Source organism: Pseudomonas sp. RIT357, from assembly GCF_000632245.1.
Lineage (GTDB): Bacteria > Pseudomonadota > Gammaproteobacteria > Pseudomonadales > Pseudomonadaceae > Aquipseudomonas > Aquipseudomonas sivasensis.
In genome coordinates this window covers 1-115,343 of sequence record NZ_JFYX01000012.1, presented here as the reverse complement: position 1 = coordinate 115,343, position 115,343 = coordinate 1, and the positions used below count along the sequence as shown (strand labels likewise).

Annotated in this window: 102 protein-coding genes, 5 tRNA genes, 3 rRNA genes and 4 pseudogenes (1 of these 114 running past the window's edge); 62 read left to right on the top strand and 52 right to left on the bottom strand. The window is 59.3% G+C overall.

The features are described 5' to 3' along the window. The 4 genes in view from BW43_RS17580 to BW43_RS17595 are tightly spaced (at most 14 nt apart) and all read left to right on the top strand, a layout consistent with a single transcriptional unit that may run on beyond the window. Window positions 1-115: the 3' portion of a type III secretion protein gene (locus BW43_RS17580; RefSeq protein WP_256226246.1), read on the top strand. The gene continues 203 nt to the left of window position 1, outside the view; 115 of the gene's 318 nt are visible here — the last part of the coding sequence; the start codon falls outside the window, past its left edge; the stop codon is at window positions 113-115. A gap of 14 nt (window positions 116-129) precedes the next feature. Next, window positions 130-2,253, top strand: coding sequence for a type III secretion system outer membrane ring subunit SctC (gene sctC / locus BW43_RS17585; protein WP_032886101.1), 2,124 nt, complete (start codon window positions 130-132; stop codon window positions 2,251-2,253). Further along, window positions 2,250-2,453, top strand: a complete 204-nt coding sequence (gene hrpT, locus BW43_RS17590) for an HrpT family type III secretion system protein (protein ID WP_032886100.1) — start codon at window positions 2,250-2,252, stop codon at window positions 2,451-2,453. The genes sctC and hrpT overlap by 4 nt, the downstream gene beginning before the upstream one ends. Before the next feature lie 11 nt (window positions 2,454-2,464). Further along, on the top strand, window positions 2,465-2,815 hold the full coding sequence (locus BW43_RS17595; RefSeq protein ID WP_032886099.1) for a hypothetical protein: 351 nt from the start codon (window positions 2,465-2,467) through the stop codon (window positions 2,813-2,815). Here the strand turns inward: BW43_RS17595 and sctU are convergent, their stop codons facing one another. From sctU to BW43_RS17650, 11 genes are read right to left on the bottom strand one after another with little or no spacing between them, the layout of a single operon-like run. Further along, window positions 2,816-3,913, bottom strand: coding sequence for a type III secretion system export apparatus subunit SctU (gene sctU, locus BW43_RS17600; RefSeq protein ID WP_032886098.1), 1,098 nt, complete (start codon window positions 3,911-3,913; stop codon window positions 2,816-2,818). It lies immediately after the preceding gene. Further along, on the bottom strand, window positions 3,910-4,698 hold the full coding sequence (sctT, locus tag BW43_RS17605; RefSeq protein WP_032886097.1) for a type III secretion system export apparatus subunit SctT: 789 nt from the start codon (window positions 4,696-4,698) through the stop codon (window positions 3,910-3,912). The genes sctU and sctT overlap by 4 nt, the downstream gene beginning before the upstream one ends. A 10-nt stretch (window positions 4,699-4,708) precedes the next feature. Continuing rightward, window positions 4,709-4,972 (bottom strand): type III secretion system export apparatus subunit SctS, encoded by a 264-nt coding sequence (gene sctS / locus BW43_RS17610; protein WP_032886096.1) that lies wholly within the window; start codon window positions 4,970-4,972, stop codon window positions 4,709-4,711. A gap of 7 nt (window positions 4,973-4,979) precedes the next feature. Further along, window positions 4,980-5,633: a type III secretion system export apparatus subunit SctR gene (sctR, locus tag BW43_RS17615; RefSeq protein WP_032886095.1), complete on the bottom strand. Its 654-nt coding sequence runs from the start codon at window positions 5,631-5,633 to the stop codon at window positions 4,980-4,982. Further along, window positions 5,630-6,646: a FliM/FliN family flagellar motor switch protein gene (locus BW43_RS17620; RefSeq protein WP_032886093.1), complete on the bottom strand. Its 1,017-nt coding sequence runs from the start codon at window positions 6,644-6,646 to the stop codon at window positions 5,630-5,632. The genes sctR and BW43_RS17620 overlap by 4 nt, the downstream gene beginning before the upstream one ends. Then, window positions 6,640-7,101, bottom strand: coding sequence for a type III secretion system HrpP C-terminal domain-containing protein (locus BW43_RS17625; protein ID WP_032886092.1), 462 nt, complete (start codon window positions 7,099-7,101; stop codon window positions 6,640-6,642). The genes BW43_RS17620 and BW43_RS17625 overlap by 7 nt, the downstream gene beginning before the upstream one ends. Further along, window positions 7,098-7,526 carry a YscO family type III secretion system apparatus protein gene (locus tag BW43_RS17630; protein WP_032886091.1) on the bottom strand — a complete coding sequence of 143 codons (429 nt, stop codon included), beginning with the start codon at window positions 7,524-7,526 and terminating at the stop codon, window positions 7,098-7,100. The genes BW43_RS17625 and BW43_RS17630 overlap by 4 nt, the downstream gene beginning before the upstream one ends. After that, on the bottom strand, window positions 7,513-8,871 hold the full coding sequence (locus BW43_RS17635) for a FliI/YscN family ATPase (protein WP_032886089.1): 1,359 nt from the start codon (window positions 8,869-8,871) through the stop codon (window positions 7,513-7,515). The genes BW43_RS17630 and BW43_RS17635 overlap by 14 nt, the downstream gene beginning before the upstream one ends. Next, entirely contained in the window at window positions 8,868-9,779 is a 912-nt protein-coding gene (locus tag BW43_RS17640; protein ID WP_032886478.1) for an FHA domain-containing protein, read from the bottom strand. Before BW43_RS17640 ends, BW43_RS17635 begins: the two co-directional genes overlap by 4 nt. 34 nt (window positions 9,780-9,813) lie before the next feature. After that, window positions 9,814-11,907, bottom strand: coding sequence for a type III secretion system export apparatus subunit SctV (gene sctV, locus BW43_RS17645; RefSeq protein ID WP_032886088.1), 2,094 nt, complete (start codon window positions 11,905-11,907; stop codon window positions 9,814-9,816). Continuing rightward, on the bottom strand, window positions 11,904-12,968 hold the full coding sequence (locus tag BW43_RS17650) for a TyeA family type III secretion system gatekeeper subunit (RefSeq protein WP_032886086.1): 1,065 nt from the start codon (window positions 12,966-12,968) through the stop codon (window positions 11,904-11,906). Before BW43_RS17650 ends, sctV begins: the two co-directional genes overlap by 4 nt. A 263-nt stretch (window positions 12,969-13,231) precedes the next feature. Here BW43_RS17650 and BW43_RS17655 point away from each other — a divergent pair, with 263 nt between their 5' ends. After that, entirely contained in the window at window positions 13,232-13,783 is a 552-nt protein-coding gene (locus BW43_RS17655) for an RNA polymerase sigma factor (RefSeq protein ID WP_032886085.1), read from the top strand. Between the two features lie 51 nt (window positions 13,784-13,834). On the opposite strand, the gene BW43_RS29570 is transcribed toward BW43_RS17655, so the two are convergent. After that, entirely contained in the window at window positions 13,835-14,182 is a 348-nt protein-coding gene (locus BW43_RS29570) for a hypothetical protein (protein WP_155989958.1), read from the bottom strand. Here BW43_RS29570 and BW43_RS17660 point away from each other — a divergent pair. From BW43_RS17660 to pgeF, 7 genes are all read left to right on the top strand, one after another. Beyond that, window positions 14,150-14,226 (top strand) — tRNA-Met (locus BW43_RS17660). The genes BW43_RS29570 and BW43_RS17660 overlap by 33 nt on opposite strands. Before the next feature lie 121 nt (window positions 14,227-14,347). After that, a complete protein-coding gene (locus tag BW43_RS17665) occupies window positions 14,348-15,181 on the top strand; it encodes an EamA family transporter (RefSeq protein WP_032886081.1) in 834 nt (277 codons plus the stop codon). A 99-nt stretch (window positions 15,182-15,280) separates the two neighbouring features. Further along, entirely contained in the window at window positions 15,281-15,808 is a 528-nt protein-coding gene (locus BW43_RS17670; protein ID WP_032886079.1) for an RNA polymerase sigma factor, read from the top strand. Further along, complete coding sequence (locus tag BW43_RS17675; RefSeq protein ID WP_032886077.1) at window positions 15,801-16,757, top strand: FecR domain-containing protein; 957 nt, start codon at window positions 15,801-15,803, stop codon at window positions 16,755-16,757. Before BW43_RS17670 ends, BW43_RS17675 begins: the two co-directional genes overlap by 8 nt. Before the next feature lie 102 nt (window positions 16,758-16,859). After that, complete coding sequence (locus BW43_RS17680) at window positions 16,860-19,301, top strand: TonB-dependent siderophore receptor (protein WP_081797674.1); 2,442 nt, start codon at window positions 16,860-16,862, stop codon at window positions 19,299-19,301. Between the two features lie 148 nt (window positions 19,302-19,449). Further along, window positions 19,450-21,279, top strand: a complete 1,830-nt coding sequence (gene ggt / locus BW43_RS17685) for a gamma-glutamyltransferase (RefSeq protein ID WP_032886074.1) — start codon at window positions 19,450-19,452, stop codon at window positions 21,277-21,279. A 23-nt stretch (window positions 21,280-21,302) separates the two neighbouring features. After that, window positions 21,303-22,025 carry a peptidoglycan editing factor PgeF gene (gene pgeF / locus BW43_RS17690; RefSeq protein WP_032886072.1) on the top strand — a complete coding sequence of 241 codons (723 nt, stop codon included), beginning with the start codon at window positions 21,303-21,305 and terminating at the stop codon, window positions 22,023-22,025. A 55-nt stretch (window positions 22,026-22,080) separates the two neighbouring features. On the opposite strand, the gene ddlA is transcribed toward pgeF, so the two are convergent. Next, window positions 22,081-23,175 (bottom strand): D-alanine--D-alanine ligase, encoded by a 1,095-nt coding sequence (ddlA, locus tag BW43_RS17695; RefSeq protein ID WP_032886070.1) that lies wholly within the window; start codon window positions 23,173-23,175, stop codon window positions 22,081-22,083. A gap of 43 nt (window positions 23,176-23,218) precedes the next feature. Beyond that, window positions 23,219-23,857 (bottom strand): LysE family transporter, encoded by a 639-nt coding sequence (locus BW43_RS17700; protein WP_032886068.1) that lies wholly within the window; start codon window positions 23,855-23,857, stop codon window positions 23,219-23,221. 136 nt (window positions 23,858-23,993) lie between these two features. Here BW43_RS17700 and BW43_RS17705 point away from each other — a divergent pair, with 136 nt between their 5' ends. Next, a complete protein-coding gene (locus BW43_RS17705; protein WP_032886066.1) occupies window positions 23,994-24,803 on the top strand; it encodes an AraC family transcriptional regulator in 810 nt (269 codons plus the stop codon). A gap of 22 nt (window positions 24,804-24,825) precedes the next feature. Here BW43_RS17705 and BW43_RS17710 read toward each other — a convergent pair whose 3' ends face one another. Beyond that, window positions 24,826-26,172, bottom strand: coding sequence for an MFS transporter (locus BW43_RS17710; RefSeq protein ID WP_099601914.1), 1,347 nt, complete (start codon window positions 26,170-26,172; stop codon window positions 24,826-24,828). Window positions 26,173-26,294: 122 nt separating this feature from the next. On the opposite strand from BW43_RS17710, the gene BW43_RS17715 reads away from it, so the two are divergent. After that, window positions 26,295-27,179 (top strand): LysR family transcriptional regulator, encoded by an 885-nt coding sequence (locus tag BW43_RS17715; protein ID WP_032886062.1) that lies wholly within the window; start codon window positions 26,295-26,297, stop codon window positions 27,177-27,179. A gap of 3 nt (window positions 27,180-27,182) precedes the next feature. Here the strand turns inward: BW43_RS17715 and BW43_RS17720 are convergent, their stop codons facing one another. The 4 genes and pseudogenes from BW43_RS17720 to BW43_RS17730 all read right to left on the bottom strand — a co-directional run bounded on the left by BW43_RS17720 (window position 27,183) and on the right by BW43_RS17730 (window position 29,575). Then, the gene (locus BW43_RS17720) at window positions 27,183-27,758 is read right to left on the bottom strand and encodes a flavin reductase family protein (protein WP_032886061.1); all 576 of its coding nucleotides are present in this window, start codon (window positions 27,756-27,758) and stop codon (window positions 27,183-27,185) included. Window positions 27,759-27,817: 59 nt separating this feature from the next. Next, window positions 27,818-28,249 (bottom strand): annotated as a pseudogene (locus BW43_RS29565) (methyl-accepting chemotaxis protein); the annotation flags it as partial. 111 nt (window positions 28,250-28,360) lie between these two features. Continuing rightward, a pseudogene (locus tag BW43_RS29560) lies at window positions 28,361-29,044 on the bottom strand (PAS domain-containing protein); the annotation flags it as partial. Between the two features lie 198 nt (window positions 29,045-29,242). Next, window positions 29,243-29,575 carry a DUF2790 domain-containing protein gene (locus tag BW43_RS17730; protein ID WP_032886058.1) on the bottom strand — a complete coding sequence of 111 codons (333 nt, stop codon included), beginning with the start codon at window positions 29,573-29,575 and terminating at the stop codon, window positions 29,243-29,245. Between the two features lie 225 nt (window positions 29,576-29,800). Between BW43_RS17730 and BW43_RS17735 the strand changes: the two genes are divergently transcribed. The 3 genes from BW43_RS17735 (at window position 29,801) to BW43_RS17745 (ending at window position 33,517) form a co-directional block, all read left to right on the top strand. Beyond that, window positions 29,801-31,120: an OprD family porin gene (locus BW43_RS17735; protein WP_032886057.1), complete on the top strand. Its 1,320-nt coding sequence runs from the start codon at window positions 29,801-29,803 to the stop codon at window positions 31,118-31,120. A gap of 340 nt (window positions 31,121-31,460) precedes the next feature. Further along, window positions 31,461-32,135 carry a heavy metal response regulator transcription factor gene (locus tag BW43_RS17740; protein WP_032886055.1) on the top strand — a complete coding sequence of 225 codons (675 nt, stop codon included), beginning with the start codon at window positions 31,461-31,463 and terminating at the stop codon, window positions 32,133-32,135. Continuing rightward, window positions 32,132-33,517, top strand: a complete 1,386-nt coding sequence (locus tag BW43_RS17745) for a heavy metal sensor histidine kinase (RefSeq protein WP_032886054.1) — start codon at window positions 32,132-32,134, stop codon at window positions 33,515-33,517. Before BW43_RS17740 ends, BW43_RS17745 begins: the two co-directional genes overlap by 4 nt. 283 nt (window positions 33,518-33,800) lie before the next feature. Here BW43_RS17745 and BW43_RS28775 read toward each other — a convergent pair whose 3' ends face one another. The 6 genes from BW43_RS28775 to BW43_RS17765 all read right to left on the bottom strand — a co-directional run bounded on the left by BW43_RS28775 (window position 33,801) and on the right by BW43_RS17765 (window position 42,047). Next, entirely contained in the window at window positions 33,801-34,085 is a 285-nt protein-coding gene (locus BW43_RS28775) for a hypothetical protein (protein ID WP_155989957.1), read from the bottom strand. Between the two features lie 352 nt (window positions 34,086-34,437). Next, window positions 34,438-34,722 (bottom strand): hypothetical protein, encoded by a 285-nt coding sequence (locus BW43_RS28770; RefSeq protein ID WP_155989957.1) that lies wholly within the window; start codon window positions 34,720-34,722, stop codon window positions 34,438-34,440. Window positions 34,723-35,073: 351 nt separating this feature from the next. Next, window positions 35,074-38,208 (bottom strand): CusA/CzcA family heavy metal efflux RND transporter, encoded by a 3,135-nt coding sequence (locus tag BW43_RS17750; RefSeq protein ID WP_032886050.1) that lies wholly within the window; start codon window positions 38,206-38,208, stop codon window positions 35,074-35,076. Between the two features lie 18 nt (window positions 38,209-38,226). Next, on the bottom strand, window positions 38,227-39,333 hold the full coding sequence (locus BW43_RS17755; RefSeq protein WP_032886049.1) for an efflux RND transporter periplasmic adaptor subunit: 1,107 nt from the start codon (window positions 39,331-39,333) through the stop codon (window positions 38,227-38,229). 18 nt (window positions 39,334-39,351) lie between these two features. Then, complete coding sequence (locus BW43_RS17760) at window positions 39,352-40,572, bottom strand: TolC family protein (protein WP_032886047.1); 1,221 nt, start codon at window positions 40,570-40,572, stop codon at window positions 39,352-39,354. 185 nt (window positions 40,573-40,757) lie between these two features. Further along, complete coding sequence (locus tag BW43_RS17765) at window positions 40,758-42,047, bottom strand: MFS transporter (RefSeq protein ID WP_032886045.1); 1,290 nt, start codon at window positions 42,045-42,047, stop codon at window positions 40,758-40,760. 185 nt (window positions 42,048-42,232) lie between these two features. Here BW43_RS17765 and BW43_RS17770 point away from each other — a divergent pair, with 185 nt between their 5' ends. The 5 genes from BW43_RS17770 to BW43_RS17790 all read left to right on the top strand — a co-directional run bounded on the left by BW43_RS17770 (window position 42,233) and on the right by BW43_RS17790 (window position 47,849). Next, window positions 42,233-43,651 carry a short-chain fatty acid transporter gene (locus tag BW43_RS17770; RefSeq protein ID WP_032886043.1) on the top strand — a complete coding sequence of 473 codons (1,419 nt, stop codon included), beginning with the start codon at window positions 42,233-42,235 and terminating at the stop codon, window positions 43,649-43,651. A 130-nt stretch (window positions 43,652-43,781) separates the two neighbouring features. Further along, window positions 43,782-44,102, top strand: coding sequence for a hypothetical protein (locus tag BW43_RS17775; protein ID WP_032886041.1), 321 nt, complete (start codon window positions 43,782-43,784; stop codon window positions 44,100-44,102). An 82-nt stretch (window positions 44,103-44,184) separates the two neighbouring features. Continuing rightward, a complete protein-coding gene (gene acpA, locus BW43_RS17780; protein ID WP_032886040.1) occupies window positions 44,185-45,885 on the top strand; it encodes an acid phosphatase in 1,701 nt (566 codons plus the stop codon). Between the two features lie 121 nt (window positions 45,886-46,006). Then, a complete protein-coding gene (locus tag BW43_RS17785; protein WP_032886038.1) occupies window positions 46,007-47,176 on the top strand; it encodes a hypothetical protein in 1,170 nt (389 codons plus the stop codon). Between the two features lie 148 nt (window positions 47,177-47,324). Next, window positions 47,325-47,849 carry an SET domain containing protein gene (locus BW43_RS17790; protein ID WP_032886037.1) on the top strand — a complete coding sequence of 175 codons (525 nt, stop codon included), beginning with the start codon at window positions 47,325-47,327 and terminating at the stop codon, window positions 47,847-47,849. Here BW43_RS17790 and can read toward each other — a convergent pair. Further along, complete coding sequence (gene can, locus BW43_RS17795) at window positions 47,846-48,490, bottom strand: carbonate dehydratase (RefSeq protein ID WP_003188288.1); 645 nt, start codon at window positions 48,488-48,490, stop codon at window positions 47,846-47,848. The genes BW43_RS17790 and can overlap by 4 nt on opposite strands. Window positions 48,491-48,629: 139 nt before the next feature. Here can and BW43_RS17800 point away from each other — a divergent pair, with 139 nt between their 5' ends. Beyond that, complete coding sequence (locus BW43_RS17800; RefSeq protein WP_032886036.1) at window positions 48,630-49,034, top strand: hypothetical protein; 405 nt, start codon at window positions 48,630-48,632, stop codon at window positions 49,032-49,034. 73 nt (window positions 49,035-49,107) lie between these two features. Here the strand turns inward: BW43_RS17800 and rimI are convergent, their stop codons facing one another. Both rimI and BW43_RS17810 read right to left on the bottom strand, forming a co-directional pair. Beyond that, complete coding sequence (rimI, locus tag BW43_RS17805; RefSeq protein ID WP_032886035.1) at window positions 49,108-49,560, bottom strand: ribosomal protein S18-alanine N-acetyltransferase; 453 nt, start codon at window positions 49,558-49,560, stop codon at window positions 49,108-49,110. Next, entirely contained in the window at window positions 49,553-50,296 is a 744-nt protein-coding gene (locus tag BW43_RS17810) for a hypothetical protein (RefSeq protein ID WP_050442822.1), read from the bottom strand. The genes rimI and BW43_RS17810 overlap by 8 nt, the downstream gene beginning before the upstream one ends. Before the next feature lie 187 nt (window positions 50,297-50,483). Between BW43_RS17810 and mksB the strand changes: the two genes are divergently transcribed. From mksB to mksF, 3 genes are read left to right on the top strand one after another with little or no spacing between them, the layout of a single operon-like run. Further along, window positions 50,484-51,761: an Mks condensin complex protein MksB gene (gene mksB / locus BW43_RS17815; protein WP_032886033.1), complete on the top strand. Its 1,278-nt coding sequence runs from the start codon at window positions 50,484-50,486 to the stop codon at window positions 51,759-51,761. Then, window positions 51,751-52,458 (top strand): Mks condensin complex protein MksE, encoded by a 708-nt coding sequence (mksE, locus tag BW43_RS17820; protein ID WP_032886032.1) that lies wholly within the window; start codon window positions 51,751-51,753, stop codon window positions 52,456-52,458. Before mksB ends, mksE begins: the two co-directional genes overlap by 11 nt. After that, complete coding sequence (gene mksF, locus BW43_RS17825; RefSeq protein WP_032886031.1) at window positions 52,455-55,295, top strand: Mks condensin complex protein MksF; 2,841 nt, start codon at window positions 52,455-52,457, stop codon at window positions 55,293-55,295. Before mksE ends, mksF begins: the two co-directional genes overlap by 4 nt. A 94-nt stretch (window positions 55,296-55,389) precedes the next feature. Here the strand turns inward: mksF and BW43_RS17830 are convergent, their stop codons facing one another. The 8 genes from BW43_RS17830 to BW43_RS17865 form a co-directional block, all read right to left on the bottom strand. Then, the gene (locus BW43_RS17830; RefSeq protein ID WP_032886030.1) at window positions 55,390-57,693 is read right to left on the bottom strand and encodes a PqiB family protein; all 2,304 of its coding nucleotides are present in this window, start codon (window positions 57,691-57,693) and stop codon (window positions 55,390-55,392) included. Further along, window positions 57,686-58,309, bottom strand: coding sequence for a paraquat-inducible protein A (locus BW43_RS17835; RefSeq protein WP_032886029.1), 624 nt, complete (start codon window positions 58,307-58,309; stop codon window positions 57,686-57,688). Before BW43_RS17835 ends, BW43_RS17830 begins: the two co-directional genes overlap by 8 nt. Then, window positions 58,296-58,955 (bottom strand): paraquat-inducible protein A, encoded by a 660-nt coding sequence (locus BW43_RS17840; RefSeq protein ID WP_032886028.1) that lies wholly within the window; start codon window positions 58,953-58,955, stop codon window positions 58,296-58,298. The genes BW43_RS17835 and BW43_RS17840 overlap by 14 nt, the downstream gene beginning before the upstream one ends. Window positions 58,956-59,106: 151 nt before the next feature. Further along, window positions 59,107-59,222 (bottom strand): 5S ribosomal RNA (gene rrf / locus BW43_RS17845). Window positions 59,223-59,391: 169 nt separating this feature from the next. Next, a 23S ribosomal RNA gene (locus BW43_RS17850) occupies window positions 59,392-62,283 on the bottom strand. A 247-nt stretch (window positions 62,284-62,530) separates the two neighbouring features. Next, window positions 62,531-62,606, bottom strand: a tRNA-Ala gene (locus tag BW43_RS17855). A 30-nt stretch (window positions 62,607-62,636) separates the two neighbouring features. Beyond that, window positions 62,637-62,713 (bottom strand) — tRNA-Ile (locus BW43_RS17860). A gap of 83 nt (window positions 62,714-62,796) precedes the next feature. Then, window positions 62,797-64,333 (bottom strand): 16S ribosomal RNA (locus BW43_RS17865). Together the 16S, 23S and 5S rRNA genes with 2 tRNA genes alongside form the textbook arrangement of a ribosomal RNA operon. A gap of 642 nt (window positions 64,334-64,975) precedes the next feature. Between BW43_RS17865 and rhtA the strand changes: the two genes are divergently transcribed. Together rhtA and BW43_RS17875 are read left to right on the top strand one after the other, a co-directional pair. After that, on the top strand, window positions 64,976-65,863 hold the full coding sequence (gene rhtA / locus BW43_RS17870; protein WP_032886027.1) for a threonine/homoserine exporter RhtA: 888 nt from the start codon (window positions 64,976-64,978) through the stop codon (window positions 65,861-65,863). A gap of 164 nt (window positions 65,864-66,027) precedes the next feature. After that, the gene (locus BW43_RS17875; RefSeq protein ID WP_032886026.1) at window positions 66,028-66,309 is read left to right on the top strand and encodes a hypothetical protein; all 282 of its coding nucleotides are present in this window, start codon (window positions 66,028-66,030) and stop codon (window positions 66,307-66,309) included. Window positions 66,310-66,419: 110 nt separating this feature from the next. Here BW43_RS17875 and BW43_RS17880 read toward each other — a convergent pair whose 3' ends face one another. From BW43_RS17880 to BW43_RS28275, 3 genes are all read right to left on the bottom strand, one after another. After that, window positions 66,420-68,228, bottom strand: coding sequence for an aminopeptidase P family protein (locus BW43_RS17880; protein WP_032886025.1), 1,809 nt, complete (start codon window positions 68,226-68,228; stop codon window positions 66,420-66,422). Window positions 68,229-68,267: 39 nt separating this feature from the next. After that, on the bottom strand, window positions 68,268-69,428 hold the full coding sequence (locus BW43_RS17885; RefSeq protein ID WP_032886024.1) for a cysteine desulfurase family protein: 1,161 nt from the start codon (window positions 69,426-69,428) through the stop codon (window positions 68,268-68,270). A 232-nt stretch (window positions 69,429-69,660) separates the two neighbouring features. Then, on the bottom strand, window positions 69,661-69,930 hold the full coding sequence (locus tag BW43_RS28275) for a hypothetical protein (protein WP_081797672.1): 270 nt from the start codon (window positions 69,928-69,930) through the stop codon (window positions 69,661-69,663). Between the two features lie 398 nt (window positions 69,931-70,328). Between BW43_RS28275 and msuE the strand changes: the two genes are divergently transcribed. The 4 genes from msuE to BW43_RS17905 are packed head-to-tail and all read left to right on the top strand — an operon-like array spanning window position 70,329 to window position 74,401. Beyond that, on the top strand, window positions 70,329-70,892 hold the full coding sequence (gene msuE / locus BW43_RS17890) for an FMN reductase (RefSeq protein ID WP_032886477.1): 564 nt from the start codon (window positions 70,329-70,331) through the stop codon (window positions 70,890-70,892). A 9-nt stretch (window positions 70,893-70,901) separates the two neighbouring features. After that, window positions 70,902-72,041 (top strand): FMNH2-dependent alkanesulfonate monooxygenase, encoded by a 1,140-nt coding sequence (ssuD, locus tag BW43_RS17895; RefSeq protein WP_032886023.1) that lies wholly within the window; start codon window positions 70,902-70,904, stop codon window positions 72,039-72,041. A 55-nt stretch (window positions 72,042-72,096) separates the two neighbouring features. Next, window positions 72,097-73,284, top strand: a complete 1,188-nt coding sequence (locus tag BW43_RS17900) for an acyl-CoA dehydrogenase family protein (RefSeq protein WP_032886022.1) — start codon at window positions 72,097-72,099, stop codon at window positions 73,282-73,284. Between the two features lie 13 nt (window positions 73,285-73,297). Beyond that, a complete protein-coding gene (locus BW43_RS17905) occupies window positions 73,298-74,401 on the top strand; it encodes a sigma-54-dependent Fis family transcriptional regulator (RefSeq protein ID WP_032886021.1) in 1,104 nt (367 codons plus the stop codon). Here BW43_RS17905 and BW43_RS17910 read toward each other — a convergent pair. Next, entirely contained in the window at window positions 74,390-74,755 is a 366-nt protein-coding gene (locus tag BW43_RS17910) for an antibiotic biosynthesis monooxygenase (protein WP_032886020.1), read from the bottom strand. The genes BW43_RS17905 and BW43_RS17910 overlap by 12 nt on opposite strands. A 99-nt stretch (window positions 74,756-74,854) precedes the next feature. Here BW43_RS17910 and soxR point away from each other — a divergent pair, with 99 nt between their 5' ends. From soxR to BW43_RS17955, 9 genes are all read left to right on the top strand, one after another. Continuing rightward, on the top strand, window positions 74,855-75,295 hold the full coding sequence (gene soxR / locus BW43_RS17915) for a redox-sensitive transcriptional activator SoxR (RefSeq protein ID WP_032886019.1): 441 nt from the start codon (window positions 74,855-74,857) through the stop codon (window positions 75,293-75,295). A gap of 425 nt (window positions 75,296-75,720) precedes the next feature. Further along, window positions 75,721-76,920, top strand: coding sequence for a PepSY domain-containing protein (locus BW43_RS17920; RefSeq protein WP_032886018.1), 1,200 nt, complete (start codon window positions 75,721-75,723; stop codon window positions 76,918-76,920). Then, entirely contained in the window at window positions 76,920-77,456 is a 537-nt protein-coding gene (locus tag BW43_RS17925) for a hypothetical protein (protein WP_032886017.1), read from the top strand. Before BW43_RS17920 ends, BW43_RS17925 begins: the two co-directional genes overlap by 1 nt. Beyond that, complete coding sequence (locus BW43_RS17930; protein ID WP_032886016.1) at window positions 77,453-77,776, top strand: hypothetical protein; 324 nt, start codon at window positions 77,453-77,455, stop codon at window positions 77,774-77,776. The genes BW43_RS17925 and BW43_RS17930 overlap by 4 nt, the downstream gene beginning before the upstream one ends. After that, the gene (locus BW43_RS17935; RefSeq protein ID WP_032886014.1) at window positions 77,773-78,333 is read left to right on the top strand and encodes a DUF6162 family protein; all 561 of its coding nucleotides are present in this window, start codon (window positions 77,773-77,775) and stop codon (window positions 78,331-78,333) included. The genes BW43_RS17930 and BW43_RS17935 overlap by 4 nt, the downstream gene beginning before the upstream one ends. 19 nt (window positions 78,334-78,352) lie before the next feature. Beyond that, on the top strand, window positions 78,353-79,273 hold the full coding sequence (locus BW43_RS17940; RefSeq protein ID WP_032886013.1) for a metal ABC transporter substrate-binding protein: 921 nt from the start codon (window positions 78,353-78,355) through the stop codon (window positions 79,271-79,273). Further along, complete coding sequence (locus tag BW43_RS17945; protein WP_032886012.1) at window positions 79,270-80,016, top strand: metal ABC transporter ATP-binding protein; 747 nt, start codon at window positions 79,270-79,272, stop codon at window positions 80,014-80,016. The genes BW43_RS17940 and BW43_RS17945 overlap by 4 nt, the downstream gene beginning before the upstream one ends. Then, window positions 80,013-80,912, top strand: coding sequence for a metal ABC transporter permease (locus BW43_RS17950; protein WP_032886010.1), 900 nt, complete (start codon window positions 80,013-80,015; stop codon window positions 80,910-80,912). Before BW43_RS17945 ends, BW43_RS17950 begins: the two co-directional genes overlap by 4 nt. Continuing rightward, the gene (locus BW43_RS17955) at window positions 80,912-81,826 is read left to right on the top strand and encodes a metal ABC transporter solute-binding protein, Zn/Mn family (protein WP_032886009.1); all 915 of its coding nucleotides are present in this window, start codon (window positions 80,912-80,914) and stop codon (window positions 81,824-81,826) included. Before BW43_RS17950 ends, BW43_RS17955 begins: the two co-directional genes overlap by 1 nt. Window positions 81,827-81,926: 100 nt before the next feature. Here BW43_RS17955 and BW43_RS17960 read toward each other — a convergent pair whose 3' ends face one another. After that, window positions 81,927-82,640 carry a UTRA domain-containing protein gene (locus BW43_RS17960; protein ID WP_032886008.1) on the bottom strand — a complete coding sequence of 238 codons (714 nt, stop codon included), beginning with the start codon at window positions 82,638-82,640 and terminating at the stop codon, window positions 81,927-81,929. 352 nt (window positions 82,641-82,992) lie between these two features. Here BW43_RS17960 and BW43_RS17965 point away from each other — a divergent pair, with 352 nt between their 5' ends. From BW43_RS17965 to BW43_RS17990, 6 genes are all read left to right on the top strand, one after another. Further along, window positions 82,993-84,069, top strand: a complete 1,077-nt coding sequence (locus BW43_RS17965) for an ABC transporter substrate-binding protein (protein ID WP_032886007.1) — start codon at window positions 82,993-82,995, stop codon at window positions 84,067-84,069. Window positions 84,070-84,259: 190 nt separating this feature from the next. After that, window positions 84,260-85,066 (top strand): alkaline phosphatase family protein, encoded by an 807-nt coding sequence (locus BW43_RS17970; protein ID WP_032886006.1) that lies wholly within the window; start codon window positions 84,260-84,262, stop codon window positions 85,064-85,066. Between the two features lie 5 nt (window positions 85,067-85,071). Beyond that, window positions 85,072-85,908: an ABC transporter permease subunit gene (locus BW43_RS17975; protein WP_164444784.1), complete on the top strand. Its 837-nt coding sequence runs from the start codon at window positions 85,072-85,074 to the stop codon at window positions 85,906-85,908. Then, window positions 85,895-86,695: an ABC transporter permease gene (locus BW43_RS17980; RefSeq protein ID WP_032886004.1), complete on the top strand. Its 801-nt coding sequence runs from the start codon at window positions 85,895-85,897 to the stop codon at window positions 86,693-86,695. The genes BW43_RS17975 and BW43_RS17980 overlap by 14 nt, the downstream gene beginning before the upstream one ends. Continuing rightward, window positions 86,692-87,681: an ABC transporter ATP-binding protein gene (locus BW43_RS17985; protein WP_032886002.1), complete on the top strand. Its 990-nt coding sequence runs from the start codon at window positions 86,692-86,694 to the stop codon at window positions 87,679-87,681. The genes BW43_RS17980 and BW43_RS17985 overlap by 4 nt, the downstream gene beginning before the upstream one ends. Before the next feature lie 29 nt (window positions 87,682-87,710). After that, window positions 87,711-88,364 (top strand): HAD family phosphatase, encoded by a 654-nt coding sequence (locus BW43_RS17990; protein WP_032886000.1) that lies wholly within the window; start codon window positions 87,711-87,713, stop codon window positions 88,362-88,364. A 146-nt stretch (window positions 88,365-88,510) separates the two neighbouring features. Here the strand turns inward: BW43_RS17990 and BW43_RS17995 are convergent, their stop codons facing one another. Beyond that, window positions 88,511-89,473, bottom strand: coding sequence for a zinc-binding dehydrogenase (locus tag BW43_RS17995; RefSeq protein ID WP_032885999.1), 963 nt, complete (start codon window positions 89,471-89,473; stop codon window positions 88,511-88,513). 137 nt (window positions 89,474-89,610) lie between these two features. Between BW43_RS17995 and BW43_RS18000 the strand changes: the two genes are divergently transcribed. Beyond that, complete coding sequence (locus BW43_RS18000; RefSeq protein WP_177326425.1) at window positions 89,611-91,692, top strand: carboxy terminal-processing peptidase; 2,082 nt, start codon at window positions 89,611-89,613, stop codon at window positions 91,690-91,692. A 118-nt stretch (window positions 91,693-91,810) separates the two neighbouring features. Beyond that, window positions 91,811-93,580 carry a bifunctional diguanylate cyclase/phosphodiesterase gene (locus BW43_RS18005; protein ID WP_032886476.1) on the top strand — a complete coding sequence of 590 codons (1,770 nt, stop codon included), beginning with the start codon at window positions 91,811-91,813 and terminating at the stop codon, window positions 93,578-93,580. Here BW43_RS18005 and BW43_RS18010 read toward each other — a convergent pair. The 4 genes from BW43_RS18010 to BW43_RS18025 all read right to left on the bottom strand — a co-directional run bounded on the left by BW43_RS18010 (window position 93,577) and on the right by BW43_RS18025 (window position 95,877). Then, window positions 93,577-93,948, bottom strand: a complete 372-nt coding sequence (locus BW43_RS18010) for a hypothetical protein (protein WP_005786715.1) — start codon at window positions 93,946-93,948, stop codon at window positions 93,577-93,579. The genes BW43_RS18005 and BW43_RS18010 overlap by 4 nt on opposite strands. Further along, window positions 93,945-94,283: a helix-turn-helix transcriptional regulator gene (locus BW43_RS18015; RefSeq protein ID WP_032885997.1), complete on the bottom strand. Its 339-nt coding sequence runs from the start codon at window positions 94,281-94,283 to the stop codon at window positions 93,945-93,947. The genes BW43_RS18010 and BW43_RS18015 overlap by 4 nt, the downstream gene beginning before the upstream one ends. A 92-nt stretch (window positions 94,284-94,375) precedes the next feature. Further along, window positions 94,376-94,834, bottom strand: a complete 459-nt coding sequence (locus tag BW43_RS18020; RefSeq protein WP_010211619.1) for a YkvA family protein — start codon at window positions 94,832-94,834, stop codon at window positions 94,376-94,378. Between the two features lie 311 nt (window positions 94,835-95,145). After that, entirely contained in the window at window positions 95,146-95,877 is a 732-nt protein-coding gene (locus BW43_RS18025) for an FKBP-type peptidyl-prolyl cis-trans isomerase (protein ID WP_032885995.1), read from the bottom strand. A 247-nt stretch (window positions 95,878-96,124) separates the two neighbouring features. Here BW43_RS18025 and BW43_RS18030 point away from each other — a divergent pair, with 247 nt between their 5' ends. After that, window positions 96,125-97,933 (top strand): di-heme-cytochrome C peroxidase, encoded by a 1,809-nt coding sequence (locus tag BW43_RS18030; protein WP_032885994.1) that lies wholly within the window; start codon window positions 96,125-96,127, stop codon window positions 97,931-97,933. Next, window positions 97,930-99,096: a catalase family protein gene (locus BW43_RS18035; RefSeq protein WP_032885993.1), complete on the top strand. Its 1,167-nt coding sequence runs from the start codon at window positions 97,930-97,932 to the stop codon at window positions 99,094-99,096. Before BW43_RS18030 ends, BW43_RS18035 begins: the two co-directional genes overlap by 4 nt. A gap of 266 nt (window positions 99,097-99,362) precedes the next feature. Here BW43_RS18035 and BW43_RS18040 read toward each other — a convergent pair whose 3' ends face one another. The 3 genes from BW43_RS18040 to BW43_RS18050 form a co-directional block, all read right to left on the bottom strand. Continuing rightward, the gene (locus tag BW43_RS18040; protein ID WP_032885992.1) at window positions 99,363-100,730 is read right to left on the bottom strand and encodes a glutamine synthetase family protein; all 1,368 of its coding nucleotides are present in this window, start codon (window positions 100,728-100,730) and stop codon (window positions 99,363-99,365) included. A 69-nt stretch (window positions 100,731-100,799) separates the two neighbouring features. After that, on the bottom strand, window positions 100,800-102,200 hold the full coding sequence (locus BW43_RS18045; protein ID WP_032885991.1) for an aspartate aminotransferase family protein: 1,401 nt from the start codon (window positions 102,198-102,200) through the stop codon (window positions 100,800-100,802). A 168-nt stretch (window positions 102,201-102,368) separates the two neighbouring features. Beyond that, window positions 102,369-103,160: an SDR family NAD(P)-dependent oxidoreductase gene (locus tag BW43_RS18050; RefSeq protein ID WP_032885990.1), complete on the bottom strand. Its 792-nt coding sequence runs from the start codon at window positions 103,158-103,160 to the stop codon at window positions 102,369-102,371. A 97-nt stretch (window positions 103,161-103,257) separates the two neighbouring features. Here BW43_RS18050 and BW43_RS18055 point away from each other — a divergent pair, with 97 nt between their 5' ends. Beyond that, a complete protein-coding gene (locus BW43_RS18055) occupies window positions 103,258-104,163 on the top strand; it encodes a LysR family transcriptional regulator (protein ID WP_032885989.1) in 906 nt (301 codons plus the stop codon). 22 nt (window positions 104,164-104,185) lie between these two features. On the opposite strand, the gene BW43_RS18060 is transcribed toward BW43_RS18055, so the two are convergent. Further along, the gene (locus BW43_RS18060; protein WP_032885988.1) at window positions 104,186-105,076 is read right to left on the bottom strand and encodes a LysR family transcriptional regulator; all 891 of its coding nucleotides are present in this window, start codon (window positions 105,074-105,076) and stop codon (window positions 104,186-104,188) included. 165 nt (window positions 105,077-105,241) lie between these two features. Between BW43_RS18060 and BW43_RS18065 the strand changes: the two genes are divergently transcribed. The 7 genes and pseudogenes from BW43_RS18065 to BW43_RS28270 form a co-directional block, all read left to right on the top strand. Then, window positions 105,242-106,324: a 4-oxalomesaconate tautomerase gene (locus BW43_RS18065; RefSeq protein ID WP_032885987.1), complete on the top strand. Its 1,083-nt coding sequence runs from the start codon at window positions 105,242-105,244 to the stop codon at window positions 106,322-106,324. A 43-nt stretch (window positions 106,325-106,367) separates the two neighbouring features. Beyond that, window positions 106,368-107,681, top strand: a complete 1,314-nt coding sequence (locus BW43_RS18070; protein WP_032885986.1) for a dicarboxylate/amino acid:cation symporter — start codon at window positions 106,368-106,370, stop codon at window positions 107,679-107,681. A 135-nt stretch (window positions 107,682-107,816) separates the two neighbouring features. Then, window positions 107,817-109,121 carry a CitMHS family transporter gene (locus BW43_RS18075; protein WP_032885984.1) on the top strand — a complete coding sequence of 435 codons (1,305 nt, stop codon included), beginning with the start codon at window positions 107,817-107,819 and terminating at the stop codon, window positions 109,119-109,121. Between the two features lie 91 nt (window positions 109,122-109,212). Beyond that, window positions 109,213-110,466 (top strand): OprD family porin, encoded by a 1,254-nt coding sequence (locus tag BW43_RS18080; protein ID WP_032885983.1) that lies wholly within the window; start codon window positions 109,213-109,215, stop codon window positions 110,464-110,466. Window positions 110,467-110,525: 59 nt separating this feature from the next. Next, window positions 110,526-111,338: pseudogene (locus BW43_RS29555) on the top strand (cache domain-containing protein); the annotation flags it as partial. Window positions 111,339-111,374: 36 nt separating this feature from the next. Then, window positions 111,375-112,196 carry a methyl-accepting chemotaxis protein gene (locus BW43_RS29550; RefSeq protein WP_371260712.1) on the top strand — a complete coding sequence of 274 codons (822 nt, stop codon included), beginning with the start codon at window positions 111,375-111,377 and terminating at the stop codon, window positions 112,194-112,196. Window positions 112,197-112,265: 69 nt separating this feature from the next. After that, window positions 112,266-112,418, top strand: a pseudogene (locus tag BW43_RS28270) (AAA family ATPase); the annotation flags it as partial. A gap of 240 nt (window positions 112,419-112,658) precedes the next feature. Here BW43_RS28270 and BW43_RS18090 read toward each other — a convergent pair. Continuing rightward, window positions 112,659-112,735, bottom strand: a tRNA-Asp gene (locus BW43_RS18090). A gap of 19 nt (window positions 112,736-112,754) precedes the next feature. Continuing rightward, a tRNA-Val gene (locus BW43_RS18095) sits at window positions 112,755-112,830 on the bottom strand. A gap of 159 nt (window positions 112,831-112,989) precedes the next feature. Between BW43_RS18095 and rdgC the strand changes: the two genes are divergently transcribed. The 3 genes from rdgC to BW43_RS0127390 form a co-directional block, all read left to right on the top strand. Continuing rightward, on the top strand, window positions 112,990-113,910 hold the full coding sequence (gene rdgC, locus BW43_RS18100; protein WP_010567523.1) for a recombination-associated protein RdgC: 921 nt from the start codon (window positions 112,990-112,992) through the stop codon (window positions 113,908-113,910). A gap of 153 nt (window positions 113,911-114,063) precedes the next feature. Further along, entirely contained in the window at window positions 114,064-115,029 is a 966-nt protein-coding gene (locus BW43_RS18105; RefSeq protein ID WP_032885981.1) for a bile acid:sodium symporter family protein, read from the top strand. A gap of 105 nt (window positions 115,030-115,134) precedes the next feature. Continuing rightward, window positions 115,135-115,343: SMR family transporter (locus BW43_RS0127390; RefSeq protein WP_032885980.1), on the top strand; the 209-nt coding region annotated here is incomplete at its 3' end.

Genomic DNA, 115,343 nt, shown 5'->3' with positions numbered 1-115,343 from the left:
CGGTTGCCTTGAGGCCCTGCTGAACCAACGCGACACCTGGCGCGCCACAGTCGCGCGCTTTGCTCGCCCGACTCAAAACCTCAAACCCACCTCGCTACGCTCACTGTCGTACTAACCCGAGAACCGACAATGCATAACAAGAACCATGAGCACAGTCGCTTACGCCGTGCTTCGCCCAAAGAATTTCCCTGGCGTAACGCTATTCTGCTTTCCTGGCTGCTGATCCCGGCACACACCGCATTGGCCGCCATCCCTTCCGATTGGAAGAACACCGCTTACGCATATGAGGCAGAACATAAGCCCTTGCGTGACGTGCTCGTCGATTTCGCTCAAGCCTTTGGTACTCAACTGCAAGTCGAGGGGCTGCTGGAGGGCAACGTCAATGGCAAGATCCGCGCTAATACCCCGCAATCGATGCTCGACAGGTTGGGGGTGGAACACCGTTTCCAGTGGTACATGTACAACAACACCCTCTATATCAGCACGCTGGACCAGCAAGAGTCTGCGCGCCTGGAAGTCTCTTCCGAGACCATTGCCGATCTCAAGCAAGCGCTCACGGATATCGGCTTGCTCGATAGCCGCTTCGGTTGGGGTGAGTTACCAGAAGACGGCGTAGTACTCGTATCTGGCCCTCGTCGCTATATCGAGCAAATCAAACAGTTCAGCAGTCAGCGTCGTTCGCCGGATGAAAAACAGAGTGTGTTGAGCTTCCCGCTCAAGTTTGCCAATGCAACGGACCGGCAAGTGGATTATCGCGGCGAGAAACTCAACATTCCGGGGGTGGCGAGCATTTTGCGAGGGTTACTGGAGCCTCGCGCCAACTCGACCCTCAATCGACTGAATCAGGGCTCCACGTCACAGCCTGCGCCCCTCGTGCCGAACATCCCAAGATTGGGCAATCCGTTGCTGGGGCAGATGCTGGGTGCAAACGGCCATACCGCGCCGTTGGACGCTCCACCCACACTCACACCGCGCGCTGCGGCGCCTGGCAGCCGAATTCGCGTTGAAGCCGATGTGCGCAACAACGCCGTGCTGATTTACGACCTGCCTGAACGCCTGGCCATGTACCGCGAGCTGATCACCCAACTCGATGTCGCGCGCAAACTGGTGGAAATCGACGCGATTATTCTCGATATCGAGCGCACGCAATTGCGAGAGTTCGGGGTGAACTGGGGCTTTCAGAACAGTCGGTTCCGCGGCGGCGTCAATATGGCTCCGGGCACTTCGTCGCAGCTGTCGATTGAAAACCGCGAGCGCTTCTACGCGGATATACGCGCGCTGGAAGCCAAAGGGTTGGCAAGCATGGTGTCCAACCCCTCCGTTCTCACGCTGGAAAACCAACCGGCGGTAATTGACTTCAATCGCACCCAATACCTGACACCGGGTCGAGAGAATGCCACCATTTTACCGGTCACTGTGGGCACCAGTTTCCAGGTTGTTCCCCGTGTCATCACCAGCCGTGGAGGTCACCAGATCCACCTGGCGGTGGATATTGAAGACGGTAATTTCGACGAAACCAACCCATCTCCCGGCAATCTGGATGTGCGCCGAGGCAAGGTCAGCACCCAGGCGGTCATGGAGGAAAAACGCTCGCTGGTGGTCGGAGGCTTCCACGTCACCGAAAGCAGCGACCAGCGCAACAAGGTGCCCTTGCTGGGCGATATTCCATTCATAGGCAAGGCGCTGTTTTCGTCGACCGAACGGCAGAACAACCGGCGTGAACGCTTGTTCATCCTCACTCCGCGCGTCATTGGCGATCAAGCAGACCCTTCACGCTACCTGCCCCAGGCGGACCAGGTCGAATTGCAAGCGGCCCTTGCACCTCTGGCCAGGCGCGATGCCCCTCACCCGCCCGTGATAAAGCGCAGCGATATCATCAGCACACTGGCGCATATGGTCAGTGGTGAAATCCCCAAGGGCTTCAAGTCTGCGCCAATGCCACTGGGGCTGAACACCTTGTGCAGCACCCGCGACATCCTGGCACTGAACACCGAACGCAGCCAGTGGTACACCGGCCCGGATTACAACGTGGCGGTGGTAGTGCTGAGCAACCAGTCCAAGCGCTATGCCCGTATTGACGAAAATGAATGCAGCACGCCGCAGACCCTGGCTGTGAGCGTGTGGCCGCGCGCCTGGCTGAAGCCGGGTGAAGAAGCCGAGGTATTTATCGCCATGCGCCCAGTGGTGAAGGATGAACACCTCAGCGTGCCCCGCCCCTCCTTGATCACTCCTGCTCCGAAGGCCACACCATGAAACATCGCCTATTGTGCGTCACCCTGATCGGCACGGCACTGCTCGTCGCCGGCTGCACGCCCACCTGCAGGGGCGACTCCTGCTCACGCCCTCAATCGAGCAAGGACAAGATGGTGATCTGGTGGCCACCTCAGATGCGCGCCGAACCTGGCCCCGCCGGGGAACGGGCGGACTACCAGACCATCTCGCTGGAACGGTGAGTCGCCAAGAAATGCCCGACACTCAACGCCAGGTATTTCTGGACAACCTGGTGAGCGGCGCTGCCGCTCACCTGGCACTCGCTCCCGGTATCACGGCCTGTGCACTGCACGCAGGCAAGCGTTCGGGGCTGGCGTTGCAGGTGGCGCGTGAAGCGTTGCAGGCCGGGCAATTGCAGCGGATGCTGGAGCGGCGCTTTGAGCAGGCCGTCGTATTTGATGGCTGTTTTATCTACCTCGACGCCCAACACACCTTGGTAATCTGGCACGCACTGTCCGCACCGCGTAGCGCGCTCGACAGGATCCTCAGCCGGATGCTATCGCTGGCCAATCTCGAAGCCCTGGACACAAGCTCCGGTCGCTGATCAGCGCCGCTCCAACTCTGGCAACTCCAAGGTTTCACGTTTGGCTTCATCATCGAGTTCACGCAAGGTGCGGTAGATCAGCGCCACAGCCTGCAAGGTTTCACGGGGAATGCTTGCGCCCAACTCCTTTGTGTAGAGCAACCGGGCCAGCCATACACATTGGATGACCGGCACCTCGGCGGCCTTCGCCTGCGCAATTAATTGGCGGGCCACGGCATCCGTACCTTTGCTCACCAACAACGGCAGCGGTGTCTTGCCGGGGCGGTAATACAAGGCGACTGCAAAGTGGGTCGGGTTGACCACCAACATATCGGCCTCTTCCAGCTTGGGCAGCTTGACCTTCGGTTCTTCCTGGGCCAATTGCTGCGCCAATGCACGACGTTGGCCCTTCACATGGGGGTCGCCTTCCATGTCCTTGTACTCTTTGACAACCTCGACTTGCGTCATGCGCATGCGCTTGGCGAAGAAGTGCTTCTGCAATGTAAAGTCGAGAATTGCCAGTATCAGCAATAGCCCAAGACAGGCATGCAGCAGGTAGCGGAACAATGCGATCAGTGCCAGGAGGTAACTTTGCAGATCGCTGTTGGCAAGGTTGATCAACGCCCCAAGAGAAGGCCAGACCACTACATACACGATCACACCCAAAAGCACGGCTTTGACGATGCTCATCAACAGCGTCATTAGCGACTGGGCAGAAAAAAATTGCTTGAATTGACTGATCGGGTTGAGGCGATTGAAATCGAGCTTCAGTGTTTCCGGGGCAAACAGCAGACCGAATTGCATCCAACTGCTGATCAGCTTGGTGGCAATCGCTACGCCGGCCATCAACAGGCCGAATGAGAAAAACACCACCAGGCTTTCAAACAGCACTTCTTCCAGCGCCCGCACAAAGGGCTGGTCAAGACGTGAGATCGGCAACACCATCAATTGCTGGAAACGCTGCAAGCTGCTCTCGGCGGTGAATAAGGCAATTTCACTGATGGCGGCCAGCACCAGCAACTTGGCCACATCCTGACTTTGAGCAACCTGGCCTTTTTTACGCTGATCGCGCAATTTCTTGGCTGAAGCCGGGTGCTTTTTTTCCCCCGAATCACTCATGGCATTGAAGCCTTAAATAAAAGGCCCAGCGAGTGTTTCAGATCATCCAACTGGCTCATACGTCCAACGATCAGGTCCTGCAGCAGCGCAAAGTACAACAGCAGAATACCGATACCCGCCAGACACTTCACGGGAGGTGCCAGCGTACTCACCTGTAACTGCTGGCTGTAGACCCCCAGCAGCGCAATGCCGAACTCCAGCAACAGCAGCACCGCAATAAAGGGTGCTGCGTAGAGCATCATATGCATGAAGGTGTCCCCAAGCAGGCCGAGGAATACGCTCATGCCATTCGGTGCAGGGAGTGGAAACCACACGGTGGGTGGCCAGATCAGGTAACTGTCCCAGATCACCTGGGTCAATGCGCCTAACCCCAACGTCACCATCAATAGAAAAATCGCCAATTGCTTGAACAGATGTCCAATCGGTGTGGCGTCCGGACCCAGTGAAGGATTGAGCTGACCACCCGCCAAGGCCCCGCGCTGGTTATCCAATAGCGCGCCCACCGCTTCGAACATCCAGAACGGCATCGCCAGCAGCACCCCCAGCAACAAACCCAGCGCTACCTCCTTGATTATCAGCGCCGCGAGTATCATCGCCGAGTAGTCCTGGCCCTCCAACATCGCGTGAATGCCCGGCGCCGGCATCAGCGCCATGACCATCACAAGGACGTGCCTGAGCATGCCGCGTATATGCTGGAAACAGAACGCAGCCACCAGGATGCAACAGGGGTAGATACGTGCCATGCCGATGACCAGGCTGGGCAGGTAGTCGAGATAGAGCAACACAGGCGAGACCTCAGTTCAGGGCCGAGCGGCCAATCATGTCGAAGGTCAAATTGATCAGTTGGATCAACTCCACGCCAATCCAGCGTCCCGTCAGGATCAATGTGATCCCTACTGCCACCAGCTTGATGCCAAACGGCAGCGTCTGGTCCTGGATCTGCATCAGTGCTTGCACCAGGGATGTCAGCACCCCCACCACCACAGCCACAATCAACGGTGGCGCCGACAGCACCACCACCAGCAACATGCCCTGCTTGAACAGCACGATCGGTTCCATACGCCACTCATAGATAGGAAAGGAACAAGCTGTCGAGCAACCGCGACCAGCCGGACACCAGCACGAACAACAGCAATTTGAGTGGCAGGGAAATGGTCATTGGCGAGACCATTTGCATGCCCAGTGCCAGCAGCAGGTTGGAGACAATCAGGTCGATGACGATGAAGGGAATGTAGATCAGGAAGCCGATCTCGAACCCTGCCTGCAGTTGCGACAGTACGAACGCCGGAATCAGCAGGATCAGGTCTTCGCGCTGCACCTCCCGCGCCATTTGCTCAGGCCACAGGCGTGTGGTGTTTTCCTGCAGATGCGTCAATACATCTGCATCCACATTGCGCAGCATAAATGCGCGCAACGGTTGGATGGCCTCACTGCCCGTCTGCAGAAACGTTTGCACGTTACTCATGTCCAGGGGTGAGACCTTGACGCTCTCGGCAATCTCATAGCCAACCGGCGCCATGATGAACAGCGTGGCCGCCAGCGCAATACCATTGATGGCCATGCTTGGCGGCACCTGCTGCACACCGATAGCGTTGCGGGTGATCATCAGCACGATGACGATCTTCAAAAACGATGTGCAGATGATCAGCAGCATGGGCATCAACGCCAATGCCCCCAGAAATACCGCCAGGATAAGGGGGTCTATCCCCTGAAGCGTCATGGGCCGAACATCACACGGGACAACTGCAACCCCAGGCGCCCGTCGACTTCCACCAACTGGCCCACGCCAATGGGCCGATCGCCGTAATACAGACCGGCCATACCGGGAGCATAACCAGCAATGCCCAGCACCGAGCCGGGCGCGAGGTTACGCAGTTCGCCCAAGGTCAGGTTCAGTGTTCCGCAGCGTACGTTCAGCGCCATGCTTAACTCATCGAACGGCTCATTGCCGAATACATCCATCACGGGCTCCTCTTCCTCATGTCCCGAGTGGTGGGGGGGTGCAAAATCTTCGTCCACAGACGTGTCCTCGATAGATGTAACAGTCAGACACAACTGCCTGGTGTCGTCGTCAATGCAGCCATGCAGCCGCTGCCTGCCAGCCTGTACATAACCGGTGCCCTGAGCTTGGAAAAAACTCTGCTCGAACACCAACACATCACCGGTGCGCAGGCTGCGTAGTTGTGCAATTGGTAACTTCATGCACCCGAGGGTGACGGCAATGGCCAGTTGAAAAGACGCCGGCATCGGCGCAGCAATGTCACGCCACGGTCCGGCCTCACACAAGGCCAGAAAGCTTTCACAGGCCAGCCAAACGTAACCGCCGACCCGGGAGCCTCCCAGGGTCACGCTGAGCAGACAGCCAAACTCCGTGGGGCGATCCGTTTCCAGCAAGCGCACATAACCCAGCAACGACCGTATCTCGGGGCTCAGGTGGTACTGATACAACGCCCAGAACCAGGAATCCGGATCGTTGCCAAACTGGGCCAAGGTCATCGGGCACTCACTCATCAGGCTGAGCAACGGCCCTGCTTCATCGAGCGCCAGCACACCACACGCCGTCTCAAAGCACACAGGCTTGCCACCGCCAGCAGACGCATGCCCCGGCTCAAGCCGCAACTCGCCGGCCTGCCCGGCAACCTGAAACGGCAGGCTTAGCCCGCGCCCCAATCGACGGCGGGCGGCAACCGTATCGCCATTCATCAAGGGAACTGTCAGTGCCGGCATCAGCATGCGCAACCGACGACAGGCAGACGCAGGCTCACCGCAAGGCCCAGCTCTCCTGCGAGGCGACCCTCACACTGCTGGCGTACGCCACTGAGCCAGCGCGCCGTAGCGTCCTGTTCCGCCTCCAACTCGATCGCCCAGCCCCCCTGCTCACGGCGCACGCTGGCGTTGATTCGCCCCAAGCGAGGCAAGTACAAAACCGCCTGCAACGGCCAATGCGAAGCGAGCTGCACACGAGGCGCCAGTTGCTCGGTCAGTGCCACGATCATGGCAATGTCAGACGACGCCTTCTTGCTGGACAAGGAAGCCCCCGCCCCAGAAGCATTACCGTCGTCGGTAAAGAGTTGGGCGAACACTCGCCCGAGTTCCAGAGGCACACCTCCTGTCGCGCGTGGCTCAACATCTTCGCGTGGCTCACGGGGACGTGGACGCTCCGTGGGTTTATTTGAAACCTGAGTCATGTCGGTTCCTCAGCAAGTAAACGGGACAATTCCTGAAGTTTTTCTACCTGCCGCAGGCACTCGGTGACCTGCTTCTGGGCGCTGCCAACGCGACTTTCTCTTTCACCCTGCTGGCTGCGTAACGCCTCCAACTGGCCCATGTCCCGTTGGGTGCTAGCAGAGAGGGATCGCTCCTTCGCACCCCACGATTTCAGAGCCTTCAGGCTCAGCACCTGACCCTGATGTTGACTGAACAATTGAGCACTCTTGCGGGCTTCCTCTTGCCGCGTTTGTTCAAGCGCATCCTGAGCCCGCTGGATATGTGCGAGCAGGGCCTGCTGGGCTCGCTTCGCCTCACGCAGGGCGCGCTCGGCCCGGTCAGCCCTATGCCTGCGCAGGCGCCGCAGCATTTCGACTTCACCAAGGTGCACATCAGAAGGGGACATGAGTGGTCAGATCCTTGAGTTGCTCCAGTGTCGTTTGCATGGGTGTCGGCTCACGCAGATCCTGGCGCAGGAAGCCATCGACCGCCTGACGACTGTCCACCGCCAAATCGGTCAGCGGATCGCTGCCTGGTTGGTACTCCCCCAATTTGAGCATCAGTTCGATCTGCTGGTACGCCGACAACAAACGACGCAATGCCGTACCCGCCTGGATATCCATGGGTTGCGCGACGTTGCTCAATATCCGCGAAAGACTTGCCAGTACATCCACCGCCGGGTAATGCCCACGCTCGGCTAATTTGCGCGACAGCACGATATGCCCGTCGAGTAGCGAGCGAACCTCATCAGCGACCGGATCATTCATCGAGTCCTGCTCAATCAGCACGGTATAGATCGCGGTAATCACGCCCTCACGGGTCAACCCGGCGCGCTCCACCAACCGTGGTAACAAGCTGTACACCGACGGCGGCAAACCTCCACGACCCAAGGGCTCACCGGCAGCCAGGCCGATTTCGCGCTGCGCCCTGGCAAAACGAGTCAACGAATCAATCAGCAGCAATACCCGCTGCCCCTTGCGCCGAAACCCCTCGGCCAACGCCGTGGCCGTGAACGCGGCACGGGCGCGCTCCATGCTGGATCGGTCGGAGGTGGCGCACACCAGCACGGCTTTGGCACGTAGTTGCTCATCCAGTTCATGGTCGAGAAACTCGCGCAGCTCCCGCCCCCGCTCACCGATCAGGCCGAAGACGATGACATCGCACTCCACGTTACGGGCGATTTCGGCCAGCAAAGTGGTCTTGCCGCAGCCCGCACCAGCGAATAGACCGACACGCTGACCTTCGCCAAGCGTCAACAACCCATCAATCGAACGCACGCCGGTAGCCAGCGCCCGGCTGATCCTCGGTCGCTCGGTGGGCAATGGCGCTTCACACAACACCGCGCTGGTATCCGGTAAGTCAGTCTCGACAAACGCACTCACGCCCTGCCCTGTAATCGGCCGTCCGAACCCATCCAACACTTGGCCCAACAGTGCCTCGCTGACGCGCACACGGTGCGATACCCCAAGGCGCTCCACGCTGGCACCTACCCGTACGCCTTCCAAATTTCCCAGGGCACTGAGCACCGCGTCCTGCTGATCGAAACCAATGATTTCGGCGAGCATGGAGTCGCCTGGATTTTTTTCCACTTGGCACAAGTCACCGATGCGCGCGTGGGGCAGCCGACACTGCAGCAGCATGCCGTTGACGCGTTGGATTCGGCCACGCATCGTCACCGGAGCAAAGCTGATCAGTGATTGGGCCTGGCGCTGCTGCCAGGCGTGGAGACGTGCCTGCATATCTTCACTCACCAGCGCACCTCGTAACGCTGCTCGCCATCGAAAACCACCTTGCCGTTATCGATCTGCACCAGTCGCAACCCTTCCACTTCGTCCCCAAGAAACAGTCGAATGCCCTCTTCCAAGAGAACGTGACCGTTCGGCCCTCCGACGATCTGAACAATCCTGAATGGAAGTGCGTTATCACGCACACGCACACGGCTGATCACCGGCACCGAGCTGTCGAACTGCTCACCAAAACGGCTGAGCATGCGCGTCACCAGTTCCACTTCGTCCTGGGAGACATCGCCATTGAGCGCGACCTGGCCATTGATCACTTGCAAGCTGACGCGCTGACCCAACTCCCGCTCGCTGAGCATCTTCAACAACTGCTGGCGCACCTCGAAGGGCGATGCCAATTCGTGCTTTTGAACCACAGGAGCCTTCAAGGACGCCTGTGCCTCGCGCTCCCCAGTGGAAACCATGCCAACCACAATGATGATGACGGCCAGCACTAACACCAGGCTGATCAAACGCTTTTGCTGCGAGTGGGAGATCGACGATAACTTCAGCTCCCACTCCGGCGCATTTTCGGTCGGTATCAGTGCCGGTTCAGGTGCTGCCACTGGTGCTGCTACCGGGGGCCAGGGCTGCTCGGCCAAGGTGACACACAGGCGCACGCCCCCCATTGAAAACGGTGAGTTCAGCTCCAGGTTCGCGATCTGGGCCAGTAGCTGCCCCTCAGGCCCCTGCAGCAACCCCGCTTCGGCCTGCACCAACCACTCGGCGTCCATAAACCGCAAGCGCGCATGCTGATCGACTACGCCCGGATCGTTTAAAACCAGGTCAGCGTCCGCATGGGAACCAATGCTCCACTGCTCCCCAAACAACGGCAACGCAGCGCCCTGGCGCAGCCCGTCAAGCACACGTAGCTCAAACATCTTCAAAACCTCCACGCTGGCCATGGCCAAGTACTCATGCCACCGCACCACGCATCAGTTCGTCCTGGCCCAGGTCGATGCGCCCCAGCACTTTGACCTTTGAGGTACTCCCTAACTCGGCAAACGACAGCACCGGGACATGGTTGAACTCTTCCAACAGCAAGGTCCGCAAGGGGCTGCGCAGGTCCTGCGCCACCAACATCACGCTCTTGCTCTTGGCCCTCAAACTAAAAGCTTGATTGAGCAGGTTGATCAACGCGGCGCTGTTGTCGTCGTCAAGCGCGAAAAACACACCCGTCTGAGTCTGTCGCAATGCTTCACGCAGGATGTTTTCAGTGTGTGGTGACAGCAGCCAGGCATGCAGACCGTCGGCCTCGCTGTACTGGTGGAAGATCTGCGCCTTGAGTGCAATTCGCGCATAGTCAGCCAATGCTTCCGGCTCACGCTCATGCTGGCCGTACTCGATCAGCGATTCGACGATCAGTCGCACAGCCCGCAGCGGTACCCCTTCGCTGGCGAGGCGTTGCAACACTGCCGAGAACCGTGACAGCGGCATGATTCGCTGCAGTTCCTGCACCAGTTCCGGCTGGTTGTGCTCCAGCCAACTGAGGATCGACTTGCTCTCCTGGATCCCCAGGAACTGAGGCCCACTGAGCATCATGGCCTGCTTCATGCGTTCAAGGATCAGGCTTGTCGCCGTGAAACGCTCCAATTGCGGATCATCAAGCAATGGATCATCCGGCTCCAGCCAGATCCATTCCTGCTCATCACGCTCAGCCAGCCCCCGTACTCCGTGCTCATGCTCACCCTTCAACGCGTTACGATCAACGGCAAGCAGGCTGACAACCGACGCCTTGACCATCGGCACTTCATGCACACAGAAACGCATCTCGTCGATGGCCAGCGAGTCATCGAGTTCGACTTCGAAGGGCGGCAGTGTCAGGCCGATGTTGGCAACCAGAGCATTTCGAGACTGGCGGATCCCGTGAATCAGCTCCATCACCTCCGGCGTTCCACGCAAAACTGGCGGAAACTGCAACAGGTAGGGGCGCGACGGGTCGAACCCGCGCAAGTCCTCTTTTCCGTTCTCCTCAGGACGCACGGCTTCGCTGGTTTCGGACGCGGGTTGCGCTTGTCGTTGACGCTGGCGCATCAGGTAATACCCAAGGCTGCCGGTTATGAGCGAAATAAAGACAAATACCCCGGTCGGCATGCCGGGCACTATCGCAAACGCGAGCATCCCCACCGAAGCGATCATCCAGCTCTTGGGCTCGCTGGTCATTTGCCGGGCGATTTCAGCGCCCATGTTGCTGACGCCCTTGCGCCCCTCCGGTGCAACACGGGTGATGATCATGCCGGCAGTCAGGGAGATCAGCAGCGCCGGAATCTGCGCAATCAGGCCATCGCCGATGGTCAGGACCGAATACAACGCCATCGAATCAGCCGCACTCAAACCGTGCTGAAACATGCCCGTAGAGAAGCCGCCCAAGAGGTTGACCACAACGATGATTAACCCCGCGATGGCATCACCCTTGACGAACTTCATGGCCCCATCCATGGCGCCGAACAATTGGCTCTCACGGGACAACTGCTCCCGCTTGTCTCGTGCTTGCGCGCCGTCAATCAGACCAGCACGCAAGTCGCTGTCGATGGACATCTGCTTGCCCGGCATCGCATCCAGACTGAACCGCGCCGCAACCTCGGCAACCCGCTCCGAACCCTTGGTGATCACCAGGAAGTTGACCAGGGTAAGGATCAGGAAAATCACCATCCCCACCGCCAAGTTGCCTCCCACCACGAAATTGCCGAAGGCCTCGACGATGTCGCCGGCGTCTTGCTCCAGCAGGATCAAACGCGTGGTTGCAATCGACAGTGCCAATCGAAACATGGTGGTCAACAACAGGATCGACGGGAAGGACGAAAATGCCAGGGGGCCCGGCAGGTAGAGCGCAAGAACGATCAACAGGCACGATATGCAGATATTGAGGGCAATCAGAATGTCCACCAGCCAGGTGGGCAGCGGCACGATAAAGATAAATACGATGGCCATGACCACCACAGCGCCCAACACCTCGGCGCGCTGTGCCACTTTGAGCAATATACGGTTGACGGCTGACACAGCCGTCACGTCATGGGCCTCGGCTCACCGGCAAACCGTAAGGGGCCACGCACGGCTCGGTCCAACTCACCGATCAGCGTCAAAAGAATCTGCAGGGACTCCTGGCGGACCCGCTTGTCGGGCCACAAGGCCAAGGGCAACTGCTGAAACAGCGGGTAGAGCGCATTGAGGGATGCCATTTGTCGGTCAACCGGACCGCCACCCAAATCGTTTCCCAACCGCAGCATTTCATCGACAGAGATACCGCCGCCGGCGTACCCCAGTATGCGTTGCAGCAAGCTCACGGCGTCATGCTCAATACTCAAACGCTGGATCAACGTGTGACAACCGGATAACACCGCGCTCAACTGCCCGCAGCTTTGCAGACCCAGTAGCAAAGTGCGCAACAAAGGTGTGGGCATTGACGACACCAGGGCCGCCAGGTCATCCGCCAAGGCCTTACGCATCGCGTTGAGCACGTCGCGAAACCGCTCGCCACCGTAATCACCCAGCAAAGCCTGCATCATGGTTGCCAAGGACTGGCGCGTGACCACACTAGCGTAGTAAAGCTGGCGCAGTTTCTGGCGCTCATGCGGGTCGGCCACAGCTGCCTGCAACGCCGTAGCAATGTTCAGGCCTGCCTGAATTTCCCCTTTGAACCGGAGTTGCAGCTGGGCAATGGCATCGCGTGCCAATGCAGCCTCGGACGGACGCACTTCGCTGTCTGCCTGGGCCGTCACGTAGTTGAGCACTACGAACGCACGCGCCGGGTCACCTCCCGCGAGGCTGACCAATTCCTCAGTACTGATGCTCTTGCGCAACTGCTCAATGATGCTTCGTGAAATGGAAGCCATGCTCTTCTGGGCCGGATGGCCCAACTGATTATAAAGCTGCACAAGCTGCTCAACCGGGCACACACGCAACCCCATCTTCCGCCCGCTCAGCGCCCGGCTGTTGAGCTCCACCTCCTGATTGAAAATATGTCCCATCTCATCAACGCCCTTCGCGGGCACAGGCACTGAGGAGGGGCTGGTAACCGCTTGATCCAAGGGGCGGATTGTTTGCACATCGTTGTTGGATTCAACTTTCATGGGCACGCCAGTACAGGGAGAGAGTGTGTCCCTCTGTGGCAGTGCCTATGCATACGGTTCCATCGAAATCTGATCGCACACAGCGTGTGAAAAAATTTGCACGAGCCTTCCGTGCTCCATGCAAAGTACTGCGTGAAATCGCCACGACTCAAAATATTTATATAAATAAATCAATAACTTACGATTTTTTTCTTTTGGCACAGGGAGTGCAAAAGGGTGCTGTCGACTCCCGCTCGACTGCGTCTACCCTAAGGAAAAAAATCATGAATATCCCTATCGGAGCTTTAGCTCAGCTCGTTGGCAGCTCACCTCAATTCATGCTTCACCTGACAGACGACCAGCAAAAAAAACTCAAACGTTTCATTCACAAGCGCGTACTCAATCCGGAAGATGCGGATGATCTTCTGCAACTCACGTACCTGGAAGCCTGGCGCAACCGCGAGCGATTCTGCGGGAATGCTTCGCTTAGCACCTGGATGTGCGGCATCGCACAGAACCTGATCCGCAATCACTTCAGGCGCATGTACGCCAAACCCGTACATTGCGAATTTGATGAGTCGTTGTGGCATGGCCACGAGGAAACCAACAACCTGGATTGGGAATTTGAGATCAACCGCCGCTTGGAGAACACGCTGAGCGCCATCGACCACTTGCCGACGGAAATGCGAAAGACGATGTACGCCTCGCTGGAAACCGACGGCAGTTACCAGGATACGGCCAACGTATTGGATATCCCTATCGGCACCGTTCGCTCCCGTCTGTCGCGTGCACGCGAACAGCTCAAGCGCGCCACCCACAACCCTTTTCAACCTTAAATCTGGCTGACTAGCCAAACGTTGGGCGACAGGGATATTTGCCCAACCGAATCAGGCCTCTTGCATGCGCGCAAGAAAGAGCGCCAATCTCCCAAACAGCGCAAAGACCGAGCCCAGTGTGTAAACCCACTTGATGTCATGAGCATCCGCCCGGTGTCCCAGCAGCGCCGCCATCCCGGTAAAACCAAACATCCGCCCGAGCAATCCCCCGGCAATCATCCGCACGTTCCCCAGCCCCATACCTGTGTAGACGCCGCCTACGGCCAGCCAACACGGCCATTTTCGATAAACAATTGAAAGCGTAGAAAAATTCTTAATAAAAATGCTTGACGCATTCCCGTTCTGCGCGAATAATGCGCGCCACTTGGCTACATAGCTCAGTTGGTTAGAGCATAGCATTCATAATGCTGGGGTCCGGGGTTCAAGTCCCTGTGTAGCCACCAAGTACTAAAAACGGCTTACCGAAAGGTAGGCCGTTTTTTTATGCCTGTAGAAAAGTGCTGAGGCATACTCGCAACGGTCTACCTCCACGACGCTGCGCTGAACCCCATAGGACATCCCTTCATGAGCCTTGATGTGTTCGTAATCATCATGCTGGGCGCTGCGCTGCATGCCACGTGGAATGCAGTGGTCAAGGGGGGTGACGACAAGCTGCTGACCACGTGCATGATCGCGTCCTTCGCTTCACTGATCGCGCTGGCGGTCATTCCGTTCCTGGCAGTGCCTGCGACGCAAAGCTGGCCCTTCATCGGCGCGTCGGTGATATTCCAGGTGCTGTATTTCGTACTGGTCGCCTCGACCTACCGCGTTGCCGACATGAGCCAGACCTACCCGATCATGCGGGGCACCGCGCCGTTGCTGGTGGCGACGGCGAGCTTAGGGCTGCTGTCCGAATCCTTGTCCGCATTTGCCTGGCTCGGCATTGCCGTGATCTGCATCGGTATTTTGAGCATGGCAGCAGCCCCTTCAGCCGGTCAGCGTAAAGGGATACTCCTTGCGCTGCTTAACGCGGCTGTCATCGCGGGCTACACCCTCATCGACGGAATAGGTGTGCGCAAATCCGGTGCCCCGGCGGCCTACACGTTGTGGATATTCCTGTTGACCGGCATCCCACTCGGCGCATGGGCATTGGCCCGCCGTCGACGCGAATTCAGCCGCTATCTGGCGCGTCACTGGCGCCCCGGCGTGATAGGTGGCTTCGGAACCGTCGCGTCCTATGGCCTGGCGCTGTGGGCTATGACCGCGGCCCCCATTGCCACGGTTGCGGCGCTCAGGGAGACCTCGATTCTGTTTGGCGTCGTGATCTCGGCGCTGGTGCTCAAAGAGCAGTTGACCCGCGCCCGCATCGTGGCAGCGTGCATCATTGCCGCCGGGGCGATGGTGTTGCGACTGGGCTGACGCGTCGACAAACAAATCTTCCATCACCCTATCAAATGAGACAGCTTCTCAATAGTATGCCCGCTATCCGCGCAATGCAGCATCAAGGTATCAGGGGCCATGGAGACAGGGACGCCAGGGGATCAGGAAAAACTCAGCGCCGTTTTCATCGGGCAGCGCAGTGCGTTAATCCGTATGCTGTCGCGCGTCGTCGGCTGTTCGAGCCAGGCGGAGGACTTGGCCCAGGAAACCTATCTGAAGGTAGCTAAGGCGCTGTACACCCGCCCGATCGAACACTTGAAGCCGTTTCTTTATCAAACTGCGCAGTATCTGGCCTTTGATCATTTGCGCAGTGTGCGCAGTAAAAGGCGCTACGAGTGCCACTTGGCCGAAAGCCTGGTTGTCGAGGTGCCCACAATGGCACCCGGACCGGAGAGCCAGGCTCAGGGCCAGCAGCAACTGCAGCGGTTTCAACAGGTGCTCGCTACCTTGCCCAAACGCCAGCAACACATCCTGGTATTGCATCGACTGCACGACCTGTCCCAAGGCGAGATCGCCCAGCGCCTGCAGGTGTCGTTGAGTACGGTGGAAAAAGACCTGCGCCAAGCCCTCACTGCCTGCGTCAAGCAAACGACCTACCATGATTGACCGTCCCGTCATTCCCGAAGCAGTACGTGAGCAGGCGGCTGATTGGTTCGCCCTGCGCGATGAAAGTGCGCGCAACCTCATCACCCGTCAGCGCTTTGAGCAGTGGCGCGCGGCCGATCCCCTGCACGCCACCGCCTATGCCGAAGTGGAGACGCTGTGGGAAGCCCGCGCCTTCGAACAAGCCTTGAAAGACCTCGCCGTCGACCTTGAATTGCCCCCTTCCCCGGTAACCACCAAGCCTCCCAAGACACGTTTTGTGGCTGCCGCCGCGACCCTGTTGCTCGCACTGGGCATCGGTTGGATGGCCGACGTGCCGATGCGCCTGCAAGCCGATCACATGACCGACGTCGCGCAGCTGGAACGCTTTGACCTGGAAGATGGCTCTCACATCGTGCTGGGCAGCCACAGCGCAATCAGCACCGCCTTCGACGGCGCCCAGCGGCGCATCAAGCTATTGCGTGGCGAGCTCTACGTCGAGGCCGCCCACGACTCTAAACGCCCACTGAGCATCGAGACCAACGAGGCCAGCGTAACCGTGGTCGGCACGCAATTCAGCGTCAGCCAGCGAGACTCGGAGGTCACTGTCGCCGTGCGCGAAGGCCAGGTGCGCTTCGCCAACCGCAAGGGCGAGCAGAGCCTGCTGCAGGCGGGTAACTGGCAACAGCTACGAGATGGTCAACTGCAACCGCGGTCCCTGGAAGGCAGTGAACGGCAGATGGCCTGGATCAACGGGCGACTGTCATTCCAGAACGCGCCATTGGTGCAGGTGCTGAAAGAGATCCAGCGTTACTACCCGGCGCCGATCCTGTTATTCAACGATGCCGCCGCCGGTGAGCGGGTCAGCGGGAATTACCAGTTGGACGACCCCCTGGCGATCGTACAGGCGTTGAGTAAAGTCACGTCCACCCACGCCCAGCGACTGCCCGGTGGCATCCTGGTGATTCGCTGACACAGAGCCCCCGATACCTTCGAAAAGTTTTACGGCTTTCGAAGGTTCAACCCGTCAAGAACTTTGCCTTTGCAAATCATTCCTATTTCTAACGGGGCTCACATGCACTTTCCAACACTCAATCCGACCCATGCCCGCAGCATGCTCGCGCTCGCCATCTGCCTGGCGTGCAGCCCGGCGGTTGCGGTGGAGCCAGCAGGCCAGCCAGCCACTCGCGAAGCGGCGGACACCCGCAGCTTCGCGATAGCGCGTCAGTCGCTGGTCAATGCCCTGGATCAATTGAGTGTGCAGAGCGGGCTGCAAATTGCCTACGCGGCGGACCTCGCTCAGGGCGTCGAATCGCCCGGCGTCAGCGGCCGCATGACCGCCCTGGAAGCGCTGGCCCAACTGCTCAAAGGCACGCCCCTGAGCTTCGAGCCCAACGGCCCCAACGCGGTGATACTGAACCGCACCGAACAACCCGGCGCGGCCTTGCAACTGGGCACCACCACGGTGATCAGCAACCAACTGGGCACCGTCACCGAAGGCACTGGCTCCTACACCCCGGGGACCATCGCCACGGCTACGCGCCTGGTACTGACGCCCCGGGAAACACCACAGTCCATCAGCGTCGTCACGCGCCAGCACATGGATGACTTCGCCCTCGACAGCGTTGACGACGTGATGCGCCACACGCCCGGTATCACCGTTTCGGCCTACGACACCGACCGCAGCAACTACTATTCGCGCGGTTTCTCGATCAACAATTTCCAGTACGACGGCATCCCCTCGGCCGTGCGCAACGTGGCCTATTCGGCTGGCAACACCCTGAGCGACATGGCGATCTATGACCGTGTCGAAGTACTCAAAGGCGCCTCTGGCCTGCTAAGCGGCGCCGGTTCCCTGGGCGGCACCATCAACCTGGTACGCAAGAAACCCACGTCGGAATTCCTCGGCCATATCACCACCGCGGCGGGCACCTGGGATCACTACCGCACGGAAGTGGACGTCAGCGGCCCACTGACCGAAACCGGCAATGTGCGCGGGCGGGCAGTAGCGGCATATCAGGACAACAAGTCCTGGATCGACCGCTACTCCAACAAAAGCTCAGTGTTCTACGGCATCCTCGAATTCGATCTATCGCCCGACACCCTGCTCACCGTGGGCGCCGATTATCAGGACAGCAAACCCAAAGGTTCGACCTGGTCCGGCAGTTTCCCGCTGTTCAACTATTCGGGTGCGCTCAACGACGCCAAGCGGTCTTTCAGTAATGCCACCGACTGGAGCAGTTGGCAGCAATACACCCGCACGGTGTTCGCGAACCTGGAGCACGACCTCGGCGACGGCTGGGTCACCAAGCTGCAACTGGACCACAAGCTCAATGGCTACGATGCCCAGATGGGTGCGATCCAGTTCTACCAGCCGGCAGCGGATGGCACTGCCGACATTAACGCCCAGCGCTACAAAGGCGAGACCACCAGCGATTCCGCCGACCTGTACCTCAGCGGTCCGTTCAACTTCCTCGGTCGCGAACATGACCTGGTGGTCGGCGGCTCCATCAGCACCGCCCACTGGAAGGGCAAGGGCTATTGGGACGAAACCTTCCCCACCGCCAACCTGGTCGACTACTTCAACTGGCACGGCAACCTGGCCAAGCCGGACTGGGGCGTGGCCTCACAAGTCATCGACGACACCATTCGCCAGACCGGCATGTACGTCACCACCCGCTGGAACCTCACCGACGATCTGAAACTTTTGCTCGGCGGGCGCGTGGTCGACTACACCCTAACCGGCACCACTGACACCTACCGAGAGACCGGGCGTTTCATTCCCTATGCCGGGGCCATCTATGACCTCACGGACAACCTGTCGGCCTATGTCAGCTACACCGATGTGTTCATGCCCCAGGAAAGCTACAACCTCGACCGTAACCGCAAGCTGATCGACCCGGACGAAGGCGAGAACTACGAAGTGGGCCTGAAGGGCGAATTCCTCGACGGTCGCCTGAACGCCAGCCTGGCGTACTTCGAAGTCAAGGAAAGCAACCGCTCCCTGCCCGACGATGCATACAACAACCAGACCCCAACCCCGCCCAACTTTGCCTTCAAGGGTACCGACGCGACGACCAAGGGCTATGAGCTGGAGCTGTCCGGCGAAATCGCCCCCGGCTGGCAGTTGCAGGGCGGCTACACCCACAAAGTGGTGCGCGACGATGCCGGCAAAAAAATCTCGACTTTCGAGCCCGAGGACCAGGTGAGCATGTTCACCATCTACAAGCTCAAGGGCGATCTGGACAAAGTCAGCGTCGGCGGTGGCCTGCGCTGGCAGAACACGGTGTGGCAGGACATCTACAACGGGCCCAAAGGAACGACGGACGCGTTTTCCCAGGAGTCCTACTGGGTGGTGGACTTGATGACGCGCTACCAATTCACCAAAAACCTGTCGACGACGCTGAACCTGAATAACGTATTCGATAAGTACTACTACACCAACGTGGGTTTCTATAACTCCGCCATCTACGGCGCGCCGCGTCACTTCATGCTGACCACCCGCTGGGACTTCTGATCACTTGAGCCACACGGCCTACCCCAGGGTAGGCCGCTTTTGACGCCCTCCTTTGCCACTGTTAGTGTCCCAGCCTCCCCACACACGGAGTGCTCACTGCGACGCACCTGTAAACCGCTGCCCCCAAGGACAACAGATCATTCTCAAAATGAACGGAGTTCAGCACGTGCTTTCGATTTCTCGCCGTCAGTTGTCGGTTATTGCCGCAGCCCTGGCCCTTGCGGCCTGTCACACCCCGGTCAACGAACAGCCGCCGGCACCGGAGCTGGGCTCGGGCTATCGCACCGACCTGATCACTCAACACGCCGAACGCCATATGGCCGCCGCCGCCAACCCGCTGGCCGCCGAAGCCGGGCGCGAGATGTTGCGCAAAGGCGGTTCGGCGATTGATGCAGCGATCGCCATGCAGGCGGTGTTGACCTTGGTGGAGCCGCAATCCTCCGGCATTGGCGGCGGCGCGTTCATCATGCTGTGGGACGGGAAAAAGGTGCACGCCTATGACGGTCGGGAAACGGCGCCGGCAGGCGCGACGGAGCGGTTGTTCCTGAACGCCGACGGCACACCGATGACCTTCACCGACGCGCAGATTGGCGGGCGCTCGGTGGGTACGCCCGGTGTGCTGCGCGCCCTGGAGATGGCCCATAAGAAGACCGGTCAACTGCGATGGGCCGAGCTGTTTGAGCCAGCGATTCGTTTGTCGGAACAGGGCTTCGCCATTTCACCACGCTTGCACAGCCTGATCGCGGCTGACCGATTTATTGCGCAATCGCCGGAGATGGCCGCCTACTTTCTGAACGCCGATGGCACACCCAAAGCCACCGGCACGCTGCTGAAAAACCCGGCGCTGGCCGCCGTGTTCAAGCGCATCGCCAACGAGGGCCCTGATGCGCTGTACCACGGGCCAATTGCCGATGAAATTGCGCGCAAAGTGCAGGGCAATCGCAATGCGGGCAGCCTCTCCCAGGCCGACCTGAAGGGTTACGCCGCCAAGGAGCGCGAACCGCTGTGCACCGACTACAAACGCTGGAAAATCTGTGGCATGCCGCCGCCGTCGTCAGGCGCGGTTGCGGTCGCGCAGATCCTTGGTACGTTGCAGGCCCTGGAAGCCCGCGACCCGCGCCTGGCTATCGCACCGATGACACCGATAAAAAGCGCGTTGCCTGCCGGGTTTGAGCCGACGCCCGAGGCCGTGCACCTGATCGCCGAAGCCGGTCGCCTGGCCTTCGCCGACCGCGCGCTGTACCTGGCTGATTCAGACTTTACGCCGGTGCCGACCGCCGGCCTTGTCGCGCCCAACTACCTGGCCCAACGCGCCGCGCTGATCGGTGAGCGCAGCATGGGCATCGCCAAGCCAGGCCAGCCTGCGGGCATACAAGTGGCCTACGCGCCGGACCGTTCGCCATTGCGCATTTCCACCTCCCAAGTGGTGGCCGTGGACGACATGGGCGGCGCCGTGTCGATGACCACCACGGTGGAAGCCGCGTTTGGCTCCCATGTGATGGTCCAGGGCTTTTTGCTCAACAACCAGATGACCGACTTCTCATTCATCCCCGAAGAGAACGGTCAGCCGGTAGCCAACCGCGTACAACCCGGCAAACGCCCGCGCTCGGCCATGGCGCCGACCCTGGTGTTCGACCGCGAGAGCGGTGAGTTGCTGGCCACGGTCGGTTCGCCGGGCGGCTCCCAAATCATCGAGTACGTGAGCAAATCCCTGGTGGCCATGCTCGACTGGAACCTCGACCCCCAAGCCGCCATCAGCCTGCCCAACTTCGGCAGTCGCAATGGCGCTACCGAGTTGGAGGCCGGTTTGTTCAGCCCAGGGCTGAAGCAGGCGTTGAAGGACAAGGGCCATGCACTGAGCGAGATCGACATGACCAGCGGCATACAGGCCATCGTGCTCAAGCGGGACGCCCAGGGCAAGGTATCGCTGAGCGGTGGCGCCGACCCTCGTCGCGAAGGCGAAGCGCTCGGCGACTGACTTTATTGAACGGAGGTGATCCCTTGCATCAGGCTGAAAATCTCGTTGCCATCCCTGGCATCGACCACGGTTTCTGTTCGATAGATGACCCACTGCGCCCGGATGACGTGTTCATCTGCAAGCAAGTGCACAGCGCCTCAGTGATTGAATGGCAGGCGGGCCAGGTACCCAACACGATCGAGGCCGATGGTGTGTTGACGCACCACGCTCACCCGATCGCGGTGATCACCGCAGATTGCCTGCCCATTCTGTTCGCGTCGAAAACGGGCGAACGGGTCGCCGCAGTACATGGCGGTTGGAAGGGGCTGCAACGCGGGATTATCGCCAACGTCATCCAGCGCTTTGCTGCCGAGGGGATACCAGCCAACCAGTTGCAAGTGGCTATCGGCCCTTCGATCAAGCCGTGCTGTTATGAGGTGAGCGAAGGGTTTATTGCCGAGTTCCAGATTGACCAGGGGCACCTGTGGCAACACTGCATGGCACCGTGGAGCTTGGAGCAACCGGCACCGCTGCGGTCACCGGAAATTAGCCCGCCCCATGCAAGGCAAGCAGGTAGCGCATGGTTTGACTTGAGCGGCTATGGGTTGTTGTTGCTGCAAGCGGCGGGTATCAAGCGAGAGCAGATCGACGTGAGCGAGGTATGCACTTACTGCACCTCGCCGACGTTTGCCAGCTATCGCAGGAGAACCCATCACCCGGCGGAAGCGAAGACGTTGATTTATTCGTGGATTGCTCGTAAACCCTGACGAACCTACGCCCCCTTGTGGCGAGCGGGCTCGCCACAGGTATTTACCCCATCCGTTAGCGGCTGATCTTCAACCCCTTACGCCCCGCATGCCGCTCCAGCGCCAGCTCAATCAACCGGCTCACCAACTCGCTGTAGCTCATCCCCGCCGCCTGCCATAACTTGGGGTACATACTGATGCGGGTGAAGCCGGGCAGTGAGTTAATTTCGTTGATCAGCACTTCGCCGTCGTCGGTCAAGAACACATCGACCCGCGCCAAGCCTGCGCAGCCGAGCACGTCAAACGCTTCAAGGGCCAAGCGGCGAATACGCTCACTGGCTTCATGGCTGATATCAGCCGGCACCACCACCTGGGCCGCCTGGCCGTCGATGTATTTGCTGTCGTAGGAGTAGAAACCGCCGCTCACCACGATCTCGCCGCAGCCGCTTGCAACGGGGTTTTCGTTACCCAGCACCGCGCATTCTATTTCGCGGCCGCGCACGGCGGATTCCACCAGCACCTTTTGATCAAACCCCAGGGCCAATTCAACGGCGGCGTGGTACTCGGCCTCGTTGCCAACCTTGCTGACACCCACCGAAGAGCCCTGGTTGGCCGGTTTGACGAACATCGGCAGGCCGAGTTTATTCACCGCAGTTTCAAAGGAAGTGCGCGCGGCGTTGCTGCGGGTCAGGGTAATGAACGGCGTCACGGCAATGCCGGCGTCGCGCAGCAAGCGCTTGCTGATGTCCTTGTCCATGCACACTGCCGAGCCGAGCACGTCGGAGCCGACGAAAGGCAAGTCAGCCATGCGAAGCAGGCCTTGCAGGCAGCCGTCTTCGCCGAGGGTGCCGTGGACGATGGGAAAGATCACGTCGATGTGTGCCAGCAGGCCGTTGCCGGAGGTTTCCACCACCTGCTGGCTGGCTTTGCCGGGCACCACCGCCAGTTCGCGGTTGGATTGGTTAAGGGCGATGAGTGCCGGGTTTTCCTGGTTGATCAGGAAGTTCGAGGTGTCGTTGAGGTGCCAGTGGCCGGCCTTGGCGATGCCGATCAGGACCGGCTCAAAGCGTGCACGGTCAAGCGCATCGACAATATTGCGCGCCGACTGCAACGAGACCTCGTGCTCAGCCGAACGACCACCAAAAATAATCCCCACCCGCACCTTGCTCATGACTCGCCTCACTGTTGAAAGTAAGGCTTCTTACCATGGGCAGTCAGCGATTCGCTACCAGATGTGCGCCGAACAACACGTAGCAACCGCCGGCAAAACGATCGAGCCATTTGCGTGAGCGACTGTAGAGGTTGGCCATGCGCGCACTGGAAAACACCAACGCCACGCAGGAATACCAACTGAACGACAAGCTGGCCATGGTGATCACCGCCAGGGTCAGCAGCATCGGCGACGGAGACGGCGGCATGGTGGAGGCGAAGATGGTGGCGACGAACAACGCGGCCTTGGGGTTGGACAGGTTGCCCAACAACCCCAGGCGCCACGCGGAAAACAGCGAACGTCGCGTGTCATCCGGCAATAGGCTCTGGCCCATCGCCGGTGCCGAGCGCTTGAACAGTTTCAGCCCCAGGTAAATCAGGTAGCAGCCGCCGATGATCTTGAACGCCAGGTACAACATGGGCGCAGCGGTAAACAGCGATTTGATGCCCAGGCCACCCGCCAGCCCCCACATGATCGTGCCGGTGGACACGCCCGCCGAAGCCACCACGCCATGGCGGCGCGAACAACTGGCAGCCAACTGTGCCGTGTTGAAGAAGTTGGGCCCAGGCGTGATCACCGCCACCGTCCACAGCAGGGCCAGCGAGACCAGGGGAGCCACGTAGGCGGGGTTGATAACTTCCATTGGGCAGCTCCATCAGCGCAGGGACGAGCAAGGAGAATAGACCTCGCCCACCGCCTGCACAATCGTACAAGACCCCGGCAGACAAGGGTTGCAGACTGGGTTAACGTATTTCCATCTCTTCTTGTGACACGCCACCATGGGCAACCCCACCCACACTCTCGACTGGCTGCACCGCGCCCCGCATGCCAGCGGCCTGGATCGTATCGAGGCGTACTTTGCGGGCTTTGCGTTCGATCCACATCGCCATGACACCTACGCCATCGGGCGTACCTTGTCTGGCGTGCAGAGTTTTCACTACCGCGGCGACATGATCCACAGCCTGCCCGGCACGACCATGGTGCTTCATCCCGACGAGACCCACGACGGCCACGCCGGCAGCGACGAAGGCTTCAAGTACCGGATGATCTACGTGGAGCCGTCACTGATTCAGCAGATACTCGGCGGCAAGCCGCTGCCGTTTATCCCCAGTGGTTTATCCACTGACCCAAGGCTGTTCCGCGCCAGCGAAGTGCTGCTGCAGAACCTCGATCATCCGATTGACCCGTTGCAGGAACAGGACGCGATGTTCGACCTGGCCCATGCGCTCAACAATGCGTCGGGGGCGATCGTCAGCCGTAAGACCTTCGATTACGTAGCCGCCGAGCGCGCCCGGGAGTTTATCCACAGCACCCTGGGCCGCAGCATCACCCTGGACGAAATCGCTGATCACGCTGGCCGCGACCGCTGGGCATTGTCGCGGGATTTTCGCGTGCTGTTCGGCACCAGCCCCTACCGCTACCTGACGATGCGCCGCCTGGACCTGGTGCGCAGTCTGCTGGCGCAGGGACAGTCGCTGGTGGACGCCGCGCTGATCGCCGGCTTCACCGACCAGAGCCACATGACCCGGCAGTTTCGCAGCACCTACGGCATGCCGCCGTCCCGGTGGGTGAAGATGCTCGGGCGCTGAGTCAGCGTTTTAAACATGCACTCTAAATGTGGGCTTGCTGTGATGAGTTCGACATGGGATGGCGCTCTTTCAGCGCCAGCACCAACACCGCTCCCACCAGCGCAATCGCCGCACTCCACCACAACGCCAACTCGATCCCACCCGCATTGGCCACCGACACCAACACCGCCAACCCCAACGCGCCACCAATCTGCTGGCTGGTAGACGCCATCCCCGCCGCCACGCCCTGCTCCCCAGGACGGATGCCTAGCCCGGCTGCCACCCACATCGCCGTCCACGTCATGCCCTGGCCAATGCTCAGGATGAAAATCCCCGGCAGCAGGGACCAGAATCCCACCCCGGTGGGCAATGCCCAACACACCAGCGCAATCCCCACCGCGCCGGCCAATTGCCCGCTGACCAAGGTGTTGCGCAGCCCCAGCCGCGCCATCGAGCGTTCCGCTAGCCAGATGCCAAATGTGCACACCAAGGTTGCCGGCAAAAACGCCAAGCCCGCTTGCAAGACGCTGTAGCCGTAGACCTGCTGGTAATACAGCGCCAGGAAGTAGTACTGCACGCCAAAGCTGCTCATGAACACTGCCGTCAGTACCATGGCCATGCGCAATTCTCGATAAGCGAGCAAGCGCAGCGGCATCAGCGGATCGCGGCCGCGATGTTCAATCCAGGCGAACAGCCCCAGCAATGCCACAGCCAAGGCGATACAACCGAGGGTCGACGGTGCCGCCCAGCCCCACTCGGGGCCTTGCACCAGGGAAAACACCAGCAACGTACCGCCGACGGTCACGGTCAGCGCGCCGCTGATATCGAAATTACGGCCGTGGGCCCGCGCGCCATCGGCAGGAATCCAATAACGCGCCGCCCATGCACAACCGCCAGCCAACGGCACGTTGACCAGAAACACCGCCTCCCAACCCCACACCTGGGTCAGCACACCGCCGAGCAAGGCGCCGAGCGCCAACCCCGCGGCTGACGCTGCGCTCCATACCGCGAACGCACGGTTGCGTGCCGGCCCTTCGGCGTAGTGGGTGTTGATCAACGCCAGGGTCGCCGGGAACAACAGCGCGCCGCCCACGCCCTGCACTGCTCGCGCCAACACCAGCAACACCGCGCTGCCGCCGACCACTGCCGCCAGCGACGACAGCGCATACAGCGACTGGCCCACGCGATACAGGCGGCGCTTGCCCAACAAGTCAGTGGCACGGCCACCCAGCAACAAGAAACCGCCAAACGCTACGCTGTAGGCACTGACCACCCACTGCAATTGCTGGGCAGAGAAATCCAAGTGAGTGCCGATCTGCGGCAGCGCCACAAATACGATGGTGGCATCAAGGGCGATGATCAACTGAGCGGTGGCCAGTAACGCCAGCATCCAGCCTGAAGGTCGAGAGGGAGACATCACAGCGTCCTGTCCGAAAATGAAGTGCCGCCAGTGTCTTTTATGCCGACCAAGTGATAAATAGCCCTACCACTCTTTCAGTAATGACTTTAATCATGGATCTGAATGCTGTTCGCCTACTGGTCCGCGTGGCCGAAGCCCGCAGTTTTACCCGTGCGGCGGGTGATCTGGGGCTCACTCAGTCGGGCCTATCCCGCGCCATCTCACGCCTGGAAAACGAATTGGGCGTGCGCCTGCTGCAACGTAATACGCGCAGCGTCAGCCTGACCCCCGATGGCCAGATGCTCTACGAGCGCAGCGCGCCGCTGCTGGCGGAACTGGCCGAAACCGAAAAGCTGATGCTCGACCGTCGCTGCAGCCCATCGGGCCTGTTGAAAATCAGTACACCTTCATTGTTCGGCCGCAAGGTGGTGATGCCGGTCATCGGCGAGTTGACCTTGCGTTACCCCGAGTTGCGCATCGAAGCCGTAATGACCGACCGCCTGGTGGATATCGTCGATGAAGGCTTCGACGCGTTGTTGCGCACCGGAGAAATCCAGGACCAACGCCTGATCGCCCGCAACCTGGCACCCCTGCGATGGATCACCGTTGCCGCACCCGCCTATCTGGCGCGCTTTGGTACTCCGCAGACAATTGATGAACTCAAGGACCACCACTGCCTCACCGTGCGCAACTTACGTACCGGCCGTATGGTGGATTGGCAATTCATGATCGACGGCAAAGTGCAGGACGTCAGTGTCGAGGGGCGGCTGATCTTTGATATCGGTGATGCGATGGTCGACGGCGCCGTGGGAGGCTTTGGCATTGCCCAGGTAATGGATTTCGCCGTGCGGGATGACCTGGCCACAGGACGCCTGGTGCCAGTATTGGAGACAGTCGCCGGGCGCAGCCGGGGCATCTCGTTGGTCTACCCGCCATCCCGGCAGTACTCGCCAAAATTGATGGCGTTTGCCGAGGCGCTGGCAAACGCACGCTGGTGAGGCTTAGAGCTGCCGCCCCACAATCGGCTGGCCGATGCTCAGGAAATTGCCGCCGGCTACATGGTGCAAAGTGCGCAACTCATCATGACCTTCAAAGTGCCAGTGGCCTTCACTGAACACCCGCTCGTCGGCATAGGCCGCGACCACTTCGCCGAGGAACAGGTCATAGGTCTGCTGGTTGTGGGGTTCGGGAAGCAGGCGACATTCCAGCCAGGCTACGCAGCCTTCCAGCAAGGGCGCATCGGTGTGTTCACCGCTGAAGGTTTGCAAGCCATACGTGGCGAACTTGTCGCGCTCGGTGCCGGTGGTATTGCCGACTGTCTGAACCAGATCGGCCTGGACCGCGCAGGGCACCTGCACCACGAACGTGCCGGCGCCTTCCAACAGCTGACGGGTCCAGGTGGCCTTGTCCAGCACCACAGCGACTTTCGGCGGTTCGAAGTCCAGCGGCATGGCCCAGGCCGCCGCCATGATATTGCGCTGGCCGTTGTGGGCCGCACTGACCAGCACGGTCGGGCCGTGGTTGAGCAAGCGATAGGCCTTGGACAGCGGAACGGGGCGGCAGTGGGCAGGGCTCATGGAGGATCGGCTCTTCTAAACGGAAAAACCTACGATACCTCAAGCATGAGCCCTACGGGTCAGGTCGACAGTTGGTTCGCGAATTGCCCCACAGCGCTGACCACCTTCTGTGCGCCGTCCTGGATCTCCACAATCACCGTGCCCGCTTCCGCCGCCAGGGCCAGACCTTGCTCGGCTTGCAGACGGCCGTCGGTCATCAGGGCTACCGCATCGCGGGCCATGTCCTGGTTCTGACGCACCACACCGACGATTTCCTCGGTGGCTTTGCTGGTACGCGACGCCAACTGGCGGACCTCATCGGCCACTACCGCAAAACCGCGGCCCTGCTCGCCGGCGCGCGCTGCCTCGATGGCCGCGTTGAGCGCCAGCAAGTTGGTCTGCTCGGCGATGCCGCTGATGGTCTTGACGATGGTGCCTATCACCTGGGATTGCGCGTTCAGCGCCTCAATGCCTTCACCGGCCTGTTGCATGTGCGTAGCCAGATCGCGCATCACTTCCACCGCCTGAGTCACCACCGTGGTGCCGCGTTGGGCGCTGTTGTCGGTTTGCAGGGAGGTGGTGTACGCAATGTTCGCGGCGTCGGCCACCGTTTGTTCACGGTTGACCTGATCGGTGATCACCGTAGCGAACTTGACCACTTTGTACAGGCGTTCATTGGCGTCCATCACCGGGTTGTAGGTAGCTTCCAACCACACCACATGCCCACGGCTGTCCACACGTTTGAAGCGCGCGGCGACGAACTCACCGTTGTTCAAACGATTCCAGAAGTTCTGGTACTCGGCGCTGTTGTACTCCTGCGGCTCACAGAACATACGGTGATGTTTGCCCTGGATCTGCGCCAGGCTGTAACCCATGCCGCCGAGGAACCGATCATTCGCGGTGAGCACATGGCCGCCCAGGTCGAACTCGATCACAGCGGTGGAACGCACCAGTGCAGTAATCAGGTTTTCATGCTCGCGCGATGCTTCGATGGTGCGGGTCAGGTCGCTGGCGTAAATCGAAAAATGCTTGATGCGCCCATCGGAACTGCGCACCGGCTGCACGATCGAGCGCAGCCACACTTCCAGGCCATTGCCACGCATCAACCGCACAGTGCCAGCGAAGTGCTCGCCACGTCGCAGTGCGTTGTTGAAGCGCTGCTGGAACTCATCCCTGCGTACATGAACTGGTACCAAATCTTCGATGGGGCGCCCAACAATATTGCTCGACTGGTAAGCCAGCTCCTGCAGGAAATTGGCATTCGCCCATTCCACCCGACCTTCGGCGTCCAGCGTCAGGCACAACATTTCGCTTTCCAGGCTCTCCTTAACCTGCTGCAAGCTGGACAATTCTTCGCGAAGAGCCGACAGCTCCTGCTTCAAACGGGTGTTGAACATTGGTCACCGATGGTCAAATGGAGAAAGAAAGATCTGACATGCATCGGCCCTGCGGAACCTTTCTGAAGCGTACTTTAGTGTCATTCTCGACTCTTTTTTTTGACGCCATTAACTGCCGTTATTTCGACACACGCCCATGACTTGATATTCCAAGGTAGTGAGTGTTCCGCTGGAGTCCTCATAGGTCATGCGCGAGGGCACAGGGTTACAGGCGCGGATCGGCGGTGTGACGTTGACCACCTTGGCAATGTCCAGGTCCATGCCATAGCGATACACCTGCACCTGGGGCGCGGGTTTGCCGTTTTTCTCCGCGTAGGCGGCCATGGCTTTTTCATTGCGCTCCATCATTCGGTCAAAGGTGCGGTCACCGCCGCCTTCGGCCAGTGCCCCGAATGACAACGTAGCGATCAATACACCCAAGCCAATGCGATAAAAGTTCATGGTTAATTCCTCGACTGAAAGTTCAGTGCCGAGACTAACCAACCCACCCTGTCACGATGTTCACCAGAACATTACTTATTTGTTAGGCGGCAGGGAGTTTCCAGAATTGTAATGTTCAAGCCATCCAATCGTTATCCAAGGTTTGCAACTATCAGCCCGGGCCAAATCAATAAGAACGCCCACCTCCATAAGAAGCTGATAACTGCCAATACCGAGGAGCGAAACATGCAGATCCGTTATTACACCCTTCCCCTATCACTGTGCGCCGCCTTACCCCTGGCGGCGGTAGCGGTTGAAGACACGCCCGAAGGGTTTATCGAAGGCAGCAGCCTGAACGTGCTGGCGCGCAATTTTTACTTCAATCGCGATGATCGCAAGGGCCAATCCAGCCCGACCGGCAATGGTTATTCGGAAGCCTGGGCCCAGGGTTTGATCGGTAAATTCGAGTCTGGCTTTACCCAGGGCACCGTGGGGTTTGGCCTGGACGCCTTCGCCATGGTCGGCGTGAAGCTCGACTCGGGCACCGGCCGCAGCGGCGGCAAGGGCTCGTTCGGCGTGATGCCGGTGGACAGCAACAACCATCCCGAAGACAGCTACAGCAAAGTGGGCGGCGCGGCGAAATTGCGCGTATTGGACACGGTGATCAAGGCCGGCGACGTGTTCCCGCTTACTCCGGTGGTGGCCTACGGCGATTCACGGGTGCTGCCGGAAACCTTCCGTGGCGTGACCGCGCAGAACACCAGCCTGGAAGGCCTGACCTTGCAGGGCGGGCGCCTGAGCGGCATGAGCCAACCGGCTGAAAGCGGCATGAACAAAGGCTTTGCAACGTTTTACGCGGGCCCCGTGGACTCGCCCTGGATCGCCTACGGCGGCGGCGATTACCAGCTCAACAAACACCTCAGCCTAAGCCTCTATAGCAGCCGACTCAAAGACGCGTGGAACCAGTATTACGCGGGCAGCGCGGCCAGTTATCCGCTGAGCGACGACGTCTCGTTGTTCGGCGACGTGAACGTCTATAAGGCTGTGGACGAAGGTAAAAAACTGCTCGGTGAATTCGATAACACCATCTGGAGCGCCCGACTCGGAGTGAAGGTCGGCGCCCACAGCCTGGCCGTGTCCCATCAACGCAACAACGGCGATGACGACTTCGACTACCTGCGCAACTCGGACTCGATCTTCCTCAACAACTCGATCCAGTACAGCGACTTCAACTCGCCCAAGGAACGCTCGTGGATGGTTCGCTATGACCTGGACATGCAGGCCTTCGGCATCCCCGGCCTGTCGTTCATGACCCGCTACGCCAAAGGCACCGGCGCCGATTACAGCAACGCCAACGCGGTGTACATGCGCCGCGATTCAGCCGGCGATCCGCTCACCGATCAACGCCGATGGGAGCGGGATATCGAAGCCAAGTACGTGGTGCAAAGTGGCAGCTTGAAAGATCTGTCGCTCAGGTTGCGCCAGGCCACCGTGCGTTCAAGTGCGTTCGAGTCGGACCTGGAAGAAGTTCGCGTGATTATCGAGTATCCGTTGGCCGTGCTCTAGGTGTTCCACTTACATTCAGTTGCCGATGCCGTACATCTGTTCACAAGTTGAAGTCTGTCAGAACTGTAATATCGGCCCCACCTTCTCGTTAAGTTGCACTTTTTATACTGCACATCGAACACACTTCATCTCTGCAGCTTTTGTGTAGCTCCTTTGGAACAGAGATGAATTTTTACGCCCCATCTGGGGCGTTTTTTTTGTGCGTGTGTTCAGCGACGAATCGTCGCAGCGGCCTGGGCTGCCTTGACCCTAAAGCTACTTCAGGCTTCAGAGTTTTCCTATAGATCCCTCAGAGCCTCTATGAGGCCATCTCCTTTCGTTTCCTTGAAGGTAAATCCCCATGCGTATCCTTGTGGTTGAGGACGAGCAGAAAACCGCCGATTACTTGCAGCAAGGCCTGACCGAAAGCGGTTACGTCGTCGACTGCGCCGCCAGCGGCATCGACGGTCTGCACCTGGCCAGGCAAAACACCTATGAACTGGTGATCCTCGACGTCAACCTGCCCAACACCGACGGTTGGGAAGTGCTGGAGCAACTGCGCCGTGAGGGCAATCAGCGCGTGATGATGCTCACAGCGCGAGGGCGCCTGGCCGATAAAATCAAGGGCCTGGACATGGGCGCCGACGATTACCTGGTCAAACCCTTCGAATTTCCCGAGTTGCTCGCCCGCGTGCGCACCCTGCTACGGCGCAGTGAACATATCCCGCTGCCGGAGGTGCTGCGCGTCTCGGACCTGGAGTTGGACCCACGCCGGCATCGTGCCTATCGCGGCAACCGGCGCATCGACCTGACCACCAAGGAGTTCGCCCTGCTGCATGTGCTGATGCGCCAGACCGGCGAGGTGATGACCCGCACGCAGATTATTTCCCTGGTGTGGGACATGAACTTCGATTGCGACACCAACGTGGTGGAAGTCTCCATCAGCCGCCTGCGCGGCAAGGTCGATGACCAGAGCGAGGTCAAGCTGATCCACACCATTCGCGGCGTGGGTTATGTGCTGGAAGCGCGCCAATGAAGACCAGCAGCCTATCGATGCGCCTGGGCCTGACGGTCAGCCTGATGGGCGCGGGGCTGGTCGTACTGCTCGCCACCCTCGCCTACCTGGCCCTGACCCACGAATTGGAAAACCTCGCGCGCAAAGGCCTGGAAAACAAGATGGAGCAGTTGGAACACAGCCTGCGCCAGGATTTAAAACCCCACGACATCGCCGCCCGCCCTCACTCGTTGCTGGACCTGGTGATGGGCCACGACAACATCTACCTGACCATCACCGGCACCCAGCCTGACGCGCCGGTGCTGCTCAGCGTTGGCGCCAAACCTCAGCAGCCGCTGTTGCTCGACGCCCCCGCCGGCAAAAACCTGGCCTACGTGAATTGGGTGGACGGTCGCGACAATCGCATCCTCACCGCCACCCACGTGATGCCCTTGCGCGGCGGCGAGTATGTGCGGGTATTGCTGTCGCTGGACCGCTCCGACGATGAAGCGTTACTCAGCGCCTACCTGCGCTCCACGGTGATCGCCTTGCCGTTGTTGTTGATCCTGATCGGCATGGGCGCCTGGTGGCTGGTGCAACGCGGCTTGGCACCATTGAAGCAGTTCAGCCATGTGGCGGCCCAAGTCACCACCCAGGACCTGACCCATCGGTTGTCTGTGGATAACCTGCCCAAGGAACTGGGCGAGTTGGCCCAAGGTTTCAACGTGATGCTCAATCGCCTCGATGCCGGGGTGCAGCAGCTGTCGCAATTCTCCGACGACCTGGCCCACGAACTGCGCGCGCCGTTGACCAACCTGATGGGCAAGGCCCAAGTGACCCTGTCCCGCGAACGCCCTTCGGACGAGTACAAAGCCGGGCTGGAATCCTGCACCGAGGAAATGGAACGCCTGTCGCGCATCGTCTCCGACATGCTGTTTCTCGCCCAAGTCAGCCACCCGGCGGCACGGGCCGGGTTTGGCGCGGTGTCACTGGGGGACGAAGCGCAGCGGGTGATCGAACTGTTCTCCCTGAGCGCCGAGGACAAGCAGGTCACCCTGAGCCTGCGCGGCGACGCGTGGGTGAACGGGGATCGCCTGATGATCCAGCGCGCCATCTCTAACCTGCTGTCCAACGCGATCCGCCACACGCCCAGCGGCGCCAGCGTGTTGCTGCTGGTGGAAACCTACGACCAGAGCGTGGCGCTGTCGGTGGGCAACCCCGGCCGAGGCATAGAAACGCAGCACCTGCCGCACCTGTTCGAACGTTTCTACCGCGCCGACAGCAGTCGCACCCGCGCCGAAGGCGGCACCGGGTTGGGACTGGCCATCGTGCAATCGATCATGCACCTGCACCAAGGGCACGCCGACGTCAGCAGCCAACCAGGGTGCTTTACGCGGTTCAGACTGGTGTTTCCCCTTCCTTGAACACGCCGTTTTTTAGTGATCAGGCTTGTTGTGGTGACCGGGCTTATTGTGGTCACCGCACTTGTTGTGCCGATCGAGCTTATTGCGGTCACCGCACTTGTTGTGCCGAGCGAGCTTATTGTGGTGAGCGGGCTTGCCCCGCGCTGGGCTGCGAAGCAGCCCTGAAAACAGACGCTGCAGTTTGTCTTGAAAACCTCGGTAGCCGGATTGGGGGCCGCTTCGCAGCCCAGCGCGGGGCAAGCCCGCTCACCACAGACACCACAGAAGCCCCGCTTCAACCACCTCAACCATTGCCCTCTTCCTTGCGATGCGCCCACTGGTAAAACGCCGGCAACACCAACAAGGTCAGCAACGTAATCGGGCTTATTTTGGTCACCGCACTTGTTGTGGCATCGAGATTATTGTGATCACCGCACTTGTTGTGCCGAGCGGGATTATTGTGGTGAGCGGGCTTGCCCCGCGCTGGGCTGCGAAGCAGCCCCAAAAACAGGCGCTCCGGTTTGTCTTGAAAACCTCGGTAGCCGGATTGGGGCCGCTTCGCAGCCCAGCGCGGGGCAAGCCCGCTCACCACAGACACCACAGAAGCCCCGCTTCAACTACTTCAAACATTGCCCTCTTCCCTGCGATGCGCCCCCGGGTACAACGCCGGCAACACCAGCAAGGTCAGCAACGTGATCGGGCTTATTTTGGTCACCGCACTTGTTGTGGCATCGAGATTATTGTGATCACCGCACTTGTTGTGCCGAGCGAGCTTATTGTGGTGAGCGGGCTTGCCCCGCGCTGGGCTGCGAAGCAGCCCTGAAAACAGACGCTGCAGTTTGTCTTGAAAACCTCGGTAGCCGGATTGGGGGCCGCTTCGCAGCCCAGCGCGGGGCAAGCCCGCTCACCACAGACACCACAGAAGCCCCGCTTCAACCACCTCAACCATTGCCCTCTTCCTTGCGATGCGCCCACTGGTAAAACGCCGGCAACACCAACAAGGTCAGCAACGTAATCGGGCTTATTTTGGTCACCGCACTTGTTGTGGCATCGAGATTATTGTGATCACCGCACTTGTTGTGCCGAGCGGGATTATTGTGGTGAGCGGGCTTGCCCCGCGCTGGGCTGCGAAGCAGCCCCAAAAACAGGCGCTCCGGTTTGTCTTGAAAACCTCGGTAGCCGGATTGGGGCCGCTTCGCAGCCCAGCGCGGGGCAAGCCCGCTCACCACAGACACCACAGAAGCCCCGCTTCAACTACTTCAAACATTGCCCTCTTCCCTGCGATGCGCCCCCGGGTACAACGCCGGCAACACCAGCAAGGTCAGCAACGTGATCGGGCTTATTTTGGTCACCGCACTTGTTGTGGCATCGAGATTATTGTGATCACCGCACTTGTTGTGCCGAGCGAGCTTATTGTGGTGAGCGGGCTTGCCCCGCGCTGGGCTGCGAAGCAGCCCTGAAAGCAGGCGCTGCGGTTTGTCTTGAAAACCTCGGTGTCCGGATTAGGGCCGCTTCGCAGCCCAGCGCGGGGCAAGCCCGCTCACCACAGACACCACAGAAGCCCCGCCTCAACTACTTCAACCATTGCCCTCTTCTTTGCGATGCGCCCACTGGTACAACGCCGGCAACACCAGCAAGGTCAGCAACGTCGAAGAAATAATCCCCCCGATCACCACTGTCGCCAGCGGCCGTTGCACCTCGGCCCCGGTGCCGGTGGCCAGGGCCATGGGGATAAATCCGAGGGACGCCACCAGCGCGGTCATCAACACTGGGCGCAGTCGGGTAAGAGCGCCTTCGTTGATCGCCACCGACAATGAGCGCCCTTCCTCGCGCAGGTTGCGGATAAACGCAATCATCACCAGGCCGTTGAGCACCGCCACACCGGACAACGCGATAAAGCCCACCCCTGCCGAGATCGACAGAGGAATATCCCGCAGCCACAAGGCCATGATCCCACCCGTTAACGCGAACGGAATGCCGGTAAACACCAGCAGCCCGTCCTTGAGGTTGTTGAACATCATAAACAGCAAGCCGAACACCAGCAGCAATGCCACCGGCACCACGATGCGCAAGCGCTCGGAGGCTTCCTTGAGCTGTTCGAACTGGCCGCCCCAGGTGGTCCAGTAGCCCGCCGGTACTTTCACCTGATCGGTGATGGCCGCTTCGGCCTCTGCCACAAACGAACCAATATCGCGCCCACGCACGTTGGCGCTGACGATCACCAGGCGCTTGCCGTTCTCGCGGCTGATCTGATTCGGACCGAGCACCAGGTCCAGGCTGGCAACTTGGGACAAGGCAATAAAACCCAGTTGCCCGGAAGCCAGCGCCGGCACCGGGATCAGCAGCCGCGACAGGCCGTCGATATCGGTGCGCAGGGCGTCGGACAAACGCACAACCATGTCAAAACGGCGGTCGCCTTCATACAACGTACCGGCCTGGCGCCCACCGACGGCCACCGCAATAGTGTCCTGCACATCACCGACATTCAGGCCAAAACGCGCAGCCTTGTCGCGGTCGATATTGATGGTCAGCACCGGCAAACCGGAGGTCTGTTCCACCTTCACTTCCGAGGCGCCATCAAGCTTCTGCAAGGTCTCGGCGATTTCCCCGGCGGTCTTGTTCAACACCGCCATGTCATCGCCAAACACCTTGACCGCCACATCACTGCGTACCCCGGAGATCAGCTCGTTGAAGCGCAGTTGGATAGGTTGCGACAGTTCATACGCGCTGCCGGGCACGATCGCACTGGCGCGCTGAATGTCCGCAATCAGCGTTTCGCGGGTTTTGTCCGGATCGGGCCATTGGTCCTTGGGTTTAAGCATCACGTAGCTGTCGGAAATATTCGGCGGCATCGGGTCAGAGGCGATTTCTGCGGTACCGGTGCGCGCAAACACCCGCTCGATTTCCGGCACCTGGGCCATCAATACTTTCTCAAGCTGCTGCTGCATCTGCACCGATTGCGTGAGGCTGGTGCCGGGCACACGCAGGGCCTGTTGGGCGAAATCACCCTCGCTAAGGCTGGGGATAAATTCACTGCCCATGCGGCTGGCCACCGCGCCCGAACCAACGATGGTCAGCAGCGCCAGACCAAACACCAGCGGACGGCGCGTCATCACCCAATCCAGCACCGGCGCGTAGACCCGGCGTGCGCTGCGCATCACCAGGTTTTCCTCTTCCTTGACCTTGCCGGTGACAAACAGCGCAATCGCCGCCGGTACGAAGGTCACCGACAGAATCATCGCGCCCAGCAGGGCGATCACGACAGTGAAGGCCATGGGGTGGAACATCTTCCCGGCCACACCGGTGAGGGCGAAGATCGGCAGGTAGACGACCATGATGATCAACTGCCCAAAGATCAACGCACGCCGTGCCTCCTTGGCGGCGGAGAACACTTCGTGCAGGCGCTCGCTGCGGGTCAACAGACGACCGTGGCGCTGTTGCGCGTGGGCCAGGCGGCGGATGGCGTTCTCGACGATCACCACCGCGCCGTCGACGATAATGCCGAAGTCCAGCGCGCCGAGGCTCATCAGGTTGGCGCTGACTTTGTTGGTGAACATGCCGGTGAAGGTGAACAGCATCGCCAGGGGAATCACCATCGCGGTGATCAACGCCGCCCGGATATTGCCCAGGAACAGAAACAGCACCGCGACCACCAACAGCGCCCCCTCAAAGAGGTTCTTCTTTACCGTGGCAATGGCTTTTTCGACGAGGTTGGTGCGGTCGTAGACCGTCACCGCCACCACGCCTTCGGGCAGCGAGCGGTTGATGTCTTCGAGTTTTTTCGCCACGGCCTGGGACACGCTGCGGCTGTTTTCGCCGATCAACATAAACACCGTGCCCAGCACCACTTCACGGCCGTTTTCCGTGGCGGCGCCAGTGCGCAGTTCACGGCCGATCTCGACTTGGGCCACATTACGCACGCGAATCGGCGTGCCGTCCGCAGACGTGATGACGATATTGGCGATGTCATCAATGGACGCCAATTGCCCCGGTGCGCGGATCAGCAGTTGCTCGCCACTGCGCTCGATATAACCGGCGCCGACGTTGGCGTTGTTGCGCTCCAGCGCGGTGACGAGATCGTTCAAAGTCAGGTTGTAGGCCGCCAAACGCTTGGGATCTGGGGCGATCTGGTATTCCTTGGCAAAGCCGCCGATGGTGTTGATCTCGGCCACGCCGGGCACGTTGCGCAGTTGCGGCTTGATAATCCAGTCCTGGATCACCCGCAGGTCCGTCGGCGTGTAAGGCGTGCCGTCGTCCTTGAGCGCGCCGTCCTTGGCTTCCACGGTCCACAGGAAGATTTCCCCTAGCCCGGTGGAGATCGGTCCCATCGCCGTTTCGATGCCGCTGGGCAATTGCTCGCGCGCGACTTGCAAGCGTTCGTTGACCAATTGACGGGCGAAGAACAGATCGGTGCCGTCCTTGAAAATCACCGTGACCTGGGACAAGCCGGAGCGCGACAGCGAACGCGTCTGCTGCAAACCCGGCAGACCGGCCATGGCAGTTTCGATGGGAAAAGTAATGCGCTGCTCGGTTTCCAATGGCGAGAAACCAGCCGCCGCCGAGTTGATCTGTACCTGCACGTTGGTGATGTCAGGCACCGCGTCGATGGGCAATTTCTGATAGCTGGCGATGCCGACACCGGCCATCAACAGCACCGCCAGCAGCACGATGATGCGCTGCTCAATGGCGAATTGGATAAGGCGCTCAAACATGGGGAATCACTCGCAGGATCAATGGGCGTGCTCGGCCGAGCCTTTGCCCAGTTCGGACTTGAGGATGAAGCTGCCGACCGTGGCCACCTGCTCGCCGGCGTCCAGCCCTTGGCGCACTTCGACGTAGCCGTTTTCACTGACGCCCAGTTCAAGATGGCGAGTGATAAAACCGTCCGGGGTGCGCACGAACACCGAGGGTTTGTCCTCGACGGTCTGGATCGCTTCCTGCGGTACGGTGACCTTGGCCTGGGCGGTGTCCGTGGCCAGTTGCACCGTGACAAACAGCCCAGGGCGCCAGGCATCGTCAGGGTTGGGCACGCTCACGCGCACGGTGGCGGTGCGCGTTTGCTCGCCGAGTAGATTGCCGACGTAGGCCACGGTGCCGCGCACGTGGGTACCCATTTCCGTGGAACTGACGGTCACCGGTTTGCCGATGCGAACCTTGTTCAAGTCCTTGGGAAACACGCCGAAGGTGACCCACACCTGGGACAAGTCCGAGAGGGTAAAGGCGTTACTGGTTTCGCTCACGACCTCGCCAACACCGAGGTGTTTTTCAACCACCACACCGGCGAACGGCGCACGCAGCTCATACCGATTACCGCCGACCAACACCGCACTGCCACTGAGGGCGGTCATCTTCTGGCGTGCATTGTTCAGCGCGATTTCGGCCTCTTGCAGGGCCTGACGCGCCAGCAGGTAATCCTGCTCGGCGGAGATCTTGTCCTGCCATAACTGGCGCTCACGCTGGAAGGTCGTACGCGCCAGTTCCACCCGGCGCTCGCTGGCAGCCAGCTCGCTGCGCTGGTCAGAAATCTGTTGGCTGGCGATCACCGCCAGCAACTCGCCCGCCTTCACTGATTGACCGAGATTGACCTTCACCGACTCCACAACCCCGGCAGCACGCGGGACGATGTGCGAGGTGCGGTCTTCGTCAAACCGCACTTCTCCCGGCAGCGTCAGCAAAGTACTGATCGGCCTGGGTTGGGCCTGGGCAAGTTGAATGCCGGCGGCCTCGATTTGCTGCGCGGTGAGTTCGAGTGCGCCTTCTTCTTCCTCGGCATTTGCCAGGCTCGACAGCATCAGGCCCAAGGCGACGGCAAGCGCCACGCCGTGTTTTCTATTCATAGGGGACTCCAGAAAAAATCAGAACCGGGCGAGGTCGCCGTAAATCCGCTCGATGCGCAGCCAGGCGTCGGTGGCCTGGGAGGTGGCCGTCAGGTATTGGGTGCGTGCCGCAATCAGGGTGCGCTGGGCGTCGAGCACGTCGAGGAAGTTGAACTTGCCCATCTCGAAGCCACGGGTCGCGGCATCTACCGCGCTTTGGGCGGCGGGCAGGATCTGCTGGTTGAACGCGCGCACCTCGTTATTGGCGGCTTGCCACAGGTCGAGGGCTTGGCGGGTTTCGGTGCGCAGGCGAAGTTCGGCGGCATTGCGCAGATCGCGGGCCTGATCAGCGCGGCGGGTGGCGGCAAGCACGTTGCCCTGGTTGCGGTTGAACAGCGGGATCGGCATCGACACCCCCACCAGGTTCACGCGCTCGCGCACGCTGGCGTCGTATTGGCTGCCGATGGACACATCGAGGTCGGGAATCCGCTGGGCTTTTTCCAGGCCCACATTGGCCTCGTTCTGCAGGATCTGCAGTTCGGCCAGGCGCAGCTCGGTGGTTTGCTCAAGGCGCGCCAGCAATTGCGCAGCGGGCGGCAACGCGGGTGTGGATTGACTTGGCGGGGCAACGGACGCGAAGTCGGCGCTGGCGCTGCCCGTGCTGGCGGCCAGGCGGCGATAGGCGTCGGTAAGGCCGATCTGTGCGCGGTTGAATTCCAGGCGGATTTCCGACAACTGCACTTGCGCGCGCGTGGCTTCCACCGGAGACGACTTGCCTGCGGTGACGCGACCATTGGCGATCACCAGACCACGCTCGGCCAAGGCCAGGGAGCGTTGCGCCAGATCGAGCCGCTCCTGGGCGCGAAGGGCCGCGTAATAGCTGTCGATCACGTCAGTGCGCAGGCTGTTGCGGCGCTGTTCCAGGGTCAGCGCGGCGGCGTCCTGAGTACGGGAAGCGACATCGATGCGTGCACCGCGCTTGCCGCCCAGTTCCAGAGTCTGGCTGAGCTTGACGGTGGTGGTGCGTGAGTCGCGGCGAGTGTCTTCGGCGTCCCAGGAAGCGACCGGATTGGGGATCAGCCCAGCCTGTTGGCGACCGCCCGCAGCGATGTCAATTTCCCACTGCGCAGCGGCCAGGTCCGGGTTGTTGGCGAAAGCGTTTTGCAGGGCGCTATCGAGGGTCAGGGGTTGCGCCAGGGCCGCGTTTGCAGCCAACCACAACACTGTCGCCCCCATCAGTTTTTTAACGGAAATTGCCATAACGAGAGTTCCACGGCCATGAAGTCCAAGCGCTGGCAATGTAGCGCTCGCGACTTATCAGGTCGGTGGAGCAAAGATTACAAAATCGACAGCAAGGGCTCTGGGGCGGGCTTTTTCGTTGACGCTGCAAACGACCGTTTCAGTGACCAGGTTGATCAGTGCTCGGGCACGTTCCTAGCTGATCTTCACGCGGCTAACGTGTGACGCTTGCCAAACAGCGCCACACTCGCCACCCCCACTGCCCCCATCACCACGCAATACCCCACGCAAATCCATGGGCTCGTAGGCATTAACGCGATCAGCATCAGCGGTGTGGTGCTCGCCCACAGCGCATAGGCAATGTTGTAGGTAAAGGAAATCCCCGACACCCGCACCTGCGCCGGAAACAGCCCCACCATCACCGACGGCACCGCGCCCACCACGCCGCAGCTCAAGCCCGCCAAGGCGTACGCCGCACCCAGCCACACGCCGCCATTGATCAGGCTGGCGTACAACACCGCGATGCCCATTGGCAGCAACAGGCTGTAAACCAGCACCGCGCGCCAGGCGCCGATGCGGTCCACCAGCAGGCCGGCGAGGACGCAGCCGATGTTCAGGAACACGATGCCCAAGGCGCTCAGGGCGAAGGTGTGGCTGGGGCTCATACCGAAGGTTTTTTGCATCATGGTCGGGGTGATGACGACAAGGACCACCACCGCTGAGGTGAGCACACAAGTGAGGATCATCGCCGGCAACAATACGGCGCGGTGGTCGCGCAGTACGGTGCGCAGGGGCAGTTCGGCAGCGGCTTGGCGGCGGGCCTGCATTTCGAGGAACACCGGGGTTTCGCTGAGCCAGCGGCGCAGCCATACGCCGATCACGCCGAACACACCGCCGAGCAGGAACGGGAAACGCCAGGCGTAATCGAGGATCTCGGCCGGGGTGAAGACTTGCGCCAGCAGCGTGGCCGTCAAGGCACCGAGCAGGTAACCGAAGGTCAGGCCAGCTTGCAGGAAGCCCAACGCATACCCACGGTGATTGCGCGGCGCGTGCTCGGCGACGAAGGTCCATGCACTGGGCACTTCACCGCCCACCGCCGCGCCTTGCAGCACGCGCAGCGCCAGCAGGATCAGCGGGGCGAAATAACCGATTTGCGCGTAGGTCGGCATAATCCCGATCAGCAGGCACGGCAGCGCCATCATCAGGATGCTTAGGCTGAACACGCGCTTACGCCCCAGGTGGTCAGCAAAATGCGCCATCAGGATCCCGCCCAACGGGCGCGCCAGGTAGCCGGTGACGAAGATGCCGAAGCTTTGCAGCAGGCGCAGCCACTCGGGCATTTCCGGGGGGAAAAACAGTTGGCTAAGGGTCAGCGCAAAAAACACGAAAATAATGAAATCGTAGATTTCCAAGGCACCGCCCAAGGCGGCCAGGCCCAGGGTTTTGTAGTCGGAGCGGGAAAAACGCTGCGCCTGTGAGGAAAAGGTGGCAGTCATGTAGAGGCTCGGCAGACAAACAAAATGGCGTGCAGGTTATGAGGTGAGCCGAAGGATGGCAATCGCCGCAGATATATTTGTTTTCCTCATGGATCGATGAAGATAACTGCATTCCCATATCAATGGCCGTGGAGGAACATGCGCGAAAACTGCCGCCCTCATAATAAATACAAGAGGTATGACCCGTGGCCGATGCTATCGAAGAAAGCCGCTATGCCCGATTTGCCCTGCGCTGTTCCAACTTCGCCGAACGCTGGTTCCCTGACTCCTGGGTATTTGCAGCCCTCGCGGTGATCATCGTCGCTGTGGCGACCCTGGGCATGGGCGCGGCGCCCACCGAGGCCGCCAAGGCGTTTGGCGATGGGTTCTGGAGCCTGATCCCGTTCACCATGCAGATGGCCTTCGTGGTGATCGGCGGTTACGTGGTCGCCAGTTCGCCGCCAGCAGTGAAACTGATTGACCGCCTGGCGCGCATCCCCAAGAACGGCCGTTCGGCCGTGGCCTGGGTGGCGTTGATTTCCATGGTCGCGTCGTTGCTCAACTGGGGCCTGTCCCTTGTGTTCGGCGGCTTGCTGGTAAGGGCACTGGCGCGGCGTACGGATCTGCGCATGGATTACCGCGCCGCGGGTGCTGCGGCCTATCTGGGTCTGGGCGCGGTGTGGGCACTGGGCTTGTCGTCGTCGGCCGCTCAATTGCAGGCCAACCCGGCCAGCTTGCCGCCGTCGATTCTGTCGATCACCGGGATGATCCCGTTTACCGAGACCATCTTCCTGTGGCAATCCGGCGTGCTGTTACTGGCGCTGATCGTGGTGTCGCTGATCATCGCCTATGCCACCGCGCCCGGCCCGAACAGTGCCCGTGACGCCAAGGCCTGCGGCGTCGACCCAGCCTTCAACCTGCCCAAGCCGCAAGCACCGACCCGGCCTGGCGAATGGCTGGAACACAGCCCGCTGCTGACCATCTTGCTGGCACTGCTGGCGGCCGGTTGGCTGTTCCATGAGTTTTCTACCAAACCGGCGATCAGCGCCATCTCGGGACTCAACACCTACAACTTCCTGTTCATCATGGCCGGCGCCCTGCTGCACTGGCGCCCGCGAAGCTTCCTGGATGCCGTGGCGCGCGCAGTGCCGACCACCACTGGGGTGCTGATTCAATTTCCGCTGTACGGCTCGATTGCGGCACTGATGACGGTGGTTAAAGGCGGCGACGGCCAGACCCTGGCGCACCATATCTCGACCTTCTTCACCTCCATCGCGTCCCACGACACCTACGCGCTGCTGATGGGCGTGTACTCGGCGGTGCTGGGCTTCTTTATTCCGTCGGGCGGCGGCAAGTGGATCATCGAAGCACCGTACGTGATGCAGGTGGCCAATGACCTGCAATACCACCTGGGCTGGGCGGTGCAGATCTACAACGCAGCCGAAGCGCTGCCGAATTTGATCAACCCGTTCTATATGTTGCCGCTGCTGGGTGTGTTGGGGCTGAAGGCACGGGATCTGATCGGCTTTTCGTTTGTGCAGTTGCTGGTGCACACACCGCTGGTGTTGTTTTTGCTGTGGGCATTGGGGACAACGTTGAAGTATTTGCCGCCAGTGATGCCGTAGGTCACGACGTTTCTGATGAAACGCATAGGGGTTGTCCCACGCCATGCGGCGACAACCCCTGACTCCTCCTGCCCGCGCCCTTGATTAACCTGACCCGGATAAATCCTCACACTAGACCAAGGAATATCCGATGACCCCTCTATCCAAGACCCTGGAAACGCTGCTCAACGAAATTTACCAGGACGACAACGTATCGTTCGTCGAGTACAAGACCCTGCGCGACGAGGCCGACCGGCGCATGGACGCTGTTATCAAGGAGTTCGGCCTGCACAACAACGTGACGGCCTTCCAGAAAGCCATCGATGTGGCCATGCAGTTGCTGCAGACCAGCGTCATCGACGCCAAGAAAGACAAACTGACCGACACGGGCGAGGCCATCGTAAAAGATGCGATAACAGCCCAAGTAGAGTACTTGCGTGCCGGCAGCCAGTTGGCGCTGCGGCTGCTTTAAGCGCCTGTCTTCGTTCCGTCATATTGCGTTGCTACCGTCCTGCGAAATATCTTGCAACAACTCGCCAGCAAGGACTCCCGCAATGAGTGACGAGCACGAAGACCGCCCTTCCCCTGATTCCATCCCCCAACCATCTGTAGACAGCAGCCGCCGGCGTTTCCTGGGTGGTGCGGCGGTGTTGGGGGTGGGTGCGACCTTGAGTGCCTGCGGCAACACCAGCGAAGCGCCCGGAAAACCGGTAGCGCGACCGCTCACACCTCAAGAGCTGGACAAGGCCTTGCACGACCAGGTGAAAACCGTGGTAGTGATCTATGCCGAGAACCGCAGTTTCAACAATCTGTTTGCGGATTTCCCTGGTGTCGAGAAACCGCTCTCCGCGCTTTCCGCGACCGATACTCAGCAACGCGACCGCGACGGCAGCCTGTTGACCACCCTGCCACCGGCCTGGGGCGGTGTGCTGCAAGTCGGCCCGCAAACCGTGGACGGGGTGACCTACCCCAGCGAAATGCAATTCCAGGAAAACCTGCCCAACGCCCCTTTCGACCTCAAGGGCCCGAGTGGCGAGGACCTGCCCTTGAGCCTTGTCACCCGCGACTTGTGGCATGTGTTTTACCAGAACCAGATGCAGATTAACGGCGGCAAGAACGATGGCTTCGTTGCCTGGGCGGACTCCGGCGGGCTGGTGATGGGCCGTTACGCCCAAAGCCGCTATTCCCTGCGCCTGTGGGACGTGGCCAAGGAGTTTGTGCTCTGCGATAACTTCTTCCAGGGCGCTTTCGGCGGTTCATTCCTTAACCATCAATACCTGATCAGCGCTACGGCGCCGGTGTATCCGAACGCAGCAGCGTCGGTGGCCAAGGCGCAGATCGCCACGCTGCAAAGCGATGACCCCACCGACACGCGCCTCAAACCGCTGGAAAAATCTCCGGCAAGCGCCATGACCGGTCCACCGCAATTCGGCCCCAGCGCGCTGACGCCGGACGGTTACGCAGTCAATACCTTGGCCCCGCCCTACTGGCCGACCTGGATTCGCGACCCGCAGAATCCGGACTATTCCAAGCCCGACCTGCCGAACGTGCTGGTGCCACAGACCCACGAGCACATCGGCGACAAGCTGTCGAAAAAAAACGTCGACTGGGCTTGGTACGCCGGAGCCTGGCAAGCGACGCTGGATCAGTTCAAGGATTCGGGAGGTATTCCGAAAATCCCGAATTTCCAATACCACCACCAGCCGTTTAACTACTTCAAAAAACAGGGCCCCGAGAACCGTGCCGAGCGCGACAAGCGCCTGCGCGATGGGGGATTGGGCGATGAGTCCAGCACCAACAAGTTTTTCGCCGATGCCCAGGCCGGCAAGCTGCCGGCGGTGACGTTCTATAAACCCCAGGGCAACCTGAACATGCACGCTGGCTACGCCGACGTGGCCTCGGGCGATCGCCATATTGCCCGCGCCTTGAAGGTACTGCAGGAAAGTCCACAGTGGAAAAACATGGTGGTGGTCGTCACCGTCGATGAAAACGGCGGCTGGTGGGACCACGTCGCACCACCTAAGGGTGATCGCTGGGGCCCTGGCACGCGGGTTCCGGCGCTGGTGGTATCGCCGTTCGCACGTAAAGGCACGGTGGACCATACGGTATACGACACCGCATCAATCCTGCGATTGATCACCCGAGTCTTCCAATTGGAGACGCTGGACGGTCTCAAACAGCGCGATGATGCAATGATCGCCCGTGGTCAGAAGCCCATGGGCGATTTGAGCAACGCGTTGCAGTTCAACGTGTAGGACGCTTATCCAATAGCGACACGCCCGGCGATTTAGCACGCGGTTTTCCTGGTCAGCCGCTACTGTGAAGAGGTGGGCTTTCATCCCGCGCAGACGGGCTTTCGCTGACAAGGAACCAACTATGCTTACATCGACCAGGCTGTATTTGACCCTGGCCGCACTGATGGCCAGTGCGGTCGTTCAAGCCGATATCGAAGTACCGCTGGGCAGCACGCAGCGTGTCACCCAGTTGTTCGCTTACCCCAACAACTGCAACGTCATCTGCTTTCGGCCTTGGACGCTGGAGCAGACCGTCGAGCACTACCTGAACCAGAGCGTGCAGCGCGACGGCTACAGCCGGGCCAAGGTCAGCGTCAAAGTCCATGATGGCCTGGTGGCCGCGACCTTCAGCGGCGTACCTGACAGTTATGGCCAGCCCCTGACGGCACTGCTCAATACCGCCGACCTCGCCTACCAAGGCGCCAGCAAGCTCAACAGCGACGGTAAATGGGCGTTTAACTGGTACCTGTTCCTGCCGTTGGGCATGGCGTTGGAAAACCGCAAAAGCATCGAGTTGATGCACTTCCCGCCGGACTACTCACTCACTCAGGCACAGGATTACCTGGAATCGAAAACCACGGATCGCTGGGCCGACTTGCTCACCGACAACGGGGTGCCGGCCGCCGAAACCCCGGCCTACCAGACCATGATCGACATCGCCCCCATCGCCGCACCGTCCACGGCGGGCAAAGAGCTGGAGGGCGTCTACAGCTACTTCACCAATTATCAGACCCGTATGGTCAAGGAACTGAGCCTCCAGCCCGACGGCTCGTTGCCGATGGTGGCGTTCGGGGCACCGGTGCGTAGTTGGATCAAGCAGCAATACGGACAAACCGTGAATGTGCTCGGGCTGGCGCAGATAAGCCCGGCCGAGGGCAAAAGCGTTTCAGTACTGGGTGCCAACCATCCCAGCTACATCTGGTATGCAGCTGACCCCGAGTCTTATGACGGCGATGAGCAAAAGGCCGACGAGGCGGGCTTGAAGGTGATGGGCCAGGATCTTAGCGCCGCCTGCTGGCAGGCCGGGATGGGCCAGAAACCGGCGAGCGATCCGAATGTGCTGCTTAAGGCCTGCATGAATACCTGGCAGGTCACGCGCAAAGAACAGACCTGTGAATTGTTCTACACCTCGGTGCGCAAACTGAGCCAGGAGCAAGCCAATGCCAAGTGTGCAACGCCAGCAATAAAAACTCAGTTGAAACAATTGAGGAACGCCGCCCCAGCTCCCTTCAATGCGGAACCTGCGTTGTAAATCCCACAAAAAAAGATCCGATTTCTACTGTCAGATTTGACAGTAGAAATCGGATCCAACTTAAGCGAATGTTTAGCCGCGCCCATCCGCTGCAAGACTGGTAGTCAGACACCACCCGCAGGTCGATGCAGCCTAACCAAGGAGAGTTATGAAAACTCAGGCCATGGACAAGGCTAGAACTGCTGTGACTGAATGCTTATATCCGTTCAAGACGCTGCGAATTGAGCAAGGCTACCCCTCGTCCGAGCATTTCAAAGTCGTAAGCACCACAAATGACATGGAAGGCGGGGTCAAGGCGCGCACAGCCTTTGGCTGCCGCATACGCATTGCTCATGTCTCCGGCTATGCCGTGGGCGAGAGACGCCCGCATACGCTGCAGCTGTCACCACGCATCCACTTGTACGATTGCTGGTTCTGCGGCCTGTTGCGGCACTCCTGCAATCCGAATGTATTCTTCGACACCACGTACCTGGAACTCTGGACCGTGCAACCTATCGCCGCCGGCGCCTGGCTGACCCTGGACTACGCTAGCACTGAGGACGTGCTGTTCCGGCAGTTCGCTTGCCAATGCGGCGAACTGAACTGCCGGGGCTGGATCACTGGCAGCCAGGAGCCATTGAACGCCGAAGGCCAAGCGTTCATGGCGCAGTGGCGAATGCGCAAACGACCTTAGGCTTCGCCCAACGGCCGCAAGCGATATTGCGGCGGTAGTTGCTCGAAGCCACTGATGGTGGTGTTCAAACTCTTCCAGCGGCCATCCTTGATGCCGTAGATGCAACCATGAATCGACAGGCTTTGCCCCCGGTGCCAGGCGTTTTGCACAATGCTGGTGTGGCCTACGTTGGCCACCTGCTGAATCACGTTCAGCTCGCACATGCGATCGACGCGTTCCTCTTCGGTCGGCAATTGGGCCAGCACGTCGCGGTTTTCGTAATACAAGTCGCGAATGGTGCGCAGCCAGCCGTCGATCAGGCCGAACTGGCGATCCTGCATCGAAGCCCGCACACCGCCACAACCATAGTGGCCGGTAACGAGGATGTGTTTGACCTTGAGCACGTCGACCGCGTACTGGATCACCGACAGGCAGTTGAGGTCGGTGTGCAACACCACGTTGGCCACGTTGCGGTGCACGAACAGATCACCCGGCAGCATGCCGACGATCTCGTTGGCCGGTACGCGGGCGTCGGAGCAGCCGATCCACAGGTATTCCGGGGTTTGCTGGCGGGCGAGCTTGGCGAAGAATTCGGGATCTTCCTGTTTGATCGCGTCCGCCCAGCGTTCATTGTTATCAAGCAGGTCTTGTAGTTCGTTCATCAGGGAAAGCCTCAGGAATGATGCGCAGTTTTGTGACTGACGACCTTTCGTCCAGGTCACGCGATGCGCAAATTAGCTTGAATCTTTGGCGAGCCGTGCCTGTCCACACACTATAAGCCCCACAGTATGAGGATTGGCCATGACTGAATCACGACGTCCCTACGGCGCTACACAGCCCGAACCGATTGACGACAACGAAGATCGCATGGGCTCGATGCGCGAGCTGGATTTTGACGAGGAGGCGCCGACGGCGGAAATCGGCGATGAAATCCCGCCCCGCGAACGCGAACACCTGATGCCCGACGAACGGGTACGTGAAGCCGGTCTTACTGGCGCTTCGACGGATGACCACGAGCCGACCGATGACGATATGAGCCCGGAAACCCTGATCCATGAGGATGGCGCACGGGATGCCCGGGAGGCGGGTGAAGACAACCCGGCAGATTTTGACCTGAGCATTGTGGATGAAGATGAAATTGGCGGCGGCAATGGCCTGGATGAAGCGGAGCTGGCTGATCTGGACCCGGTAGACGGAAACCGCTGACACTGCGCAAATCCAAATGTGGGAGGGGCGGTAAGACGATTCGACTTGCCCCCTCCCACATTGGATCGCGTGTTTAATCGACCAAGGTGCAGGCCATGACGACCGCATCTTCGCGCCCGCCGACAGCCGGGTAGTAGTCCCGGCGACGCCCAATCTCGTTGAACCCATAACGCTCATACAGACGGAACGCGCCGGTATTGCTGTCGCGAACCTCCAGGAAGCATTCGCGCGCCTTGGCAGCATAAGCGCGGGACATCAGGTGCTCCAGCAACGCCAACCCCAGGCCACGGCCCTGGTTTTCCGGCTTGACAGTGATGTTCAGCAAATGCGCCTCATCAAGGATGATCTGCACTACGCCGTGGCCCACCTGCTGCTCGCCTTCGAACATCAGCCAGATCTGGTACTTGCCCAGCCCATCGAGAAAGATCCCGCGAGTCCAGGGGTGGCTGAACGCCGCGTATTCGATTTTCAGCACGGCATCGAGGTCAGCCTCGGTCATCGGGCGGAAGGATAAAGCCTCACTCATCGGTTGTTTTCCAGCGCGCCATCAGCCGGCGCATGGCTTGCCAGACATCAGCCTTACGCTGTGGCTCTTCCATTAATAATTCCAGGCCCGGCAGGGCCCATACAGAACCCAGGCCCTCGACCTGCAGTTCGCGGTACCAGGACTCGGCATTCGCCTCGCCGGCAAACCGCACGGCGGGGAGGCCGATCAGCCACAGGCATACACAGGGTTCGTCTTCCAGGCGCGCCGAGACAAAGCCTTGCACAAAGTCCCGCGCCGCTTCAGGGCCCTGGTCCATGGTGCCGCGCACCAACAGCGGCCAGCGTACCGGGTCCCCGACGATTTGCGGGCTGTCAGGCAGACCCGCAGCGCGCAGCATGTCTTTGAGCAGCATGTAGGCGGGGTCGCGCGTCTGGAAGCGTTCACCGGTGGGCAATTCCACCAACAGCAGACAGCGCCCGGCCCGCAGCAATTGCAGGGCAAAGCGCGGCGGCGGCACTACCGGGGCCTTGACCACCGGGGCTTCTGCTTCGGCGACCACGGGCTTGGCCACCGGCGACGGACGTGGCACTTCGATCTTGGTGCGTTCGACCGCCGGGCGCGCCTGCGGCTCTGGCTTGACGACTGCCACCGGTGCAGCGGCCTCCTCGCCAGAGGTCTCGAACGCGTCATAAGGCTCAAGCGCCTGCAGCAACTCGGGCCGCGACGGCGCGGCAAACGGCAGTTCGGTGCGGGGCAGCCAGTTGACCACCTGCATGGCGGTCAAGTAAGCGCGACGTCGGGACTCGATAAGCACAGCTCGGCCACTTGTGGATAAGTAAAGAGCGGGGATTCTACCGCTGTTCGGTAACAATCGCCCACTGCGCACTGACCGGCTGTGGATAAATCCCACGCCTGATGCAGTACAATCGCGACTTTTAATCGCCAACCAGCCGGCCATTCCCATGATCGAACCCAAGCGCGTCCTGCGCGCCCTCGCCGAACACTGGGCCTTACTTGAGCCACTGTGCGAACACTTCGACCAAGGCACCCTGAGCCTGAGCGAGCTGCGCGCACAACTGGCCGCCCAACAACTGGACAGCACGCCCCAGGACATCACTAGCCTGCTGGACGTGTGGATTCGCTTGGATATCCTGGTGCCTGTCGCCAAGAGCCCGAACCGTTTCGAGCTCAACGCGCAGATCCACGACTTCCTGGCGTATCTTCGCAAGGAGCACCGGCTTGGCCTGTGCCTGGAAATCGAAGCTTACCTGCGCCATCTTGAGCGCCTGGCCGGTTATATCCAGGACGCCTTCGACATCCGCGATGGTCACGACCTGGCCCGGCAACTGCGCCTGCTGGATATGCGCGTGCGGGATGTGCTGAAAAAACTCGCCAACGACGAACAAGCCCTCGCGGCCGTGGCCGACCGTGCCAAGACCAGCGACCGGCAGATCCCGTTGCGCCAGCGTTACGCCGAAGTCCTGGCGACCTGGGACGAATATGTCGAACCGATGATCCAGTTGGTGAACGCCGACGGCGCCTTCGAGCAAGGCGTGCGCAAGGTCGAGAATGTGCTGCTACGCATGCTCACCGAGCAGCAGCGCCTTGGCCACCTGGTGGACGACGACATGCTGCTGCGCACCCACGCGCGCATCCTCGAAATGCAGACCAGTGCCCAACTGACCTTGCGTCATGCGCGGGAGCTGCTGTTGCCACTACGAGAGGAAGCACGCCGGCACAACGCCGTGACCCGTGGCGCCGCGCTGGCATTATCGGCCATCCGCCGTAAAGGCCTGGACGCTGTGCCGCAGGCGGCGATGCCCATGTTCACCCGGCCGCAAAGCACCTTCCTGGGCAGTGCCAGCCAGGTCGAGGCCTATGTGTACGCCCTGGCGAATTTCGAGCCGAAACCGGCGCGATTCCCCAAGGCGCACAAATCCCACAAGGGCGAAGCCCAACGCGCGCCGCGTACGGTCAAGGAAATGCTGGAGCGTTGCGAAGATGCTCTGCCGATGCCGGACCTGATGAACTGGCTGCTGGAGCAGGAACCGGACGGCGCCACCGACGAATTGCTGTACTGGTTCTCGCGGCTCTCGCGGGAAAAACGCTTCAAGCGCGAACGCCTGGAACGCCGCGATTACCACACACACGAGCACCAGGTCAGCCTGCGCTCCTTCGCCCTGCTCCCGGCCAGCACTGACTCTGCCGAGAATTCTGCGAGCACCCCTTATGCATCTTGATCTATCCGAACTGTCCCAGCTGGCGCCGATCTTTCGCGAGCTGTTCAAGGGTTACCACGTCAGCCGCCGCGACCCGGAGCTGTACGCGCAACTGTCAAACTTCCAGGACCAGTACCGCACGCTGTTCCGGGCGCTGGGTTTTGAGCTGGTCTGCGATACACGAGGCTTCTACTACTTCGTGCCGGACTCCGCGATCGCCAGCGCGCAAGTCAACAAGACAGCGCAGCGCCTGGCGCTGTTCACCTTCATCATCGTCGAGCACTTGGCCGACCAGGGCCGCGATCCGATCGCCGTGCTCGACGGCGGCAGCCTTGGACGGGATGAGTTGCCGTCGCTGCTGGAAAAATACCGCGACCTGTTTATCCAGGCCGAAGTGCAGACCCAGGAAGAACTCGAAGAAAAAATCATGCGCCGCATGACGCAGTTGGGTTTTGCCAGCGAAGACAACGGCATCTATCGCTTCCTGCCGCCGATGCACCGCTTCCTCGACGTGTGCCTGTCGGTGCAACAAGACCGTGACCTCGCCGCCAGCGTGCACAGCGTATTGCCATTGCCAGCGCCAGTGATCATCGACGAAGACAGCGATGAAAAACTGCTGAAAACCGATGATCCGCTGGACCTAAGCGACTTCGCAGAAGAAAGCGAAGAAGACGCACTGGCCCGTGCCATTGCCGAAGAACAGGAGACCGACGCATGAGCAAGGAACGCTACGGCATCCGCCGCTTCGCCCTATTGAACACCGCCGGTTACAGCCTCGGTTTGTTCCCCCTGGAAGAGCCGCTATCGGTGTATGGCGCGAACAACCTGGGTAAATCCGCATCGATCAACGCCTTGCAGTTCCCGATCCTGGCGCGCATGTCGGACATGAGTTTCGGCAAGTACACGTTGGAGCAATCGCGCCGTTTCTACTTTGCAACCGACACCAGCTACATCCTGGTGGAAGTGTCCCTGCCCCACGGTCCGCACGTGATCGGTGTGGTAGGACGCGGCCCGGGTGGCGGTTTCGGTCACCAGTTCTTCGCTTATGCGGGCAAGCTGGACCTGGCTCACTACCAAAAGAACGACACGTGCCTGCGTCAGAAAGAACTGTTTACCAACCTTGAGCGCGAGGGTCTGAAAGCCTACGAACTCAAGCCGGATGAACTGCGCCGTTTGCTGGTGGGCGGCCACACGTCGATCCCCCTGGACCTGACGCTGATCCCGCTGCGTTCCACCAGCGAACAGAGTCTGAAGACCTTCCGCGCGCTGTTTATCAACTTGCTGCATATGCGCGAAATCACGGCGGCCAAGCTCAAGCAATTGTTCCTCGATGCCTTCGAACACAGCCTGCGTTCCGGCAGTGTGGACTACATCGCCGCGTGCGAAGAAGCCTTCCGCGATGTGCGACGTATGGAACAGGATTACAACTCCCTGGTCGCAGCGGGCCCGTTGGTCGAGGCACTGGCCAATGGCGTTCGGCAGCGCGACACACTGCGCGGCAAACTGCATCGCCTGTCGCCATTGCTCGACTCGTTGCTGGGCACTTGGTCGGACTACGCCAGTGCACGTAAGGAAGAGCTGACGATCCAGGCCGAACACTATCGCAACGAGCAGGACGCGCTGCAGAACGACCAGCGTGGCGGCACCCAAGAGCTGATGCGCCTGGAGCGTGAGATCAGCGGCATCCAGCGTTGGTTGGGCGAGCTGTCGGTGCTCAAGCATCGCTTTGCCCTGGTGGATGACGTGAAGGTCCTGGAGCAACAACTGCTGGCGGCCAAGGATGCTCACGATGAACTGGCTGGCGCTTTGGCGCAGTCACGCCAGTTCAGCGCCGAGGATTTGGACGAGCGTCTGCGGGATCTGGAAAAGCGTTTGAAGTCGGTCAAGCAGCAGCTTGATCACGCAGACAACAACAGCTACGCCAAGCTGCGGGAAGAATTCTCACAGCAGGATGTCGAGCGTCTGATGCGTCTGTTCAACAGTTCGTTGTTCAGCCTCCCGTTGGGTGAACACGGCATCACGCTGGATGAGGACGGCCAGTGGGTCAAATCCCTGGAGCAGATTCTCGATGGCTTCAAGGGCGAGCGTTTCGAAGTGCCGGGGCTGTCCATCGACATCTCGCACATCGAACCACCGGCGTTGCAGGCCCTGGCAGATCGCGCCGCATTGCGCGACCAGAAAGAGCGCCTGGAAAAAGAACTCAAGCAGCTCAAGACGCAGCAGGCTGTAACTTCCGACCGCGCGGCGAGCAAGACCCAAACCGAGGCGCTGTACCAGCAAGTGCTGGACGCGCAAAAGGCCTTGGAAGATTTTCGCCGTGCGCAAACCCTGAGCGCCGAAGAAGGCGAGAAGCTGGAAAACCTGGCGCAGATGGAAGCCGCTCAGGACGAGTTGAAGCGGTCCAGTGATGCATTTACCGAGCGCGTTCAGCAACTGTCGGCCAAGCTCCAACTGGTCGGTCGGCAGATCGGTGATATGGAAGCCAAACAGCGTACGCTTGATGACGCCTTACGCCGTCGTCAGTTGCTGCCGGCGGACTTGCCGTTCGGTACGCCGTTCATGGATCCGGTCGACGACTCCATGGACAACCTGTTGCCATTGCTCAACGACTATCAGGACAGCTGGCAAGGTCTGCTGCGCGCTGATGGCCAAATCGAGGCACTGTATGCGCAGGTGCGCCTCAAGGGCGTCGCCAAGTTCGACAGCGAGGATGATGTCGAGCGTCGCCTGCAACTGTTGATCAATGCCTATGCACACCGCACCGATGAGGCGCTGACCCTCGGCAAGGCACGCCGTGCGGCGGTCACTGATATCGCGCGGACCTTGCGTAACATCCGTAGCGACTACGACAGCCTTGAGCACCAACTGGCGCTGTTCAACCGCGAGATCAACAAGCGCCAGGTGTCCAACCTGCAAAGCTTCCGTATCGTGCTGGCGCCGAATAAGGAAGCCCTCAAGCATATCGACCAGATCATCCACAGCGCGGGTCAGTACGAGGAAGGTGAAACCTTGTCGGTCTTCGACCTCAGCCAGAGCGCCGAGCAAGACAACAAGAACGAAGAGGCCAAGGAATACCTCGCACGCCTGGTGGCGGCTAACCATAACCAACTGGGCCTCAAGGATCTGTTCGAGCTGGCTTTCGAGATCACCAAGGTGCATGGCCAGCCGGTGATTCACACCGACATCGACGGTGCGGCGTCCAACGGCACCACCATGACCATCAAGGCGCTGACCAACATGTATTTGTTGCTGCACTTGATGGACCGCGACCAGGCCGGGCGTGTGCGCTTGCCGTATTACCTTGATGAAGCAGCGGACATCGATGAAAAGAACCAGGCCGCATTGCTGGAAACCAGCTTGCAGCTGGGCTTCGTGCCGATCCTGGCCAGTGTGAAGCCGCAGGTGTCTGCCCAGGTGGCAATCGACCTGGAAGGCGGCAGCGGGCCGAACGGGATCTACATCGATGAGGCGGACTGGAAGTACATCCGTCGCCATGACGCAGTGAAGGCGACGGTGAATGCGCAGGCGGATGAGCCGGAGTTGGATGAGGTCTGACGTGTTGCGCTGAAATGCAAAAAGGCCGCGATCTTATGGATCGCGGCCTTTTTTAGTGCAGGTTTTTGCAGTGCTTTTGAGGGCGCTATCGGACCTACTTGCCGAGCGGAATTTTAGGCGCCCAGGTCAGCCATTCGTCCTCAACCTTGTCGAACAGCGGAAAGGTTTGCTGCGGCCGTGCAGCGTTGCCCATGCGCTCGCCGTCTGGCGTGGCGAAGGCGATACCGCCGGAAACCAGCGTCTCAAGGGATTCGGTGCGCACGGTGGCGCCTTTGAACAGGCCGAAGTCTAGACCGAAGCCACTGGTATTCCAGAAACGACTGCCACCGCGCACCAGCGATGCGTACTTGGGCTCGATCAGGATGTGGATCAGCACACGGTCAGCGGTTTGGCCCAATTCGTAGCCAGTGACTTTGCCCACGGTAACTTCGCGGTAGGTAACGGGGACACCTTCCTTCAACGAGCCACGACGTGCGGCGCTGAGCGTGAGGCTCAAACCGTCTTCTCGTCGGACAGCTTCAGGCGGCTGGTCCAAGGCGACAAAGCTTTTTTGCGGACCGGAGCTTTTTACCGCTGGTTGCACTTCGATGTATTGGCCAGTGACCAGGGTTTCCAGGTTGGAGGTTTTCATCAGGCCCAGTTCCGGCTTGACCACCCAGAACTGGCTACCTGCACGCGCGATGCGGTCTGCCACCTGAGTGATGCGGGCGCTGAGGAGCACCGACTGCATATCGGCACTCAGGTCGACACTCTCGATCTTGCCGACATCAAGGCCTTTGAAACGTACGGCAGTGCCCGGGCGCAGGCCGTCGGCGCGGTCGACCTTGATGGTCACCAGCGTGCCATGCTGATTGGCGGCTTCACGGTCAGCGAACAAACGGAAACGCGGAATACGTTTTTTCAGCGGCACGTTTGGCTGGGGGGTTTCGAAGGCGATACCACCGGCCATCAGGCTGGCCAGAGATTCACTCTTGACCTGGATGCCGCCGGTGAGGCCGCCGGTCAGGGTAACGCCGCTGGCATTCCAAAAGCGCGTGGAGCCATTGACCAGGTTTTCGTATTCCTTCTCGATGTGAACGCCAATCACCAGTTGCTTGTTCTTGCGCGAGAACTGGTAGCTCTGCACCGAACCGACCTTGACCTGCTTGTAGAGGATCGGGCTGCCAACATCCAGGGAGCCGAGGTTATCGGTGAACAGCACCATGTGCAGGCCCGGTGAACGCAGGTCCAGTGGCGGCGCTTTGGCGCGGGCAACGTATTCGCGCTGCGGGGCGCTGCCCTTATCGCCAGGGCGGATGGCGATGTAGTTACCTTTTACCAACGCTTCCAGACCGGTGATGCCTGCCAGGGAGATGGACGGTTTCACAACCCAGAATTGGGTGTCCTGCACCAGGTAATCTTCGGCCAACGGATCGAGAGTCAACTCGGCATTGGCGCTGGAGAGGTCCGGGTCGATCTTCAGGGTTTTCAGACTACCCACCTGGATGCCTTTGTACATCACCGGCGTACGCCCAGCCTGCAGGCCTTCGAAGTCGGTGAGCTTGACCTTCACCCTGATACCAGCAGCGGCGGCGTCGAAGTCTTCATACAGACGGAAAGGCAGGCTTGGGTCGGTCGGGGGGCTGTCTTTGCGGTTCTCCGGCGTGGCGAAGGCGATACCACCCGCGACGATGCTGGAAAGAGACTCGCTGCGCACTTTTACACCGGAAAGGTTAGCGTCGATGCTGATGCCGCTGGCGTTCCAGAAACGCGTGTGTTTGCGCACCAGGTTGGCGTAAGTCGGCTCGATGTAGACCTTGATTTCAACGGTACTTTGATCTTCGGACAACAGGTAGCTTTTGACCTGGCCGACTTGGATTTGCTTGTAGAAGACTGGGCTGCCACGGTTCAGCGAGCCGAGACGATCAGCCTTGATGGTCAAGTGCAGACCGGGCTTGGCGTCGGATAACGGGGGCTCTTCAGAGAGCGCTTTGAATTTACGTGTGGGCTCACCATCGCCAGGGCTGGCGGCGATGTAGTTACCCGAGACCAGGGTTTCCAAGCCGGTGATGCCGGCGAGGCTGACGCTGGGTTTGACCAGCCAGAAGCGCGTGTTGGTCTTGAGGTATTGATCGACGTCCTTATTCATCTCGATGGTGGCGATCACCCCGCGATTGTTGCCCTCGTCATCCAAAGCCAAGGCTTTGACCTTGCCCACGGGCATGCCCTTATAGACCACTTCAGTCTTGTTGACCTGAATGCCTTCGCCACTTTCGAAGCGCACTTGGATCTCGATGCCCTGTTGGGAATAGGCACGCCATCCCAGCCAGCCGCCGATGATCAGAGCAATCAGGGGGAACACCCAAATGGCCGACCAGTTGGAGGCTGGGCGGGTTTTAGCTTTAGGCAATTCACTCATGGTCGTCGTCCGACTCCGTGTTATCCCAAATCAGTCGGGGATCAAAAGTTACAGCGGCAAGCATCGTCAAGATCACCACACTGGCGAACGCCGCTGCGCCGAGGTTGGCCTCGACGCTGGCAAGCCGTCCAAAGTTTACGACCGCCACCAGGATGGCGATCACGAAGATATCCAACATGGACCAGCGCCCAATGAATTCGATAAAGCGGTACATCACAATGCGTTGTTGTGCAGAGAGCGGCTGGTGACGCTGCACCGAGAACAGTAGCAGGCCAATGCCAACCAGCTTGAATGTCGGCACCAGAATACTGGCGATAAATACCACGGCGGCGATGGGAAACATACCGTGCTGCACCAGTTGGATCACGCCAGCCATAATGGTGCTGGGGTCTCCCTGGCCCAATGAGTTGATGGTCATGATTGGCAGCAGGTTGGCGGGGATATATAGAATTGCGGCAGTGATCAGCAATGCCCAGGTGCGGGTAAGGCTGTTGGGACGGCGGGCATGGATCAGCGCACCGCAACGCGTGCAAATTTGCTCATCGGTATCTGCTTGCTGCTTGTTTAACTCGTGGCATTCGGTACAGATCAGAATGCCCGCATCAATCGCCCGCATGATCATCTTCCCCTGACAGTGCTTGCCAGATCTGATGCGGCGACATCACCACCTCAAGCAGAACCTGAACCATTAATAGACTGACGAAGCAGACCAAACCCAGGCCAATCGTGATGGAGGCCATGTCGGCAAGTTTTACGATAGCTACCAGTACGCCCATCAGGTAGACCTCCAACATTCCCCAATCTTTCATGTGGTGGTAGATGCGGTACAGCAGCAGGCCGTAACTACGCCCGATTTTCCAACGAATACTGAGCAGCACCGCCAATTGGCAAAGCAACTTGAGCAAGGGAATGCCCATGCTGCATAGAAACACTACAGCTGCGACGCCCTGCATGCCGGTGTCGAACAAGCCAACTACGCCACTCCAGACGGTGTCCTCTGAGGACTGCCCGAGTAGATTGAGCTTCATGATGGGAAGAAAGTTCGCGGGGATGTACAGCAACAGCGCCGCGAGAACCAGCGCGAGGCTACGTTCGACGACATTGTGGCGATGAGCGTACAGCTCGTAGCCGCAGCGCGGACATTGCGCTTTTTCGCCGAGGGCGAGCACGGGTTTGCGCATCAGCAAGTCACACTCATGGCATGCCACTAGATCGTCCAGTGGTAAATCCGACACCTCAAGGGCATCAACCGGATCGGGCATAGTAGGGCTCTGGCTCTAAAAAAGGTTAGGTGCCTATTCTAGTGGTCTGGTTCAGAAATAACTGTGCAAATTTGTCGTGGACCTCTTCGCACTTTCCGCCCGCCCAAAACAAAACCCCATCTGCTTTCGCAAATGGGGTTTCGGAATTTAATCTTGACGATGACCTACTCTCACATGGGGAAACCCCACACTACCATCGGCGATGCATCGTTTCACTACTGAGTTCGGGATGGGATCAGGTGGTTCCAATGCTCTATGGTCGTCAAGAAATTCGGGTACTGAGTCGTGGCCAGCTGGCCTCGCTTCAGCAAATTGGGTATGTGATAGCTTTCGGTGTTTGCAAGAGTCGAACTTTCGGTTCATTTCGTCTTCACACACCGCAATCTGGTGCTCTTTCGCTTTTCAGCTCGAAGCAAGCAAATTGCTTGGGTGTTATATGGTCAAGCCTCACGGGCAATTAGTATTGGTTAGCTCAACGCCTCACAGCGCTTACACACCCAACCTATCAACGTCGTAGTCTTCGACGGCCCTTCAGGGAACTCAAGGTTCCAGTGAGATCTCATCTTGAGGCTAGTTTCCCGCTTAGATGCTTTCAGCGGTTATCTATTCCGAACATAGCTACCCGGCAATGCCACTGGCGTGACAACCGGAACACCAGAGGTTCGTCCACTCCGGTCCTCTCGTACTAGGAGCAGCCCCTCTCAAATCTCAAACGTCCACGGCAGATAGGGACCGAACTGTCTCACGACGTTCTAAACCCAGCTCGCGTACCACTTTAAATGGCGAACAGCCATACCCTTGGGACCGGCTTCAGCCCCAGGATGTGATGAGCCGACATCGAGGTGCCAAACACCGCCGTCGATATGAACTCTTGGGCGGTATCAGCCTGTTATCCCCGGAGTACCTTTTATCCGTTGAGCGATGGCCCTTCCATACAGAACCACCGGATCACTAAGACCTACTTTCGTACCTGCTCGACGTGTCTGTCTCGCAGTCAAGCGCGCTTTTGCCTTTATACTCTACGACCGATTTCCGACCGGTCTGAGCGCACCTTCGTACTCCTCCGTTACTCTTTAGGAGGAGACCGCCCCAGTCAAACTACCCACCATACACTGTCCTCGATCCGGATAACGGACCTGAGTTAGAACCTCAAAGTTGCCAGGGTGGTATTTCAAGGTTGGCTCCACGCAGACTGGCGTCCACGCTTCAAAGCCTCCCACCTATCCTACACAAGCAAATTCAAAGTCCAGTGCAAAGCTATAGTAAAGGTTCACGGGGTCTTTCCGTCTAGCCGCGGATACACTGCATCTTCACAGCGATTTCAATTTCACTGAGTCTCGGGTGGAGACAGCGCCGCCATCGTTACGCCATTCGTGCAGGTCGGAACTTACCCGACAAGGAATTTCGCTACCTTAGGACCGTTATAGTTACGGCCGCCGTTTACCGGGGCTTCGATCAAGAGCTTCGCGTTAGCTAACCCCATCAATTAACCTTCCGGCACCGGGCAGGCGTCACACCCTATACGTCCACTTTCGTGTTTGCAGAGTGCTGTGTTTTTAATAAACAGTCGCAGCGGCCTGGTATCTTCGACCGGCATGAGCTTACGGAGCAAGTCCTTCACCCTCACCGGCGCACCTTCTCCCGAAGTTACGGTGCCATTTTGCCTAGTTCCTTCACCCGAGTTCTCTCAAGCGCCTTGGTATTCTCTACCCAACCACCTGTGTCGGTTTGGGGTACGGTTCCTGGTTACCTGAAGCTTAGAAGCTTTTCTTGGAAGCATGGCATCAACCACTTCGTTAACTAAAAGTTAACTCGTCATCAGCTCTCGGCCTTAAGATCCCGGATTTACCTAAGATCTCAGCCTACCACCTTAAACTTGGACAACCAACGCCAAGCTGGCCTAGCCTTCTCCGTCCCTCCATCGCAATAACCAGAAGTACAGGAATATTAACCTGTTTTCCATCGACTACGCTTTTCAGCCTCGCCTTAGGGACCGACTAACCCTGCGTCGATTAACGTTGCGCAGGAAACCTTGGTCTTTCGGCGTGGGTGTTTTTCACACCCATTGTCGTTACTCATGTCAGCATTCGCACTTCTGATACCTCCAGCAAGCTTCTCAACTCACCTTCACAGGCTTACAGAACGCTCCTCTACCGCATCACTTACGTGATACCCGTAGCTTCGGTGTATGGTTTGAGCCCCGTTACATCTTCCGCGCAGGCCGACTCGACTAGTGAGCTATTACGCTTTCTTTAAAGGGTGGCTGCTTCTAAGCCAACCTCCTAGCTGTCTAAGCCTTCCCACATCGTTTCCCACTTAACCATAACTTTGGGACCTTAGCTGACGGTCTGGGTTGTTTCCCTTTTCACGACGGACGTTAGCACCCGCCGTGTGTCTCCCATGCTCGGCACTTGTAGGTATTCGGAGTTTGCATCGGTTTGGTAAGTCGGGATGACCCCCTAGCCGAAACAGTGCTCTACCCCCTACAGTGATACATGAGGCGCTACCTAAATAGCTTTCGAGGAGAACCAGCTATCTCCGAGCTTGATTAGCCTTTCACTCCGATCCACAGGTCATCCGCTAACTTTTCAACGGTAGTCGGTTCGGTCCTCCAGTTAGTGTTACCCAACCTTCAACCTGCCCATGGATAGATCGCCCGGTTTCGGGTCTATTCCCAGCGACTAGACGCCCTATTAAGACTCGCTTTCGCTACGCCTCCCCTATTCGGTTAAGCTCGCCACTGAAAATAAGTCGCTGACCCATTATACAAAAGGTACGCAGTCACCCAACAAAGTGGGCTCCCACTGCTTGTACGCATACGGTTTCAGGATCTATTTCACTCCCCTCTCCGGGGTTCTTTTCGCCTTTCCCTCACGGTACTAGTTCACTATCGGTCAGTCAGTAGTATTTAGCCTTGGAGGATGGTCCCCCCATATTCAGACAAAGTTTCTCGTGCTCCGTCCTACTCGATTTCATGACTAAGAGATTTTCGCGTACAGGGCTATCACCCACTATGGCCGCACTTTCCAGAGCGTTCCGCTAATCTCAAAGCCACTTAAGGGCTAGTCCCCGTTCGCTCGCCACTACTAAGGGAATCTCGGTTGATTTCTTTTCCTCAGGGTACTTAGATGTTTCAGTTCCCCTGGTTCGCCTCTTACGCCTATGTATTCAGCGTAAGATAACCATCTTATGATGGCTGGGTTCCCCCATTCAGACATCTCCGGATCAAAGTCTGTTTGCCGACTCCCCGAAGCTTTTCGCAGGCTACCACGTCTTTCATCGCCTCTGACTGCCAAGGCATCCACCGTATGCGCTTCTTCACTTGACCATATAACCCCAAGCAATCTGGTTATACTGTGAAGACAACATTCGCCGAAAATTCGATTCGGCTCTTTCGAGCCACTCACAAATTTTACCTTAGCCTGATCCGTTACCAGTGAAAGTAACGTTCAGTCTATCTTTCTATCACATACCCAAATTTTTAAAGAACGATCTAATCAAAGACTAGAAATCAACATTCACCATCATCACAATGGAATGCTCATTTCTAAGCTTTCAACAAACAGAAGCAGTAGTGGTGGAGCCAAACGGGATCGAACCGTTGACCTCCTGCGTGCAAGGCAGGCGCTCTCCCAGCTGAGCTATGGCCCCGTATTTCTACAGGCGTTTCCCACACAAAATTGGTGGGTCTGGGCAGATTCGAACTGCCGACCTCACCCTTATCAGGGGTGCGCTCTAACCAACTGAGCTACAGACCCAATTTCGGGCTGCTTCTTTATCGTCTTCTTCAATGAATCAAGCAATTCGTGTGGGAACTTATGGAGCAGCTGATGTCGTCGATTAAGGAGGTGATCCAGCCGCAGGTTCCCCTACGGCTACCTTGTTACGACTTCACCCCAGTCATGAATCACACCGTGGTAACCGTCCTCCCGAAGGTTAGACTAGCTACTTCTGGTGCAACCCACTCCCATGGTGTGACGGGCGGTGTGTACAAGGCCCGGGAACGTATTCACCGCGACATTCTGATTCGCGATTACTAGCGATTCCGACTTCACGCAGTCGAGTTGCAGACTGCGATCCGGACTACGATCGGTTTTATGGGATTAGCTCCACCTCGCGGCTTGGCAACCCTCTGTACCGACCATTGTAGCACGTGTGTAGCCCAGGCCGTAAGGGCCATGATGACTTGACGTCATCCCCACCTTCCTCCGGTTTGTCACCGGCAGTCTCCTTAGAGTGCCCACCATTACGTGCTGGTAACTAAGGACAAGGGTTGCGCTCGTTACGGGACTTAACCCAACATCTCACGACACGAGCTGACGACAGCCATGCAGCACCTGTCTCAATGTTCCCGAAGGCACCAATCTATCTCTAGAAAGTTCATTGGATGTCAAGGCCTGGTAAGGTTCTTCGCGTTGCTTCGAATTAAACCACATGCTCCACCGCTTGTGCGGGCCCCCGTCAATTCATTTGAGTTTTAACCTTGCGGCCGTACTCCCCAGGCGGTCAACTTAATGCGTTAGCTGCGCCACTAAGAGCTCAAGGCTCCCAACGGCTAGTTGACATCGTTTACGGCGTGGACTACCAGGGTATCTAATCCTGTTTGCTCCCCACGCTTTCGCACCTCAGTGTCAGTATCAGTCCAGGTGGTCGCCTTCGCCACTGGTGTTCCTTCCTATATCTACGCATTTCACCGCTACACAGGAAATTCCACCACCCTCTACCATACTCTAGTCAGTCAGTTTTGAATGCAGTTCCCAGGTTGAGCCCGGGGATTTCACATCCAACTTAACAAACCACCTACGCGCGCTTTACGCCCAGTAATTCCGATTAACGCTTGCACCCTCTGTATTACCGCGGCTGCTGGCACAGAGTTAGCCGGTGCTTATTCTGTCGGTAACGTCAAAACAATCACGTATTAGGTAACTGCCCTTCCTCCCAACTTAAAGTGCTTTACAATCCGAAGACCTTCTTCACACACGCGGCATGGCTGGATCAGGCTTTCGCCCATTGTCCAATATTCCCCACTGCTGCCTCCCGTAGGAGTCTGGACCGTGTCTCAGTTCCAGTGTGACTGATCATCCTCTCAGACCAGTTACGGATCGTTGCCTTGGTGAGCCATTACCTCACCAACTAGCTAATCCGACCTAGGCTCATCTGATAGCGCAAGGCCCGAAGGTCCCCTGCTTTCTCCCGTAGGACGTATGCGGTATTAGCGTCCGTTTCCGAACGTTATCCCCCACTACCAGGCAGATTCCTAGGCATTACTCACCCGTCCGCCGCTCTCAAGAGAAGCAAGCTTCTCTCTACCGCTCGACTTGCATGTGTTAGGCCTGCCGCCAGCGTTCAATCTGAGCCATGATCAAACTCTTCAGTTCAAACATCTTTGGGTTTTTAAGAAACCCTAAACTTGGCTCAGCAATCGTTGGTTACATCTTTGATTTCTCGCGGAGTAACTTGTGATGCTGATAATCTTGTTGACTATCAGTCTGACTCCACAAGCACCCACACGAATTGCTTGATTCAGTTGTTAAAGAGCGGTTGGTTAAGATCTTTCGTCTCAACCGAGGCGCGCATTCTACAGCAGCCTCATTTGCTGTCAAGTGATTATTTTCAGAAGCTTTCGAAGATTTCTTCAACAACTTCAACCACTTGCGCTTCTGATCTCTCATCAGCGGGAGGCGAATTCTACAGCGTTACACGCTGCTGTCAACACCTCTTTTTCAACTTCCTTTTAGCTTCGATGAACTGAAGCAACTTACTGCCGAAAACCGCGTAACTCATTGTTTACCAAGGAGTTTTCCGTTTCGACTGCGCCGGAAGTGGGGCGAATTATAGGCTCCCAGAATTTTACGTCAACCTTTAATTTGTTTTTTCTATCAAGTCGCCCACCAACCTTCATGTCCTTCTATATATAGACAGCCACCCGCATAACACTGAGCAATATATTGCTCAATTCCAAGTAGTTAAGCATCATAGCAGCCTCTGCTACTCAAATATGACATCGGACGTACATCCCAATGACCACCTCTCCCCGCAGCCTGGCCTCGGCATTGTTTCCTGTCGGCCTGCTGCTGATCGCCATGGCTTCCATCCAGTCAGGAGCCTCGTTGGCCAAGAGCATGTTCCCGATTGTAGGCGCACAAGGCACTACAACCCTGCGCCTAATTTTCGCCAGTGTGATTATGCTGCTCATATTGCGACCATGGCGCGCCAAGCTGACCGCCAAGTCCCTGCGCACCGTGGTCATCTACGGAATGGCCCTGGGCGGCATGAATTTCCTCTTCTATATGTCACTGCGCAGCGTGCCCCTGGGCATCGCCGTAGCCCTAGAATTCACGGGACCTCTTGCAGTGGCCATCTACGCGTCGCGCCGGGCGGTGGACTTCCTGTGGATTGCCCTCGCAATCGTCGGCCTGCTTCTATTGATCCCCATGGGAGAAGCGAGCAATGGTATCGACTTAGTTGGCGCAGCCTATGCATTAGGAGCGGGAGTCTGCTGGGCACTCTACATTCTGTTCGGACAGAAAGCAGGTAACGACAACGGCGTCCAGACCGCCGCTCTTGGGGTGATGATCGCAGCACTGTTTGTCGCGCCCATTGGCATCGTCCACGCTGGCAGTGCCTTGTTGACGCCTGCGCTGATTCCAATAGCCATCGGCGTCGCCATTCTGTCCACTGCCCTACCCTACACCCTGGAGATGGTAGCGCTGACGCGCCTCCCTGCACGAACCTTTGGCACCCTCATGAGCATCGAACCCGTATTCGGCGCGCTCTCAGGCCTGCTCTTCCTGCAAGAGTACTTATCACTGGCACAATGGCTGGCCATTACCTGCATTATCCTGGCCTCGGTAGGCGCGACGCTGACGATGCGCAATGACTCGAAACCACTGGTTCCAGCGGATTGAATCATCTTTGAATGTACCTCTGGCATTTGCCGCTCATTTAGGCCATGTTTAAGCGCTAAACGAATGTCATTCATGGAGTTTTTCGACAAGGACAGCGCGAACACTACACTCGAGAGCGAGTAGAGCCGGCTTCAAGTATTGGGAAGTGGCTATTAAGGATGGGAATGAAGCGAATTTTGATAGTGTTAATGGTCGTAGCCATTGCTGGCTGTGCCGCGACTACCAAGACAGAAGTAAAACGGGGAAAAAGAGGACTGCATATCAACTGTTCCGGCCTGTCCTCCTCTTGGGACCAGTGCTACACCAGTGCAACCAACTCTTGCGGCACCAAGGGGTATCGGGTCATCGCCAAGTCCGGTGACAATTCCGAGGAACCCGGGGACTATCCCTTTGGCATCAATCCTGCCGGGTACACCAGCCGCAGCATGATCGTTATCTGTAAGTAATCGCCCCCGAGCAGTCATCCTCGACTGCTCATCGTGCCCAATCAGCTCTCGATTAACACTCATCCTTGAACGCCGCTTGCAAGCAGATCGCAGGCGGCGTTTGCTTCAGATCAGATAGCTGCCGTACGCAGTTGCAACCACTCTAGCCCCGCGCCGCTCAGCAACGAGCTCAAGCGCTCACGCACCTGCGCGTGATACGCGTTGAGCCACGCGCGCTCATCCGTGGTGAGCAGCGACGGCTCAAGACAACGCGTGTCGATCGGGCAAAGCGTCAGGGTTTCAAACGACAGAAACTCACCAAACTCGGTCTTGCCCGCTTCGCGGTTCAGCACCAGGTTCTCGATACGCACACCCCAACGCCCCGGCCGGTACGTACCCGGCTCAATGGAAGTGATCATACCCGGCTGCATCGCCGTTTGCGGAGCGGCGGCGGCCTGATAAGCAATCACTTGTGGACCTTCATGCACATTGAGGAAATAACCTACGCCGTGCCCAGTACCGTGGCCGTAGTCCACACCTTCAGCCCATATCGGCGCGCGGGCAATGGAATCCAGCAACGGCGATAGAATCCCCCTCGGGAAATGCGCACGGGACAGCGCAATAACGCCCTTCAGCACCCGGGTGCAGTCTCGTTTCTGCTCCTCACTCGGCGTACCGATAGGCACCATGCGTGTGATATCCGTTGTGCCGCCCAAGTACTGGCCACCCGAGTCGATCAGCAGCAAGCCATCACCTTCGATCACCGCATGCTCTTCCTCGGTGGCGTGGTAATGGGGCATTGCGCCATTGGCGTTAAAGGCGGCAATAGTGTTGAAACTCAGCGACACATAGTCGGGGCGACGGGTACGGGCTGCGGTCAGGTGTTCATCAATGGTCAACTCCGTGATGCGCTCACGGCCCAGCGCACTGTCCAGCCAGGCGAAGAATTCGCACAGAGCGGCACCATCCTGCTCCATGGCCCTGCGGATGTGCTCGGCGTCTGCCTGACTCTTGCGTGATTTGGCCAATGTGGTCGGATTCAGCCCTTCGATCAACTTGACGCCAGCATCCAGGCTTTCCAGCAAGCCGGCGGTTACGCGGGCAGGGTCGACGTGCAAACCTGCACCCGACGGCACTGCACGCAAGGCATCCGCGACCTCGCTGTAATCGCGCAACGCCACGCCATCCTGTTCAAGCACAGCACGCAGATCCGCGTCGACTTTACTCAGCGCCACGAACAACGTGGCCTGCTGTTGACTGATCAGCGCAAACGATACAAACACCGGGTTAAATGAAACGTCGCCGCCACGCAGGTTGAACAACCAGGCGATGTCGTCCAGGGTCGCGATAAAGTGCCAGTCGGCGCCCTTCTCTTTCAAACTGGCGCGCAGTGCAGCGAGCTTCTCGCCACGACTAACGGTCGCTTGCGGTGGCAGATGCGCATAAATCGGCTGGTTCGGCAGGCTTGGACGGTCTGTCCAAACCGTATCGAGCACGTCGATATCGGTACGCAAGCGCGCGCCACGTTCTGCCAGCTTGGCGCTCAAGGTGCGCGCCGAAGCGACCGCCATCACTGCACCGTCCACCGCCACCACACCGCCTTCCGGAGTTTGCTCGGCCAACCACTCCAGTGGTCCAGGTTGGCCCGGCTGCAGTTTTACTAGCTCGATGCCGCTGCCCTTGAGCTCCTTGGTCGCTTGTTCCCAGTAACGGCTGTCGGCCCACACGCCGGCGAAATCTGCGGTGACAATCAGCGTCCCCATCGAGCCATGGAAACCCGATAACCATTGGCGGCCCTGCCAGTAACCCGGCAAGTATTCGGACAAATGCGGGTCAGCCGACGGCACCAACAGGGCGTGGATGCCCTCGCGGCTCATCAGTTCGCGGGTGCGCGCCAGGCGCTGGGGAACCGTTCCATGGGTCAAAGGCTGCGTGCTCATTGTGTCTCCTGCTAACCACTAATAATTGTTATGTGAAAATCAGACGGACCAGAAGGCCGGTGCGCTGGCCAATGCGGCCTTGATCAATAGCACCGCTTGGTCAATGTCATGCTCGGTGGTGAACCTACCCAGACTCAAGCGAATGGTGCGGCCGGCCGAGCGGGCGTCATGGCCAAGGGCAAGCAACACGTGGGACGGTGCATTGCTCGCAGAATTGCAGGCCGACGTCGCGGAAAAAGCGATACCGGCGCTCAATGCCGCGGCATTGAATTCACCTTCGCCGAACGTAAGGCTCAGTGTGTGGGGAATACGTTGCGTGGCACTGCCATTGAGGCGTACACCGGCGATCGAAGCCAACTGATCCAGCAGGCGTTGCCGCAACGCAACGATCACCGCTTTCTCTTCGGTGAACGACTGCGCTGCCAGCGCAAATGCCGTGCCCATCCCTGCAATCTGGTGGGTCGCCAACGTGCCGGAGCGCAAGCCGCCCTCGTGTCCGCCGCCATGAATCTGGGCCAACACCTTCTGTTGCGCCCGAGGCCCGACGTACAGCGCGCCGATACCCTTGGGGCCGTACAACTTGTGCGCAGAAAACGACATCAAATCCACCGGCCATTGCGCCAGATCGATCGCCACCTTGCCTGCTCCCTGAGCCGCGTCCACATGCAGCAGCGCGCCGTGTTCACGCACCCGCGCGCCGATGCCGGGGATGTCATTCAGGGTGCCAAGTTCGTTATTCACCAGCATCAGCGAAACCAGGAAGGTGTCTTCGCGCAACGCCTCACTGACCGCGTCGACGCTGATCAAACCGTCGGAGTCGGGTACCAGATAGGTCACGGCTACGCCGGCTTCCTGCAACTGTCGCGCGGTGTCCAGCGTGGCCTTATGCTCGATCTGGCTGGTGATGATATGACCACCGGCCACACCCCGCGCCTGGAACACGCCTTTGATGGCGAGGTTGTTGGATTCAGTGGCGCCGGAGGTCCAGACGATCTGCTCAGGCTGTGCGCCCACCAACTCGGCCACCTGGCGACGCGCCTGTTCAACCGTTTGCCGGGCCGCCTGGCCGTAAGCGTGGGAACTGGACGCGGGGTTACCGAAATTGGCGTTGAAGCCCAGGCACTCGACCATCACCTGGATGACCCGCTCGTCCACCGGGGTGGTGGCGGCGTAGTCGAAATACAAAGGACGTTTATTCATGACAGTTAAGACTCGCAAAGCAGGTTCCCGAGATCGGCGTCTCAGGAGCATCGGCCGGAACAGAGGTCGTCATGTCTACCGGATCGAATGCCATTAAAGAAGGACAACTTTAAGTAAATGTGCGTAGGAACGCTCCTGAAATTCAGCTTAACAGGCTGAAGTCGCGCCATGGAAAACAAAAAGCCCGAGGTCCTTAAAGGGCGCCTCGGGCTTTTTGCTGCGCAGAACGCGATCAACTGGGACGACCATGAAGTACGACGTCGCGCTCGGCATTCATTTCACCTTGGCGATCAAAGCCGAAGGACTTCTGTGGCTGACCGGTCAGTGCCGCACGCTGCTGTTGATATTCATCGAACGACAAGCCTCGACGACTCAGCGCTTCAAGAGCCAATTGCTTGGTCTCTTCGGCAGAGTAGGGACGTAATTCTGGCGATGGATGGCTCGCACAGCCGGCGAGTACGGCGCTGACAATCAATAAGCAAACGGAGAGGAATCGGTTCATGGCGGCGGCTCTGCAAAGGAGGTTTCGAGTCAATGAACACAGGCTACTCCCGACGTCATTCGGTGAAAAATCACCGTCCGTGATAGTCGCTATCAACCGCCGAAGCACCCTCCGATAGCCCCTCATATATTTCTTCATGATCTATAAATATGGAAATACGTTCATTTACGGAATAACAGTAACCCTCTATAACTAGCTCCAATTCTGCCAGGCACTGTTCGCCAAGCAACTGTTGCCCAGGCAACAGCCATTCAACAAATCACCAGGCAGGCAACAGCAACATTTTTCAGCAGTGAGCCACAGCCCAAGCCAATCAAGGCCTGCAGCCGTTGGTACAGCTCTTGCTCAACACTTTGCACCTCACTTGCTATGAACCACTGTTGAAAAAGGAACTGTTCATGACCCGTCCACTGAATGTCGTTGCCCTCTCCGGCGGAACCTGGCGCCCGTCGCGCACCCTGGTGTTGACCCAAGCCGTTCTGGCCGAATTGGCCACCCTCCTGCCAATCCAGACCACACTGATCGAACTGGGCGACATTGCCCGGCCACTGGGCGGTACACTGTCGCGCGATGAATTGCCCGCCGAAGTCGAAGCCCAACTGTTGGCCATCGAACAGGCCGACCTGCTGATCGTCGCCGCGCCGGTCTATCGCGGTTCCTACCCTGGCCTGCTCAAGCACCTGTTCGATCTGGTCGGTCTCAACGCCCTGGTCAACACCCCGGTGCTGCTCGCCGCCACCGGTGGTAGCGAACGCCACGCGCTGGTCCTCGATCATCAACTGCGCCCGCTGTTCGCCTTCTTCCAGGCCCTGACCCTGCCGATCGGTGTGTACGCCACCGAAGCCGACTTCACCGACTACCAAATAACCAGTGAGCCCCTGAAGGGCCGGATACGCCTTGCGGCAGAACGTGCTGCACCCTTGTTTGCAGCGCACTCCCCTTCTCTGCTGAAAATCGCTTAAGGATTGGTCATGGATGTTTTCTGGTTTCTGCCGACACATGGCGACGGTCATTACCTGGGCACCACCCAAGGTGCCCGGCCCGTCACGCTCAATTATCTGAAGCAAGTCGCCCAGGCGGCTGACAACCTGGGTTACTACGGTGTGTTGATTCCTACCGGCCGCTCGTGTGAAGACTCCTGGGTCATCGCCTCGGCGCTGGTACCGCTGACAGAACGCCTGCGTTACCTGGTGGCCATTCGTCCCGGCATCATTTCGCCGACTGTATCTGCACGCATGGCCGCCACCCTGGATCGCCTGTCCAACGGCCGTCTGCTGATCAACGTAGTGACCGGTGGCGACCCCGACGAAAACCGTGGCGACGGCAGCTTCCTCGACCACGCTGAACGTTACGAAGTCTCCGACGAATTCCTACGGATATGGCGCCGCGTATTGCAGGGTGAATCGGTAGATTTCGAAGGCAAACACCTGCGCGTGCAAAACGCCAAGGCGCTGTACCCACCGGTGCAGAAGCCTTACCCACCGTTGTACTTCGGTGGATCCTCCGACGCCGCCCACGACCTCGCCGCCGAACAGGTGGATGTGTATCTGACGTGGGGCGAGCCGCCCGCCGCCGTCGCGGAAAAACTCGCCGATGTGCGTGAGCGCGCCGCGCGCCACGGGCGTACGGTGAAGTTTGGCATTCGTCTGCATGTGATCGTGCGCGAAACCGAAGAAGACGCCTGGAAAGCCGCCGACAAACTGATCGAGCACATCAGCGACGACACCATCGCCGCCGCGCAAAAATCCTTCTCACGCTTTGACTCCGAAGGTCAGCGCCGCATGGCCGCCCTCCACGACGGGCGCCGCGACAACCTGGAAATCGCGCCCAACCTGTGGGCCGGTGTCGGCCTGGTGCGCGGCGGTGCCGGTACCGCGTTGGTGGGCAACCCGCAACAAGTGGCCGAACGCATTAAGGAATACGCCGACCTGGGCATCGAGAGCTTCATCTTCTCCGGCTATCCGCATTTGGAAGAGGCCTATCGCTTCGCCGAACTGGTGTTCCCGCTGCTGCCGGAACCCTACGCCAGCCTCGCTGGACGCGGTATCACCAACCTCACCGGCCCGTTCGGCGAAATGATTGCCAACGATGTACTGCCGGCCAAGGCCTGATCGGCGCAGCGGCGGCACCGGCCCGGGCCGCTGCTGCCAATAAAGAGGAAAACCCGTGACAGCCAAACCCCACAGCGTCCTGCCATCTCCCCTGCAGACCGCCAAACTGCTGGCCGCCGAATTCGCCCTCAGCGCCGTCGAACGCGACGAGCGCGGCGGCACACCCAAAACCGAGCGTGACGCCCTGCGCCACAGCGGCCTGCTGGCCCTGAGCATTCCCACCCAATACGGCGGCCTCGGCGCCCGCTGGAGCGACACCTTGGGCATCGTGCGCGAATTCGCCAAGGTCGACAGCTCCATCGCCCACGTCTTCGGCTTTCATCACCTGATGCTGGCCACCGTGCGCCTGTTTTCACGCCCGGACCAATGGCAACCCTGGTTCGAACAAACCGCGCGCAAGAACTGGTTCTGGGGCAACGCCCTCAATCCATTGGACACGCGCACCGTGGTCAAGGACTTCGGCGGCTGGCGCGAATTCTCCGGCAAAAAGAGCTTCTGCTCCGGCGCCAGCGACTCGGAAATGCTGATCGCCTCGGCGGTGGATGAAAATGCCGGCGGCAAACTGCTGATTGCCGCCATCCCCAGTGGGCGCAGCGGCATCACTCTGCACAATGACTGGAACAATATCGGCCAACGCCAGACCGACAGCGGCAGCGCCAGCTTCGAACGGGTGCGCGTCGAAGAGTCGGAATTGCTGCTCGACCCAGGCCCGCTGAGCACACCGTTCGCCTGCCTGCGCCCGCTGATCGCACAGTTGACCTTTACCCATATGTTTCTCGGCATTGCCGAAGGCGCATTCGAAGAAGCACGCACCTACACCCTCACCGAAACCCGTGCCTGGCACAAATCCTCGGCCGAGGACGTGCGCCAGGATCCTTACGTGCTCCACCACTACGGCGAGTTCTGGGTGGCCCTCCAAGGCGTGCGCCTGCTGGTGGAGCGAGCCGCCGAGCTACTGGACCAAGCCTGGGCCAAAGGGCCAAACCTCAGCGAACACGAGCGCGGCCAACTGGCAATTGCCATCGCCACCGCCAAGGTCGCCGCCACCCGCCAAGGCCTGGATCTGTGCAGCCGTCTGTTTGAAGTCACCGGCGCGCGTTCAACCCATGCCTCCCTGCGCCTGGATCGCCACTGGCGCAACCTGCGCACGCAAACCCTGCATGACCCGGTGGACTACAAGCTCCATGAACTGGGGGACTGGGCGTTGAACCAATCCCTGCCGATTCCTACGTTCTACTCATAAAAAAGAGGTGCCCATGCAGCTTCTAACCCTACCGCCCTCGCCCGCCCTTGCGACCTCGATTCGCGCCACGGCCCAGGTCTTCGAAGACCCGAAATCCCAGGCGCTGCTCGACCATATCCAGCAAGTGGCGCCCAGCGAAGCCAGCGTGCTGATCATCGGCGAAACCGGGACCGGTAAAGAGCTGGTGGCGCGCCACATTCATAACCTCAGCGCGCGGCGCAACCGCCCGTTCGTGGCGGTGAACTGCGGCGCCTTCTCTGAATCCCTGGTGGAGGCCGAACTGTTCGGCCATGAAAAAGGCGCCTTTACCGGCGCCCTCAGCGCCAAGGCTGGCTGGTTCGAAGAAGCCGATGGCGGCACGTTGTTCCTTGATGAGATCGGCGATTTACCGATGGCCATCCAAGTCAAATTGCTGCGTGTCCTACAGGAACGCGAAGTCGTACGCTTAGGTTCGCGCAAGAGCATTCCGATTGATGTGCGCGTACTGGCTGCAACCAACGTGCAGTTGGAAAAAGCCATCAACGCCGGGCATTTCCGCGAAGACCTCTACTACCGACTCGACGTGGTGAGCCTGGAACTGAGCCCGCTGCGCGAGCGCCCCGGCGATATCCTGCCGTTGACCCGGCACTTTATCGAGGCTTACAGCCGACGCCTGGGCTACGGCCCGATCACGATCAGTCGCGAAGCCGAACAAAAACTCAAGAGCTACAGCTGGCCGGGCAATATCCGCGAACTGGAAAACGTCATCCACCACACCCTGCTGATCTGCCGTAACGGCGTGATCGAACGGGATGATTTGCGCCTGTCGAACATGCGCATCGAGCGCCAGGACGACAGCCAGCACGGCACCGACAACAGCGCCGAAGCCTTGTTGGAGCGCGCCTTCCAAAAGCTCTTTGAAGAACAGGCTGGCGCCCTGCATGAAAAGGTCGAAGACGCCCTGCTTCGGGCCGCTTACCGTTTCAGCCATTACAACCAGGTGCACACCGCCAACCTGCTGGGCCTGAGCCGTAACGTCACGCGCACACGCCTGATCAAGATTGGCGAATTGGCGGTGAATAAGCGTCGGCCGGGGGAGAACGTGCAAGGTGAACGGATGCTGCATTTATCCATATAGACGGCAGTGCAATGCATTGTCATGGCTGCGCTCAAAACTGCGCAGCACCTGGAACGAACCAAAGGTCACCGCCGTGGCCTGATGGGCGCGAATCAGTGTCCAGAAGTCTTCCTCACCCTGCTCAAAACGCTTGAACGCTGCCTCACCGTGCGCTCGGGACGTCCATTGCAGGTAATTAAGCACCCGCCGGCCGTCATCGCTGACCTGCACGCTCGCACTGAGAAATCCGTCATGGCCCTGGGCCAAACGCTCGCTTTGGGTGGACAAGGCCGCCACCAGGGCAACTTGCTGCTGAGGCTCGATATGGAACTCGATCAGCTGAGTGAAGCCGAGATTCTTCTCTGATACCTGCATGAATACTCCCCTTCCGCTGTAGGCAGAATCTTGCGATTCGATGCCACGCAGGGTAAAACCTCCAGTTAAGTCAAGGTCAAGCGCTTAATCGGAGTTTTCATGATTACCAAGGAACTCACCGTCGGCCAACTGGCCGCCCGTAGCGGCGTAGCCGTCACGGCCCTGCACTTCTACGAAACCAAGGGGCTGATTCAGAGCAATCGCAACGCGGGCAATCAGCGGCGCTATCCGCGGGATGTATTACGCCGCGTGGTGGTGATTAAGATCGCCCAGCGCTTGGGGATTCCCCTGGCGACGATTGGCGAGGCATTACAGACGCTGCCAAATGGCCGCACCCCCACAGCCAAAGACTGGGAACGTCTGTCGGCACTGTGGCGCGAAGACCTGGACGAGCGCATCAACAAAATGATGCTGCTGCGCGACAAGCTCAACGGCTGCATCGGCTGCGGATGCTTGTCGTTGGAAGCATGCCCGCTGCGCAATCAGGATGACCTGCTGGGTGAGCGCGGGCCTGGTGCGCAATTGCTCGAGCCCAGTTGAGCTTTCTCGTCGTAACCGCCGGAGCCCTTGATTGGCGTGGCCTATCGTGAAAGGCCGGACCTGCGCATCGACAATGCCACCGAGGGCATCGAGCGCTACAAGAAAGCCTTCGGCGCCACCCACGCGTGTTTGTCGTAAAGGGTTCTGGCAGTCATTTTGGGCGGGCCGTTCAACGGCCAAGCCCATCCTACGCAGCGCGCCGGCCCTATCAACGCCTGCTCGGTGATAGCTCGGAACATGTTTCGTGTTCGATAAACGGGTAAAAAACCACCGAATGTGAATCTGAAACATTTTCTTTCATATCCGGGTTAGGGATTTCTCATTCTCATCCGTCTTATTTAGATACAGCCTGTCGCGTCAGCAAAAGCTACGACTGGCCTTTTCCGGGCCTCCCTCGCCCCCCTCCGATCAAGACCCTCATTTACATGTCGAAGAAGTCACGCTCCAAACTCTGGTTTCTCGTACATAGCTGGCTGGCGTTGCCCATCTGGTTCTTTGTACTGATCGTCTGCGTCACCGGCACCCTGGCGGTGGTCAGCCAGGAAATCGTCTGGCTGGCCAACCCGGATATCCGCGCGAGCAAACCGTCGGATGACGCCGAACTGTTGAGCTACGACCAAGTGATCAGCGCCATCAAGCGTGCCGAGCCCGAGGTGATTGTCCAATCGCTCAGCCGCCCAGATGAGTCGCACTTCGCCCTGAGTGTCGACCTCAGCTACCCCGACGGGCGCTCGCTTGAGGTCTACGTCAACCCTTACACCGGCGCGATCCAGGGCATCAGCCCGTCGTTCAATTTCCGTCAGTTCACCCGTGCGCTGCACGGCTGGTGGCTGGTGCCGTTCACCAATGGCTACAGCTGGGCCTGGTACCTGGTGTCGTTGCTTGGTCTGCCGCTGCTGGCCTCGCTGGTTACCGGGCTGGTGGTCTACAAGCGCTTCTGGAAAGGTTTTTTCAAACCAACCCTGCGGTTTCGCCACGGTGCGCGAATCTTCTGGGGTGACTTCCACCGCCTGAGCGGTATTTGGTCTATCTGGTTTATCGCAGTCATTTCCATCACCGGCACCTGGTTCCTGATCCAGGCGATCCTGGGGGACAACCAGATTTCAATTTCCAGCGAGCCCATCGTCCCGGTGATCGCCCGTGAAAAAGTACCGTCCTCGGCAGCAGGTGTGCCGGCACCGATGATTCCCCTGGATGAAGCCATTACGATTGCGACCCAGCGCATCCCTGGCCTGGAAGCGAGCTTCGTGCGCATGCCCTTCAACGCCTACAGCCACCTACAAATCGGCGGCCGCGGCTGGTACCCACTGATGTACCAAACCGCCCAACTCAACCCCTATAGCGGCGAAATCGCTGTCTCGCACCTCCTGTCCGACCGCACCGCACTTGAGTTCGTCACCGAATCCATGCGCCCGCTGCACACCGGCGATTTTGGCGGACTGTGGATCAAGCTGATCTGGGCGTTCTTCGGCCTGGTGCTGAGCATGATGGTCTTGAGCGGCTTGCTGATATGGACCAAGCGCACCGCCTTGGCCACCCTCAATGCCCTCAAGCGCGAGGCCAAGACCCAGCGCAAGCCTGTTTCCACCCCGGCCTTGCAGGCTGAAACTTCGGAGAGCCACTGATGAGCAAGGTCGCAGCGACACCGCCGACTCCCCTGCGGGCTTTCTGGCTGAAATGGCGATTCCATATCAATGTTCTGCTACTGCTGGTGCCCCTGGGCTTCATGCCCAAGTATTTTGCCGATGCCGCACTGTTTCGCGGTGACGCGGGTATCGGTGAGCGGGTGGCCGGAGAAATACAGGTTGGCCCCTGGAGCCTGACCCTCGCCGAGTTCCGCAATGAGGGCCCAAGCCCGGACCCGGCCGGCCCGATGAAGTTCTTCAACGCCGCCCTGTGCGACACCTGTGCCGACCAGGTCAAGGCTACTTACCTGCGCATCGGCAAGCCACGCAGCCTGCGCGCGGCCGGGGTGATCTTCTTTGGCACACCGTACCGCATGGGCGCCGCCCTGCCCGTCCCTGAACGCACACCTGCCGACGCCGAACTGTGGGTCACCATGGAAGGCTGGGACGGCACGATGCACCAGGGTTCCATCCCGCTGAGCCAGGCCTCGCCTGCCACCATTGCCTGGCTGAACAAGCAAGGAGTCAAACCATGATGATCAAGCACCTGTCCCGCGCCGCGCTGTTGCTGTGCGCGGGTTTAAGTACCGTGGCCCTCGCCCACAACCCTATGTGCGAATGCAAGGAAATCCCCGGCGAGCAGATCCAGTGCAAGGGCGGCTTCTCCGACGGCAGCGGGGCGCCCGGCGTGACCCTGGATGTGATCGGCTACGACGAAACCATCCTGGTGCCCGGCAAGCTCGGCCAGGATTCGACCCTGACCTTCAAGAAGCCATCCGCCGAGTTCTACGTGCTGTTTGACGCCGGCCCTGGCCACGTCGTTGAAATCGACCAAGCGGATATCCAGTCCCAATGAGTACGACACACGTTGTACGTCCCGCGGGCGCTGGCCACGAAACCCTCTACGTCTTGCTGCTGTGCCTGATCATCCTCGCGGTCGCCGGCACGGTGGTGGCGCTGCACGGCGAATCCCAGGAAGTGGCCGCCGTGCCCAGCCACCAGTTGGACGCCCGCCGCGACCTGAGCGCCGCCGAGCAAGGCATCTACGCCGACTTGCGGGTGACCCTGGATGAAATCCACTTGCTGCAGCAAGAGCAAAGCGCCCTGCCGACGCCTGGGCAATTGGCCGAAGAAGGCTTCGCGCCGTTCGCCCAGGATGCGAGTTCAGTCAGCCGTGGCGATCACCGCTGGCAGTTACTGGCGCCTGCGGCCTACTTCGGGTTGAGCCAGGCGCCGACCACCAGCGGTTCACTGCTGATGCGCGTACAAGGCACCGAGCCGGATATCTGGCTCAACCGCCGCAAAGACCTGGCCGCCCCCTCCGACCTCACTGACCAGGCGCTGATCGCGGCCGGCTGGCAGCAAGTGGTCGCGCAATTCGATGCCGGCGTTACCCGCCAGCACCGTCACTGAACGAGAAGACCGATTGCCCATGTCTATTTCATCTCCCCTGTTGCGCCTGTTGCTGGTCAGCCTGCTCAGCCTGATACTCGCCCCGCTGGCCAACGCCGAAGCGGCTAAACGCCTGCGTATCGGCATCACCCTGCACCCTTATTACAGCTACGTGGCCAATATCGTCGGCGACAAGGCCGACGTGGTGCCGCTGATTCCAGCCGGTTTCAACCCACACGCCTACGAGCCGCGCGCCGAAGACATCAAGCGCATCGGCACCCTGGACGTGATCGTGCTCAATGGCGTCGGTCACGACGACTTCGCCGACCGTATGATCGCCACCAGCGAGCGCCCGGACATCCCGGTGATCGAAGCCAACGCCAACGTGCCGTTGCTGGCCGCCACCGGCAATGCCGCGCGCGGTGCGGGCAAGGTGGTCAACCCGCACACCTTCCTGTCGATCAGTGCATCGATTGCCCAGGTCAACAACATCGCCCGTGAGCTGGGCAAGCTCGACCCGGACAACGCCAAGACCTACACCCAGAACGCGCGTGCCTATGGCAAACGCCTGCGCCAGATGCGCGCCGACGCCCTCGCCAAGTTGACCAGCGCGCCTAACCCGGACCTGCGCGTCGCCACTGTGCATGCGGCCTACGACTACCTGCTGCGTGAATTCGGCCTGGAAGTCACCGCCGTGGTAGAGCCGGCCCACGGCATTGAGCCCAGCCCCAGCCAGTTGAAAAAGACCATCGACGAAATGCGCGCCCTGGACGTGAAGGTGATCTTCTCGGAGATGGATTTCCCCTCCACCTACGTCGACACCATCCAGCGTGAATCCGGGGTCAAGCTGTACCCGCTGTCGCATATTTCCTATGGCGAATACAGCGCTGAAAAGTACGAAGTGGAAATGACCGGCAACCTCAACACGGTGGTCCGGGCGATTCAGGAGTCGGGCGCATGACGGCGGCACAATCCCTGAAGGTCGCCAGCGTCGGCCCGACACTCGACTTCGACACGGTGTCCCTGACCCTGGGCCGCACCGTGATCCTCGACGGCGTGAGTTTCCAGGTGCAGCCGGGCAGCATCCACGCGCTGGTCGGCCCCAACGGCGGCGGCAAGAGCTCGCTGATCAAGACCCTGCTGGGACAAACGCCGCATCAGGGTCGCTTGAGCCTGCAGTGGCCGACCACGCCGGGCACAATCGGCTATGTGCCCCAGGCGCTGGAATTCGACCGGGGTTTGCCGATGACCGTGGACGATTTCATGGCCGCCATGTGCCAGCGGCGCCCGGCGTTTCTGGGCTTGTCCAAGCATTACGCCGCGGCGATTGGCGAGGCTCTGGAACGGGTCGGCATGCAGGACAAACGCAAGCGGCGCATGGGGGCACTGTCCGGAGGTGAACGCCAACGCGTGCTGCTGGCCCAGGGCTTGATCCCTGCGCCGCAATTGCTGGTGCTGGATGAACCGATGTCGGCCCTCGATGAAGCGGGCATCCAGGTGTTCGAACGCCTGCTCAGTGACTGGCGCCTCGCCGGCATGACCGTGCTGTGGATCGAGCACGACCTTGAAGCCGTAGGCCGTCTGGCCGACCGCGTTACCGGCCTTAACCGCCGCGTGCTGTTCGACGCCACACCACAGGAGGCGCTCACCCCGGATCGCCTGCTGACCCTGTTCTCCACCCACCCTCGGAGCCCGGCGCAATGAGTTATGAAGCGTTTCGCCTGATGGTCCAGGGCTGGGCCTCTGCCGGTTACCTGCCGGAGGCACTGGCCTATGGTTTTGTAGTCAATGCCCTGCTCGCCGGTTTGCTGATCGGCCCAGTGCTCGGCGGCTTGGGCACGCTGGTAGTGGTCAAGCGCTTCGCGTTTTTCTCCGAAGCCGTCGGCCATGCTGCGCTGACCGGCGTCGCCGTGGGCATTTTGCTCGGCGAACCCTACACCGGCCCCTACGGCAGTCTGTTCGGTTACTGCCTGCTGTTTGGCATCCTGCTCAATTACCTGCGTAACCGCACCGGCCTGGCGCCAGACACTTTGATCGGCGTGTTCCTGTCGGTGTCCCTGGCGCTGGGCGCAAGCCTGCTGCTAATCCTGGCGGGCAAGATCAACGTGCACATCCTGGAGAACGTGCTGTTTGGTTCGGTGTTGACGGTCAACGGTAACGATCTGCTGGTGCTGGCGATTGTCGGCTCGCTGGTGATGGCTCTGGCGCTGCCGCTGTACAACCGCATCATGCTCGCCAGTTTCAACCCGCAACTGGCGGCAGTGCGCGGAGTGGCGGTGAAGACCCTCGATTATCTGTTCGTAATTCTGGTGACGCTGATCACCGTCGCGGCAGTCAAGGTCATCGGCGCGATTCTGGTCGGCGCCCTGCTGGTGATTCCAGCTGCGGCGGCGCGCCTGTTGAGCCAGTCGCTCAAAGGTTTCTTCTGGGTCTCGGTGGTGATCGCCACCGTCAGTACCCTGTGCGGGATCCTGCTGCCGATCATCTTCGACCTGCCGATTCCTTCCGGTGCCGCGATCATCCTGATGGCCGGTATCGCTTTCGCTTTTGCCGCCATCGCGCGCGGCACCGTGCCCAGCCTCAAAGGGAACTTTGGATAATGCGCTCTGTTCTTCAGCCTCTCGCCTTGGCCATCGCCTGTTTAATCACTCCGCCGCTGATCGCCGCCGAGGCAGTCAAACCGACTGCCCACTCCGCCAAACCGGTCAAGGTGCTGGCGTCGCTGCCAATCACTTATGGCCTGGCCGAGGTGCTGCTCAAAGGCACCGACGTGCAGCTTGAGCGCGCAGCCCCGGCCAACCTGCCGGGCTCGCGCCAGGTGTCGTACTTCACCGGCCGTGGCGCCTCCGCACTGAGCGCGCTGGCCCAGGACGCCGACGCCGCCATCGGCCTGCGCTCGCTGTGGGCAGATGATCCGCTGTACCCCGTGGCACGGCGCAGCAACATCCGCATTGTCGAAGTCGATGCCGCACGCCCCGTGGACGGCGGGTTGCCGGGGATCGCCGTGCAACCGGGCGTCGCTGACGGTTTGAACAGCCAACCATGGCAATCGAGCAGTAACCTGGGGCGCATGGCCGATGTCTTGTCCACCGACCTGAGCCGCCTGGCACCGGGCGCCAAGGTGAAAATCGACGCCAATCTGGCTGCACTCAAGCAACGCCTGCTCAAGCTCACCGCCGACAGCGAAGCCCGGCTGGCCAAGGCGGACAACCTGAGTGTGGTCAGTTTGAGCGATCACTTTGGGTATTTGGTCAGCAGCCTGAACCTGGAACTGATCAGCACCGATGCGCGACCGGATGCCGAGTGGACACCTGAGGCGTTGCACACACTCAGTACTGAATTGAAGGACAACGATGTGGCCGTGGTGCTGCACCATCGCCAGCCGAGTGAAGCGGTGAAAGCCGCCATCACGGCAGGCGGCTCGACATTGCTGGTGCTGAATGTCGACGGTGCAGACCCGGTGACGGAGCTGGAAACCAATGTGGATCAGGTAATCAAGACGCTCAGTCACTGATATGGAGGTGACCAGCACCCTGTTTTAGGGCTGCTTTGCAGCCCAGCGCAGGGCAAGCCTGCTCACTACAGAAGCAAGCTCAGCGCCGGGAGAGCGGTGGTTAAACCACATCCACGCCCACATGAATCGCATCATGCCGCCAGAACTCCAGGTCGCAGTCGATCAAGCGCTGGTGCTGGTCATAATTAACCCGAGCAATCCGCAAACCCGGGCTGCCCACCGACACGCGCAATGCGGCGGCGGCTTCCACCGGCAGTGACGTCGGCACAATCTCGAAGCGCACCCGTCCGTAGTGCAAGTCGTATTTGCGCACGTACAACTCGGTCATCGACTGATTCAGGTCGCACTCAAGAATCCCCGGGAAATATTGCGGGTTCAGGTAGTGCTCCACATACAACACCAGTCGCCCATCGATCCGCCGGCTTCGGCAGATCTGGATCACGCTGGACAATGCCGGCAGTTGCAGCCATGCACACACCGCCGCCGATGCAGGTTGCAGGCGCGCCGAAATCACTTCGGTGGACGCCACGCGGCCCTGGTCGTTGACCATCGCGTGAAAGTGGCTGCGCTGCATCAGGTTGTAGGCCAATCGTGGCGGCGACACGAACCAACCCCGGCGTTCCTCGCGATAAATCTGCCCTTGGGCCTCAAGTTGTAACAAGGCTTCCCGCACGGTAATTCGGGTGGTACCGAACAACTCGCTGAGCTTGCGCTCGGCGGGCAGTTTGCTTGCAGGCGGCAAAAGTCCATGGTCGATCTGCTCTTGCAGCGCCAGGCCGATTGATGTCACCGCCTTGATTGCCTCATCACGCATCAACGTTACCTATCTGGACTAGACCAGCACCGTTCAGGTGCATAAAAGCTCCGCAATCGGGCCCTTGCGACTGCGTACAAGCGTAGGCATTGCAGATGACCGACAGATGACAGCCCGCCTCAAGTGCATGCCGCACCTCTTGCAATACACCGGCCAAGTCCAGAGCCTACGGGCACTTGGGCATGGTCTACGCTCAGCCTGTGCCGAGCGACATCGGCGCGTTAAAAACGACAACGACATGAAACTGTCATCCATCGAGCCTAAATTGGCTCAGGTATTGCTCTGACCTAGACCAACACCACCGCAAACGTTCATAAAAACGCAGCGTTGAAAACGCCCAAAGGAGCTTCGGATGAAACAGCTTTTCCTGGCATCACTGTTAGGCTCGACCATTGCCATGTGCACCGCCGCCATGGCCGCTGATACCGATCTAAAAACCTTGGAAGCCGCCGCGAAAGCGGAAGGCGCCGTCAACAGCGTCGGCATGCCCGATGACTGGGCCAACTGGAAAGGTACCTGGGAAGACCTGGCCAAGACCTACGGCCTCAAGCACATCGACACCGACATGAGCTCGGCCCAGGAGATTGCCAAGTTCAAGGCCGAGAAAGACAACGCCAGCGCCGACATCGGCGACGTCGGCGCAGCGTTCGGTCCGATTGCGGTGAAGCAGGAAGTCACCCAGCCGTACAAACCGTCCACCTGGGCTTCGGTGCCGGACTGGGCGAAAGACAAAGACGGTCACTGGGCCCTCGCCTACACCGGCACCATCGCGTTTATCGTCAACAAGAAGCTGCTGCACGGTTCCGAAGTCCCCACCAGTTGGGCCGACCTGCAAACCGGCAAATACAAAGTCTCGGTGGGTGACGTGAGCACCGCAGCCCAGGCCTCCAACGCCGTGCTGGCGGCGGCCATCGCCAACAAAGGCGATGAAAAGAACATCGCGCCAGGCCTGCAGTTCTTCACCAAGATCGCCCAGCAAGGCCGGCTCGGCCTGTCCAACCCGACCATCGCCACCATGGAAAAAGGTGAAGTCGAAGTAGGCATCGTCTGGGACTTCAACGGCCTGAGCTACAAAGCCAAGATGGCCAACCCGGATGACTACGTGGTGCTGATCCCCTCGGACGGCTCGGTGAAATCCGGCTACACCACCATCATCAATAAATACGCCAAGCACCCGAACGCCGCCAAGCTGACCCGCGAGTACATCTTCAGCGATGCCGGCCAACTCAACCTGGCCAAGGGCAATGCGCGTCCGATCCGTGCGGAAACCGACCTGAAACTGCCGGCTGAAATCGCCAAGAACCTGATCCCGGGCGAGCAGTACACCAAGGCCAACCCGCAACCGATCAAGGATGCCGATGCCTGGGAAGCGACTTCCAAGAAGCTGCCGCAGCTGTGGAATGAGCAGGTCATCGTAGAGATGAAGTAAGGGTTTTATCCCACATTGGAGCTCCAGTGGAGATCCAATGTGGGAGGGGGCTTGCCCCCGATGACGGTGGATCAGCTAACAAATCCGTTGCATGACACACCGCTATCGGGGGCAAGCCCCCTCCCACATTTCTGACCCCGTTCCTCCAGAGGAATTGAGCCAAGTCAATCGTTGCGGAGCGCTCTCCCCCATGAAGCACACTGTCATCCTTGTCGTGCTCGACGGCCTGAACTTCGAGGTTGCCCGACACGCCATGGGGCACTTGCAGGCCTATGTCGGCGCAGGACGCGCAGCCCTCTACAAGCTGGAATGTGAACTGCCCTCGCTGTCCCGCCCGCTCTATGAATGCATCCTCACCGGCGTGCCACCGATCCAGAGCGGTATCGTGCACAACCAGGTCGCGCGCCTGTCCAACCAGCGCAGCATTTTCCATTACGCCACCGACGCAGGTCTTAGCACTGCGGCTGCGGCTTACCATTGGGTCAGCGAGTTGTATAACCGCTCGCCCTTTCTCGCCGCTCGTGATCGCCATACCGACGACACGACGCTGGCGATCCAGCACGGACATTTCTACTGGAATGACCATTACCCCGATTCCCACCTGTTCGCCGACGCCGATAGCCTGCGACTCAAGCACGCGCCGGACTTTCTGCTGGTGCACCCGATGAACATCGACGACGCCGGCCACAAGCACGGCCTCGACAGCGCGCAATACCGCAACAGCGCACGCTCGGCCGACATCATCCTGGCTGACTACCTGCAAGGCTGGCTCGACGCCGGCTGCCAAGTGCTGGTGACCGCCGACCACGGCATGAACAACGACCGCTCGCACAACGGCCTGCTGCCGGAAGAACGTGAAGTGCCGCTGTTCGTCCTCGGCGATGCCTTCAGCCTGGATGCCAACGCCACGCCGAAACAGACCGACCTGTGCGGCACCGTCTGCGAACTGCTGGGCGTGCCCCACGACAAACCTGTATGCCGGGAGCTATTGAAGTGAATGCCATGACTCGCGGCAAATGGCTGGCATTGCTGTGCCTGGTGCCTTTCACGCTGTTCTTTATCGTGTTCGAGATCGCCCCGCTGGTGTGGGTGCTGATCAACAGCCTGCAAACCGAAGAGGCCGGCTGGGGCCTGGAAAACTTCACCCGGATCTTCAGCTCGAAGTTCTACCGGCAAGCGATCCAGTTCAGCCTGGAGATCAGTTTTTACTCCAGCATTTTCGGCATCATCATCGCCACTCTCGGCAGTTATTCGCTACGCCGCGTCGATGGGCCGCTGCGCAACTTCGTTACCGCCTTCGCCAACATGACGAGCAACTTCGCCGGCGTCCCCCTGGCGTTCGCGTTCATCATTTTGCTGGGGTTCAACGGCAGCATCACTCTCATGCTCAAGCAGGCCGGGATCATTCAGGACTTCAACCTGTATTCCAAGACCGGGCTGATCATCCTCTACACCTACTTCCAGATCCCCCTCGGCGTGTTGCTGTTGTACCCGGCCTTCGATGCGCTGCGTGAAGACTGGCGCGAGTCCGCGTCGTTGCTCGGCGCGAATGGCTGGCAGTTCTGGCGGCACATCGGTTTGCCGGTGCTGACGCCTGCGCTGCTGGGCACCTTCGTGATCCTGCTCGCCAATGCCTTGGGCGCCTACGCCACGGTCTACGCCTTGACCACCGGCAACTTCAACGTGCTGCCGATCCGTATCGCGGGGCTGGTCTCCGGCGATGTGTCCCTCGATCCGAACATGGCCAGCGCCTTGGCCGTTGTGCTGGTGGCGCTGATGACCGTGATCACCGTGGTCCATCAACTGCTGCTCAAGAGGAGCTACCATGTCTCGCGCTGAAGCCGGCCCGGCCTCCCTCTACCACCGCGTGGTGGTGTACCTGCTCTTTGCAATCCTGGTATTGCCGTTGGTGGGCACGTTCGTTTACTCGATTGCCAGTAGTTGGTCGGCAACCATCCTGCCGGCGGGCTTCACCGTGAAGTGGTACGTGCAGCTCTGGAGCGACCCGCGCTTTCTGATGGCCTTCGGGCAGTCGCTGCTAGTGTGCGTGGGCGCGTTGATCCTGTCGGTGGTGCTCATTCTGCCGCTGCTGTTCGTGGTGCATTACCACTTTCCCAAGCTCGACGCGCTGATGAACATCCTGATCCTGCTGCCCTTCGCGGTGCCGCCAGTGGTGTCATCGGTGGGCCTGCTGCAACTCTATGGTTCCGGGCCGTTGGCAATGGTGGGCACGCCATGGATCTTGATCGGCTGCTACTTCACCGTGGCGCTGCCGTTCATGTACCGGGCGATCACCAACAACCTGCAAGCCATCAACTTGCGCGACCTGATGGACGCCTCTCAACTGCTGGGCGCCAGCACTTGGCAAGCGGCGATCTTCGTCGTGCTGCCCAACCTGCGCAAAGGCTTGATGGTGGCGCTGCTGCTGTCGTTCTCGTTCCTGTTCGGCGAGTTCGTGTTCGCCAACATCCTGGTGGGCACCCGCTACGAGACCCTGCAGGTGTACCTCAACAACATGCGCAACAGCAGCGGACACTTCACCAGTGCCGTGGTCATTTCCTATTTCTTCTTTGTGCTGGTGCTGACCTGGGCCGCCAATATCTTGAACAAGGACAAAAGCCAATGAGCTTCGTCAGCGTCCAACACTTGCAAAAGGGCTACTCCGGTACGCCCGTGTTTAGCGATATCAACTGCGAAATTGCCAAAGGCGAGTTCGTCACCCTGCTCGGCCCGTCCGGGTGCGGCAAGTCCACGCTGCTGCGCTGCATTGCAGGTCTGACCTCGGTGGACAGTGGGAAAATTCTGCTTGATGGCCAGGACATCGTTCCGCTGAGCCCTCAGAAAAGAAACATCGGCATGGTCTTCCAGAGCTACGCGCTGTTCCCCAACATGACCGTGGAACAGAACGTCGCCTTCGGTCTGCGCATGCAAAAGGTCAACGCCGACGACAGCCACAAGCGCGTGCAGGAAGTACTGCAACTGGTAGAGCTCAAAGACCTGGCCGGGCGCTACCCGCACCAGATGTCTGGCGGCCAGTGCCAGCGCGTGGCCCTCGCCCGCTCCCTGGTGACACGCCCACGCCTGCTGCTGCTGGATGAGCCGCTGTCGGCGCTGGATGCACGCATTCGCAAGCACCTGCGTGAGCAGATTCGCCAGATCCAGCGCGAACTGGGGCTGACCACAATTTTCGTGACCCATGATCAGGAAGAAGCCCTGACCATGTCCGACCGCATCTTCCTGATGAACCAGGGCAAGATCGTTCAAAGCGGCGATGCCGAGACCCTCTACACGGCGCCAGTTGACGTGTTCGCCGCCGGTTTTATCGGCAACTACAACCTGCTCGACGCCGACAAGGCCAGCCAATTGCTGCAACGCCCGATCAGTGGGCGCATCGCGATTCGCCCCGAAGCCATCGAACTGAGCCGCAGCGGCGAACTGGATGCACTGGTGCGCAGCCACAGCCTGCTGGGCAACGTGATCCGCTACCGCATCGAAGCGCGCGGCGTGGAACTGGTCGTCGATGTGCTCAACCGCTCGGCGGACGATCTTCACCCGGATGGTCAACGCCTGGCACTTTCCATCGACCCCAGTGCGCTGTGTGAAGTAGCCTGATGCAACGATTTACAAAGAGAGCGTGACGGATGGCATTGGTAATTTTTGATCTGGACGACACCCTGATCCACGGCGACTGCGCCACCCTGTGGAGCGAGCAGATGGGCCGCCTGGGATGGGTCGACCCCGAGTCGTTCATGCGCAGGAACAACGAACTGATGGACGCCTACAGCCGCGGCGAACTGGCCATGGAGGACTTCATGGACTTCAGCCTGGAGCCAATGATCGGCCGCACCCCGGAAGAGATCGATCATCTGGTCGAGCCGTGGGTGGAGGACGTGATTGAACCGCTGATCTACAGCGAGGCCACCAAGACCATCGCCAGGCATCGTGCGAATGGCGACCGGATTTTGGTGATTTCGGCATCGGGAACGCATTTGGTGAAACCGATTGCGGCGCGAATCGGTATTGATGAGGTGTTGGGTATTGATCTGGACGTGAGCCATGGCGTGTACAGCGGCCGTACCGTGGGTGTACTCACCTACCGCGAAGGCAAGATCACGCGATTGCTGGATTGGCTGGAGCAGGAACGTGAGACATTGGATGGCGCGTACTTCTATTCGGATTCGCGCAATGATCTGCCGTTGCTACTGAAGGTGGATCACCCGCAGGTGGTGAACCCGGATCCGGTGCTGCGCGAGCATGCAGAGAAGGCTGGTTGGCCAATCCACCATTGGATCTGACACCCGCTATCTTGAATTGAAATCCAATCAGGCGAATGTGGAGGGGGCTTGCTCCCGATGCCGGTGGGTCAGATGAAATATTCTTCACTGACACACGGTTATCGGGAGCAAGCCCCCTCCCCATTTGGTCGCATTTCAATTCAAGGTCAGGTCACGCTTTCGTCGATCACCAACACCAACTTCCCTGAAATCTGGTTAATCGCAAGCTCAGCAAACGCCGCCTCGGCATCCTTGATTGGGAAGGTCTTGGCCAACTGCGGGCTCAAGCGCCCTTCGGCAAACAACGGCCAGACATGCTGGCTCAAGTCACTGAACAGGTCTGCCTTGAACTGATCGTCACGGCTGCGCAGGGTCGAGCCCAACAACTGGATACGCTTGCCCAGCACTAGGGCCAGGTCCAACTGCGCCTCGCGACCGCCCATCAAACCGATCAACACCCAACGGCCGTCCAGCGCCAGCAGCTTCAGATCCAGCGCCGCATAGCTGCCGCCGACCGGGTCAAGGATCACATCAAACGGCCCGAAATCCCGCAGCCCTTCGATCCCATCGGTACGTACCACGCCGCCCTGGGCGCCCAGGTCTTCACAGTAGGCCAAGCGTTGCGCCGAGCCGACGCTGACCCAGCACGGGCTGCCAAACGCCTTGCACAGTTGGATCGCCGCCGAGCCCACGCCACTGGCACCGGCATGCAGCAGCACTTTCTCACCGGGCTTGAGGCCCGCCAGTTGGAACAGATTGAGCCATGCGGTGCTGTACACCTCAGGCAAGGCCGCCGCTTCAATCAACGACAGACCTTCCGGCACCGGCAGCACATGGCGAGCATCTACCACCACCTCTTCGGCCATGCCACCACCGGCGAGCAACGCACAGACTCGATCCCCCACTTGCCACGAGGAACCAGGCCCCACTTCGCTGATCACCCCGGAACATTCCAGGCCCAGCACAGAGCTGGCGCCAGGAGGTGGCGGATAGAGCCCGGCACGCTGTAATAAATCGGCGCGATTAAGACCCGCAGCCGCCACGCGAATGCGAACTTGGCCTACGTCACATGTAGGACTTGGTTCGTCCAACCACTCCACATGACCTTCAACGCCTTGCAATGCTTTCACAGTGCCTCCATAGTGAGTCTGGACTGAGCCCGTAGCAGTAGCGCGGGCTTTTTGCATTATGCGACCGGCCCCTATGGAACCGGCAACTTCAAAGACGGCCTAATATGCGTTATCAATTGCCCCCGCGTCGAATCAGCATGAAGCATCTGTTCCCCAGCACCGCCCTCGCTCTTTTCATTGGTCTCGGCTTCGCGTCGATGTCGACCAATACGTTCGCAGCCAACAGCTGGGACAACCTTCAACCGGATCGCGATGAGGTGATTGCCAGCCTTAACGTGGTCGAGTTGCTTAAGCGCCATCACTACAGCAAGCCGCCGCTGGACGACGCTCGCTCGGTGATCATCTACGACAGCTACCTCAAGCTGCTGGATCCGTCGCGCAGCTACTTCCTGGCCAGCGATATCGCTGAGTTCGACAAGTGGAAGAGCCAGTTCGACGATTTCCTCAAGAGCGGCGACCTACAGCCCGGCTTCACCATCTACAAGCGCTACCTGGACCGCGTCAAAGCGCGTCTGGATTTCGCCTTGGCTGAGCTGAACAAAGGCGTCGACAAGCTCGACTTCACCCAGAAGGAAACCCTTCTGGTGGATCGCAAGGACGCCCCTTGGCTGACCAGCACCGCCGCCCTCGATGACCTGTGGCGCAAACGCGTCAAGGACGAAGTGCTGCGCCTGAAGATCGCCGGCAAAGAGCCCAAGGCCATTCAGGAGCTGTTGACCAAGCGCTACAAGAATCAGTTGGCGCGTCTGGACCAGACCCGTGCAGAAGATATCTTCCAGGCCTACATCAACACCTTCGCGATGTCCTACGACCCGCACACCAATTATCTGTCGCCAGATAACGCGGAAAATTTCGATATCAATATGAGTCTGTCGTTGGAAGGCATTGGTGCCGTCCTGCAAAGCGACAATGACCAAGTGAAGATCGTGCGTCTGGTGCCGGCCGGTCCGGCAGACAAGACCAAGCAGGTCGCTCCGGCGGACAAGATCATCGGTGTGGCCCAGGCCGACAAAGAGATGGTCGATGTGGTCGGTTGGCGCCTGGACGAAGTGGTCAAGCTGATCCGTGGGCCGAAAGGCAGCGTGGTGCGCCTGGAAGTGATTCCGCACACCAATGCGCCAAACGACCAGACAAGCAAGATCGTGTCCATCACCCGTGAAGCGGTGAAGCTCGAAGACCAGGCGGTGCAGAAGAAAGTCCTCAACCTCAAGCAGGATGGCAAGGACTACAAACTGGGCGTGATTGAAATCCCGGCCTTCTACCTGGACTTCAAGGCCTTCCGCGCTGGCGACCCGGACTACAAGTCCACCACTCGCGACGTGAAGAAAATCCTGACTGAACTGCAGAAGGAAAAAGTCGACGGCGTGGTCATCGACCTGCGCAACAACGGCGGCGGCTCCCTGCAGGAAGCCACCGAGCTGACCAGCCTGTTTATCGACAAAGGTCCGACCGTGTTGGTGCGCAACGCTGACGGACGTGTGGACGTGCTTGAAGACGAGAACCCGGGCGCCTTCTACAAAGGCCCGATGGCGCTGCTGGTCAACCGCCTCTCCGCCTCGGCCTCGGAAATTTTCGCCGGCGCCATGCAGGACTATCACCGTGCGTTGATCATCGGCGGCCAGACCTTCGGCAAAGGCACCGTGCAGACGATCCAGCCGCTGAACCATGGCGAGCTCAAGCTGACGTTGGCCAAGTTCTACCGGGTTTCCGGGCAGAGCACCCAGCATCAGGGCGTGCTGCCGGACATCGATTTCCCGTCGATCATCGACACCAAGGAAATCGGCGAAAGCGCTCTGCCGGAAGCCATGCCGTGGGACACCATCCGGCCGGCGATCAAGCCTGCTACGGATCCATTCAAGCCGTTCCTGGCACAGTTGAAAGCTGACCACGATACCCGCTCCGCCATGGATGCAGAGTTCGTGTTTATTCGCGACAAGCTGGCCCTGGCCAAGAAGTTGATGGAAGAAAAAACCGTCAGCCTCAATGAAGTGGACCGTCGCGCGCAGCACAGCGATATCGAAAACAAGCAGCTTGTGCTGGAGAACGTCCGCCGCAAGGCCAAGGGCGAAGAACCACTCAAGGAGCTGAAGAAAGAAGACGAAGACGCGCTGCCGACCGAAGCGGATAAAACCAAGCCGGAAGACGATGCGTACCTGGCCGAGACAGGCCGGATCCTGCTGGACTACCTGAAAATCACCAAGCAGGTAGCCAAGCAGTAAATGATGGCGATTTAACGTGATCGCTCCCCAGAGTGTCATCATATAGACATCATTCTGTCGTGAAATGAAGGACCGCAGGCTTATCGCCTGCGGTCCTTTTTTTTCGATCGAGATCACCATGACCATGACCGAACAGCTGAATGCATTGGGCTCTATCCTGGCTCAACGCAGTTTGCACAGCCTGTTCCAACCGATCATCTGCCTGTCCGAACGGCGCATCCTCGGCTACGAAGCCCTTAGTCGTGGCCCGTCCAACAGCCCTCTGCACTCCCCCGTTGCGCTTTTCTCGGTGGCCAGGCAAACCGGGCGCCTCAGCGAATTGGAAATGGCATGCCGCGAAAGCGCGTGCCGACGCTTCAGCGATCAAAAGCTTCCAGGCAAGCTGTTCCTGAATATCTCGCCGGAATCCTTGATGGAAACGGCGCACCAACCGGGACGCACCCTGCAACTGCTGCGCGACTTCGGCATTCCGCCGAGCCAAGTGGTGATCGAACTCACCGAGCAAACCCCCACCGACGATTTCGACCTGTTGCAAACCGCCCTGCACCATTACCGCAACATGGGCTTTTCAATTGCCTTGGATGATCTGGGTGCCGGCTATTCCAGCCTGCGCTTATGGTCGGAGTTACGTCCGGACTACGTGAAAATCGACCGGCACTTCATCGACGGCATTCATCAGGATGCACTCAAGCGCGAGTTTGTCGGTTCGATCCTGCAAATCGCCAGGGCCTCCCGTGCCCAGGTCATCGCCGAAGGTATTGAATTGCCGGAAGAGCTGGCGGTATTGACTGAGATGGGCGTCGATCTGGTGCAGGGTTACCTGCTCTGCCGTCCACAGGAACAACCGCCACAAGAAGCACGGCTGATGTTGCCCAAACCGGACCAGACCACGGTGACGCTCAACGACGAAGGCAGCGACCTCAGCGCCCTGCTCAATGAGCAACCGGCAGTGGATCAAGGCACCGCCACGGCCAAGGTGCTGGAAGCATTCCGCCGCCAGGCCAACCTCAACTCCCTGGCGGTGCTGGATGAGCGTGGGCACCCCGTTGGCATCGTCCATCGGCATTCGCTGTCCGACGCGCTGCTCAAGCCGTTTGCCACTGACCTGTTCGCTCGCAAACCCATAAGTCGCTTGATGAGCACTGACTTTCTGGCGGTGGAGCTGAGCCAGTCACTGCAGCAGGTCAGCCGCTTGCTGACCAGCCGCGCAAGGCAACGTATCGAGGAAGACTTCATCATCACGCTCAATGGCGATTACCTGGGCCTGGGCCGAGTGATCGATGTGCTTAAGCTGATCACCGAGTTGAAAATCCAACAGGCCCGCTACGCCAACCCGCTGACGCTGCTGCCCGGCAATGTACCGATCCAGCAGTGCCTGACACGGCTGTTGCAGCAACAGCGCGAGTCAGTGATCTGCTACGTGGATATCGACAGCTTCAAACCGTTCAATGACATCTACGGCTACGGGCGTGGGGATGAGGTGTTGCTGTGCCTGGCGCAGTGCTTGAACGACCGGGTCGACCCCAGCCGCGACTTCGTCGGGCATATCGGCGGCGATGATTTTTTGCTGGTGCTGGGGCCACAGGAATGGCGCAAGCGGCTCAACCAGTTGCTGGATGACTTCCATACCCAATGCCGGCGTTTCTACCGCGCCGAGCATCTCGACGCTGGTTGCTTTGTGGCACTGAACCGTCAGGGCGTGCGCCAGGAATTTGCGCTGCTGTCGTTGTCGATTGGAGTGGTGCATTTGTATCCACAGGCCTGTGGACAACTCGATGCCAGCCAGTTGGCGGAATTGGCGTCGCAGGCCAAGCACCATGCCAAGGATGTGGCTGGTTACAGCATCCATGTGATCGACAGCATGGACATGTTGCCCCAGACGCTTTAGGCCTCGGCCGACTCCGGATACTCGTATTCGAACACCCGCACCACTTCGGAGGCATGCCAGGACGCCGCGGCCACGCCATCGGAGGGTCCGCTGAAGCGCCCGAGGCGCTCCACGCATTCAAAGAAGCCGGTACGCGGCAGGCGGCTGGCGCCCTGGCTGATCACCAGGGAGCTGCGCAACGGTTGCTCAGCCTTGGCGTCCAATGCCGCCAGGTGCTCCAGAGCAGCGGCCAGGGTTTGCATCGCCGGCGTCGGAAACTGCAGGCGCTCCAGCAGCGCGCGGTAAGTCAACAGATGGCGCTGGCGGCGCGCCTGGTCCAGTTCGTTAAGTAACCCATCCCAATGCTGACGGCTGATACGTAGGCTCAAGATTCATCCCTCCAACCTGCAACGCCTAATTCCCAGGCCAGGCTGCGTCGTATCGCGGCATCCGGCTGACGTTCACCACTTTCGATCAATCCGAGATACGACGGGCTGATGCCCACGGTGCGAGCCAGCACTTCAATCGCCAGGCCCTTGGTTTCACGCAAACCGCGCAGGTCTGCGAGCGGGCGCAAGTCCTGGTCAGGTGCGGGTTGGACAGTACGAGAAGGAGGCGGTGAAGGCTGTTGCTGACCGGCAGCTTTTAGCAGCGCCTGGTACTGATCCCATGGCAACACCGCGTACTCGGGTTCGCCATTACGTGAAATTATCTGAATATCCATGACTGCCCCGTAGGATAACTGCACTTACTGAGTAAGCTCTTTCCTTAGGAGTGTAATCCTAACAGCCACAAAGGTCGCAGGGGATAGCTGCCTCATCCGTTTTTTTGCGGGTTTTCCTTGGCCAGCAAGGCCGGAGTCGCAGGCAAACGCTCAACCACCGCGAGCTTTTCCGGGCGCTGCGCGTCACGCCAGGCGCGAAAAGCGCTCAGTTCGCCCTCTAGGGTCTTCATGACCCACGCAAGTACGGCGATGTCATCGAGCATGCCGAACATCGGGATAAAGTCCGGAATCGCATCAATCGGGCTGAGGAAGTACATCAGCCCCGCTACCACCGAGATCAGCGCCTTGGGGCTGATCGCCCGATACTCTCCCCGCCAGTACGCGAGGCACAGGGCCTGGAGCAGTTTGAAATCATCCTTGAGCTTGCCCAGGCGATTGCCCTGGCTTGACCCCTTGGCGGCCACCGCAAACAGCAGGGTCGGCAGGCGCCCACGGCCCAGCAAGCGTGCAGCCATGGGTAGGAAACGGGTGAAATTGAAGGGTGGTTTCATCTGTCACTCCAGTTCCATCAAACAGAAAGGTTATCCACACAAATTGTGGATAACCTTGTGAACAGAGCCTTTTTTACTGGCTGAAAGCCACGGTTTAAAAGGCTTTCAGTCAGATCGGGCGTTTTTTGCGCACATCAAAAAAACCCAAGATTTCATTGACTTGGCGGTTGTGTGCGGCTAGTGCTGCCTTAGCCTTATATCAGACTGCCACTGGCCAGGGATGTTCGTTTGGATTTGCCCAAACCGCAATGTAAGTGCTTCAGAAACAACAACGCCCCGTCGAGACGGGGCGTTGTGTGTTCAGGCGCCTATTACTTCTTGGCGGCTGGTGCGTCAGGAGCTTCAGCCTTGGCTGGGTCCTTGATGGCCAGCAGTTCCAGGTCGAATACCAGCACGGAGTTGGCTGGAATCGCCGGGCTTGGGCTCTGGGCGCCGTAGGCCAGGTCGGACGGGATGTACAACTCGACCTTCTCGCCGACGTGCATCAGTTGCAGGCCTTCGACCCAACCTGGGATCACGCCGCTGACCGGCAGGTCAATCGGGCTGCCGCGATCCACGGAGCTGTCAAAGGTGGTGCCGTTGGTGAGTTTACCGGTGTAGTGAACAGTCACCACGTCAGTCGGCTTAGGCTGTGCGCCGTCAGCTTTCTTGATGATCTTGTACTGCAGACCGGAAGCGGTGGTGACGACGCCGTCTTTCTTGGCGTTGTCTTCGAGGAATTTCTTGCCGGCGGTTGCCGACTCTTCGCTCATTTTGGTCATGCGTTCTTCAGCACGTTTTTGCAGTGCGGCGAACGCTTCAACCAGTTCGTCGTCTTTGAGCTTCTGCTCTTTCTTGCCAACGGCATCTTCGATGCCCTGGGCTACTGCTTTGGAATCCAGGTCATCCATGCCTTCTTGAGCAAGGCTTTTGCCCATGTTCAGGCCGATGCCGTAGGAAGCTTTTTGCGCCGGGGTTTTCAGCTCTACGCTGGTCTGCGAATCACAACCCGCAAGTACCAGGCTAACCAGGGCCACCGCCGCCGCCAACCGATGCTGTTTCATGCTATTTCCTTGTTCATGCGCCAATAGGGCATTCGAATAAAGTCGCGAGCTTATCAGGCGGCCACGACCAATGGCTACCGGCATGTGAGCAGGAAACTTCCGATAAGTTCACGTGTTTAAAAGCATTTTCATTCATGATGGGCGTCCGCGACGGATCGCGGGACCGCCTCTCATAAGGCTCATGGCCACTTGCCGCACCTATGGCGTAGTGGCATAACAACGCTACAACTCGACAAGGATAGTTATCTTGCGCATTTTTTCCCGTGTTTTACTCCTGATATTCGCCATTCTGGTCCTATCACTGGCCGTGGTGCTCTATTACACCGTTAACCCCAAGCTACCGAACTACGTGCCCGTGGAGCAGGTGCACTATCAGGATCAATGGAGCGCCGCCGACCGCCAGACCTATTACTTCACGCCCCAAGGCACCCAGGTAAAAGGCCTGCATTACGACTGGTTCACCGCCCTGGAGCTGCCGTTCTCCGAGGGACGTTTTGCCACGCCAGAGTACCTGGCGCGCTTCGGTTTCCTTGTGGATCCCAAGCAAGTGCCCACCGCGCAAAACCCCGGCAACCTGCCGGTAGGTTTTGCCCGACATAAAAACGCGGGCAGCAACGTTGAGTACTTGGACATCACCTGCGCCGCCTGCCACACCGGCGAGCTGCACTTCAAGGGTCAGGCCCTGCGGATTGACGGCGGCTCGGCCCAGCATGTGCTGCCCTCCAGCGTGCCGACACTACGCGGCGGCAGCTTTGGCCAGGCCTTGGTCGCCAGCCTCGCAGCGACTTATTACAACCCATGGAAATTCGAACGCTTCGCCCGTCAGGTGCTGGGTGATCGTTACGACGCCGAACACAGCCAACTGCGCCAGGACTTCAAGCAGTCGCTGAACAAGTTCCTAAAAGTCGCCTGGAACGATACACACCGCGGCCTCTACCCCACCGAAGAAGGGCCGGGCCGTACCGACGCGTTTGGCCGCATTGCCAATGCCAGCTTCGGCGATGCCATCTCCCCGGAAAATTATCGCGTCGCCAACGCACCTGTGGACTACCCACAGCTGTGGGATATCTGGACCTTCGACTGGGTGCAATGGAACGGCTCGGCCCAGCAACCGATGGCACGGAATATCGGCGAAGCCCTCGGTGTGGGGGCGACCCTAACGTTTTTCGATGGCGCTGGCCAACCGCTTCAAGGCGATGCGCGTTACCCGTCCAGCGTACGAGTGCGCGACCTCCACCTGATCGAAGAAACCCTGCAACGCCTCAAACCGCCCACCTGGCCCGAAGAATTGTTCGGGCCTATCGACAAGCCCCTCGCTGCTCAGGGCCGCGCGCTGTTCGCCGAGAACTGCGCCGGCTGCCACGTGCCCACCGTCAGCCAGGAAGGTGGCCGCCCTGTGCAGACACTGAAAATGCTGCCGGTGGACTACATCGGTACCGACCCCGGTACCGCCACCAACATCGCAGACCAGCGCTATGACCTCAGCGCCCTGCAATGGGACCCTGCGGAGCTATCCAAGCTGAATGTCCAACTGCACCCGACGCCAACCGAACCCCTGGACCTGAAAAAAATGTCCGTGGCCAAGGGCCTGGCGTACGTCACCGCCTTCGTCGAAGACCACGCTTACCGCGCCGCCGGTGTCACACCGGCCGAACGCCCGCGCCTGGATGGTTTTGGCCTTCCGATTGGCGTGCGCGAGCTGCGTGCCTACAAGGCCCGTCCACTGGCGGGCGTGTGGGCCACCCCGCCATTCCTGCATAACGGTTCGGTGCCGACGATCTACCAACTGCTCTCGCCCCAGGACGAGCGCAGCACCACGTTCTATAAAGGCACCTTCGACTACGACCCTCGCCATCTCGGCTTCGAGACTGCGGCGTTCAAGAATGCTTTTCTGTTCGATACCAAAATTACCGGCAACCACAACAGCGGCCACGAATTCCGTGCAGGCGCTCGTGGCAAAGGCGTCATCGGCCGTGGCCTGCAGCCGCAGGAACGCTGGGCGCTGCTGGAATACCTCAAAGTGCTGGGCGGCCCGCTGGAGCAACAATTGCCATGATGATTCGATCTCGATACGACCAACCGTCCCTGCTCGCCCGCCTGTGGCTGCGCATTGGTAGGTTTCTCGGCAAGACCCTGTTGTGGCTGGTCGGACTGGGCTTGCTCGGCTGGCTGGCCGCTACCGCCTGGTATGCCTGGCAGCACAGCGGGCCGGTGTCGCCGGATGAACACGTCCCGGCAGGTGAAGCCGCGATGACTCAGGGCATCATCCAGACGGCAGTGCGCATCGTTGACCAGCACCGCGAAGGCACGCGCTACCTGCGCGATGCCCATGCCAAGGCCCACGGCTGCGTGAAGGCCGAAGTCAGCGTACTGGCGGATCTCGACCCGGCATTACGCCAGGGTGTATTCGCCGAACCGGGCAAGACCTGGCAGGCCATGATGCGGTTGTCCAACGGCAACGCCTACCCGCAGTTCGACAGCATTCGCGATGCCCGAGGCATGGCGCTCAAGCTGTTGGACGTGCCGGGCAAACAACTGCTGGCCGACCAGCAGACCCGCACGGAACAGGACTTCGTGATGTTTAGCCATCCGAACTTCTTTGTCAGCGATGTGGCGGAATACGCGCAGAACATCGGCGCCCAGGCCGATGGCAAAAAAGTCTTGGCGTTCTTCCCCAAGGCTGACCCACGCACTTGGCAGGTGCGTCATCTATTTATCGCCCTGGCAACCCTGGCACCGGCCCCGGCAAGCCCGACGCAAACTACGTATTTCTCGGTATCGCCCTACAAGTTCGGCGCGGCGAATGCCAAGTTCCGCGTGGCGCCAGACCCGCAGAGCTGCCCGGAATACGTCCTGCCCAAACAGAACCAGGACCTGCCGAACTTCCTACGCAGCGCCCTGAGCCAGCAGTTGTCCACGGACCGCGTCCCGGCGTGTTTCGTGTTGCAGATCCAGCGGCAGAACCCGCAGAAATTCATGCCGATCGAAGACACCAGCATCGAGTGGAAAGAAAGCGATGCGCCCTACGAGAGCGTGGCCAAGGTGCGAATCCCGGCTCAGGACTTCGATACACCCGAACAGAACCTGGCGTGTGACAACCAGTCATTCAACCCGTGGTTCGGCGTGGAAGAACACCGCCCTATCGGTGGTATCAACCGCTTGCGCAAGGCGGTGTACGAGGCCGTCAGCGATTACCGCCACAGCCGCAACGCACCGTAAAGAGTGCGTAATAATGGGCCCGGCGTCGTAAGGATTGCGTCGGGTCTATTGAGGCGCTTTCGCCGTAACTCTACCGTGGACGCCTACTCCATCACGTAGGACGCCCATCGTGGAAAACTCAACCCTAGGCATGATCGTGCTGACCATAATCGCCGTGTTCGGCACGGCCTCTTTTTGCTTCGAGCATTTGGCCACGCGCCAGCCACGCAAGAAAAAGGTCAGGTAGCCTCAGCGGTCCGTTTCAAGGCGTCCTGACGGGTCGATATTCATGCGTGAGTGAGGTACCAGCGCCAGTCCTGCTCTCCGACTTCAGCATTGAATTGACGGAACTCGCGCCACTTGATCGCCAGGAACACCTTCAGGAATTCAGCGCCCAGCGCCTCACGTGCCCAGGTTGAGCGTTGCAGTGCCTGCAACGCTGTCAGCCAGTCGGTGGGTAGAAAATCGGTCGCCTGTTCATAGCCATTCCCCACAATCGCCGCGCCGGGATCGCTTTGATGAGTGATGCCGTGGTGAATACCCGCCAGTAACGCGGCAGCGGCGAGATAGGGGTTGGCATCGGCACCGCAAATGCGGTGTTCGATGTGCCGACTGATGGCAGGGCCGCCGGGCACGCGGAACGACACCGTACGGTTGTTGACGCCCCAACTTTTAGCCAGCGGCGCGTAACTACCGGTCTGGAAGCGTCGATAGGAATTGGCATGGGGGCAAAATATCGCCAGCGAGTCAAACAAGGTCTCCATCATCCCGCCGATGGAGTGCCGCAACAGTGGCGTACCCTGTGGGTCTTCGCTCGCATACAGGTTATTCCCGTGCTCGTCGGCCAGGCTGACGTGCAGGTGCATACCGCTGCCGGCCTGATCGCTGAATGGCTTGGCCATGAAGCACGCTTGCAGACCATGTTTGTTGGCCACCCCCTTGACCAGGCGTTTGTAACGTACGCCTTCATCAATGGCCTGGAGTGCGTCGAAACGATGCTCCAGCGTCAACTCGACCTGGCCTGGCGCATACTCGGATATCGCAGTACGTACCGGCAACCCCTGCAGCGCGCACGCCGCGTAGAGGTCATCAAGAAACGGTTGAAGCTGCTCCAGCTCGTACACGCCATAGACCTGTGGAGCAACAGGGCGTACGCCATTGGTCTGCAACGCCGGCTGCGGCCGACCGTTGACGTCGCGTTGTCGGTCCAGCAGGTAGAACTCCAACTCGACGGCCATGACCGGATGGAATCCGTCGGCTTTCAGCCGCTCAATGGTGTTCACCAGCACGTGGCGCGGGTCCGCCGGTGCGGCGGGAATACCTTGGGTCGGGTGCATGCTCACCTGCACTTGACCGGTGGGGTTGGTGCGCCAGGGTTGCAAGGTCAGGCTTCCCGCCAAGGGGTACGTCCAACAATCGGCGTCAGCAACATCCCAGACCAAGCCTGTGTCTTCTACGTCTTCACCCTGCACGGTCAAGGCGAGAATGGAACTTGGCAATGGCCGACCATTTTCGTAGATCGCCAGCAGTTCGTCGCGATGCAACAATTTGCCCCGTGGAACGCCATTCGCGTCGATAAGGAACAACTCGATGCTCAGCACTTCAGGGTGGGCGGCCAGATAATCTACGGCCTCTTTTTTATCCGCAAATTGCATGTCAAACCTCTTAGCGCTTATTCAAGCGACTGGCAGTATTTAATAACAATGGCGTTTTCAGACGTGCAGTTATGAAGCGATAACCCGCGCGCCAGGTAGGGCAAGCAGGGTGGTCAGCGCGTTATCCAACTCAGCGATCAGCCTGTCGATATCCGCATCACTTGTTTGCGGACAGCACAGGGTCATGTTGTGAAAAGGCGTGATCAGGATTCCGCGGTTGATGAGATAAAGATGCAGCGCCATTTGAAGGCTGTCATGAAAAGCCGCCTCGGCTTGCGCGCCTGTTCTTGGCGAGGTAGCACAGAATTGAAACTCACAACGCGTGCCCAACTCTGTGACAGACCAGTTCAGTTGGTGCCGCTTGAACAACTCTCGAAATCCCTGGGCCAGCCCTGAGGCCAGGGGCAACATGTGCTCGTATGCAGACTCTGTCATGACCTCTTCAAGACTGACGCGCATGCAACGCATCGCCAGGGCATTGGCGGACAGCGTCGTTCCCATGCCACTGTGGCCATGCCCGCCGCTCTCCTCGCTGATGGTCTTCTGGACGTCGCGCATAGCCGAGGCGACTGGCTCGCTAACGCCAAACACCGCGCAAGGCACGCCACCTGCAATGGGTTTACCCACCACGAAAAAGTCGGGTTTCAAATCCCACTGGCGAGTGCATCCACCGAGGCCGGTGGAAATAGTGTGGGTCTCATCAATGACCAACAGGCTGCCATATTTAAGGGTCAGCTCTCGGCACTTTTGCATGAACCCCGGATCCGGCAGGACCATGCCAATGTTCGTCATCGCCGGCTCGCACATCAGCGCGCACACATCGCCCTGGGCTAACGCCGCCTCCAGTGCGGCGACATCGTTGAAGGGGATGGATCGACTGTATTGGCTCAAGTCGTAGGCTTGGCCGACAAGACCTGAACGGTGCACTGTTTTGCCGTCGCGGTAGCGCACCATCACGTCATCCACGGTGCCGTGGTAGCAGCCATCGAACACCAGCAAGACGTTGCGCTGGGTGATCGCGCGCGCCCAGCGCAGCACATACCGGTTGGCGTCAGTCGCATTGGCGGTCACTTGCCAGTAAGGCAGCTTGAATCGCCGAGCCAGCAACTCGCCGCAGACCACCGCGTCTTCGCCCGGCAGCATCGTGGTCAAGCCATTATTCGCCTGCTCGGTTATGGCGCGGACAATAGGATCAGGTGAATGGCCAAACATCGTGCCGGTGTCGCCAAGGCAAAAGTCTACGTATTCATGCCCGTCAACGTCAGTGAAGCGCGCCCCTTTTGCACGCTGTACGAAGAGCGGCGAAGGCATCGACCAGTCGCTCATCCAGTGCATGGGCACACCGTTGAACAGATTCGCCTTGGCGCGCTCGGCCAGCGCCAGTGAAGTTGGGTTGTTTTCTATAAACCGGGCACGCTCGGAGGCGGTAAAAGCAGCAATCGCTGATTCACTAATTCCACTTTTCGACATGATCAATACCCTATGTTAATTATCAAATTAATAAAAAGTCCGTTGCTGAATGACAGCCGGATACGGCTCAAAGAACTCAACGGTTCTTTGATACATCGCGCTTTTATAAATCTCGGTTATAGCCGACGCCCAATATCGTGGATAGAGCGCGCTGGAGCGTATTCAAACTTAATAATCGCCGTGAGGGGCTTTGTTCTCGACCAGACAGTTACCGCCATCCACCACGAGGACTTCCCCAGTGATGTAACTGGCGTCAGGCGATGCCAGAAATGCAACCGCCGCCGCCACTTCGCGGGGGCTGCCTGCGCGCCCAATCGGGGTGAAGCGCCCCGCCTCGGCTTCAGCGGGCGTGGTTGAGCCCGTGGTGATCCAGCCAGGGGCCACGCTGTTGACGGTAATCCCCTGCTTGGCGACTTCAAGCGCAAGCCCCATGTTCATGCCCACCATCGCGGCCTTGGCGGCGCTATAAGCGGCTTCCCCCGGATTGCTACCTCGGGTGCCCGTGGTGGAACTGATATTGACAATGCGCCCGTAACTTCTCGCCCTCATACCGGGCAAAACGGCCCGTGTCAGAAGAAAAGCGGTCGTTACGTTTCTGGCCAGTGAAAGATTCCACTCATGCAGTTCCATCGTTGCCAATTCCGAGAAAACTTCAGGGCTTCCTTGCATGGCCATACCGGCGTTGTTCACCAGAATATCGACCCGCCCCCAGACTGACGCGGCCCATAGGCCGAATTCACGCACCTGACGTTCATCGGTGAGATCAGTTGCCCGGCCTTCAACTTCAAACCCTTCTGCGAGTAACTCTTTAACTCGATCCTCGATGCGGTTGCTGCTAGCGGTGATGATCAATCTCGCGCCCGCTGCACCCAGCCTGCGTGCGATCGCCATACCAATACCCGCTTCACTTCCGGCACCACTGATAAGTGCCACTTGCCCCCTCAAATCAGTATTTAACATGGTGTTCCCCACGTACTTAATTTGTAATGGAAGTGGAAATTAGGCTAATAAATCTGATAAATAAAGACGATCATCATCAGAAAATCTGACAACCACCATGGCGTTTACCAGTGAGTCACTGAAAGTTTTCCTTGCGGTTGTCGACAGCGGCTCCTTTTCTGCCGCCGCACGCAAATTGGGCCGGGTACCCTCGGCCATCAACATGGCGGTGTCGCAGCTTGAAGCAGAGCTGGATTTATTGCTTTTTGACCGATCAACCCGCAAAGCCATTCCTACGGCCGCCGCCAAAGCACTTGAGCCCCAGGCACGACAGGTCGCCAGCCAGTTAAACCTGCTGGACGCCCATGCTCTCCAGCTTCATCAAGGGTTGGAGGAGCGCCTGGTCCTTGCGATGGCGCCGGAGTTGCAAACAGGCGTATGGAATCGTCCGCTGTCCATTATCGCCAGCGAGTTCCCCACGCTTGAAATCGAGATTCGCTCCGCGTCCCATCCGGAGGCGATGCGCATGCTCCATGAGGGACGTGTGCAATTGGCGCTTGGATTTGAACGACCAGGGCTCGACGAGCGGGAGACGTTTCTTGAGGCGGGAAGCCAGTTGCTGGTGGCCGTTGCCTCTCCTGATCATCCTGCCGCCGCCGGCAAGAAAAGCCCCTTGAGTGAAGAGCAACTGGTCAACGTTCGGCAGATCATCGTGGCCACTGGAGGACCCACCGACTCTGATCCACGTGTTGTGCTGTCACGGCGCATTTGGCACAGCGACAATTACCTGGCAACGCTGGACCTGGTGCAGCAAGGATTGGGCTGGGCTTATCTTCCACAGCCGCTGGTACAACCCTTGATCACTTCGGGTGCATTGACGGAGGTGGTGTTTGACTACATGCCAAGTCAGATGCGGTTATGGGTCGATATCATCTGGGTAAAGAACCGCCCCCTGGGGCTCGCAGCGAGTCGCTACCTGAGCCTGATGCGCAAGATTGCCGAGGGCGAGCCGCGTCGTGTTTAAGAAAAAATACTTGCCGTATGGCTCATTGCGGCCACTGCTCAAGCAGTATCGAGACGAATTTTTCCGCTGCCGGCGAGAGCGATGCCCCGCGGCGGTAGACCAGGCCCAATGAGCGGTTTACCACTGGCTCGATCAACGGGACGCTGACCAAAGTGGGATGATCTTCCGCCGGCATGGCCAGGCTCGGCATCGCCGAAACCCCCAGCCCAGCCTCCACCAGCCCCAGCGAAGTAGAGAGGTGCTGGACTTCGTAGAACCATTGCGGCCGCCAACTCAAGCCAGACAGCGCGTGATCGAGCAGCATCCGGTTACCGCTCAGGCGCCCTACCCCGATAAGACGGTAATCGCTCAATTCAGACCAGGTGACCGAACTGCGTCCGGCCAATTCATGATCACGCCGGCACGCCAATACAAAAGGTTCGCTGACCAATGGGACGAACTCAATGTCCGGGTGCTGCCCACTCATCATATTGATACCGAAGTCGGCTTCCCCGCGCAGTACCGCTTCAAGCCCCTCATTGGCACTCAAATCCAGCAGACGGATGCGGATTTTTGGATAGCGCTCGTTATAAAGGCGGATCACTGAGGGCAAAAAATAGAATGCTGCAGTAGGGATGCACGCCAGGGTGACACGGCCAATCTGGCGTTCGGCCAATTCACGGATATTGAGAATCGACTCATCGAAGTCGTCCAGCAACCGACGTGCCTTTGGAAGAAAGTCACGGCCGACGCTCGTGAGGCTGACCTTGCGCGTGGTGCGATCAAGCAATGCGGTGCCCAACCCCTCTTCCAGCTTTTTTATCCGCCGACTGAGTGCGGGTTGAGACAGGTGCAAGGCATCAGCTGCTTCGTGAAAGCTCCCAAGTTCGGCGATTTTCACGAATGATCGGATATCGTTTAGCTCATATTCCATGTCTTATCTCGTCAGCAGAAGGCGTCAAAAAGAAATTCAGCGTAAATTTATCATTCGCAAAACGCAATAATCGCTTCAATTTTTGCATTTGAAACATTTTTTAAAGCTTGAGACTCTTGCTCCAAGAACATCAATTACACCGATTGATCAACAAGAGTCAGTGTCATGCAAAGAATTCCCTGTGTGCTGATGCGTGGTGGTACCTCAAAAGGTCCGGTTTTTCTCGACTGGGACTTGCCCGCAGCCGTTGAGGCCCGTGACGAACTGCTACTCAACCTGATGGGCTCCGGTCATGAACTGGAGATCGACGGAATTGGCGGTGGCAATCCGCAAACCAGCAAGGTTGCGATTGTCAGCCCTTCGCTGCACCCGGATGCGGACGTTGATTATTTGTTCGTTCAAGTAATGGTTTCGCAACGCCGGGTCGACAGCGCACCCAACTGCGGCAACATGCTGTGCGCGGTTGGCCCGTTCGCCATCGAACAGGGTCTGGTCAAAGCTACCCAAGAGCGCACTCGTGTGCGTATTCGCAACGTAAACACCGGCACGTTCATCCATTCCGAGGTGTACACACCGAATGGCAAAGTCAGTTATGAGGGTGATACCGCCATTGATGGCGTGCCCGGTACCGCAGCGCCGGTGCAATTGACCTTCCTGGATGCAGCCGGCAGCAAGACTGGCAAACTCTTTCCCACCGGCAACACGCAAGACGTCATCGACGGCATTGCGGTGACCTGTATCGACATGGCGATGCCCATGGTGCTCGTCGAGGCCAGCCAACTGGGCAAGCGTGGCGATGAGACCCCTGCGGAACTGGACGCTGATAAAGACTTCCTGCGACGCCTTGAGACACTGCGGCTTCAGGCCGGCTTGGCCATGGGCTTAGGCGATGTCAGCAACAAGGTAATTCCCAAGCCGGTCCTGGTGTCGCCTGCGAAAGCCGGCGGTACGATTCAGGTTCGCTATTTCATGCCACACAGCTGCCACCGCGCGCTGGCCATTACGGGCTCGATTGGTTTAGCGACCGCGTGCGTGATAGAGGGCAGCATCGTCGCGCAGATGCTCGGCGGGATCAGTACGCCGCGCCTTGAAGCGGTGCGTATCGAACACCCTAGCGGCGGAATTGATGTCGTATTGTCCTACACCGGCGTCAACGGTGAGACAATTCAAGCGTCCGTCGTACGCACCGCGCGCAGGCTTTTTTCCGGTTACGTCTACGCCACTGACTCTCAGCGCCTCGCCGGATAATTCCGGCGGTCGTTGGCATTTTTGCATCCGCACAATTCTAAAAATGGGTGATGCCATGAAAGTTGTTAAATCGCTCTACTTCCAGATTCTCTGCGCCGTGGTGCTCGGCATCGTGGTTGGGCACTTCTGGGCCCAGCAGGCCATTGCACTCAAACCGCTGGGTGACGCGTTCATCAAACTTATCAAGATGATGATTGCCCCCGTGGTGTTCTGCACCATCGTCACCGGTATCGCCGGGATGAGCGACAAACGCTCGCTCGGACGCCTGCTCGGCAAAACCATGCTGCTGTTCTTCGTCCTGACGGTGATCAGCCTATTGATTGGCCTGGTCGCGGTGTACGTGTTCCAGCCGGGCGCCGGCATGAACATTGATCCCACCCAGTTGAGCACTAAAGGATTGGCCCAATACACGGAGTCGGCCGCAAAGCTTGGGGTTGTGGAGTTTTTCATGCACATCATTCCCGAGACTTTTATCGGCGCCTTCAGTAAAGGTGAGGTGTTGCCGGTGCTGTTTATTGCGGTGTTGTCCGGCTTTGCCTTGTCGTCGCTGGGCGAGCGTGGCAAACCGGTACTCGACGTGCTCGAATCCGCCTCGCAAATGGTCTTCAAGATCTTTTCTTACCTGATGCGTTTTGCACCGGTCGGCGCTTTTGGAGCCTTGGCGTTCACTGTCGGCCAGTACGGCATCACCTCGCTGGGTTCGCTGGCGAAGTTGATCATGACCTTGTACATCGCCTGCGGCTTTTTCGTCTTCGTGGTACTGGGTAGCATTTGCCGCGCCAACGGCTTCAGTCTATGGAAACTGCTGCGCTACTTTCGGGAAGAGTTCCTGGTGGTACTCGGCACCTCTTCCACGGAACCTGTGATGCCGCGCATGCTGGAGAAACTCGAAGCACTGGGTTGCAAAAAAGGCGTCGTGGGCCTGGTACTGCCCACCGGCTACTCGTTCAACCTGGACGGCACGGCCATCTACCTCTCGTTGGCGGCGATTTTCATTGCCCAGGCCTGCAACATCGACCTGAGCCTGACGCAAATCATCACCATGCTGGCGATCATGCTGTTGTCCTCCAAAGGTGCCGCCGGCGTTACTGGCAGCGGGTTCGTGGCGCTTGCCTCGACCCTGACGGTCATTCACGACATCCCCTTGGCCGGCCTGGCATTGCTGATCGGCGTTGACCGCTTCATGTCTGAAGCGCGCGCCCTGACCAGCCTGGCCAGTAACGCTGTAGCAACGGTAGTGATTTCGATGTCTGAAAACGCCTGCCACCGCGAAACGCTGAACCGGATGCTCGACGCAAAATCTTCCGAGGCACCAGGAAACGCCTGGAAAGATTTGAAGGTCGCCAAACGCGCCTAGAGAAAACCGGATAACACCTCCCCCCTGACTTGACTGACCCCCCTCCCCGCCAGGCGCCGTTGTGCCGCCCGGCGGGTCAGGGCTCGTGCGCCTCGGCGTCAGCCATTTTTACGATAACAACAAGAGAATCGTTCTATGCTCGCTTTCCTTGGCTTGGCCATGGTGGTCGTATTCACCTTCCTCATCATGACGAAACGCTTGTCGCCGATCGTCGCACTCACTGTGGTGCCTATTGTCTTCGCGGTCATAGGTGGCTTTGGCGGCACCACCGGCAAGATGATGCTAGACGGCCTGAAAATGGTCGCACCGTCTGCCGCACTGCTGTTGTTTGCCATCCTGTTCTTCGGCCTGATGATCGACGCAGGCTTGTTCGACCCGCTGATCCGCAAAATCCTGAAGCGGGTCAATGGCGACCCGATGAAGATCGCGGTAGGCACTGCCTTACTGTCGTTGTTGGTGGCTCTCGATGGCGACGGCACAACGACCTACATGATCACCTGCGCAGCGATGCTGCCGCTGTATAAACGTATCGGCATGAACCCGATGATCCTCGCGACCATCTCCATGCTGTCGCTGAGCATCATGAGTGGCATGACGCCCTGGGGCGGCCCCGCGACACGGGCTATTGCCGCGCTGGGCCTGGATGCCGGTGAATACTTCGTGCCGTTGCTGCCGACTATGATCGGCGGCGCCCTGTGGGTGATCTTCACGGCCTTCATACTGGGTCGCGCAGAGCGCAAGCGTATCGGCAACGTGCAACTGCAAAGCGGCGGCGGCGATTGCTACATCAACGCGATTCTTGAGGACACGCCCCACAAACGTCCGAAGCTGGCCTATGTCAATCTGGTGCTGGTGATAGCGGTGATGGCGGCCCTGGTGATGGGGCTGATGCATTCCGCGATCCTGTTCCTGATCGGCTTCGTGCTCGCGCTGATGATCAACTACCCGCAATTGGACATTCAGAAAGAACGCATCCTGGCGCACTCGGGCAATGCAATGACTGTGGTGTTGCTGGTATTTGCCGCCGGGATCTTTGCCGGGATCTTCTCCGGCACAAAGATGGTGGATGCCCTGGCACAGACCCTCGTCGACTGGATCCCGCCGTCCTGGGGTCACCTGTTTCCATTGGTGGTTGCGATCACCAGCATGCCGCTGACCTTTGTACTGTCCAATGACGCTTACTATTTTGGTGTGGTGCCGATCCTGGCCAATGCCGCCGCCGCTTATGGCATCGACCCGGTGGAAATCGCGCGCGCCTCGATCCTGGGGCAGCCCGTTCACCTCATGAGTCCGCTGGTGGCCTCGACCCTGTTGCTGGTGGGCATGGTCGATCGCGATATTGGCGACTTCCAGAAAGCCACCGTCAAATGGGCTGTGCTGACCTCTCTGGTCGTCACCGCGCTGGCCTTGTTGACCGGGGCCATCAGCCTCTTCACCTGATTCACCCACAACCTCTGCTGCCTTCCATCGCGCCTCACTCACGAGGCGCGTGTCGCCCTGTACCCCAAATAACAACAACGAGTCATTTGCCATGAACCATGTGTATACCCGTCGGGCTTTGTTTTGCGCGTTAGGCCTGGTACCCGTCGCAGGGGCCAACGCCGAAGGTTTTATTGATGACAGCAAACTCAAGCTGCAACTGCGCAACGTGTATTTCAACGAGAACTTTCGCGACGAGCACGGCTTGAGCGCACGGGCTGCGCGCACCGCAAAAAGCGAACGCACCGAGTGGGCCCAGGGATTTCTGCTGGACTATCAGTCTGGATTTACCGCCGGCACCCTCGGCTTCGGCGTGGATGCCCTGGGGCTGTATGGCGTAAAGCTTGATTCAGGGCGCGGTCGCAGTGGTACCGGGCTTATGCCGGTGCATGATGACGGGCGAGCGGCCGACGAGTTTGCCAGCGCCGGCGCTACCGCAAAAGTCAGGTTCGCTAAAACCACCGTCAAGTACGGCACCTTGCTGCCCAAGACGCCGGTGCTGATTTACAACGATGCACGCTTGTTGCCCCAGACCTACCAGGGCACCCAGGTCAGCAGCACCGACATCGAGAACCTGACCGTCACCGGAGGGCATCTGGACCGTTTCAAATTACGGGACTCCACCAACAGCGTGCCGATCGTGCCTGATGGCTACAGCGGGGAAAAATCGGGAGATTTCAACTACGCCGGGGCCGAGTACAAATGGGGTAAGAATGTTCGCCTGAGCTATTTCTACGGGGAGCTGGAGAACTTTTACCGACAGAACTTCGCCGGCATCCAACACGACCTTCCGCTTGCCGGTGGCGTGCTGACCAGCGACCTGCGCTACTTCAACAGCGTTGATAGCGGCTCTGCCTACGCAGGCAAAATCGACAATGACATGCTCAGCGGCCAGTTGTCCTACGTGATCGCAGGCCATACCGTCGGAGGCGGCTACCAAACCCTTCGCGGTGATGCCGGTTTACCCTACATCAGCGGCGCAACTGTCTACTCGTTCAGTAATGCCGGCATCGGCAAATTCATTGAGGAGGATGAGAAGACCTGGATGCTCAACTACGGCTACAACTTCGCCGCCGTCGGCGTGCCCGGCTTGACCTTTTCAACGCGCTACCTGAGCGGCAATGACGGCAAGTCCACGACCACGGTCAAGGAATGGGAGCGTGATACCGAGCTGGCTTACGTTGTGCAAGCCGGCACGTTCAAGGGGCTGGGCGTGCGCATGCGCAACTATGTCTACCGTTCTGAGTTCTCCCGCGGCCGCGACAGCAATCGCCTCTACCTCACCTATGACATCGCCCTTTGGTAAGTCGACGATCGCGGCCCTTGCGGCCGCGTTCATACAGATTCAGGTGAGGAACCCCAAGCATGCTGTTTAAAAACAAAGTACTGATGCTGGTGCTGGCCCCGGTGGTGCTGTTGTCCACGGTGCTGGCGCTGACAACGAGCACCACTCTGCTGTCGAGCGCCGAGCAAGAAGTCACGGTGACTCGGGAACGCCTGCTTGATGAAAGCCGGGAGCGCTTGAAAGACTACGCCAACCTTGCCCGAACCTCAGTAGCGGAACTGTATGCGCAGGCAGAGACGGGGGACAAAGCAACGCGTGCGCTGGCGATCGCCCGACTGTCCCAAATGAAGTATGGGGACGACGGCTATTTCATCGGTTACGACAGTCAGGTCGTACGCCTGTTTCGAGGCGACAGCCGCGAAGGCGTCGGCACTAACATGAGCGACCGCAAAGACAAGAATGGAATTTACCTGAACCGGGAAATGGTGGCCGCAGCGAAGAACGACACCCACTTCGTCAATTATTCAGGCGCCCTGATCAATACGGATAAAGTCGTTCCCAAGCTTGCTTACAGCTTTTACCTGCCTGCTTGGGACATGGTCGTGGTCACCGCGATTAACCTGGACAGTATCGAAAGCCAGGTTGCCAAAGTACGAGGGGAAATCCATCAGCGCGTGCGCAGCCTTGTCTATGGGATAACCGTCATCGCCTTGGTTGCGCTCGGAATCACCGGCGTGCTCGCCTTGTTATTGGTTAAAAGCAGCCTGCGCCCCCTGTCACGGATTCGTGAGCACCTTGATGAGATCGCAGCGGGCGAAGGCGATCTGACGCGGCGCTTACCCATCAGCCGCGACGAGTTCGGCCAGGTGTCCGTGTCGTTCAATGCCTTCGCGGATAAGATTCATGGGCTGGTCAGCCAGATCGTCGGCATGGCCCGAGAGCTGAATGCATCGGTCACCCAAGTGGCCGAACAGAGCAAATGCATCGATCAGGTCATGGAACAGCAACGCCAGGAAACCGATCAGGTCGCCGCAGCAATTAATCAAATGTCATCCGCGGCGCAAGAGGTAGCCATCAGTGCTCAGAGCGCGTCAGATGCAGCAGGCGAAACCGATTTGCAGGCCCAGCACGCCAGGCAGGTCGTCAATGAAAGCATCGCCCGACTGGGCACCCTGACCGAGGACTTGTCCGCGGGAGGCGTCTCGTTGAAAAGCCTGCAAGGCGATGTAGAAGGCATTGTCACGGTGCTTGATGTCATCCGCTCGATCGCAGAGCAAACCAACCTTCTGGCACTTAATGCCGCGATCGAAGCGGCACGAGCCGGGGACGCGGGGCGCGGATTTGCAGTGGTTGCCGATGAAGTACGCGCGCTGGCAAGCCGGACGCAACTTAGTACCCAGGAAATTCAAGCGATGATCGAGCGCCTTAACCTGGCCACAACCAAGGTCGTCACTGCGATGAGCCATTCAGGCGCAGCAGGTCATGGTGCCAGCCTGCACGCGGAACAAGCCGGGCAATCGCTGGGCAAAGCGGTCGAGTTGATCGTCACTATCAATACGATGAACGCGCACATCGCCAGCGCCGCGCAAGAGCAGACGTCGGTCGCCGAAGAAATCAATCGGAGCGTCCATCAGATAGCCCACGCGATTGAAAACGTCGCAGACCAGACGCAAAGCGGCGTACACACAGTCGATGAACTGTACGCCATCGGTCATCGCCTTGAAGGCTTGTTGAGGCAATTCAAGATTTAACCGGGACGTCGGTTTGTTCAGGTCGCAAGGTTGCAAGCGCTGGGCTCATTGCCCGATATCGCCACTTACCCAGTGGATCGGCTGACACACAGCTGTCCTATCGTCGAAATGGACAACGAGTCCTACCGCCTGCAACACAGCACCTTGGCCGCCCAGAGAAAGATCAAATCGTGTGAACGAAAGCGCAAGGACGAAGAGAGTATCGAGGACGATGAGCCGTTTGAACTTCACCGTAGACACCGTTCAGCAGGCCTGCATGCGGTGGGGCCAGATGAGTCTTCAGCGAAGACACTGCTGCTAAGGTCATCCACAATTATTGGGACAACAATCAGCAATCGGCCGCGGGTCAATTTTCAAGTGGCTGGAGGTGGAATCCAGTGGATTCCAGAAACGAAAAAAGCGGCACAAGGCCGCTATTTCCGTGGCTTCCAGGCGTTCAGTGGGCCTTGGCGGAAGCAAATATGGCGCAGCGGACGGGACTCGAACCCGCGACCCCCGGCGTGACAGGCCGGTATTCTAACCGACTGAACTACCGCTGCGCGTAACACATGAAGCGAATGGTGGGTGATGACGGGATCGAACCGCCGACCCTCTGCTTGTAAGGCAGATGCTCTCCCAGCTGAGCTAATCACCCTTCGTCTCGGTGTGGCGCGCATTCTACGGAGCGACCCTAGGTCTGGCAAGCACTTTCTTAAATCTTTTTTTTGAGGCCTTCCAATGGCTTAGGCAGGGTTGGCCTGGGGCGCTATCAAGAGAATAATGCCCCCCTTTGTATAAAGGAGAGACTCACCCCATGTGGTTCAAGAACCTGCTTATCTATCGCCTGACCCAAGATCTGCCTGTTGATGCCGAGGCGTTGGAAGCGGCCATGGCCACCAAACTGGCGCGCCCTTGTGCAAGCCAGGAGTTGACCACTTACGGTTTCGTCGCGCCTTTCGGTAAAGGTGAAGACGCTCCCCTGGTCCACGTCAGCGGTGACTTCCTGCTGATTGCCGCGCGCAAGGAAGAACGCATCCTGCCGGGCAGCGTAGTGCGTGACGCACTTAAAGAGAAAGTCGAAGAGATCGAGGCCGAGCAGATGCGTAAGGTCTATAAGAAGGAACGCGATCAGATCAAGGATGAAATCATCCAGGCCTTCCTGCCACGCGCATTTATCCGTCGCTCGTCGACCTTCGCCGCTATCGCGCCGAAACAAGGCCTGATCCTGGTCAACTCGGCCAGCCCGAAACGCGCCGAAGACCTGCTTTCCACCCTGCGTGAAGTGATCGGCACCCTGCCAGTACGCCCACTCACCGTAAAAACCGCGCCAACCGCGATCATGACCGACTGGGTCACCACCCAGAAACCGGCCGATGACTTCTTCGTCCTCGACGAATGCGAGCTGCGGGACACCCACGAAGACGGCGGCATCGTGCGCTGCAAGCGTCAGGACCTGACTGGCGAAGAAATCCAGTTGCACCTGACCACCGGCAAAGTGGTGACCCAACTGTCCCTGGCCTGGCAGGACAAGCTGTCCTTCATGCTCGACGACAAGATGACCGTCAAGCGCCTGAAGTTCGAAGATCTGCTGCAAGATCAGGCGGAACAGGACGGCGGCGACGAGGCACTGGGTCAACTGGATGCGAGCTTTACCCTGATGATGCTGACCTTCGGTGAATTCCTGCCGGCGTTGATCGAAGCACTCGGCGGCGAAGAAACGCCACAGGGCATCTAAGCCGTTTGAAGATCAAAATGTGGGAGGGGGCTTGCCCCCGATTACGGTGTTTCAGCTACGCACATGCTGGCTGACATACCGCCATCGGGGGCAAGCCCCCTCCCACATTTGATCGCATTTGCACTTCAAGAATCTAACAACAAGGACACCCCCATGCGCGCACTCGCCGCCTTGAGCCGCTTCGTCGGCAATACCTTCGCCTACTGGGTGCTGATTTTCGCCGTGCTCGCCTTCCTCGAACCGAGCTGGTTCATCGGGCTGAAAAGCGCCATCGTCCCGCTGCTGGGTCTGGTGATGTTCGGCATGGGGCTGACCCTAAAACTCGAAGACTTCGCCGAAGTCGCACGTCACCCGTGGCGCGTGGCACTCGGCGTGGTTGCGCACTTTGTGATCATGCCGGGTGTGGCCTGGCTGCTGTGCCAGGCATTCCACCTGCCGCCGGAAATTGCCGTCGGCGTGATCCTGGTCGGTTGCTGCCCAAGCGGCACATCGTCCAACGTGATGACGTGGTTGGCCCGGGGCGACCTGGCGCTGTCCGTGGCCATCGCTGCTGTCACCACCCTCCTCGCCCCACTGCTCACGCCAGCTTTGATCTGGCTGCTGGCCTCGGCCTGGCTGCCGGTATCGTTCATGGAGCTGTTCTGGTCGATCCTGCAAGTGGTGCTACTGCCGATCGTGCTTGGCGTGATCGCGCAGCGCGTACTTGGCGAGCGAGTTCGCCACGCGGTGGACGTATTGCCACTGGTGTCGGTGGTGAGCATCGTGATCATCGTCGCGGCGGTGGTTGCCGCCAGCCAGGCGAAGATTGCCGAATCTGGCCTGCTGATCATGGCCGTGGTGATGCTGCACAACAGCTTCGGCTACTTGCTGGGCTACTTCACTGGGCGACTGTTCAAGCTGCCGTTGGCACAACGCAAGTCGCTGGCACTGGAAGTCGGCATGCAGAACTCTGGGCTGGGCGCCGCGTTGGCCAGTGCGCATTTCTCGCCACTGGCGGCAGTGCCGAGTGCACTGTTCAGCGTCTGGCACAATATTTCCGGGGCGTTGCTGTCGACGTACTTCCGACGCATGAGCGAGAAGGAAGACCGTCGCATCCTGGAGAACACCCCGCAAACTTGATCGCCCGATCCGTTTTCGGCACTCTACGGGCTTCGCGGGGACGACCTCGCGACGCCAACGAGCGTTGAATCCGGGGACGACCCCGCCTGAAGAAGCGAGGTCATCATGTCCTGGATCATTCTGTTTTTTGCCGGGTTGTTTGAAGTCGGCTGGGCCGTCGGCCTGAAGTACACCGACGGTTTCAGCAAGCCACTGCCCACCGCCCTGACCATCACCGCCATGGCTATCAGCCTCGGCCTGCTGGGGCTGGCCATGAAGGAACTGCCACTGGGTACCGCCTACGCCATCTGGACCGGGGTGGGTGCGGTGGGCAC

Bases quoted from the DNA above. Each gene is read 5' to 3' on its own strand.
- sctC (WP_032886101.1), top strand. From the start codon at position 130: ATGCATAACAAGAACCATGAGCACAGTCGCTTACGCCGTGCTTCGCCC.
- hrpT (WP_032886100.1), top strand. From the start codon at position 2,250: ATGAAACATCGCCTATTGTGCGTCACCCTGATCGGCACGGCACTGCTC.
- BW43_RS17595 (WP_032886099.1), top strand. From the start codon at position 2,465: ATGCCCGACACTCAACGCCAGGTATTTCTGGACAACCTGGTGAGCGGC.
- sctU (WP_032886098.1), bottom strand. From the start codon at position 3,913: ATGAGTGATTCGGGGGAAAAAAAGCACCCGGCTTCAGCCAAGAAATTG.
- sctS (WP_032886096.1), bottom strand. From the start codon at position 4,972: ATGGAACCGATCGTGCTGTTCAAGCAGGGCATGTTGCTGGTGGTGGTG.
- sctR (WP_032886095.1), bottom strand. From the start codon at position 5,633: ATGACGCTTCAGGGGATAGACCCCCTTATCCTGGCGGTATTTCTGGGG.
- BW43_RS17620 (WP_032886093.1), bottom strand. From the start codon at position 6,646: ATGCTGATGCCGGCACTGACAGTTCCCTTGATGAATGGCGATACGGTT.
- BW43_RS17625 (WP_032886092.1), bottom strand. From the start codon at position 7,101: ATGACTCAGGTTTCAAATAAACCCACGGAGCGTCCACGTCCCCGTGAG.
- BW43_RS17630 (WP_032886091.1), bottom strand. From the start codon at position 7,526: ATGTCCCCTTCTGATGTGCACCTTGGTGAAGTCGAAATGCTGCGGCGC.
- BW43_RS17640 (WP_032886478.1), bottom strand. From the start codon at position 9,779: ATGTTTGAGCTACGTGTGCTTGACGGGCTGCGCCAGGGCGCTGCGTTG.
- BW43_RS17650 (WP_032886086.1), bottom strand. From the start codon at position 12,968: ATGAAAGTTGAATCCAACAACGATGTGCAAACAATCCGCCCCTTGGAT.
- BW43_RS17655 (WP_032886085.1), top strand. From the start codon at position 13,232: ATGAATATCCCTATCGGAGCTTTAGCTCAGCTCGTTGGCAGCTCACCT.
- BW43_RS29570 (WP_155989958.1), bottom strand. From the start codon at position 14,182: ATGCTATGCTCTAACCAACTGAGCTATGTAGCCAAGTGGCGCGCATTA.
- BW43_RS17665 (WP_032886081.1), top strand. From the start codon at position 14,348: ATGAGCCTTGATGTGTTCGTAATCATCATGCTGGGCGCTGCGCTGCAT.
- BW43_RS17670 (WP_032886079.1), top strand. From the start codon at position 15,281: ATGGAGACAGGGACGCCAGGGGATCAGGAAAAACTCAGCGCCGTTTTC.
- BW43_RS17675 (WP_032886077.1), top strand. From the start codon at position 15,801: ATGATTGACCGTCCCGTCATTCCCGAAGCAGTACGTGAGCAGGCGGCT.
- BW43_RS17680 (WP_081797674.1), top strand. From the start codon at position 16,860: ATGCACTTTCCAACACTCAATCCGACCCATGCCCGCAGCATGCTCGCG.
- ggt (WP_032886074.1), top strand. From the start codon at position 19,450: ATGAACGGAGTTCAGCACGTGCTTTCGATTTCTCGCCGTCAGTTGTCG.
- ddlA (WP_032886070.1), bottom strand. From the start codon at position 23,175: ATGAGCAAGGTGCGGGTGGGGATTATTTTTGGTGGTCGTTCGGCTGAG.
- BW43_RS17700 (WP_032886068.1), bottom strand. From the start codon at position 23,857: ATGGAAGTTATCAACCCCGCCTACGTGGCTCCCCTGGTCTCGCTGGCC.
- BW43_RS17705 (WP_032886066.1), top strand. From the start codon at position 23,994: ATGGGCAACCCCACCCACACTCTCGACTGGCTGCACCGCGCCCCGCAT.
- BW43_RS17710 (WP_099601914.1), bottom strand. From the start codon at position 26,172: ATGCTGGCGTTACTGGCCACCGCTCAGTTGATCATCGCCCTTGATGCC.
- BW43_RS17715 (WP_032886062.1), top strand. From the start codon at position 26,295: ATGGATCTGAATGCTGTTCGCCTACTGGTCCGCGTGGCCGAAGCCCGC.
- BW43_RS17720 (WP_032886061.1), bottom strand. From the start codon at position 27,758: ATGAGCCCTGCCCACTGCCGCCCCGTTCCGCTGTCCAAGGCCTATCGC.
- BW43_RS17730 (WP_032886058.1), bottom strand. From the start codon at position 29,575: ATGAACTTTTATCGCATTGGCTTGGGTGTATTGATCGCTACGTTGTCA.
- BW43_RS17735 (WP_032886057.1), top strand. From the start codon at position 29,801: ATGCAGATCCGTTATTACACCCTTCCCCTATCACTGTGCGCCGCCTTA.
- BW43_RS17740 (WP_032886055.1), top strand. From the start codon at position 31,461: ATGCGTATCCTTGTGGTTGAGGACGAGCAGAAAACCGCCGATTACTTG.
- BW43_RS17745 (WP_032886054.1), top strand. From the start codon at position 32,132: ATGAAGACCAGCAGCCTATCGATGCGCCTGGGCCTGACGGTCAGCCTG.
- BW43_RS17750 (WP_032886050.1), bottom strand. From the start codon at position 38,208: ATGTTTGAGCGCCTTATCCAATTCGCCATTGAGCAGCGCATCATCGTG.
- BW43_RS17755 (WP_032886049.1), bottom strand. From the start codon at position 39,333: ATGAATAGAAAACACGGCGTGGCGCTTGCCGTCGCCTTGGGCCTGATG.
- BW43_RS17760 (WP_032886047.1), bottom strand. From the start codon at position 40,572: ATGGCAATTTCCGTTAAAAAACTGATGGGGGCGACAGTGTTGTGGTTG.
- BW43_RS17765 (WP_032886045.1), bottom strand. From the start codon at position 42,047: ATGACTGCCACCTTTTCCTCACAGGCGCAGCGTTTTTCCCGCTCCGAC.
- BW43_RS17775 (WP_032886041.1), top strand. From the start codon at position 43,782: ATGACCCCTCTATCCAAGACCCTGGAAACGCTGCTCAACGAAATTTAC.
- acpA (WP_032886040.1), top strand. From the start codon at position 44,185: ATGAGTGACGAGCACGAAGACCGCCCTTCCCCTGATTCCATCCCCCAA.
- BW43_RS17785 (WP_032886038.1), top strand. From the start codon at position 46,007: ATGCTTACATCGACCAGGCTGTATTTGACCCTGGCCGCACTGATGGCC.
- BW43_RS17790 (WP_032886037.1), top strand. From the start codon at position 47,325: ATGAAAACTCAGGCCATGGACAAGGCTAGAACTGCTGTGACTGAATGC.
- can (WP_003188288.1), bottom strand. From the start codon at position 48,490: ATGAACGAACTACAAGACCTGCTTGATAACAATGAACGCTGGGCGGAC.
- BW43_RS17800 (WP_032886036.1), top strand. From the start codon at position 48,630: ATGACTGAATCACGACGTCCCTACGGCGCTACACAGCCCGAACCGATT.
- rimI (WP_032886035.1), bottom strand. From the start codon at position 49,560: ATGAGTGAGGCTTTATCCTTCCGCCCGATGACCGAGGCTGACCTCGAT.
- BW43_RS17810 (WP_050442822.1), bottom strand. From the start codon at position 50,296: ATGCAGGTGGTCAACTGGCTGCCCCGCACCGAACTGCCGTTTGCCGCG.
- mksB (WP_032886033.1), top strand. From the start codon at position 50,484: ATGATCGAACCCAAGCGCGTCCTGCGCGCCCTCGCCGAACACTGGGCC.
- mksE (WP_032886032.1), top strand. From the start codon at position 51,751: ATGCATCTTGATCTATCCGAACTGTCCCAGCTGGCGCCGATCTTTCGC.
- mksF (WP_032886031.1), top strand. From the start codon at position 52,455: ATGAGCAAGGAACGCTACGGCATCCGCCGCTTCGCCCTATTGAACACC.
- BW43_RS17830 (WP_032886030.1), bottom strand. From the start codon at position 57,693: ATGAGTGAATTGCCTAAAGCTAAAACCCGCCCAGCCTCCAACTGGTCG.
- BW43_RS17835 (WP_032886029.1), bottom strand. From the start codon at position 58,309: ATGCGGGCGATTGATGCGGGCATTCTGATCTGTACCGAATGCCACGAG.
- BW43_RS17840 (WP_032886028.1), bottom strand. From the start codon at position 58,955: ATGCCCGATCCGGTTGATGCCCTTGAGGTGTCGGATTTACCACTGGAC.
- rhtA (WP_032886027.1), top strand. From the start codon at position 64,976: ATGACCACCTCTCCCCGCAGCCTGGCCTCGGCATTGTTTCCTGTCGGC.
- BW43_RS17875 (WP_032886026.1), top strand. From the start codon at position 66,028: ATGAAGCGAATTTTGATAGTGTTAATGGTCGTAGCCATTGCTGGCTGT.
- BW43_RS17880 (WP_032886025.1), bottom strand. From the start codon at position 68,228: ATGAGCACGCAGCCTTTGACCCATGGAACGGTTCCCCAGCGCCTGGCG.
- BW43_RS17885 (WP_032886024.1), bottom strand. From the start codon at position 69,428: ATGAATAAACGTCCTTTGTATTTCGACTACGCCGCCACCACCCCGGTG.
- BW43_RS28275 (WP_081797672.1), bottom strand. From the start codon at position 69,930: ATGAACCGATTCCTCTCCGTTTGCTTATTGATTGTCAGCGCCGTACTC.
- msuE (WP_032886477.1), top strand. From the start codon at position 70,329: ATGACCCGTCCACTGAATGTCGTTGCCCTCTCCGGCGGAACCTGGCGC.
- ssuD (WP_032886023.1), top strand. From the start codon at position 70,902: ATGGATGTTTTCTGGTTTCTGCCGACACATGGCGACGGTCATTACCTG.
- BW43_RS17905 (WP_032886021.1), top strand. From the start codon at position 73,298: ATGCAGCTTCTAACCCTACCGCCCTCGCCCGCCCTTGCGACCTCGATT.
- BW43_RS17910 (WP_032886020.1), bottom strand. From the start codon at position 74,755: ATGCAGGTATCAGAGAAGAATCTCGGCTTCACTCAGCTGATCGAGTTC.
- soxR (WP_032886019.1), top strand. From the start codon at position 74,855: ATGATTACCAAGGAACTCACCGTCGGCCAACTGGCCGCCCGTAGCGGC.
- BW43_RS17920 (WP_032886018.1), top strand. From the start codon at position 75,721: ATGTCGAAGAAGTCACGCTCCAAACTCTGGTTTCTCGTACATAGCTGG.
- BW43_RS17925 (WP_032886017.1), top strand. From the start codon at position 76,920: ATGAGCAAGGTCGCAGCGACACCGCCGACTCCCCTGCGGGCTTTCTGG.
- BW43_RS17930 (WP_032886016.1), top strand. From the start codon at position 77,453: ATGATGATCAAGCACCTGTCCCGCGCCGCGCTGTTGCTGTGCGCGGGT.
- BW43_RS17935 (WP_032886014.1), top strand. From the start codon at position 77,773: ATGAGTACGACACACGTTGTACGTCCCGCGGGCGCTGGCCACGAAACC.
- BW43_RS17940 (WP_032886013.1), top strand. From the start codon at position 78,353: ATGTCTATTTCATCTCCCCTGTTGCGCCTGTTGCTGGTCAGCCTGCTC.
- BW43_RS17945 (WP_032886012.1), top strand. From the start codon at position 79,270: ATGACGGCGGCACAATCCCTGAAGGTCGCCAGCGTCGGCCCGACACTC.
- BW43_RS17950 (WP_032886010.1), top strand. From the start codon at position 80,013: ATGAGTTATGAAGCGTTTCGCCTGATGGTCCAGGGCTGGGCCTCTGCC.
- BW43_RS17955 (WP_032886009.1), top strand. From the start codon at position 80,912: ATGCGCTCTGTTCTTCAGCCTCTCGCCTTGGCCATCGCCTGTTTAATC.
- BW43_RS17960 (WP_032886008.1), bottom strand. From the start codon at position 82,640: ATGCGTGATGAGGCAATCAAGGCGGTGACATCAATCGGCCTGGCGCTG.
- BW43_RS17965 (WP_032886007.1), top strand. From the start codon at position 82,993: ATGAAACAGCTTTTCCTGGCATCACTGTTAGGCTCGACCATTGCCATG.
- BW43_RS17970 (WP_032886006.1), top strand. From the start codon at position 84,260: ATGAAGCACACTGTCATCCTTGTCGTGCTCGACGGCCTGAACTTCGAG.
- BW43_RS17975 (WP_164444784.1), top strand. From the start codon at position 85,072: ATGACTCGCGGCAAATGGCTGGCATTGCTGTGCCTGGTGCCTTTCACG.
- BW43_RS17980 (WP_032886004.1), top strand. From the start codon at position 85,895: ATGTCTCGCGCTGAAGCCGGCCCGGCCTCCCTCTACCACCGCGTGGTG.
- BW43_RS17985 (WP_032886002.1), top strand. From the start codon at position 86,692: ATGAGCTTCGTCAGCGTCCAACACTTGCAAAAGGGCTACTCCGGTACG.
- BW43_RS17990 (WP_032886000.1), top strand. From the start codon at position 87,711: ATGGCATTGGTAATTTTTGATCTGGACGACACCCTGATCCACGGCGAC.
- BW43_RS18000 (WP_177326425.1), top strand. From the start codon at position 89,611: ATGAAGCATCTGTTCCCCAGCACCGCCCTCGCTCTTTTCATTGGTCTC.
- BW43_RS18005 (WP_032886476.1), top strand. From the start codon at position 91,811: ATGACCATGACCGAACAGCTGAATGCATTGGGCTCTATCCTGGCTCAA.
- BW43_RS18015 (WP_032885997.1), bottom strand. From the start codon at position 94,283: ATGGATATTCAGATAATTTCACGTAATGGCGAACCCGAGTACGCGGTG.
- BW43_RS18020 (WP_010211619.1), bottom strand. From the start codon at position 94,834: ATGAAACCACCCTTCAATTTCACCCGTTTCCTACCCATGGCTGCACGC.
- BW43_RS18025 (WP_032885995.1), bottom strand. From the start codon at position 95,877: ATGAAACAGCATCGGTTGGCGGCGGCGGTGGCCCTGGTTAGCCTGGTA.
- BW43_RS18035 (WP_032885993.1), top strand. From the start codon at position 97,930: ATGATGATTCGATCTCGATACGACCAACCGTCCCTGCTCGCCCGCCTG.
- BW43_RS18040 (WP_032885992.1), bottom strand. From the start codon at position 100,730: ATGCAATTTGCGGATAAAAAAGAGGCCGTAGATTATCTGGCCGCCCAC.
- BW43_RS18045 (WP_032885991.1), bottom strand. From the start codon at position 102,200: ATGTCGAAAAGTGGAATTAGTGAATCAGCGATTGCTGCTTTTACCGCC.
- BW43_RS18050 (WP_032885990.1), bottom strand. From the start codon at position 103,160: ATGTTAAATACTGATTTGAGGGGGCAAGTGGCACTTATCAGTGGTGCC.
- BW43_RS18055 (WP_032885989.1), top strand. From the start codon at position 103,258: ATGGCGTTTACCAGTGAGTCACTGAAAGTTTTCCTTGCGGTTGTCGAC.
- BW43_RS18060 (WP_032885988.1), bottom strand. From the start codon at position 105,076: ATGGAATATGAGCTAAACGATATCCGATCATTCGTGAAAATCGCCGAA.
- BW43_RS18065 (WP_032885987.1), top strand. From the start codon at position 105,242: ATGCAAAGAATTCCCTGTGTGCTGATGCGTGGTGGTACCTCAAAAGGT.
- BW43_RS18070 (WP_032885986.1), top strand. From the start codon at position 106,368: ATGGGTGATGCCATGAAAGTTGTTAAATCGCTCTACTTCCAGATTCTC.
- BW43_RS18075 (WP_032885984.1), top strand. From the start codon at position 107,817: ATGCTCGCTTTCCTTGGCTTGGCCATGGTGGTCGTATTCACCTTCCTC.
- BW43_RS18080 (WP_032885983.1), top strand. From the start codon at position 109,213: ATGAACCATGTGTATACCCGTCGGGCTTTGTTTTGCGCGTTAGGCCTG.
- BW43_RS29550 (WP_371260712.1), top strand. From the start codon at position 111,375: ATGGCCCGAGAGCTGAATGCATCGGTCACCCAAGTGGCCGAACAGAGC.
- rdgC (WP_010567523.1), top strand. From the start codon at position 112,990: ATGTGGTTCAAGAACCTGCTTATCTATCGCCTGACCCAAGATCTGCCT.
- BW43_RS18105 (WP_032885981.1), top strand. From the start codon at position 114,064: ATGCGCGCACTCGCCGCCTTGAGCCGCTTCGTCGGCAATACCTTCGCC.